Source organism: Wolbachia endosymbiont of Armadillidium vulgare str. wVulC (assembly GCF_001027565.1).
Classification (GTDB): domain Bacteria; phylum Pseudomonadota; class Alphaproteobacteria; order Rickettsiales; family Anaplasmataceae; genus Wolbachia.
In genome coordinates this window covers 1-115,343 of record NZ_ALWU01000008.1, presented here as the reverse complement: position 1 = coordinate 115,343, position 115,343 = coordinate 1, and the positions used below count along the sequence as shown (strand labels likewise).

The window sequence follows — 115,343 nt, the reverse complement described above, 5'->3', positions numbered from 1 at the left end:
TTTTGTATAGCCGCCTTCGATGCTTACCATTTCATTTTTTATTCTAATGTTAGCAAAAGTGCCACGCATCATTACATTGTGGTTACCACGGCGAGATCCATATGAATTAAAGTCCTGTGGTTCAATTCCAAGCCCCTTTAAATATAGGCCAGCAGGACTATTTGAGGCAATATTTCCTGCAGGGGAAATGTGATCAGTAGTTACGCTATCGCCAAACATTGCCAATATTTGTGCACCTTTTATATCGATTGTTTTATCTTTATTATTTTTAGGTGATAAATTATCAAAATAAGGCGGATTTTGTATGTAAGTGCTGTTTGCATCCCAATTATAGATTTCACTTTTTTCACACTTTATTTTTTGCCAATGTTCATCACCAGAAAAAACATCCTTATACTTTTGTATGAACATCTCACGTGTTACCACATTTTTAACACAATCTTCGATTTCATTGTTTGTTGGCCATATATCTTTGAGATAGACATTATTTCCATTCTTATCTGTGCATATTGAATCTTTTGTCAGATCAATTTGCACAGTACCAGCAAGCGCATATACAACAACAAGTGGCGGAGATGCCAAGTAATTAGCTTTGACTAATGGATGAATTCTTCCTTCAAAGTTACGATTGCCAGATAAAATTGCAGCAACGGTTAAGTTTTTGTTTTTAATGCCATCTTCTATATCACTATTTAGTGGACCAGAATTTCCAATGCAAGTTGTGCAGCCATATCCAACTAAATTAAAGCCCAAAGCATTTAGATCTACCTGCAATCCAGACTTTTCTAAATATTCTGTTACAACTTGTGACCCTGGAGCAAGAGAAGTTTTAACCCAAGGCTTTGATTTTAATCCAAGTTTAATTGCATTACGAGCTACAAGGCCAGCAGCGATCATCACGCTTGGGTTTGAAGTATTGGTACAGCTTGTTATCGCTGCAATAACTACGCTTCCATCTTGGAATTCATCGCTTTCCTTTGACTCATTAACTGGAAACGATTTAGAAAAAGATTCTGCCACTTGTGAAAGAAAAACTTTATCTTGCGGTCTTTTGGGACCAGCCATTACTGGCTTCACGCTTGATAAATCAAGCTCTAGTGTGTCAAAAAATGCTAACTCATTATTGCCACGCCACAATCCTTGCTCTTTCGCATAAGCCTCAACTAATTTAACCAGCTCTTCTGGCCTTCCGGTCAAGTTTAAATAATCTAGTGTTTTCTGGTCAATTGGAAAGAATCCACAAGTTGCGCCATACTCTGGGGCCATGTTAGCTATAGTGGCCCTATCTGCCAAAGATAAATAATCTAAACCATCACCATAAAATTCTACAAACTTACCAACAACACCTTTTGTTCTTAGGATATTGGTAACCGTCAGCACTAAATCAGTCGCAGTTACTCCTTCTGGAAGTCTGCCAATTAATTTAAATCCAACTACTTCTGGAATCACCATACTAATTGGTTGACCAAGCATCACAGATTCAGCTTCTATGCCTCCAACACCCCAACCAAGGACTGATAACCCGTTAACCATTGTAGTATGGCTGTCAGTACCAACCAAAGTGTCAGGATATATGACTCCATCATTATTATACACAACTTGCGCTAAATATTCAAGATTCACTTGGTGGCAAATTCCAGTACCTGGCGGCACTACTCTAAAATTTGTGAAGGACGATTCTCCCCACTTTAAAAATTGATATCTCTCCAAATTTCTTTTTACTTCTAGCTCAACATTCTTACTGAATGCAGAAACACTTCCATAACTATCTACTTGAACAGAATGGTCAATCACAAGATCAACCGGTACAGACGGATTTATATTGCTTGGGTTTCCTCCATTTTTCTTAACATAGTCCCGCATTGAAGCTAGATCAACAACAGCAGGAACCCCTGTAAAATCTTGCATCAACACCCTTGCTGGTTTATAGCTAATTTCGTGATTAGTGTGTTTATTGACGCAGTCTGCTAGTACTCTTATGTCATCCAGCTTTACGTTTACTCCATCTTCATTGCGCAATAAATTTTCAAGCAATACCTTGAGTGAGCAAGGCAATTTGGTTAAATCTATTCCTAAGAATTTACCAGCACTACTTAGGCTAAAGTAGCTATATGACTTTCTATCAACATTTAAAGTCGTTTTTGCATTTAAAGAATTGTTCATCCTGTATTAATTAAAATTGGAATTGCTAGCATTACTTTTTTGTTGTTGACTTTGCTGCCGATACATAGTTTCAAAATCTATAGGATCTAGCATAAGTGGAGGAAATCCACCACTACTTGTAGCTCTTGCGATTATTTCTCTTGCAAAAGGGAAAAGAAAAGTAGGTCCGCCAATAAACAAAGCTTGTCTAACTTCTTCCTTACCCAGCTCTTTCAAATTTTCTATTGAAAAAATACCGCAATACTTTACCTCACAAATGAAAGCTATACCATCTTTCACATCTTCATCTTTTATCGTTGCTTTGGCTTCTATATGCAAAGTAATTTCATGAAAAGGCTTTTCTTCATTTATTTCTTTTTTGTTTTCTGTGCCTTCTAATTTTGCTGAATTAATATTAACCATTACATTAATATCGGGAGCTTTACTAGAAGGAAGGAATGGCGAATTTGGATTCTCAAACGAAAAATCTTTGACATACTGACCATGAATTTTCATTTTATGTTGTAACATTTCTTACGTCTCCTTTAATTAAGTTGAGATGTTTAATACTTCCTTATATAATATATTGATTTATAAACGAATAGCAAACTTGACTATAGGTGAATATGAAAAACATATTTTTATCAATAATTAATAATATTCAGATATTTTATATACCAAGGGGTTAAGCTATTATGATAGAGCTTGCAATATATGCTTTACTAGCGGCGTTTATTTTTTCACGTTTGTATAATTCTTTAGGAAGGTCAGCTAACCTCAATCTAGAAAAGCTACCTGGTGTATTGGATGTAAGTCAAAGTGGAGAAAACGTAGTAGAAAATATTGAGAATTACATTTACAGCAACAACAAAAGTTCAATAAAAGCTACTTATGAACAAATATTACAAAAAAATAAGGATTTCTCCATTTCCCATTTCATAGAAGGTTCAAGTATAGCTTTTGAATTAATAATCAAATGTTTTAACCAAGGAAATTTGTCCCAGTTAAATCTCTTCTGGACAAAGATTTATATAACAACTTTGTAGACAAGATTAAACATCGTCAAGAGATACATGAGTCTATAATTGTTTCTATCGCTTCACAAAAGATCTTAGAAATAAAACTAGTAAAAAACGTAATATTTATTGCAGTATATTTCCTTTCAGAGCAAATTAACTTCGTTAAGAATAATGAAGGAGATGTCATATCAGGCAGTATGTTCACTATTAACAAAGTTGAGGATGTATGGCAATTCAAAAAAAATATTAATTCATCAGATCCAGCTTGGGTGCTTGTTTCTATTAACTACAAGAAGGCAAGTATTGATAAAAATTTAACAACAAACGATAAGTAAGGTTGTTGCATTGATGGGAAGTAAGTTACGCGAAATAGTACTTGATACTGAGACTACAGGTCTTGACACTGGATCTGGCCATCGAATTATTGAGATAGGATGTGTAGAACTAATTAATCGTATTCCAACAGGTAAAACATTTCATCGATATCTTAATCCAGAAAGAGATATACCCTACCATTCATTTAAGATTCACGGTATTAGTGAGGAGTTTTTAGAAGATAAGCCACTATTTTCAGATGTTGCACTTGAATTTCTTGACTTCATATCTAATAACATTTTGGTAATTCATAATGCTGAGTTCGATGTTAAGTTCCTTAATATGGAGTTAGGCAAGTTGAATGCTGGGTTAATTTCTTCAGACAGAGTGCTAGATACATTACCACTTGCAAGAAAAAAATTCATAGGGTCGCCAGCTTCTTTAAATGCATTATGTAAGCGTTTTGATATATCGCTAGAAGGTAGAGAGTTGCACGGAGCATTAGTTGATGCTCAATTGCTTGCAAAAGTCTATGTTGAGCTTACAGGAGGATTGCAAACCTTTTTGTTTAATAGCGAATGTGACCAGGACAATAACTACACGTTTATCCAGCATAAAGTGCGCAATTTAGCTCGCAGAGAACACTCACCAAATAGTGAAGAAATTGATGAGCATAAGAAACTGTTAGACAAAATTAACAATTCACTTTGGAAGGAATATATTGAATAAATCAGCTAATCAAGATATGATTTAATTTTACTGGAGACGCTTTAATGATAAAGTTTATAAGGTTATTATCTAGTTTATTGATAGCATTAGCGGTTGTTTTTTTAGGTTATTGTTATTTCACTAAAAAAGGCATATTTGCCGCAACAGCGATTCACAACGCAGAAGTTGAGATAGGTGGGGATTTTTCCTTGATTAACCAAGATGGACAGATCGTGCGCAGTAGTGATTTTAAAGATAAATATATGATGATTTTCTTCGGATTTTCCTCATGTAAAAGAATTTGCCCTATGAACCTTGGAATAATTTCAGAAACACTTGCAAAATTAGATGAAAAAACCAACGGCAAGCTACAAACATTTTTTATCACAGTTGATCCTGAACGCGATAGCACGGAAAAACTTAAAGAATTTCAGCAGCAATTTGACCACAGAATACAAATGTTAACTGGCGAAAGAGAAAAAATAGACGAAGTAATTGTAAAGTATAAAGTATACGCTAGCAAAGTTGGTGGAGAAGAGGAAATCAAACATTCTTCAATAATATACCTTATTGGCCCTGGAAGGAAAATATGTCACACATTTCGTAGCTGATTTAAATTCAGATGAAAGTCAATCTGATAAGATTTTGGCTGAGATAAGAAAATATGTAAGCTGAACTAAGAACTATTTAGCTTACTTAAAATTTATGTTAATGACTATTTTACTTAAATTAAGTCGTTTTTTCTAATTTTTTCTAGCATCAACTCAGCAGCTTTTTGTTCAGCAATTTTCTTACTATAAGCAGATGCAGAAACTTTGCCATAATTCTCTATGCAAATTGATATAGTAAACTCAGGATTGTGTGCTGGTCCAGTCTGTTTTACAAGCTCATACTCTGGTAAAGGTAGTTTATTTTTTTGAGTCCATTCCTGCAGCGAAGTTTTAGGATCTTGAGGAGGATCGATGATATCCTTAGCTAGCTTTTCCCAATGTCGGATAATAAATTTTTTAACACTCTCAAATCCACCGTCAATATAAATTGCACCTATTAGTGCTTCAAGCGAATTTTCTAAATTTTTTAAGGTACATCTTCCCCCATTGTATCGTTCACTATTATTCATGATGATAAAGTTACCTAACTCTACTTCTTTAGCAACATTAGCAATGGTACTGCCACAAACTAAATCCGTTTTTCTTTTTGCCAATGCTCCTTCTTTTTCTTTAGGAAACATTTTAAACAACATAGCAGATACAACCATATTCAAAACACTATCGCCCAAAAACTCTAGCCTTTCGTAGCTTACGATCTGGTTTTCGCTATTCCTTTTATTTACGCTTGGGTGAGTTAATGCCTCTTCTAATATTGCATGATCTGTAAATTTATAATTAATAACTTTAGATATTGTATCGTTCAAAATTTTTATATTCATCGTTCAAAAGAAAAGCACTCCCTATCATACCTTTACACTAAAAAATTAGCTCTACTTTACTAAAACAATATCAATAACTTCCAAAATGTACAGCCTAATGTATACAACCCACTGCTTCAGTAACGTTACTAAATCCATCTCTTCTTACCAATTCCGCAAGCTCCAGGTTGATTTTGTTCACAACTTGATGCCCCTGGTATACGAGAGCAGTGTACAGTTGTACTAAAGAGGCTCCTACCTTTATTTTTTCATATGCGTCAACACCACTTGAAACTCCCCCGCATCCTATCAATAGGATTTTGCTCTTAGTAAGCTTGTACATGTCACTCAATAACTCGGTTGAAAGTTGAAATAGTGGCCTGCCGCTCAACCCACCACTCTCATTATAGTAAGAATCTCTACTTATCGTAGTGTTGCTTACTATTAAGCCGTCAATTTTATATTCTAGTGTAAGCTCAGCGATATTTTCTTTTGTTTGTTGATCTATATCTGGAGATATTTTTAATATTATCGGTATGGATTCAGAGCTATCGATTGATTTCCGGGTTAGAGTGATAGATTTCAACAATTTGGATAATTCTTGTTTATTGTGCAAATTGCGCAAGTTAGGTGTGTTGGGAGATGAGATGTTCAGTACTATATAATTGCTCTTTCCATATACTATCTTTATTAAGTCAACATAATCGCTGATTTGGTCCTTTGATGTACTGTTTTTTCCTATATTGATGCCAAAAATGCAATCACCAAGCTTAGTTTCACTTATCTGTTTAAGAAAATAGTCTACTCCTTTATTATTGAACCCCAATCTATTAATTATTCCTTCATCTTTAATTAATCGAAAAATTCTCGGTTTTTTGTTTCCATATTGGGGATGTTTAGTTACAGTACCAGCCTCAATAAATCCAAAACCAAATGAGAGCATAGGCCTTATAACTTCTGCATTTTTGTCAAAACCTGCAGCAAGACCCAAAGGACTCCTAATTTTATTACCAAAAAAGTTTACATTTAAAGACTTCGGTAGTTCTATAGGTTTCCTACAGGGCATCTTTTTTAATGCTGCTATTACCAAGGAGTGAGCAATTTCAGGCGGCAGTAAAAACAATAAATTACGTAATATCATTTTGTAAAATACTTTGCTTATTTTTAGTTTATTTTTTACCATGCAACAAGAATAACTTAGAAAGCTTGAGGTTTATCGAAATAGTAAGTATATAGTTTCTATGAGTAGTAAAAACTAATTTTTCTGAAGGAAAACCACAACTTGATCAGTATTTTTATCTACTAATTCAAGGTAGCCAAATTTGTTAATTTGAGATTTTATTAGTATAGGGATCTTATTTCGATTTAAATAAAATCCCTGTTTTGATTGTTTATTAATCCGCAACCTTACATCCTCATTTTTCCAAGCAAGCATCTTATTTATTCCAGATTTTTCTTTACAATTATCTTCATTTACAAATCCTAAATATTCATCTTCTGAAGAATATATTGCAATCTTGCATATTCTATACCCTACCCAATTCCCTAGATATGGGTCAGTATCGTTTTTTTCGTGAAGCTCGAACTCCCCTTTAACATATTCCCATGGAGCTTTTGCATTACCTATTTTTTTTAGAAAGAGTACATCCTGATCAAAGTTTATAATGGTCCTTGTATGAAATGTTGTTAAGCTTGTGTCCCATAATAGTTGTTCTGTGATGCTAAAATGTTCTTTATCCTTTTGCATATTTTGAAATGATACGATTATCACATCTGCTCCAACTTCTCTTCCATAGTTAATATATTGACTAACACGTCCATGTTTGGCTGTGAATGATGACTTACCTATTAACAGAAAGTCATTAAATAATGCATTATACATAGTCTGTGCACCGTAAGCTGTACCAACGTAAACCGGTTGTTTGTTAGATGCAGGGTACTTTTTTGGTGCAAGATGAGTATACGAGCTCTTTAATAAATAGTGAAAAGTACAACTGGCAAGCAAGAAGGGCAAACCAATTAATAATAAAACTTTCGTTAGTCTCTTTGGCATTTTACTGCTTATATTTTGAATATAGTATCTTATTTTTTTAAATATTTCATTAAAAGCCACACCTCTTGCTAAAATTTCAGAAGAAAAAACGATCTAATTGAAATAAGAGGCCGGGACCGGAATTGAACCGGTATAAAAGGATTTGCAGTCCTCCGCATAAGCCATTCTGCCACCCAGCCGTTTTTTATGTGTAGATATCCATTATATCTTTTAGCATAGATAAAGCATCCTCTCTTTTTCTCTGAAAAGTGTTACGCCCGATAATTGAACCATTACCACCGCCTTGCTTAATCTCTTTCGCTTCATCGCATATGTCATCTACTTCCTTCGATTCACCACCAGAAAAAACTACTATTCTTTTCCCTGCAAAACAAGACCTTTTAACATATTCAATTCTTTTAGATAATGACTCAATATTTTCTGTTTCTATTTTCTCCCTTTCCAAATAGTTAGTTGGAAGTTTTACTTTGATTATATTAGCGCCAAGTAAAGCTGCTATGTGCGCAGCATAGGCAATGACATCAACCGCCGTTTCACCTTCTTTGGAAATTCCTTCACCGCGTGGATAAGACCATAGCACTACAGCAAGGCCGCAGGACTTAGCCTCAGCTATAATTTCGCGAGCTTCTTCCATCATATCAAAGCATTTAGCAGAACCAGGATATATAGTAAACCCAACAGCCACGCAGCCCAAACGTAGTGCATCTTTTACAGAAGCAGTTATTGCTTGATCAGAAGTTAAGCCTTTTGAGTGCAAGGAGTTAGCGCTATTAAGCTTCAAAATAAGCGGAAGCATTCCAGCATAAGTTGAAGCACCAGCTTCGATCATACCAAGTGGAGCAGCGTATGCGCTTACTCCTGAATCAACTGCAAGCTGAAAATGATAATGTGGATCGTAAGCATCAGGGTTAACTTCAAAGCTTTTTATTGGTCCATGTTCAAATCCTTGGTCTACAGGAAGAATTACTAACTTGCCAGTGCCACCAAGTTTTCCGTGCATAAGAACGCGAGTAAGATTTGCTTTTACCCCAGGATTTTCACTTTCGTAATAACTTAAGATTTGTTTTACTTCTTCACTCATTAATATCTTCAAATTTACTCAAAGTGTAGCAAAAACTATAGTTGAAGCAAAGACCTTTTTACGCTCTTGTTCCTACACCTATATTTAAAGGTGTAACTTTAGGATCGGTGGTGTGCTGTTGTGGTCTTTCTTGAATTAAATCTTCAAAACATATTTTAACAACAGGAAGAACGAGCGGCATAAGCACTAATTTGTAGTCATACCATGCAAATTTTTCCTTGTAGCTAAATTCTACGTCTTCTTCATATAAACGCTGAATGCAGTGTTCACTATATAATTCAGAAGCTTTCGTAAAAGTTCTAAGTGAAGCAATAAGTAATAAATCCAATACCAAATTAACTATCAGCATCGTTCCATATTGAACAGGCCAGCCATTTTGTGCAATTTCCGATACTAAACTACATACAGCAAACACTGCTGCAGTACATATAACACAATTATTAACAGTAATAAGCAGATTGCATCTTCGATTGAACCTGTCCAGATTTTCTTCTTGTAGACCCCTTTGTTTACTTGCTGCATAAAAAATGCCACACAAGGCTATAATGAACAACCATGGCCAAATCCCTATGCTGAATGCATAAAATTTATAAGCAACGCTTTGCAGCTTGCTAGTAGTGGCAAGCTGTGATAAGCAATATTTGACTTTACGTGACGAATCAAGTACCACATTTGCTAATATAAAAAATAAAAATGCTCTATTTATAGCTTTGCTTCTACGTGATAATATTCCATGAATTTTTGTTTGCCTCCTCCGTTCTTCTTCACTTGATAGCCTTTCATATTGACTAGGAGTTTTCCCTTCTTTTAAAGCGTTGAGATGCTTCTCTAGCTCTTTTTTATCTGCACTAAGTTTTTGAAACTTTTCTGTAGCTATCTTTTTCTTCTCCTCATCTTTTTCTTTGTCAGGGTGGCACTTTAATGAAAGCTTTCTAAAGCGCCGGTCAACCAACCTGAGTATATCGTCAAACTCCTGACTTATTACTTCTTCCGCCTTTATTCCCAATCTTGAAAATAAATTCTGTAAATCTTGATTACTGTAATACTGATTTCTAGTTAAACTTGCCACTGTAGCCTTATTAAAAGAGGTAAGTGTATTATATTTAGAATGCTAAAACAAGAATTTTAAGTTATATCAAAAGCAATTTCTTGCTTATTCATATAACTCCTTAATTTCTTTCCTTTGATTAATCGACGATTCAGTATTTCTTCAGCCAAATGACTTTTTATCTCTTTTTCAATCAGCCTCTCTATTGGGCGCGCTCCCATTTCTTTGCTATAACCTGTTTGTGCAAGGTAAGTCTTTACTTCTTCTTCCACTGAACAGTTTATGCCCTTTTGCATAAGTTGTTTTTTCAATTCTTGAATAAATTTATCCACAATGTGCAAAATGACATCCGCATTCAAGTCAGAAAAAGAAATGACTGCATCCAGGCGATTACGAAATTCAGGGCTAAAAATCCGTTCTACTGCTTTTTCGCCATCACCAATATTAAAGTCCTTATGCCCAAAGCCAATAGAACTTTTACTACGTTCAAATGCCCCTGCATTGGTTGTCATAATTAAAATTGTATTGGAAAAACTAACTTTCCGTCCGTAAGTGTCTGTAACGCACCCATAATCCATGATTTGTAGTAATATATTGTAAATATCACTATGAGCTTTCTCAATTTCATCAAGAAGTATGACACTATATTGATTGTTAGATACAGCTTCTGTAAGCAATCCACCTTGGTCGTAACCCACATATCCAGGAGGAGAACCGATCATTCTAGATATTGTGTGAGATTCCATATATTCAGACATATCAAATCGTATAAGGTTCATACCCATACTTTGTGATAGTTGCTTCGCAAGTTCAGTCTTACCTACACCAGTTGGTCCTGCAAAAAGATAATTTGCCAAGGGTTTATTGTAATCTCTCAGACCAGATTTTGCAATTTTAATAGAATTAACAAGAGACTCTATCGCTTGATCTTGACCAAAAATGACCTTCTCGAGATTTTCTTTCAGAGATTTTACTCTTTGCATATCATCAAGCCCGCAAGGTACGTTTGTAATCCTAGTGATAGTATTCTTAATGTCTCTACTGTTTATAATTTTTCGCCTGTTTTTTTGTAACTTACAATATGCGCCTGCTTCATCTATAACATCAACTGCTTTATCAGGTAATATTCGCCCAGTAATATACTTATGTGAAAGTTCAGCTGCAGATTTAATGGCATGTTTCGTGTAATATACTCCATGGTACCCTTCATAATAATGCTTTATACCATCTAGTATCTTTACTGTATCATTAACGGAAGACTCTTTTACATTAATTTTTTGAAACCTCCTTGCTAATGCTTTATCCTTTTCAAAGCTATTGCTATATTCTCTGTATGTAGTTGCACCTATACAACGCAATGTACCTCTTGCAAGTGCAGGTTTGAGCAGATTGCCGGCATCAAGAAAGCTGCCACTTGTTGAGCCTGCTCCAATAATAGTGTGTATTTCGTCAATAAAAAGAATAGCACCAGGTTTTGTCTCAATTACTTTTATTATAGATTTTATTCTTTCTTCAAAGTCACCTCTATAACGTGTTCCCGCAAGGAGTGATCCTAGATCCAAAGCATAAATTGTGCTGGATCTCAGTGCACTCGGAACACTACCTTCGATAATTTTCAACACCAGACCTTCAACTATTGTTGTTTTACCAACACCTGGTTCTCCGACATATAAAGGGTTATTTTTTCTGCGTCTTAGTAAGATTTCTATAGTGCGATTTAATTCGTAATCACGACCAATGATATAATCTATTTTTTTGCTTTTTGCATAATCATTTAAATTTTTACAATAATTTTGTAGAACTTCTTCATCTTTTAATAATTCACTTTTATTTGCTACAGTAGAGATATCGTTATTCTTATCAAGTTTTATCTTGCGATTAGTGATGCATTCTTCTATATCACCTGAATATTTTATATTAGATATATTATAAATCAAATTAGAATCCTTCGCATTCTGTTTGCGCAATAGCTCTTCAATATATAAATCTTGTTCAGACAGAATCTCTAACAGAACACTTGCTCCATTTATTTCTTCTTTTCCCAAGCGATGGGCCCGCATCATGGCTTTATGTATTATGCATTGAAATAGCGCATCAGGCTTAACTTTATTGACAGTCAATTCGGAGTTGTCTTGTAAAAAACCTTTTATATTATTACCATGATCATTCCTTAATATAATATTATCTATATTTATGATTTCATCAGCTCTGATGTTACATCTTGACAAAACATAATTTACATCCACATCTTTAGTTAATGCTAGCAACAAATGTTCCACTTTTGCATATTTAAGCTTACAATTAGAAGCAATCAGCAACGCTCTATTTAAACTTGCCTCTAAATTTTTAGAAATCATCTATTCTCTTTAAAAGTGTAAATTTATATATAATTAGTAGCACACAATTATTAAAAAAACTGAAATCTAGTAGCTCGTTGTAGCCAAATTAAACCCAATTACAGCCTCACGTTATACTGTTATAATATATCTTCAAAATGGATCTTATTTGTAAGCAGTGGAATTACGATTATCAAGTTGTAGCTAACCCTAATTTGGGTTAGCTATATATTCTTTCTGCCATCCTCCAGCCACTTCACTTTGCAGCAAACTTATTGGAGTTTTTAAAGAATAGAAGAATAGTTAAGTACATTAATATGCTTTTTCTAGTACTCTACTTGTCTTCTTAAATGCATTGATCTTTTTTCTACCGTATTTAGTCTTTAACGTACTTGGTCTTTTAAAGACCTTTTTGCTGTTACGTTTTTTAAATTGCACACTACAATCAAAATTTGGCTCTCCTTCTTTATCTGCTAATGCAGGCCGTCTTCCCTTATCTTGAGGTGTAACAAAAGATAGCGCATACCCTTCAGCTCCAGCACGTGCAGTTCTACCTATACGATGAATATAGTCAGCTTGCGATTGTGGTGCATCATAATTGATAACATGTTGAATATGAGGAATATCAAGGCCACGAGAAGCAACATCTGTTGCAACCATGATTTGATTACGGCCACGACGAAAAGAATTAATGACCCTTTCGCGCTTGTGCTGCCTTAAATCGCCATGAATTGCTAAAGCGCTATAGTCATCTTTGTACAACTTGTTAGCTAGCTGATCTGCCCCTTGCTTTGTTTTGACAAAGATAATGATTGACCCTTCGCGCTGACATAGTTGTGTAACAAGCTTTTCATATTTTTCTGATTCTGATGCATAAACAATTTCTTGCTTAATTTTTACAGAAGTTTTAGCCTCACAATCAACAGAAATACGTTCCGGTCGATTAAGGTACTTCTCAGTAAGTTTAACTATATCACTAGGAAGAGTTGCAGAAAACATAAGGGTCTGCCGTATTTTTGGCAGATATTTCATGATTCTTTCAATTTGAACTCCAAAGCCCATATCAAACATGCGATCCGTTTCATCAAGCACAAGAATGCTAACATTGCTAGTAATCAAAGTTTTACGCTCAATATGGTCCATAATACGACCAGGAGTACCTATTACAATTTGTGTTTTTTTCTGAAGCTGATTTAGCTGCCTAAAAATAGGCTCACCTCCAATCAACAAAGCGACCTTTAGTGCAGAATTTTGAAATAAGAGTTTTCTTATCTCATTTGTTACCTGATGGGCAAGCTCTCTGGTTGGCACGATGACTAAAGCTGAACCAATGCTTGGCTCATTCAGCAATTTAGCAACTAATGGAATAGCAAATGCTAAAGTTTTTCCAGTTCCTGTTTGAGCAGACCCAAGAATATCTTTACCCTGGAGAGCTAAAGGAATCGCTTGCATTTGAATCGGAGTTGGAACACAAAGATTATTTTTACTTAGAGCTTGTCTAAGCAAAATCGGGAGGCCCATTTCATGAAAATTACTCACAATACATTACCCTATTACAAAGCTTCATGACAAACTAATCTTCTAATCTTAAATTTATTGCAGATTTTTTATCTTCTCCGTTCCTACCACGCTCCTCTTTAAGCTCATAACTTACTCTTTCCCCTTTCATTCCTCTCTTTTTATCCTCTCCTCGAAGTGTATCAGGACTTATTCCTGAACGTTCTAATGTACTAACATGTACAAAAACGTCCTCACCTTTACCTTCTGGCTTGATGAAACCATAGCCTTTTTCAACATTAAACCATTTTATATTACCAAATTCCATATGAATAACTCTTAAACTATTAACTAATATTATTAATGTGATGAAAAACTTTGAAATTACGATTTAGAATGCTTTAAGCTTAGTTATTGCAACTAAACTTCTATACTCCATAGTCTATTCTTAACATTACATGATTATAATACACAATTATTGTACTTGATGCAACTAAATTTTTTAATCACGAAATGAACCTGCAACTGTCATTTCACTAACTTTAATCGTTGGTGAATTAAATTGCCCACAGAAAGTTAGGTCATTTGCAACAACTAAATTGCTAAACATATCTTTCAAATTGCCGGCAACAGTAATCTCGTGTATTGGATAGGTTATTTTGCCATTCTCTATAAAAAATCCGGATGCACCCTGACTATAATCGCCATTAATTAAATTAACACCAAAACCAAATAAATCAGTTACATATATTCCCTCTCTTACTTCCTCAATTAATTCCTTAAATGATCTATTACCATTTTTGAAATAGAAGTTACTAGCTGAAGGAATAATTGCAGCATTGCTTGCACGAGTTGCATTTGCAGTTGTTTCCAAGTTTAATTTCCTAGCCGAATATAGATCTAAAATCCAATTTTGTAGTACTCCATTTTTTACAAATTCATTTTCTCTGCTCATTACGCCTTCCCCATCAAATGGTCTTGATGCTATACCCCTTGGTAACAACGGGTCATCGATAATGTTAATTCTATCATTGAAAATCTGAGTGTTTAAACTATTTTTCAAAAAAGAGCTATTATTCACAACATTGCTGCCATAAATGGCAGAAGCAAAACTTTTCACTAATTCTTTTGCTGCTCTTCTTTCAAAAAGAACTGGAAATTTACCAGTTTTAATTGTACATGAATTTAACTGGTCTATTGCTCTTTTTGCTGCTTCTTTCCCAATTAACTCTGGCGATTTTAAATCACTAAAGTTACATGTTACATCGTAATCGTAGCCAATCTTCATTTCACCCTTTTCTCCAGCAACGACAGAAATCTGATTAATAAAAGTTGACTTACTAAATGAACCAATAAAACCAGAAACTGTTGATAATACCGTATTTACTGAAGTATGTGAAGATGAAGCTCCTTTAGAATTAATAATATTTTTATGTGCAAGAGCTGAGTTTTCTGCAGCTTCAGTAATTTCTTTTAATTTATCAATGGTTACAACATTATTATCTGAGATATTTAAATCTGCAGAAGAGATATAATTACTGCCATCTATAGCAAAGCTAATATAAGGATCTTCCTGGGCATTCTTTGCCATTTCTACCACTCGGCTTATCGTATCACTGAGATTATTCAAATCGTTTGTAGAAATATACGCAGCTTTGTTCTTACCTGCTATAGCTCTAATTCCTATAGTACAATTTTTAGATTGTGATATTTGCTCAATTTTTGATAAACGCTGAGAAACCGAAGTCTTATTAGTTTCATATATTACAACTTCCGCATCTTGATTCTGCTTTTTTATTAGTTTAGTGATATCTGCTACAATATTTAATATATTCATTTTTTATTCCTTAGGTCTCTATAAAGATTCTGCACCACCTATAACTTCAATCAAATCAGTTGTAATTGCTGCTTGACGAGAACGATTATAAAGCAGTGCTAGTTTATTCAGCATTTCTTTAGTGTTTCTGTTTGCTGATTCCATAGCAACCATTCTAGCACTATTTTCACTTGTTGCACTTTCAAGTGAGGTGGAGTAAAGAGCAACTGCAATGTAATCTTGAATCAAAGATTTTAAAATAAATTCAACATTTTGTGGTTCATATTCATAGCTATAATCTGTCGTTGAATCAGCTAGAGAGTTATCAATCAAGGATGAGCTTTTACTCCATGGTTTTATTGTTTCCAACATTGGTTTTTGCGTGAAGGTATTATAAAATTTGCTATACAAAACTTTAACCTTATCATATTTACTTAAGTCTATATCACTAACCAAAGCTTCTATATGCTTTAGCGTGATTTCCTTATTACTTTCAACCTTCAAAATACTTTTAGAGTCAAATCTACCCTTACCTATCTCAAAAGCTTTTTTACCAAAAAATACAATATTTACTTTCTTGCCACTTACAATTAATTTATTTATATGCTTCTGGCTAAATCTGATAACAGAAGAGTTAAAGTTACCACACAAGCCACGATCAGACGCAATAACAAATATTAGGTAAGAATCGTCTCCATTGACATTTAGAACTCTTGCCAGTAAATCTTGATCAATTGACAGCATTGATGAAGAAATAATTCTATGCAGCTTAGATATATGCAATTTTGAATTTGATAATTTTTTTTGGCTTTGTAATAATTTTGCTGCAGAAACCATTTGCATTATTTTCGTGGTTTTCTGCACAGACTTAATATTCTTAATTCTTAAGGACAGTTCCTTCAAGCTCTTCATTTTGTATACAACCCCAATTTATTAAAATATATAACTGGTAATGTCTAAAAACAAGTTTTTTTAATATGGAATTGGCCTTTCTTAATAATTAACAAGAGCATTTTACTATAAAGCTTTATTGTATATACAATCAAAACTATTTCAGCTCGAACACTTATAATCCCATTGCTTTAGCTCTCTATTACAACCAGTACATTTCCAACTTGGATCAGGAACAGCTTCTGAGTCCATTTTGTTTAACCAATAAATTGCTTGATCATACTCTTGCAACATAATCTTGAGCCGTATCATAACAAGATAAATTGATATATAGTTAGCTTTTTTCATAGCAGTATCTAAATACTGACTTGCAAGATCATATTTACCCAAACTAATTGAAGACGAAGCAAGTAAACAGTAACTAAAATAATAATCAGGACGTAAGTTGTATAATCCTTCAGCACCTTTATTATTTAACTTGATATACATTCTAGCTGATTGAGGAGTAGGATTTACCCTATGCTCTTCCTCTAATACTGCGGAAGCTTTTCTGATTTTTTCAAGTTTGATATATAATTCTGCCTTTAAATAATTGATGGGCTGAAAAGTTGCATAATAACTTTGTGCTTTAGCTAAATAATCTATAGCTTTGTAAAAACTTCCTTTACCTTCGTATTGCTTTGCTAAAGCGCAATAAAAAACCGCTAACATCTTTTTACGATCAAAGGAAAGAAAAATATTGAATTTGATAGCTTCCTTTAACTTTGAAATTGCATTTATCCAATCTTCTTGCAATATACAATGCTCTATTTGAAAGGGAATAGACAGAATTTTATCATTAATTGAACTAGAGCAATATTCTATAAATTTTTGAAAGACTGATCTTTCTTGCTTTAGGTGAACAATCAATTTATTGACCAGAAGTAGAGCTAAGTTGCGATTTTTACTTGCAATACTCGTCAAATTATGGCTAAAAAAGCTGTAATTTCCCGTTTTACCTGAATTAAAGAGCTTTACTAAAGATAATTTATCGCTTTCTTCATTTAGATTTTTAATTAGCTTATTAGTGTTCTCTATATCACCTAAGTCTAAGCTAAAGAAAGCTTCAAAGAGAAGCAATTCTTCCCTACTTCTTCTTCTATTTTTTATGTTAGCAAATGTTGATGAAATAGAAGAACAAAAACGTGCAACTCCAATCAATAAAAATAATAGGACTACACAAGCAAGAATAACGAAATACAGATCAATACTTATAATATAGCTGCCTAGCTCTAACTTGACTACTTCACCACTAACCTTAACCCATATCCCAAATAAAAAAGAGAGAGCAAAAATTATAAAATAACTCATGAGATGTATTGTAATAAGTGATGATATATTGTTGAAGTATTCTTGAAAGCCACAATAAAACCATTCAATTTATTAAGCCATGGCTTAAATTCCGGGTATGTTAAATCGCTTATTATGGTTTCTATGCTCTGCCAATCATTATCGCTTATTGACTCCTCAATTTCGATAAACTTTGCTCTTAATGGATCATTTTTATCTTTTATTTTCATCCAATTTGAAATAATTTTTTTAAACAATGTACTTTTATTATAGTCAATAACAGCAATATTCTTCTCAAAAGACAATTTTAAACCGTGTAAAGTATCTACCTCTTTCAAATTTTCTAGCTCATTTACTGCATTTTCTATTTCTGGATCGTCAAGCTCTGATACCAAAGGCTTTATTGAATTTATATGATTATCAAACTTTGTTTCTTGCAATAATGAATTCCTCATTTTAACTACAAGTAGAAGTAACTTTGCGAGGTTCTTATGCCTTGAACTACCGTCACCTTGCTCACATTGAGTGTGCAGATTTCTCTTTAAATCAAATATCTTTTTCTCTACCTTAAATTGATTAACTTCAAGCAACGTTCTAAGCTCGTCTATCTTTTCCGTTAGAGCATTTATACTGTCTTCACTTTCTTGCTGATTTATTTTAAAAAATATTATGTTATTTATTGCAATACAGCTGACAAACAATAATACAATTAAGAACCAACCTATATATTTTTGTTGAGTATCATTCATAACGTAATATCTCCACAGGATCTTGTGCAGCTGCTTGCAACGCAGGGGGAATTGTCGCTAAAAATGATAAGAACAATGCAAGTACGGAAATGTTCACCACATCTTGAGTGGATAGTATTACTGGCAAGCTTGAAAAAAAATGTATCATAGGATCAAGCAATTTGACATTAGTAATGCTTTCTAAAAACACTCTAATATTCTCAATGTTGAGAGAAAAAATAACCCCTATAATAGAGCCAAGACAAGTTCCTGCAAAACCAATTAGTAGTCCACAAGCGCAAAATATGCGCATAATGCTTCCACTTGTTGCACCAAACGTACGCATAATTGCAATTGCAGATTTCTTTTCTCGCACTATCATCATCAAACTTGAAACAATATTAAATGCTGCTACAACTATAATCAAAGTAAGAATTAAAAACATCACATTTCTTTCAGTTTTTAAAGCATTAACATAATGGCTTTGCTGAGATTGCCAACTTTCAGCTTTCATCCCTGTTTCTTTTGCTATAGCATCTGCCAGCTTATTAGCCGCAGCGATATCGTCTACAAATACTTCTATATTTCTTATACTATCTTTATAATTAAAAAAAGCCTGAGCTGATTTCATGGGCATGTACATCAAGGTATTATCATACTCAAACATACCCATATCAAATATGGCTACAACTTTATATTCTTTCATTCTTGGCATTTCATTAAACAATGCATCAAATCCTTCAGGCGATACAAGCATAATATTATTACCATAATCAATCTTCAAAGCTTCTGCTAACCTTGCCCCTATTATTATCCCTTCATCAAATTTTTCCATATTACCCACAATCACATTATTTGTAACAGTAGTATTATTAAATAAGTCTTTAGCTGATACACCTCGGACCACGCTACCTACAATTCCACCATTTGCTGCAACGATCACTTGATCATTGGTCATAGAAATGGCTTTTAATACACCTGGGATTTTCTCAATAGATTTTGACACTGCATGGTAATCTGAACTAATGTTTCTATCAAAGTAAACATTAATATGACCACTAATACCAAGTACAGAGTCAAGCAATCTTGCTCTGAACCCATTCATTACAGACATTACTACTATTAGCATTGCAACTCCAAGAGCAATACCAATAATAGAGAATAAAGTCATCATAGAACAAAATCTGGAGTTCTTTGCTCGCAAATAGCGAGCAGCTATAGTAATTTCAAATGCAATGGACATTATACTAAGATTTAAACATCATATTTTTTAGACTTCATATAATTGTAGACTTTCCTTTACCTAAAATTAGGTTGTCTAAATTTAGCAAGCTTGCAGAGTATATTCAATACCCTATATTAAAACCTTCCATATACATCGTCCAATCTTACTATATCACTATCAGATAAAAACTTCCCCACCTGAAACTCAACTATCTCAAGAGGAAAGCTTGTGCTTTTATTCTCAATTCTATGCAACACCTTCCTTGGAATCTCTATTACATGATTTTTCGCTATAGCATATGTTTTGTCATCTAAACTAACACATCCAACTCCTGATAGTATTATATGGTACTCATCTCTATAGTGGTGAAATTGCTTAGAAGTACAGCTTAGTGGATTTATAAAAAGATATTTTATAAGAAAATCCGTGCCCATTAAAACTATACTATAAAATCCCCATGGCTTAATCTCTTTCCTTATTGGCTTTGCTTCCTTAACTTTATTAATAAACAACATTAGGCTCTTATTTGGCCGTTTATAAACTCTACTTAGTAAATTTTTTGCATCATTTTCTGTCATCAAAACTGGCTCTCTTCCTTTGATTATAGGCTGAAATGACTCCAAATTCTTACTAAATCTCTTACTTAATTCTAAAACTGAACCCCAAGTACCAACATCCATCCAATCGAAATTGGCTTCTATCATTACAACATTTTCTGCTTTTTCTATCACTAGGTGATCAATAGATATACCTTCAATTCCTGCACAATCTTGCTGTTTTAAATACAGAAATCTCTCTCGTGGTACAAAATGTTTTATACTTGCACAACATAAATTATAGAGATGCAGAGCAATTTTTTTTATCTCATCTATATAGCGTCTTGCTTTCAATACAAACATTCCAGAGTTCCAATAATGATCGTTGTCCAACTCATATTCAGGCTTTTCTATAAAGCTCTTTACTATGTGATATTTCCTTTTCTGATCATAAACTGCATTTATATAGCCATACTCAGAATTGAATTCATGAGGCTTGACCCCAAAAGTAACTATAGAGTCAGTTTCAGAGGCTAGCTTAGACGCTTTCTCAATAGAAACATAAAAACTATTCAAATCACCTATAAAATGGTCTGAAGGCAGAATTAAGATTGTCTCGTTTTTATCGCAGAGAAGTGCAGCAATTAGTATTGCCGCCGCTGTTCCAATTTTCACTGGTTCGAAAATCACTTTATATTCTTGCAGCGCATGCAATTCCTCCATCACTAACGACTCATACTGTATATTTGTAGCAATTATAGGCAGCATATAATCGCTTTTTAGCCTCAATAAAGTGTTCTGAAACATAGTATTCTGACTAAATATTTTCTGAAATTGCTTTGGCTTAGATAAAGGCCAAAGTCTGCTGCCACTACCACCACATAATATTACAGGGCGCATTTAGTTAAGATATTAATTAAATAATTAATATCTTATACTAAGAGCAAGATACATGCAAGTTTTTGTTGTGGGATAATGAAAGTAAAAAGTAATTTAAAGTAGTGGCCAGTTAGCGAGGAGTTAATTGAATTTTTTCGTCTTGCAATGAATTCCGTCTGCTTAGTACTTCATTAACACGAGGAGTATCACTCATTTTTTCAACATCTGCTTTTTTAGACGCAGCTATTTTCTCATTACTTTTGTTTTGCAACTTCTCCTTTAAGCCTTCTTCAACACCTAGTTCTCTAGATTTATCTATACTTTCACTACTTTTGCTCAACCCCTTCTCTAAGTTTTTTTCAATATCTAGTTTTCTAGCGTTAAGCTCTTTCCATGTGCCCACTATACTAAGTGGCTTATGATGCTTTTGCCCTGGCTTTAGCCTTTCTCCACCTTTAATAACATGAAAGTCACTTTTTGCTTCTTCCCAACATCCTTCCAATTGATATTTCCACATAGTGTAGTAAGCATCACCATACTTTTTTTCATTTGCTACAAATAATAAAATTGGAGCTTTAAGTATGGTAGCTCCTACATTTACTAAATTTTTTACTGCTATTGCAGGAGTAAATAAAACATAACCTAAAAACTTCGCAATTGGGTTTTGTTTGCTTATTAAATATTCCCCAAATTTTATAGGAATCAAAGTTAACAACCTAGTACAAACTTTAGCCAAGCTTGTAGCAAAAACAATAGGAACAGATATAAGACTCTTATCTAGCTCTAGATTACCATTTTGATCTCTAATTTCTGAAAAATGGCTGCTTAGCTTCTTATAATCACTAGTGTATAATAGCTTACCGTTTCTCCCTTTCTCATCTCTATGCTCTTCATTAACCTTTCCTGTTTTATCATTGATAGAACAATCTTTTTTAGCAAGAAAAGAGGAATTAGTTAATCTAAGTAACTCAGTATCAAACTCAAAGACCGGCAAGTGTTTTTCAAGATCTATTTTTGAAAACTTAAATGGCTTATAAAATTTACTATAATCATTAACCTCACGCCTACCTTTACTAACTAAAAAGTCAATAGTAAAGTAAGATTTTTTATCAATTTCTTTAACCAAGGCTAGATCAAATTTGTATTTATTATATATAAGCTGGTACTCTGGATTTCCGTCTTTATCTTTTACAAGCTTGTCATTTTTTTTTACAACTCTCCCAGAATCTACAATCTGATCATAATTTTTTGGATATTGACACTTTCGTCCATCCTCATATATCATTATCTTTCTAAGGTCTTTGACATAAACTTGAGATTCGGATGAGGTAAATATACCCTTCACTTTTAGTATAAGATCTGTTACTCTTGTTTTTAATACCCCAAACATATTGCTAAACCAAAATCGCTATAGTTCAATAATAAAATTAGTACACTAATAATATATTAACACAGAACTGACAATTTTACAAGAAAATATGCCTGTAAAAGAAAAAGATTGTAAATGCAAGGGTTATATAAGTAATGCTTGATAAGCACTTTATACACATAACTGTAAAAATCCGTAGAGGTATATTGTATATATAATCCTCACACACTACCTGCATCCCAAGAACTGCATGCCAAAAAACACAGAATACCAATATAACAAAAAATAAAAGCTCTAGCGGGTGATTAACAGCCTGAAATAATTTTTCACTAAAAGATAAAGAGCTATCAATATAAAATGTGCAAGAAAGTGAATAAATAAACCAAGGAAATAAAAATAATAAAATCACCGCAGAAACACGCTGGATCCACCAATGATGTACTGAATTTCCAGATTGACTCATATAAGCATAAATAAAAAGGCCATAGTAGAAAGAAGTAGCGTTACTGTTAGTAACATAGCACTTTTTGAAACACTAGCAATTTCTAAATTAAGTCCAGCATCCCACAATAAATGACGAATACCATTAAGAAAATGATATAAGAAGCTTATAAAATATAAAACATAAGCTAATTTAGCAATAGGAGTAAATAATAATACATTTAAGTACTTTACTATAAATAACTTGGGAAAATAAACATATAATATGAAACACCAAGAAAGTATCATTAATAAAAGGAATAGCAAGATACCAGTCAATCTATGCATAATAGAGAAAAAACTAGTAACCTGTACTTTATATATTTGTAAATGTGGAGAAAGAGGCCTATCACTCATAAAATTCCGTTACCGGGAAATTAAAAAAAATAAAGTAGAAGTAAAGACAGCAGCATAGCACATAACAATACCACCATTTAAAATGATAAGCTATGTACAAAGCCTAAGGAGGTAATCCAGCTGCAGATTCCCCTACTGCTACCTTGTTACGACTTCACCCCAGTCACTGATCCCACTTTAAATAACTCCCTCCTTACGGTTAGGTCATTAGCTTCGAGTGAAACCAATTCCCATGGCGTGACGGGCAGTGTGTACAAGACCCGAGAACGTATTCACCGTGGCATGCTGATCCACGATTACTAGCGATTCCAACTTCATGCACTCGAGTTGCAGAGTGCAATCCGAACTGAGATGGCTTTTAAGGGATTAGCTTAGCCTCGCGACTTTGCAGCCCATTGTAGCCACCATTGTAGCACGTGTGTAGCCCACTCCATAAGGGCCATGATGACTTGACATCATCCCCACCTTCCTCCAGTTTATCACTAGCAGTTTCCTTAAAGTCCCCAGCATTATCTGATGGTAACTAAGGATGAGGGTTGCGCTCGTTGCGGGACTTAACCCAACATCTCACGACACGAGCTGACGACAGCCATGCAACACCTGTGTGAAATCCGGCCGAACCGACCCTATCCCTTCGAATAGGTATGATTTCCATGTCAAGGAGTGGTAAGGTTTTTCGCGTTGCATCGAATTAAACCACATGCTCCACCGCTTGTGCGGGTCCCCGTCAATTCCTTTGAGTTTTAATCTTGCGACCGTAGTCCCCAGGCGGAATGTTTAACGCGTTAGCTGTAATACAGAAAATAAATTTCCCATATTTAACATTCATCGTTTACAGCGTGGACTACCAGGGTATCTAATCCTGTTTGCTCCCCACGCCTTCGCGCCTCAGCGTCAGATTTGAACCAGATAGACGCCTTCGCCACTGGTGTTCCTCCTAATATTTACGAATTTTACCTCTACACTAGGAATTCCTCTATCCTCTTTCAATCTCTAGATTAACAGTTTTAAAAGCAATTCCAAGGTTAAGCCTCGGGATTTCACTTTTAACTTATTAGTCAGCCTACGCGCCCTTTACGCCCAATAATTCCGAATAACGCTAGCCCTCTCCGTATTACCGCGGCTGCTGGCACGGAGTTAGCCAGGACTTCTTCTGTGAGTACCGTCATTATCTTCCTCACTAAAAGAGCTTTACAACCCAAAGGCCTTCTTCACTCATGCGGCATAGCTGGATCAGGCTTTCGCCCATTGTCCAATATTCCCCACTGCTGCCTCCCGTAGGAGTCTGGACCGTATCTCAGTTCCAGTGTGGCTGATCATCCTCTCAGATCAGCTATAGATCATTGCCTTGGTAAGCTATTACCCTACCAACAAGCTAATCTAATATAGGCTCATCTAATAGCAATAAATTTTTCCCCCGTGGGGCGTATACGGTATTAGTTGCCGTTTCCAACAATTATTCCGTACTACTAGGTAGATTCCTATACATTACTCACCCGTCTGCCACTAAATTATACCGTAGCAAGCTACAATATAATTCCGTTCGACTTGCATGTGTTAGGCCTGCCGCCAGCGTTCATTCTGAGCCAGGATCAAACTCTCAAATTTAGACTTCAACCTATAAAAGGTTGAGGATACATCGGATAAATCCGATAAAAAATAATTTAGCTTAATACTGCTGTCTTTATTTCTACTTTAGAAATATTTTAATCTCCAACTATTCAAACAACTTTGAAAACATTATTATGTGATATAATCAATATGTCAATATGTTTTTGCAAATCAAAAGGCATTAATGTATAAATATATAATCATTTAGAATATTAACATGAAAAAATACATCTTTCTGCTTGCACTTGCGCCAATGTTAGTTGGCATCACATTATACTTATTGCATAACATTGGTAATACAAAACAATCTATAACTTCAGGTGACAAGTTTTATGAAGGATTATTCTTAAAAAAAGATAATAATCCACTGCTAGAAGAAATAGACTCAAACTGGAAGTATTTAGCAAATTTTGAACGCGCATTTAATCATATCTCAGATTCAACGCCAACAGATACAGCATCTATTTATAGTGATTTAGCAGATAATAAAGATATTCCTGATGTTTTTTGTGAATTAGCACGATACTTAGAAGTAATGAGCTCACTTCACTCTAATGGTAAAAAAATAAATCAAGAAACAATTGATAGTTTACAATCAAGTACAGTGTATCCTTATTCAAGCCAAGAAGTAACCGCTATAGTAAAGATACATAATAATGATATTAAAGGTGCAATTGAAATACTGCATTCACTATTAAATGATAGAGAATGCCCTACTCTAATCAAGGCCAATGCACAAGAATTACTTCAGATATACGAAAGCTAAAAAACTGCTTGCATAACAGCAGTGTGTTGGATTCAATGAAAGCAGAAAAAGTTGCTTTACAAATTTCATCAGTCTCCTTATTATGACATTAAGGGTATTTATGACTCAAAACTTATTTTTGACCTGCAGATTCAATAACAAAATTTAGGGTATTTATTGGTAGATTACATAAAATTATAGCGCCTGTATGTCTTTTAAATTTTTTCTACATTCAGCCAAATCGCGCTTAAATTAAGCGTTAGCAGTAGGGTCGAGAGCTGGCGCGCCTACTTTAGGGTTTGATGGCTTATCCATCACTTTCATGATGGTCCTCAATCCAAATTCCCATATTTACGTTTCCAACTCCCGCCTCATCAAACGCAGCATGCGTAGAGTAGGTAGCCAGAGAGTTACAGTTAAGCACTTTTCCCACAACCCCTCTCTGACCTTACCCAAAAAAGTAGAGAGAAAGTTAAGACGTTTTTGCTATGAAAATGATGAATCAAAAAGTTCAGGAATGCAATGTAGAATGTCTACGTTGTTTATTATAAAAAATTTCTATATATTCAAATATTGTGGTTCTATAGCCCTTCTCATAATAGTCCAAAAAGAGTAAGATATGGATTTATAGTAGTGAAGATAAGTAGCATATAGTTATGACTTAAGGAAAAGGGTAATGGAAGCGTTGGATGAAGGAGAGAGTGGAGCCCAAGAGATTTAAGATCGGAAAAACAACTTTATATGAGTGGAAGAAAAGACGTGAGAAAACGGAAGATTTTCAGTCAAAAAAGCCTGGAAGCATGGCATAAAATTACCAACTGGAATGCATTTGCCGAATTTGCAAATGAGCAAGGTGGCAAAACTCAGTCAGAGATGTTGGGGCAATATTAGTAGACAATCGAGCACTTAAAAATATAGGATTCACAAGAAAAAAAAGACCTATGGATACAAAGAAAGAAATGAGGAAAAGCGATCTCAATTTGCAAAGGTTATAGCGACAAAAGAACTTAAAGAATTGGTGTATATAGATGAGTCTGGCATTGATAGCAGTGAACTTATGGATATTGTCAGAAGGGAAAGCGGTTTTATGCTCTAAAATCTGGTAAGAAAACTCAACGAATCAGTATGATTGCAGCCTTAAGTGGAAGAAAGGTAGTTGCTCCGTTAACCTTTACTGCAATATGTTAATAAATGGTTTGAGCAGTTTCTGACACCGATCTGGACAAACTTGATAATGCTACTTTTCATAAGTCTAATAAGATTTGCTAAAGGGGTTGGTGCAGAAATTTTATATCTGCCTCCGTATTCTCCAGATTTTAACAAAATTGAGCATAATTGGTTTGCTATAAAAAACAGAATCAGGAACTCTATTCACATCTTTTCGTCATGCTGTCGATTCTTCCTTCTTATGACCTTTCTGGACTATTATGAGAAGGGCTATACTCTAGAAAGCTGATTTATACTACCAATCCAATTGAGGGGTTATATAGACAAATCAATTAAAACTAAAGACCAGTACAAACGCCTTGTACAAACAGGTATATTGCGCTATAAAGAAAGTAGAGCAAAAATGGCTCTGTCTAATTGGGCTTTAACTATGTCTCAACTTGATATCTTTTTTCCTGGTAGGTTAAGAATTGAGTTGAACTAAAAATTCGGCTTGACACAGTTTATTTAATCATAGGCGTCAAGTTAAGGAAAAGTGGCATAAGAAAGATACCGTCTTGCTAGTCAACAAAAAAATTACTCAAGCTGTATCATAAAATCAAAAAATACTTCTGATTGTGTAACAGTACACAGATTACAGTTAGTGAATATGTTGAATGGATTGGAAGCATTTTTTGATTTTAAACTACAGTCAACATCCTAGTTCTGTAATTCTTGATATGATTTGGATCAAAAGCACTTTTGGATGTCAGGATACCGAAAATGATATGGAGTAGCTTACGCTCCCACAATTGCCATATTATGCTTACCCTTCTTCTTTAGTCTTTGGCAAAAACTCACAATGATAGGATTGTGATTCTTGGCTACTATGGCAGGAAAGAAAAGGGCCTTACGTAATGTTTGTGAACCTGATTTACTTAATCTTGGTTTAGAATGTACAGATGAACCTGATGTTATATTTTTCGGTATAACTCCTGTATATGCTGCCAATTGCCTGGCATCTCTAAAAGCTTTTATGTCAGGGATTTCAGCTAAAATAGCTATTGCTGATTCCTCTCCTATTCCTGGAATAGTCAATAGAAGTTGAAAATTTTCCAACAATTCTTTGTGTTGCTTTAATAGTTCACGTACGGAGTTTTTTATTGTTTCTATTTTTTGAGCTATATTCATTGCAAGGTCTTCCCAAGCATTTACAACTTCTTTAGGCAGTCTCTCTTTTTTTTCTAGGTGGTTATTTACTAATTCTTTTAACGCAACTGAGCAACGATAAAGATGTTTTAATTTTTTCATTTCAGAAGAAGGTGGTGTCCAACGAGTTGGTTCCTGTCTTTGGCAATAATCAGCAATAATTTCTGCATCAGTCTGATCATTCTTTTGTCTTACGAGCTTACTCCTTGTATAAGATTTAATACAATAAGGATTTACAACACTAACAAAATGTCCAGCATTGTGCAGAAATTCAGCCAAAGCTTCGCTATAACAACCACATGCATGCCTTTACTTCTTCCACATTATGCTTTTGTAGAAAACTCAGCAGACCTTGAAACCCAAGATCATCGTTCTTAAAGCTCCTTTTCCTAGTTTCACGCTTTTCTTTTTTACTTATGAATGAAAGAAAAACATCAAAGCGATCTTTTGATACATCAATTCCAAGAAAGTTGTTGATCATATATAACCCCATACGTTACCATTTAAAACGAAAAGTAAGGCTAACCTTGTGGATACAGAATTAGAGCCATTTAGGTCTTTCTACGATACCGTCCAGCCTATACTTTTGAGGAGGGAACTCTTATCTTTCTTACAGATTTTATATCTAAGAGGAGAAACAGAGTTCTTCCCTCCTCCACCTAATGCTTAAGCTTAAAACATTAGGTGCTTTTTACAAGATACAAGAAGAGAAGCAGTAAAAATTATTTTAGACATTAAACGATAAAATTAGTAATTTATAGACTCTTAAAAAAAATTATCTTATTTTAGATCAAGATTTCTTAAAAAATAAATATAACAAATAAACCTTAAATAGTTGCTATATTGGGCGTATTCTCTTAACTTGATGCGTATGCTTTTTTAAACATTCCCAAGTATATTTTAATTAGTAGTTACAAAAATTATTTGGCAACCTTATTTTCTAATATTCCTTGTACGTCAGAGACTTCAAATCCTAGCGATGCAACTACTATGTTTTGTAAGTCTGTTGGGTTAAATTTTTCTAATTCTTTTTTAAATGTATTAGTTTGTTTGTATGCTATGTCTCCTATTTCAGCTGAGTAACTTGTATTACCACCTCTCATGCTTATCAAAATATTGCTTAGCATATATTCAGCATACAAAACAATCGTGTTTTCTAACTCTTCTTTTCCTTTTTTGCACGGCAAAATAGTAATTCCAATACGTTTAGCCTTATCTCTCTTTCTCTTGCTTGAGCTATTTGTTTTATGCTGTCAATAATATAATTTTTGAGCTCATTATATGGGGGAAGTATTGCAAGAGAAGACGTGTCTGCATAAGAAAAGTATAAAATAGTAAATTTATCACATAAATCTTCATAATTTTGCTGATATTTCTCTGGCTCATATTTTAATTAGTTTATAGTTTTTTTGTCTTTTAAGCTTTCTAGAACGCTCTTTGATTGCTGATTACATTGTGAAACGACTTCATATATTGTTCGAAAATCAGAGGATAATATCTAATCAACTTTTTCATAGACTTTAAAGTGAAAAGATGAGTAGTTGATAAAACCGTTTCCGTTATGCTTTTCAGTATTGTAATTTTTAATAGCATCTTTATCCTCATTACTTAATTTATAATAATGCTTATCTAATAAGTGTTGCTTTAGTAGACTAATCAACCTATTTCTGCTAGCTTGTTGAATGTCATATTTTAAGTAATTAAGAATATCTATATACTTAGTAATAGAAAAATCCTTTATGCTAGTTCCATGCTCTAATAATGATTCAATTAATTCTACTTTTTTCACAACTTTTTCTTGCCAATAACTTGTGGCTAAATATGAGCTGACGCACAAGCAGAGATCGGCGCACAGCTCTTCTATAGCTTGATTTATGGGGGTGTTCTGTATTTAATATTAACGTCAACTCCGTTTTTTATGAGAAATTTTGTAGCTTGACTGTCAATTTCTTCAAGAAAGGTGAAAAAAGTGTTTCTAATATCATCATCTTCGCTTTCATTTATATGTGCTCTCAGCACATCATTACTCAATCTTCCATTTTTAACTAGCTCCTTTAGCTCTGCTACTTTCATCTTATAGCGGATATCAGGCTCAACTTCTATACGTTTTTTTTCCAAACACAGCTTATTCTTTAAGTAGATGACCAACTATTAATATACCAATTTTTGCCACTAAGGTCAAATTACAGATTTCTTAGCCGTTGTCCTGACAGCACTAAAGATGTAAAATAATTTTACTTAGGAATGAATACCATAAGAAATTTTACAATAATAGCCTATGATGACTATTTAATAGAGGAGTGCAAGAGAAATCAAGTCAATTTATATAGAACGTGAGCGTGGAAAGCACAAACGGTAAGGCTTAATTGTACTGCAAGTTATGGTGAATTATCTGTACGAATTGCCTAAAATAGATGAGAATTATATGATTAATAAAGCGATTTCTCATTCAAAAAAAGTGTCAGCTATGTTAAAGGATTAATCAAAAAGATGTTGAAAGCCTCCTAATACTTATATATACGGTATTAGATAGTTTTATGAGGTAAAATATATGAATAGTGAGATACTAAAAAAAATAAAACAAAAAATACAAGAGAAAGTAGAACGTAAAGAACTGTACAGTTTCTTTATAGATTCTAAAGAAATAGAGTCATTCAATGATTGTATTAGTAGTATTAAAAGTACTGGAATAAGCGGAAAGGAATCGAATGAACTGCAAGATATTTATAAAGAACTTTTTGAAATACATCATAACATTTCTACTGACTGGAATAGTAATAAGGCTAGCTTAAGTAGTGAGAAAATCATTATACATTGTCGAAATTTAGAGTCTATCTTAAAGATAGTAAACATAATCAAAGAATTGAAGAAAGGATTGGGCCAAGCATACGTGACCTTAGGCTATGATGAAGAAAAGTTAATTAGTAATACCGAATCACTTCAGAAAAAAATGAAAGAAGCGCTAGAAAAAATGCAACAACAAAATGCAGCAAGGCAAAAAGAATTAGAAAAGAAAATTGAAGAAGAGTTTAGCAAGTGCATAGAAAGCGGCACTATTGATGCGGTATCAATTACAAAGTATGGGGATCAAAATCTTCTTTATGCAACAATTAAGCTAAAAGAAGACAATAAAAGCACAGATATTAAAGTAAGCGAATTTTTAAATAGTGATTTTTGTAAAAAAAACAATATTGTTGGTTTCTTTCTTTCAAATGGTGATCAAAAAGAATCTATCAATGGTCACATATATAAGGGGGTTAGATATTATTATTTAGGTACCACAACTCAGTATAAAATAAAGTTTAACTGGTATATAGATGAAAGATACCGTCTTGCGAGTCAACAAAAAAATTATAAAAATTGTCCAAGCTGTATCATAAAATCCAAAAATTCTTCCAATCTATATTTCGTGTAGTGGTACGCAGATTATAGTTAGTGTATATGTTGATAAGTAAATTAATTTTATACGTACACAACAGCAGAAATTTACTTATCAACATATACACTAACCAACAATATTCAATAAATTTGTGTAAGGTACTGTTTTACATAAGATATATTGGAAGAATTTTTGGACTTTAAGCTTCAATCAACCTCATAGCCCTGTAGTTTTTGATATGATCTGGATCAAAAGCTTTTCTTGAACTTAAAACACCAAAAACAATATGAAGTAACTTACGCATTGAAGCTCCCACAACAGCCATATTATGTTTGCCTTTCTCTTTTAACCTCTCGCAAAAAGTCATAATGATAGGGTTGTGATTCTTAGCTACTATAGCAGGAAAATACATCGCCTTACGTAATGTTCGTGAACCTGATTTACTCAATCTAGTCTTGGCATGCACAGATGAACCTGATGTTATATTTTTTGGTATGGTTCCTGCATATGCTGCCAATTGCCTTGCATTTATGAAAGCCTTTATATCAGGAATTTCAGCTAAAATAGCTATTGCTGATTCCTCTCCTATTCCTGGAATAGTTAATAAGAGTTGAAAATCTTCCAACAATTCTTTGTGTTGTTTTAATAGTTCACGTATGGAGTTTTTTATTGTTTCTATTGATTGCTCTATACTCGTTGCAAGGTTTTCCCAAACATTTACAACTTCTTCAGGCAGTCTCTCTTTCTTTTCTAAATGATTGTTTACTAATGCTAGCTCATTCTTTAACGCATCTGAGCAACGATAAAGATGTTTTAGTTTTTTCTTTTCAGGGGAAGGTGGTGTCCAACGAGAAGGTTCCTGTCTCTGACAATAATCTGCAATAATTTCTGCATCAGACTGGTCATTCTTCTGCCGTGCAAGCTTACTTTTTGCATAAAAGCTTATGCAAGCTGGGTTCACAACACTAACAAAATATCCAGCGTTGTGAAGGAATTCAGCCAAAGCTTCGCCATAACAACCAGTGAATTCCATACAGGCTTTTACTTCTTCTACATTATGTTTTTGTAAAAAGCTCAGCAGACCTTGAAACCCAATATCATCGTTTTTAAATTTTCTTTTCCTTGCTTCACGTCTTCCTTTTTTACTTATGAATGAGAGAGAAACATCAAAGTGTTCTTTTGAAATGTCTATACCTAAAAAGTTGTTGATCATATATAACCCCATACGTTACCATTTAAAATGAAAAGTAAGGCTTACCTTGTGAATACAGAATTAGAACCATTTAGGTTTTTCTACGATACCGTCCAGCCTCTACTTTTGAGAAGGGAACTCTTAATCTTTCATGCAGATTTTATATCTAGGAATGAACGCAGAATTTTTCCCTTCTCCACCTAATGCTTAAGCTTAAAACATCAGATGCTTTTTTCAAGATACAAGGGAATGTAGCATTACATTAAGTGCTAATAGCAATGGCACTATTAAAATAGTAAGTGATAGACCAACTGATAAAGATTTAGAAGAAAATAAAGATGTAAAAATTAAAGTTGGTGATAATTACCTAAGCCTTGCTGATGCAGTAAAAACATGTAAGCAGAATAGCCAGCAAAGCGATGAGGCAAGTAGCAAACTTAGTCAATCATCATCAGCTAATGAGCATTTCCGGCCACTAGTAAAGGCTCCAGCTTCATGTTTTTAGCAAAAAGGGAGATAAGTAATTGCTCTTACAATACTTAAAATGTAAAATAGATCTACTTAAATAAGTAGATCTATGAACAATATAAGAAACTTTGCAATAATAGCACATATAGATCATGGGAAGTCAACTCTTGCTGATCGTTTAATAGAAGAATGTAACGGTCTTGAGACAAGGGAAATGACCAATCAAATACTTGACTCAATGGATATAGAGCGTGAACGTGGAATCACAATCAAAGCACAAACGGTAAGACTAAGCTATACTGCAAGGGATGGTAATCAATATTGCCTAAATCTCATGGATACTCCAGGTCATGTCGACTTTTCGTATGAAGTCAGCCGAAGCTTAGCCGCATGTGAAGGTTCACTTTTGGTAGTAGATAGCAGCCAAGGAGTGGAAGCTCAGACTTTGGCAAATGTGTACAAGGCAATTGACAATAATCATGAGATAATAGTTGTGCTTAATAAAGTCGACCTTCCTGCTGCAGATCCAGAAAGAGTAAAGTCTCAGATTGAAGAAGTAATTGGTATTGATGCAAGTGAGTCAATTTTGATATCGGCAAAAACTGGGCTTGGGATAAAAGATGTACTTGAAGCTATAGTGACAAAACTTCCAGCTCCTCAAGGTGATATAAATCCTCCACTGCAAGCAATTTTAGTTGATAGTTGGTATGACCCTTACCTAGGGGTAGTAATTTTAGTGCGAGTTAAAAATGGAGTTCTAAAAAAAGGCATGAGAATTGTTATGATGTCTAATAATGCTACATATCAAGTGGATAATATTGGTATTTTCACTCCTAAAAAAGTTATGACTGGTGAACTTTCAGCAGGTGAAGTTGGTTTTATAATTGCTTCAATGAAAGAGATGGCAGATTGCAAAGTAGGGGACACTATTACCGAAGAGAAAAGGCCATGCAGTGAAGCATTACCTGGCTTTAAAGAAGTCCATCCTGTGGTATTTTGCAGTATTTTTCCCAACAACACAGATGATTTTAAATATTTAAGGGAAGCACTGGAAAAACTGCATTTAAATGATGCAAGTTTTACTTTTGAAGCTGAAACATCAAATGCGCTAGGCTATGGATTCCGTTGTGGTTTCTTGGGAATGCTGCATCTAGAAGTTATCCAAGAAAGACTCGAGAGAGAATTTGATTTAGATCTAACAGCAACTGCACCAAGTGTTATATATAGGGTTGCAACACAAAACGGCGAGATTCTGAATATTCATAATCCAAGCGACATGCTAGATCCAGTAAAAATTAAAATGGTAGAAGAACCATGGATTACTGCAACTATAATGGTACCTGACCAATATTTAGGAGAAATTCTATCTCTGTGTGAAGAGAGGAGAGGAGAACAGCAGGACTTATCTTATATTGGTAATACGACAACAGCACTGCTGAAGTATAAATTACCGCTGTCTGAAGTTGTTTTTGATTTTTACGATAGACTAAAATCAATTTCCAAGGGATATGCAAGTTTAGATTGGGAAATTTCCAATTACCAGGAAAGTCAAATAGATAAATTGAGTTTTTTAGTTAATGGAGAGCCTGTGGATGCATTAGCCTGCATCGTTCACAAAAGTAGGGCAGAAAAAAGGGGACGCGAAATATGTGCACGTTTGAAAGACTTGATACCACGTCAGCAATATAAAATCGCGATTCAAGCGGCAGTGGGCAGTAAAATTATTGCGAGAGAAACAATTAACCCGTATAGAAAAGATGTAACAGCCAAACTCTATGGTGGAGACGTCACACGAAGGATGAAGTTGCTTGAAAAGCAGAAGAAAGGTAAGAAAAGATTGCATTCTGTAGGAAACATAAACATTCCACAGAATGCTTTTATTGAGGCTTTGAAAATAAATGATTAACTGTATGTCTAAAAACATAATTTTAAAGAACTAAGTGCTATTTGCTCAATAAATTTATTTGCATTGAAATAGCTATATCATATCTTAAATCAACACTATACAAGATGCCATGCAACAAAAGATTTCTTGCATAACTTAGGAATATGCAAGAACATACCGAAAGCAACATTAGTGAAGGTATGAAATACAAACAAATAAGTAAACTTGATGAAGAGGAGTTACGGAGATTGACAGGAGTAAAAAGAAAAACGTTCGAAAAAATAATAGAAATTTTAATAGAGGAAGAGGCTAAGAAAAAGGCAAAAGGAGGCATGGAAGATCATTTGTTAATGGCACTACCGTACTAAGTGAAAGTGCCTGCATTCGCTGATAAAGCATCAAGATTTTGCATTGCCTGGAAAAAAAGAGCTATTAAATGCAATATGAGATTCTGGTAGTAGACGGAACAGAAACTCCCATAGAGAGAGCAAAAAAAAGCAGAAAAGATTTTTTTCAGGAAAAAAAAGAAACATACAATAAAAACATAAGTATAGCCCTTCTCATAACAGTCCAAAAAGGTCATAAGAAGGAAGAATCAACAGCATGACAAAAAGATGTGAATAGAGTTCCTGATTCTGTTTTTTATAGCAAACCAATGATGCTCAATTTTGTTAAAATCTGGAGAATACGGAGGCAGATATAAAATTTCTGCACCAACCCCTTTAGCAAATCTTATTAGACTTATGAAAAGTAGCATTATCAAAGTTTGTCCAGGTTCCAAAATCGGTGTGGCTATGTTGCATAGCACTGATAGGCATGTAAATCACAATGAATTTACACAGCTAATTTAAATTTAGCCATACCTATATCAGTAAATTTGTTCAGTAAGTAGCACTTAATTAACACACGATTTACCTCTGATTTATTTTTCAAGCCAAACCGGGAGTGTTAAATAAACTGTGTCAAACTGCATTTTTAATTCAACTCAATTTTCAATCTGTTGGGAAAGAAAATGTCGAGCTGAGATATAGTCAATGCCCAATCATGTACAGGCATAGTCCATTTCTCCTCCGCTTTCTTTATAGCACAATATACCTGTTTATACGAGGCATTTATGCTAGTAAATGAGCCCTTGGTTTTGGTGAATTTCCTAATTTGCCTATGTAGCCCCTCTATGGGATTAGTAGTATAGATTATCCTCCTAACTGGGTCGGAATACTTAAAATAACCAGATAGGTTTTCCCAATTATTCTGCCAAGATTATAGGGTACTTTGTGCCCCATTTTTCATCTAATTCCAACAGATAATTCTCGGCAATTTCCTTACTTGAAGCTTTTCTTTAAATCACTCAAAAAACTCTTTACTAGCTACATACTTCAGTGAGTTACGTATCTGATGCACTATACACATTCTGCATTAGGGAACACACCGTTTATTGCTGCAGGAAAGCTTTTTAGCCCATCTACACATGCAATTAGAATATCTTCCACTCCTCTCTCTTTGAGATCATTTAGTACTCCCAACCAGAACTTCACTTTCAGCTAAATAAAACTTCTTTTCTGCCATTTTGCTAATATATTATACATACATTTACTTACACAACTCCTTAAAAAACCATGAAAACTATCGGATATACAGACTGCAGCGGACGACTACGCCATTCGTTGATTACTGTTTGTCAGTAATACTTGATATCTCTGCCGCCGATATTTTGTGATCGTAAATTTCCTCAATATGTGACGCTATATCTCCATGCCACTGGCAAATGTGCTTAAGACCTTTGCTTCAAGTTCTGTTGTTTGTCTTTTTCTAACTATTTGGGGTTCAAAGCTTCCTTCCCTGTCTCTAGGTGTTAACAACTCAAATGAGTTGTACGTAAAGTTTTTCCCATTTCTTCGATTATTTTCTTCGCTTTCACCAGACAAGTGGTGTTCTATTTCACCTTCCAGACTTGCCTCAAGCAGCTTTTTTATAAACGGTGTCATCTCTTCCTGTTAGCGGTCTTCCTTCTCGTATAGACGACATCTTTATAATCTACCAAACCGGTAGTTTTATTTACTTGACTCATGTCAAACCTCCGTTTTTTTATATCAATTATATTTTTATTTCTTGGTTTGACACAGTTTATTTAACACTCCCGCCAAACCCAAATAACCTATAGAAAAAGACTTCAATATAAGACCGTGCTCCATACTTAACTTTTTTCTTCCATTCATTAATACCATCTTCATAATTCTCATATTCTACTTGTTTCTTTCTGATAGCTAAACAAATTTTAGCTAGGGCGAATAATAGGCACAATATTCTGCATTCTTTATACACACTTTTTATATCATAAGCCGCATCTGCTCGAATAGAACAAATGTTATATTTATCACTGACTTCCTCTAACATATCGCAGACCGGCACAGCAACACCACTATTCTTATCATTTACGTTTAAAACAACATGTAGTTTTCTTACTTGACCATAGCCACTGTATTTTCTTTTTCGAGTATTATGCCCACCGTTATTATTGTAGATACTAACTCTAGTGCTATCTACGGCAATTTTAATATTTTCCAAATCATCTTTATTGGTTCTATGGTCATCAATCTTCAAATTAAGCTTTTTAAATCTTCTGGAAGCTTGTGTATAGCTGATAACCTTAAGTTTTTTGCCTATTTGTACCATATAACCTTTTACAAAACCTACAGCTTGTCTCAAGCCAATTCTAAAAAGATATGTGTATTAAAATTACAACTTTACCACTATAAGTGTACCTGCAACTTTTGGACTATTTTCATACCAATTTTCTATTAACAAAATGAAAAACATTTCCTCTTTTTTTGAGAAACTCGTTATATTCTCTTTGGTTACTTACTCTCATTTTTTGCGGCATAAGTTATACTTGTTTGAAAAATGCTTATTTTACAACAAAATGCGTTAGTAACCATATATTGAAAAGCTTTTCTCCTTACAATATAACACTAGCTATTCAACAAAGCCATCCAGGATTATAGTAAATATTAAGCTCTCCTTTAAATATCAACTTTAAGAGTATCTTTATACTTTTTCTAAATCCCCCTTCCACAAACTGGTCTGTGATGTTTGATATCTTACTATTACCCACAAATATAAATGGACTTATAAATAAAGTATTAGAATATTAAAGTTTGCAAATATTGAGGGTATAAAAATGGCAAGTGGGTTGGGAATTATCTCAAGAAAACGTAGTAAAGGTGTTATGCTGCATACAGCTTTTGCTGTTAGTACAGAAGGCTTGGCATTAGGAATAAAAAATTTACTCGAGACCACCTGTTTCTGAAGAAGCCAAAGAGCTAAAAGAGAGGAATCGTAAAAGAGCACATATTGAAGATAAAGAAAGTATAAAGTGGCTAGAAAGCCTAAAGAAAACAGATAGCATTATAGACTCAACTAAAACTGAAGCTATAACTGTATGTGATAGAGAGGCAGATATTTATGAATTTTTTGAACTTGCACGTAATCTTAACTCAGCAGTTTTAGTAAGAGCTTCCAAAGATCGAGATATAAATAGAAAATCCAGATTTTCCAACGATAAACAAAAATTATGGAATTTTTTGAAGACTTCTCTAGCATTGGTACAATAGAAATTGAAATCCCTGTTAGAGATAATAAGCCAAAAAGAACAGCATGTTTAGAGGTTAAGTTTGGGAAGTTTATGATGGATCCGCCTAAAAGGCACATAAGGTATAAAGAGTTATATAACCTACCACTTTATGCAGTTTATGTTGTTCTGTCCTCCTGAAGCAAGTCCGCTAGAGTGGATGCTTTTAACGAATCTTCCTGTTAATACTTTTAATGAGGCAGTTGAAAAGGTTAGTTGGTATTGTCTTAGATGGAAGATAGAGATACTTCATAAAATTTTAAAATCTGGCCTTAAAGTTGAAGAATGTAGACTTGAAACAGCAGAAAGATTAATGAGGTATTTAACGGTTATGAGTGTTATTGCTTGGAGAATTTTTTTTATTACAACAATTGCAAGAACCAATCCAACACTACTTTATTAGCTGAAGAAGAGTGGAAAGTTTTATACGCGAAAATACACAAATGCCCAAATGTAACTCCTACTATAAAAGAGGTTGTTTCATGGATTGCTCAGCTTGGAGGCCACTTAGCCAGAAAAAATGACCCAGAACCAGGCCCCATTACTCTTTGGAAAGGATGGAGACGTCTCTTTGATTTATCAGAAGGATGGAGGCTTGCTACTGAACTTTATACTTATGGGTAATAGTAAGGTTTGATATGCATGCATCTTGATCATTTAAACCTTTGCTCTTATATTTGCCAAGCATACTTTTCATTTTAGAGTTAAGATCGAATGTTTTGATTTCACATGTACTTTTCTTCATATAATCTATTAGCTAATTTTGCGTTGAAACTCTTTGTGAGCTTTGCAGCTAGCTCTCTTGCTTTTTCATCTTTATTAAAAGCTGGTATTAAGCCAACTTCAGGCGCATTTGCAACAACCACATACTTTACACCATGTTCATTTAGAACCTTAAGTGCATTGCATATTTCACTAACTGCTTGTTTCAATACTTTTTCTGCTTTAACACTGTTATAAACAGTGGCAACCATAATATCATTTCCGCCGATTATGATGCAAAATAAATCTTCTTTACCTATATCTGGATGATGTTTAATTACCACATCTAGCTGGTTAGCTAAACGAAATTTATTGAAGAAATAAGAAAAAATAAGGTCAAGAATTTCAGATGCTGTTGCATATGAAACCGCATAGTTGTGACCTTGCTGTTCGTGGCATTTGCCAAAAAATGAGTAACTCCATCTCGGCTTAAATTCTTTTAAACCTAAATACTTTGCTACATATTCAACAGCAGTAGGACCATTACTAAAAATCTTCCTTGATGAAAGGGGGAACTGAATTTCACGTTTCTTACAAAGGATAAGTTATTTTAAATTTTAATGATTGCACCATTATCGGATAAACTATCACCCAGAACATAAAAATTTCTATACTTTGAATTAGAATTGTCATTTTTGTTTGTCATAATATTTACCGTAGATTAGCATGTTGTTTCATTAGATTCATAAAAAGAGAAAAATAGCGGTGCAACTTTTTTACAACCCCCATTTTAAACTTTATTGTGTATTTCCTTCATATCATACCTTTTTGAAAAAACGTTTTATTTTAAAAACGCTTTGACTTTTTCTCCACTTTTTCCGGGCAAAATCAGCTTCTTCTTAACTTGACACGTATACTTAAAAGAACCCTCTAAATTTTCTAGCGCGGTTTGGATGTTTCAACTTGCGCAGTGCTTTTGCCTCTATTTGCCTAATTCTCTCACGCGTTACATTAAAAATTTTTCCTACTTCTTCTAAAGTATGCTCCTTCCCATCTTTACCAAGGCCAAAACGCATTCTTAGAATTCTTTCTTCTTTTGGTGTTAAAGTTGCAAGAACATTGGTCGTAATGCCGCGCAAGTCAGCAAGTATTGCAGCATCCTCTGGTTTAGAAACTCGCTTATCTTCTATACAATCACCGAAGGTACTATTATCATCTTTACCTGTTGGAGCTTCAAGACTTACCGGATCTTTTGCTATTTTCATAACTTTGCGTATTCTTTCTATCGGCATCTCCAATTCTATACTTAATTCCTCTAATGTTGGCTCTCTACTCATTCTATGAGTCATCTTTCTTAATGCTTTATTGATTTTACTGATAATTTCTACCATATGAACTGGTATTCTAACTACTTTAGACTGCTCAGGTATTGCCCTAGTGATCGATTGTTTTACCCACCAAGTAGCATAAGTCGAAAATTTATATCCACGTTTATAATCAAACTTATCTACGGCCTTTATAAGACCACAATTGCCTTCTTGTATCAAATCAAGCAGAGCAAGACCTCTTTTTGAATACTTTTTAGCAATCGAAACCACTAGCCTTAAGTTAGCCTTAATCATCTCTTGTTTTGCTTCAGAGACTTCTCGTTCGTGTTTTTGTATTCTCTTGATTAGCTTCTTAAACTCTTGCACGTTATCTCCTTGTACATGATGCTTAATACTGCTTAAGGCACTAGCTATATGCTCATAGTTATCGTTTATAAACCTTAAGAATTTATTTTTTAATTTACCTGTAAAAGAAGACTGGTTTTCATTGATCTTTAGAAGACTTATCTCTCTCAACTCGTGCTTTAAAAGTACATCACCATAAACATTATAGAAACTTTCTCTATCAATATCGTACTTTCTAGCCTCAGCAATAAGATTAGCTTCTTCAAGCACAATTAATCTATTTATTTCGTAAAGTTTTTGTGTAATTCTTGCAATAGCAGCATCACTAAACTTAACTTGTAATGCTAGAGACCATATTTGATTATATAAGTTTTCTAGCTCACTAGAGAAACTTTTAGAATTTTTTTTCAATATCAATGCCTCATTTGTTAAAGTGATTATCTCATCCAATGCCATTATAACCTTTGGCAATAAATCACTTTCCATTTCAAGAACAGAAATATTTAAATTCACTGAACTTATATCTTCACTCTCATTTCCCTTTTCATCATCATCAACACAGTCTTTAGCATCTTCAGGAATATCCTCAGCTTCACTTTTTTCTTTGGGTACCACATTAAAATCAGAATTATAAATTGCATCCAGATTTATAATTTCTCTCAGTAAAAAAGTTCCCCCACTTAAATCATCACGCCACATTTTTATCATATTGAATGCCGCTGATGTTTCAATTATTGCACATAACATGTTATGCTTTCCAGACTCAATTTTTTTTGCTATCTCAATTTCATCTGCTCGTGACAAAAGCTTTACAGAGCTCATGTCTTGCAAATAAATCCTTACTGGATCATCATTTTGCACTAAAGTTGCATTAGTATTCAACGATGTCTCGTTATCATCAAGTTTGCTACTATCACTGTTAGAAAGAGCTTCTTCCTCATCTTCGCTACTTTCAAGTATGTTAATTCCAGAGTCCTGCAATAAAGATATAGTATCATCTATAAAATCAGATGAAAAATTTTCATCTGACAACTTATCATTTATATCATCAAAGGTGATAAAACCACCCTTCCTTATACCTTTAGTTACAAGAGCTCTGATAATTTTTTTTCTATCTTCTGTATCATTAATAGTTGACATCATTACCTTTATAGTTTAAAAGTTTATTTCTTATTATCAAATAAACTTACAATGAGCAAGCTTATAGTTTTATTCTTAATTCAGAGTTATTTGCTACTTCATATAGTTTAAGATACTGTTAATTTATACACACTCTTCTTAATCAATTATTCCCTCCATTCTTACTGCTATGGACAATCCAACTGAAAATGTTGCAATTCCAACCACTATAGCAGTAAGCATTAAAACGTGAGGTATAGGATTGCTATATAAATAAAAATTTGAAGTCAATATAGGAGGCAAAGAACTTTTTATGTATCCGAGAGATATGTAAAATAACAAAATAGATGCTTGTAAGACACTTAACCCTATCATTTTTTTGATTAAATTTTTATCGTTTATAATAATATACAAACCTAGCACCATTAATATAGTAATGATTATATAATTATATAGGGTCATTGTTTTTTCCTACGAGCAAAACTTATATATATGATTAGCATGGAAGAGCAGACGGTAAATACTACACCCAGCTCCACTAAGAAATACCCAATTTTTGACCTGTGCTATTATTAGTTGATAATATATTATAAGATAAAAAATTTTGGCCAAGTAAAACTGTTATAATACCCGTTCCCCCATAGGTTAAAATACCTAGCACGTTAGTAAATTTGATCACAGAGTAAGGTATTGCTTTTAAAGTTGTAGATATGCCAAATAACATTGAATATAATATTATCCCAGAGGCAATAATTATTCCTGCTTGAAAACCTCCACCTGGAGTGTAGTCACCATGAAATTGTATGTATAAACCAAACAAAGTGATAAAAGGTATCATCAAAAATGTTACTACACTTAATATCGGATCTTTAATCACCTTCTTTTTCTTCCTTTAATATTACACAAAGTGCAGCAGTAAAAACTACTATAGTTTCTCCAAACGTGTCATAGCCACGAAAGCTTGCTAAAACAGCTGTCACTATATTAGGAATACCAGTAGCTTTTTCAGTATTTTCTATATAATAAGGAGCAACATGCAAATGGACTGGAGCATCATGACTGCCAAAACCTGGCAATTGAATCATAAAGTATGATAAACATGCAGTTAAAACCAACATAAAAAAAAGTGTTATGGGGCTATGAGATAAGTTTACTTCGTGATTCTTTATCAAAGAGAGTGCTGCAAACGTAAAGACTGTGCTCAGTCCTGCACCGACAGAAGCTTCAGTAATTGCAACATCGGGCGCATTCATAATCAAGTATATAAGTGCAATAAGTGAACTAAATACACACATTAGAACAGCACTTACAACTAAGTGTTTTGAAAGGACTATAAAAATAGTAACCGTGAGTAACAGCAAAAGTAATATTAGATTTAATATTTCCAGCATCTTAATCTTCTTGAATAGTCCTTACTTTTATAATGAGTACGCGCTAAAATATAACTGTTAGTTGAATTGGCTATCCATATTATAAAAATCAATAATATAATTTTAATAGTATTGATTGAAAATTTATTTTGCAAAGCAAAACCAATCAACAACAACATTGCGCCACTAGAATCTGCAATACCTGCAGCATGTAGTCTAGTATAGAAATCAGGAAATACTATTACTCCTACGCTTGAAATGACTACTAAACAAACACCTAAAAATATGAGAATGGATGCTATCATAAATTATCAAAACAACATTAATCTCATTAGTGCTATAGTTGATATAAAACTAATGCTAGCATACAGTAGTGCTATATCAATTAAAAAGAAATTGTTAAGAATGATTGATATTGCTGTTATGAGTAAAACTACTTGCGTTGAAAAATTATTGAATGCTAAAATCTTATTGTATACATCACTTGATCTAAACACTATACAACATAACATTACACTCATACAGGACAAAAGTGCATAGATAGCAATGCTAATCATTTATAAACTATAAACCTCTGCAGATTTCTAAATTGGTACTTCTTCACCGCTATCTTGATCATCTATTTCATCATCTTGGCTTCCTTGACTTATATCAAGATCTGTGTTAAATTGATGATCAGAAAAATTTAACAAACTCGCTAGCTTACTTGGACTACGACTGTAAGCATTATTCATATTTCCTTTCATGTACTCCTTGCACCTTTTCACCAAAAGGTTAAACAATTCATGAGTATCTACCTTCTTTTCTGCTATTTCATATAAAGCAACTATAGTGTCCTTATGCCCTTTAAACTTAACCATTTGAACTGGATCGCTTGTCCCTGTACTTAAATCATGCGTTCTTTGACTTGCCAGCAGAACCAATTTAAAACGGTTATGCACCTGTTCTACACACTTTTCTACAATAGATTCAACCATAAAACACCACCTTGATAAGCTTTATACTATATCACAAAAAATAAGATGTCAACTGCGTATCTATTGAGATGCAACTCCATATTCTACTTTTTCTGTTTTAGCTTTTACTGCTTGATTTTCTGTTATTGTAATTGTTATTTCATGATCAAGCTTTCTTAAAAACCCTAACAGTCTTTCTAAAGAAAAACCATCTATTTTACCATTTTTAATTTGTGACACCTTTGGCTGATCAATACCAAGTTTCTCAGCCGCACAAGCTTGAGTCCAAGTATTTTTTTCTACAATTTTGTTTATTATGTAAAGCAACTTTGCTTTTATTTCTGTACTATCCAGATTGTTTAATGATATTATTTCCATAATTTTTACTCTCACATATCAATTAGCTTTATTAAGTATTATATCATAATATTTAATATACCAATATATTAATATTATATAATTTGTCAATAACTATAATGATATACTGATCTTAAAATTTTAAGTTGACTATATCTCTATCAAAATACTAGTAATTTTAAATTATTATTTTGTTAAAAAAATCACTAATAGAAAGAATAAATTAAAACTATAAAGTTTAAAATATAGAAATAATCATTTTACAAACTCGTTTTAGAGATTGTATATGGTTTCAAGAAAGGAATAAGGTCAGGGATAGAGTATATAAATCATGAAAACAAAGTAAGATAAGTAGGGAAAGAGTTGAGCAGAGCTCTATAGAAAAAACAGAACCAAAAAGACTTATAGTGTATTTTGTGGAGTGTTATAGGTTCTAAAAAGTTACTTTGAGTGGGCTAACAGAGTTTCCAAAATGGCAAGATTATTTTAAAAAATGAAGTGAAAAGCATAGCGGAAGTAAAAAAAGTGTTTTGGAGCATGAAAGAAGTAGTTGCGAAGAAACAATGGTCGGAAACAGCTTATACATAATTGGTACTCAAAGTATTAAACGCAGATAATGGCAAAAAAAAAGGCTATGTAAAAAGATTTTAGTGCAGTTGATAGACAAATATGCAATTTATGTGACAACGGCATAGCGCTGTAAGAACCCGTTAAGAATCTCTAGATGATGAGGTAAAATAAGCATAGATTAAGAATGAGGTATATCTATGCAAAACAAGTGATATAAGTCGAGAGCAATTTGAAAAAATCAGGCTAATACTGGAGAGCAGCAGGAAGAAAACAAGACCAAGAAAAGTTGATTTGTATGGCATATTCTGTGGAGTGCTATACATTCTAAAAAGTGGTTGTCAGTGGACCAAAAGATGGGTTATTTTTTGCTTGGTTGGAAAAATGTAGAAGACTGTGGCGAGCGAAAACTCAATACTAGCCTACAAACCTTCTTCTGGCTTCCATCGCTTTGTTTCTGAAAAGACTATGAGCAGACTCTTACATCAGAAATTTGTACCTCTATATTTTTATTAGAGATTAATTTCAATTTTCAAAATTTCTATTTAATGAGAATGCCATATTATATTCGCAATGTAATTTAAATATTTGTTGCTTCTGAAACACTATTTAGTTAGTAAATAAAATTATGTTGAATACAGCAAAAATGAAAAAAGATGTTGCTATAATTATGGGAAGCGAATCGGATTATGGCACTATGGTTCATGCTATTAATTTATTAAAAGAATTGGAAATTTCACATGATGTATTTATAATATCCGCACACAGAACACCAGAGAGACTCTTTAATTTTGCTAAGTCTGCTCAAGAAAAAGGCTTTAAGGTTATTATAGCTGGTGCAGGAGGGGCAGCTCATTTGCCTGGTATGACTGCGTCGCTTACTTATTTACCTGTTATTGGTATTCCTGTGCACAGCAAGCAATTAAATGGGCTAGATAGTCTGTTATCTATAGTGCAGATGCCAAAGGGTGTTCCAGTTGCAACAATGTCTATAGGCGAGAGTGGGGCATGCAATGCTGCAATTACTTCAGCATCCATATTATCGATTTCTAACAGTGAAATTGCAGGTAGATTAAAAAAATGGAGAGAAAAACAGACCAAAGCAGTAAAAGAGAAACCAACATTATAATGAGCTTATGGCAATAATCCTTTTAGACATGAAAACTATAAATCGTATAGCAGCAGGAGAGGTAGTAGAAAGGCCGGCAAGCGTAGTAAAGGAATTAGTGGAAAATGGCATAAAATGCCTGGAAGTTTCAGAGATAGAAATTAAAATAGAGAGTGGTGGGCGCAATCTTATTACTGTGATGGATAATGGAAGTGGAATAGAGAAGAATAACTTAAAACTTGCGTTTACGCGTCACGCTACTTCAAAATTAAGTGATAGTGAATTAATAGAAATCAAGTACCTTGGCTTTAGAGGAGAGGCTTTGCCTTCAATTGCAGCAGTGAGTAGAATAAAGTTATTGTCTAAGGCAAATGGGGCAGATGAAGCATGGTCTATAAGCTATGAGGGGGGAGAAAAAATAGGAGAGGTTACACCTTGTTCTTTATTAAAAGGCACACATATTGAAGTAAGAGACTTATTTTTTGTTACTCCCAATAGATTAAAATTCTTAAAAACTGAAAGGGCGGAAACGCAGAACATCATTGATATCGTAAATAATTTAGCGATGATCAACTATAGTATTGGGTTTACTCTTACTTCCGAGAATAAAAAGCTTCTGAAATATGCTAAGCATGCTTCGTTATTTAGCAGACTGTGTGAAGTAGAGAAGGAATTTCAGGATAATTCCTGGAAATTAACGAAGAAGAAGACGGCATTAAACTCACAGGACACATCTGTAGACCAACTGTCAATCGTGGTAAGTCTGATATGGTCCATACGTTTGTCAATGGAAGGCCTATTAAGGACAATCTACTTGTTGGTGCGATTCGTTATGCGTATCACGACTTTATTCCAAGTGATAGATATCCTTTTGCAGCGCTGCACTTAGAGATACCGTATGATCAAGTAGATGTAAATGTGCATCCAAACAAATCAGAGGTAAGATTTCAGAACAAGAGGCTAATGTATGAAATAGTGAGAAGAGGGCTAATAAAAATATTATCAACAAGAATAGGTACCTCTGATATCATTCCAGCATGTGGTCCAATTATTTCAACAACAGAGAGTTTTGATACTCAAAAAGAATTTTATGAAAGGAAAATAAGTCCTTTTGAAAATCAGTTAATGAGAGAGTTTACTTCTCCAAATGTAGAGGTAAAAAGCTTGTCAGAGCATTCAAAATCGTTTGATTATACTGGTATGCAAAAGTCTCTACCACAAGCAGGAACTATAGTTCTAGAAAGGGAACAAACTGATTTGATAGAGGACTATCCCCTTGGGTTTGCACACTGTCAAGTCTATAACACTTATATTATTGCCGAGGTAAAAGACAAATTAATTATAGTAGACCAGCATGCAGCCCATGAAAGGTTAGTATACGAGTGCTTAAAAAAAAAATCAAGTATAAAAAGACAAAAATTGCTTTTGCCTGAAACAGTTAAAATCAATAATCGAGCTGGAATGGAGATGATTGAAATTTATAAAGATAAGCTTTTCGAAATGGGTTTTGATATTGAAATTAAATCAGAAAATAAGGTCATAGTAAAAGAAGTCCCTGCAATCTTAGGAGCAATAGATGTGAAGGAGATGCTCATTGATGTAGTGGATAGATTAACAGAAATAGAGGATACACTGCCTATAGAAGATAAAGTAAATAAAATACTAGCCACAATTGCTTGTCGTGGATCAATTAGAGCAGGTAGGAAGATGAAATTAGAGGAAATGAATGAATTATTGAGGCAAATGGAAAAAACGCCACATTCTGGACAATGCAACCACGGCAGACCAACTTATATAGAAGTGAAACTAAGTGATATTGAAAAATTGTTTGAGCGGAGGTGAGAAATTGTCATATTTTTGTTTAGCAATATCTACATCTATTTACTTGCACAATGCTACCTCTAAGACTGTAAACAAAATTGAGTTAATATAGACTAAAGATACTTGTCCTGTCTTTTAACTCTGTTGAAAGATAAGCGAAATTTGGCTTATTGGCATTAATGTCAAGATTGTATGAGGTATAGAAAAAGAGCGTTCATCTTACTAGTTACTACAATTCTAGCGTTTTTATTATTAAAAAATCATAGTAGTTTTCACGAAGACGTAGTGCATCTCAAGAATGACAATAAGGAATTCAAAAGCCAGCAAATTCTGTAGAATCGACCATATCATACAGGGAAAAGGCAGTGTATGATCATACCTTTCGCTCTGATAATTAATTTGTAAATAAAATAGTTTTGCATTTTTTGATAAGATTAAGTAATATCAGCGTATTAGTTATAAAATCAATAATTTTTATGGATGAGCATAATCCTTGGAATCTTGGAAAGAAATCGGTAGGTTCCAATAATGAAGATATTTTAAGTAAAGCTATGTCTGATATAAGATGCTTTTTTAATGGCTTCACCAGAAATAGAGGCAAAAAACCTTATTTCATCATTTTCATTATTTTGCTGCTTTATGTTTGTACTGGCTTTTATATTGTTCATCCTAGCGAAGAAGGCATAGAACTTACTTTTGGCAAATATTCTGATACAGAAACATCTGGTTTGCGCTATCACTTTCCCTATCCTATTGGTAAGGTTTTTAAAGTGAACGTTAAGGAAGTAAATCGTGAAGAAATTGGTGTAAGCGGTTCTTATGGACGAGATACAGATCGCGGTGAAGGTGTGATGCTAACTGGAGATGAAAATATAGTCAACGTTAACTTCGAGGTTCAGTGGCGCGTTAGAGATGCTAAGGACTATTTATTCAAAGTGCGGGATTACAAACCAGGTTTCAGTGTTAAAAATGCTGCCGAAAGTGCCATGAGAGAAATAATAGGTAAAAACACGATCTCTTTTGCACTTGGTCAAGGCAGACCAGAAATTTCTAGAGATACTAGAATTCTATTGCAGCAGATTCTTGATGGATACCAAATGGGCATAGAGATTTTATCTGTTCAAATGAAAAAAATTGATCCACCAGAAAAAGTAATCAGTTCGTTTAGAGATGTACAAAGCGCTCGTGCAGACAAAGAGCGTACTATAAACGAAGCATATGCTTATAGTAATGATATTATACCTCGAGCAAAGGGTGAGGCGATAAAGATAAAACTAGATGCAGAGGCATATGAGAATGAAGTAATAAATGAAGCAAAAGGTAATGCAAATCGCTTTTTATCTCTTTATGAGGAATATAGACAGAATCCTTCTCTCGTTAAGAATCGTATTTATCTTGAAACTATGGAAAATATTTTCAGTAAGGTAGACAAAGTTGTTGTAACTGATGATCTGAAAGGTATGTTTTCTTATTTACCTCTTACAAATTTAGGAAAATAACCATGAGTAGTAATATTAAAATCGTTTTTGTTTTCATATTTGTTGTTTTATTGATTGCTTTATCTAACTCGATGTTTATTGTAGAAGAAACAAAACAAGCGATAGTTATACAACTCGGTAAAGTTGTAAGAGATGTTAGGGAAAGTGGCTTATATTTTAAGTTACCATTCATAAATAGTGTAGAGTTTCTTGATAAAAGAGTTTTAGATTTAAGTCCTGATAAGATCCCAAGGGAAGTGATAACAGCGGATCAAAAACGTATTATAGTAGATGCGTATGCAAAATATAAAATAACAAATCCTGTTGCTTTTTACCAGGCTGTGAGGAATGAATCAGGGCTGGTTAGAAGATTATATCCGGTTATAGAAGCACACATAAGAGAAAATATAGGCAGATTTTCGTTGATCAGTTTGTTAAATGAAAAAAGATCAGAGGTTATGCAATTGATTCAGCGTGGAGTTTATTCTGAAGCTGAAAAATTTGGCATAGAAATAATAGACGTAAGAATTAAGAGAGCAGATTTACCAGAAGAAAATAGTTCTGCAATATTTCGCCGTATGCAAACTGAAAGGGAAAAAGAAGCAAAAGAAATTAGAGCAGAAGGAGAGCAAGCTGGGCAGGAAGTTAGATCAGAAGCTGATAAATTAAAAAGGGGAATTATTGCTAGTGCAGCAAAAGAATCGCATGAAATAAGAGGTCGTGGTTATGCTGAAGCAACTAGAATTTATAATGAGGCATTTAAGGTTGATGAAGAGTTTTTTAACTTTTATCGCTCTATGAGCGCTTACAGTAAATCATTTGCCGAAAATAATACTAAATTCGTGCTTTCACCAAATAATAATTTCTTAGATATTTTGAACAAGGGGTGGAAATAGTTTATGAGAAGTAAAGCATTTATTTTATCTATATTTGCATATTTTCTAATTGCGTTTTCTTCATATGCTAATGTGTTCACAAAAACGGTTGCGGGCCCTGTATATCAAGGGCTTGCTGATATAGTGGAAGAGCTTATTCCTGCAGTTGTAAATATTTCAAGTGAGCAAATAGTTAAGCAAGAAAATAACAATAGAACTAAAATTCCTTTTACACCAAGAAATAATTTCTTTGATGATTTTAAAGAATTTTTTGAGCACTTTGATCAGTTTTTTATGGACAGGGGCCCTAGCGTTAACAGAGAGGTGGTGTTGCTTGGCTCTGGATTTATTATAGATAAAGATGGAATAATAGTAACTAATTATCACGTTATTAAAAACGCCCAAGATATCACAGTTACTATGAACGATAACACTTATTTCAAAGCAGAAGTTTTAGGCTACGATGCAAAAACTGACCTTGCTGTGCTTAAGATTAATTCTGATAAAGATCTTCCTTTTGTTGCATTTGGTAATTCTGATACAGCAAGGGTTGGTGATGCAGTTATTGCAATAGGTAACCCATTTGGTTTGGGTGGCTCTGTAAGCACAGGAATTATATCCGCAAGATCTAGAGACATTAGTATTGGTACTATGAATGAATTTATTCAAACTGATGCTGCAATTAACAGAGGCAATTCAGGGGGACCATTATTTCATCTAAATGGAAAAGTTATAGGCATTAATACTGCTATCTATTCCCCATCTGAATCTGGCGGTAACGTGGGTATAGGCTTTGCTATACCATCTAATCTAGCTATGTCAATTATTGACACATTAAAAAGTGGCAAAAAAATAAAACATGGTTGGCTTGGTGTGCAGGTTCAGCCTATAACAAAAGAATTTGCTGAATCCTTGGGTTTAAAAGACACCAAAGGTGCACTAGTTGCAAGTGTAGTAAAGGGTAGTCCTGCAGAGAAAGGAGGAATTAAAGTAGGTGATATATTATTAGAATTTGACGGTAAAAAAATTGATAGAATGACACAATTACCGCAAATGGTTTCAAGAACTGAACTTGGGAAAAAAGTACAAACTAAGTTACTTAGAAAGGGTAAAGAAGTCAATATCAAGGTTGTAATCGAGGAATCTGCAAACGATGATCTAGGTAATAATCAAGAAGAAAATAAATCAACATCTAGTTATATAAGTGGTTTAACCGTTTCAAATTTGCCAAAAGAACTAAAAAATAATGCACCCACAAAAGGTGTAGTAGTTACTAGTGTAGATAGTAATAGTAATTTCACACTGCATGTTATTAAAAAAGGGGATATCATTATCCAATTAGATGGAATCGATATTGAAAACACTAATGATTTTCAAAAACAAATTGATTCAGCAGTAAAGAAAAACGGCAAAGATTCAATAATGTTGCTCATCTACCGCAATGGAAACCAGTTCTTTACTTCAATAAAATTGAAGAAGTAGCTATTTTACATTGTATTCTATCATCGAATCTAAGTCATAAGAAACTGCTTGACAGGTTCTTCTATACCCTTTACTATAACAATGAGGGTGTTTTTAATAAAGTTCATTTTAGTGAAAATTATAGCAGCTTTCTCTATATTTAGCCAAGCATTAGTAAATTATTAATTTAAATTCTGGACTTACCTTATCTTTTTTAGATTGGTAAAGTTTTTGATGCTTATAGCTAATTATAATGAACATTTATTTTGTGACATAATAGATGCCAATGCCCAGACACTGACATCCAAACTTTCCACAATTTCACCGAGTGTTAGCATAAGTTAGCTGCTTTTTGCTTGTGAGTAACTACTGTTTAGGTGCTGGAATGACAGAAAAGAACAGCTTTCTTTCACAAGTCAATTTATAATTAAATTAGCATAAAGCATAATTATATTTACTTATCATCATTATTAATCAATAATTAACGCCTGTAAATTAACTATATCTAATCGCAAAGGGAGGTGGAGATGCGTTTTAAACTAGAAAAGGAAGATGTTCCTCAAAAAGATTGCAGTAATGTAACTCGTTATGTAACAACTACTCAAATAAGAGTAAATAACAAAACAACACTTAGCCTGCCTAGTGTATCTTACATTATCATCGACAACAATATTGATCGGCGTTTTCAAATTCGAGATTTGAAGCATGACGTGACAAGTGTACTACACGACTTATCTCAAGGGCTACGGCTAAAGCTAGAAAGGGTAGGAAACGATTACAAATTAGCTTTAGTTACTACCTCTGATAAACCTTATTATTATTACTATGATGGCAAAGATACTATTATAGCTACTATTGATCATATACCTAAAAATTACGCAAATAATGCCCATGTTTACACATATAATGCTAACAAATGTAGTGTTAATTATGAACTGCTAGAAAATAGCAAGGTTTTAATAGATCCAAAAGACATAATTAGTAGCAAAAATATCAGTCTTATTTTAGAAAATCTTAAAAATTCGTCTGATAAAAGGCTCACAATACGAGCAAGAAACTGGTTTTCTAACGAACTGCAATACAGATACTATAAGAGCGTTCATGTATATGATACCACTATTGGCGAGGTTTACATATTGAATAACGTTATTCCAATATTCAATCGCAAGGATAATAATTTCAAGTTATCTTCTTTTCATAAAACAAAGAGCTTAAAAGCGCAAGATAGTTATTTTACAGCAAAAAAGTTAGGCAATAATTATGTTGGCTGCATATCAGATGAAGATGGTGAATGCAAAGGATTTTATGACTTACACCCCGGTTATTTTGGATATGAGCATGACAATAGCCCAGATTCATATACTGATTATTACTATGACTTAAACCTCGGTTATTCTGGAGATGAGTATGACAATAGCCGAGGTCCATATCCTTATTATTATAACTTAGAAAATTTTGACAACTTTTTGGAGGTTGATGTGAACACTAAAGAATATATAGATTTAGAAGAAAGAATTAAAGCTTTAGAAAGCGACATTAAAAGATTAGAACATGCTGGTGTACAAGGTCCTCCAGGTCAAAAAGGTGAGGAAGGTCTCTTGGGTATTCCAGGTCTCCCTGGTAAAGCAGGTTTGGATGGTTCTAAAGGTGAAAGGGGTGAGAAAGGTCTCCCTGGTATTACAGGTAACCGTGGAGTAGTGGGTCCTACAGGTCTCCCAGGTCAAAAAGGTGAGAAAGGTCTCTTTGGTGTTCCAGGTATTCCAGGTCAAAAAGGTGAGCCAGGTATGTCTGGTGAAGCAAGTTTTGATGGTTCCAAAGGTGAACCAGGTGAAAGGGGTGAGCGAGGTTTCCCTGGTCCTCCAGGTTATAAAGGTGAGCAAGGTTTCTCTGGTTCTCCAGGTCAAAAAGGTGGTAGAGGTCTCCCTGGTACTCCAGGTAAAGATGGAATAATGGGTTATCTAGGTGAAAGGGGTCAGCCAGGTCCACAAGGTCAAAGTGGAGCGAAGGGAGATAGAGGTAATGAAGGACCAAAAGGTAGTAGTGGTGCAAAAGGTCCAGAGGGTAAAAAGGGTGAGAAAGGATATACCCCAAGTACTACAGAAATTGCAACAGAATTAGTTACTAGTAAAAAAGCTGAGCTAGGAAAAGCAGTGCTGGAAGCGAAAGATGATCAAGGTAAAAAAATCTTGATAAATGACCAAGCATTACAAGAAGGAGTAGCAGAAGAATTGAGAAAAAATCCAGGAAAAATTCAAGGTCCTAAAGGTAATAAAGGAGATACTGGAGCGTCAGGTGCGCATGGATCAAAAGGCGATAAAGGTATACAAGGTCCTCCAGGCTTCAAAGGTGAAAGGGGTGAACAAGGATTGCGAGGTTTTTCTGGTGAAAAAGGTGATAGAGGTTTTCTAGGTTCTCAAGGCCAAAAGGGTGAGCTAGGTCTTATAGGTTTCCCAGGTGAAAGGGGTGAACAAGGATTGCGAGGTTTCCCTGGTCCTCCAGGTTATAAAGGTGAACTAGGTCTCCCTGGTCGTCCAGGTAAAGGTGGAATGATGGGTTATCCAGGTAAAAGGGGTCGGTCAGGTCTTCTAGGTCTTCCAGGCTCTCGAGGCCAAAAGGGTGAGCCAGGTTTTATAGGTCTTCCAGGTCCACAAGGTCAAAGTGGAGCGAAGGGAGATAGAGGTAATGAAGGACCAAAAGGTAGTAATGGTCCAACAGGTGCAAAAGGTCCAGAGGGTAAAAAGGGTGAGAAAGGATATACCCCAAGTACTACAGAAATTGCAACAGAATTAGTTACTAGTAAAAAAGCTGAGCTAGGAAACGTAGTGCTTAATACAAAGGACAGCAATGGTGAAAATCTTGCAACTCAGGTTGCTGGTAAAATTAATCTCGATCCACAGGAATTTATGAATAAAGTTGATGAAGCAAAACTCACTGAAGGAGTAGTACATAAACTTTCTCAAAAGGAAGCGAAAGAAATTGCAAAACATATTGTAAACGCAATAACAAGCGATGTTACACAACAAAATAATCCCGATCCTATGGTCTTTAAGAAATATGAAAAATTTGCAGAAAAACTTGCCGAATTACTTGTTGATAGAAGCAGTATGAACAAAGAAGAGGCTAATACTCTTGTAGGAGATAAGGTGAGTGAGTGGGGACTTGCTAAGTACCTTCTATTGCATAGTGGTTTAGGTGAGCAAGCAAAAGCTCTCCACATGGTGGAACAAAAAATAGATAAGGAAAAATTGGCTAAGTATTTACTTGAGTATACTCAATTAAAAGGCAATGTGAGCGCAGCAAAAACAATAGTTGAAAATATTGTTCATAACTTCTTTAACACTAAAGTAGATGAGCTAGGAAAAGCAGTGCTAGAAGCAAAAGATGATCAAGGTAAAAAAATCTTGATAAATGACCAAGCATTACAAGAAGGAGTAGCAGAAGAGTTGAGAAAAAATCCAGGAAAAGTTCAAGGTCCTCAAGGCAATACTGGAGTATCTGGTCCTAAAGGTAATATGGGTGACCAAGGTCCAAGGGGCTTGCAAGGTCTTCCAGGCGTGCAAGGACAAAAAGGTGAGCCAGGTATAGATGGACTAAAAGGTGATCAAGGTATACAGGGTTTTAAAGGAAGTATGGGTAATAAAGGAAATACTGGAGCGCCAGGTCAAGCTGGCAAAGACGGAACCCCAGGCCCTAAAGGAGCAGATGGGGCACCAGGAATGCCTGGTCCGCAGGGTCCAGTAGGTTCTAAAGGAGTAGATGGTGCTCCAGGAACACCGGGAGCTCCAGGAACAAAAGGTGATAGAGGGGATAGCGGTGTAAATGCAAGTCCTGAAGAAGTTGTACAAAAATTAATTAATGGTGGCACCATTGCTAATCAGGTACTTGAATACCGTAATCAAGACGGAGATTTAGTATTAGAGCAGCAAATTGCAGGAAGAATTATCGATGATCAAGATATTCACACAGGAATAGCCATTGCACTAGCTGATAACAAAATTCAAGAGCTAGCAGATGTGTTACTAAGTGATACATTAGTAGAAAAACTTGCAAATAATACCGAGCTAACACAAAGCATTTCAGAAGAACTAAGGAAAAATCCAGGAGAAGTCCAAGGTCCTAAAGGAGAAGATGGATTGCCAGGTATAACAGGTCTGAGGGGCTTCAATGGTACACAAGGTCTTCCAGGCAGCAAGGGTGAGCCAGGTACAGATGGATTAAAAGGAGATATAGGTCCAGTAGGTCTTACAGGTTTGCCAGGTATGGATGGAACAAAAGGTACAAAGGGTGAACAGGGAAATATTGGACCTAAAGGAGCAGATGGAGCCATAGGAATAAAAGGCGATATGGGTGAGAAAGGAGATACCGGTACAGATGGATTGCCAGGTACAGATGGATTAAAAGGAGATACAGGTCCAGTAGGTCTTACAGGTTTGCCAGGTGTACAAGGTCCAGTAGGACCTAAAGGAGCAGATGGAGTACAAGGTATATCCGGTCCTAAAGGTGACAAAGGAAATATAGGTCTTCAAGGGCCCAAAGGTCAGGCTGGCAGATCTGGTCTTAAGGGTAGTAAAGGAGATACTGGTTCAACAGGACCTAAAGGAGAAGATGGATTGCCAGGTATAACAGGTCTGAGGGGCTTCAATGGTACACAAGGTCTTCCAGGCAGCAAGGGTGAGCCAGGTACAGATGGATTAAAAGGAGATATAGGTCCAGTAGGTCTTACAGGTTTGCCAGGTATGAATGGAACAAAAGGTACAAAGGGTGAACAGGGAAATATTGGACCTCAAGGAGCAGATGGAGCCATAGGAATAAAAGGCGATATGGGTGAGAAAGGAGATACCGGTACAGATGGGTTGCCAGGTGCACAAGGTCTTCCAGGCAGCAAGGGTGAGCCAGGTATGAATGGAACAAAAGGTACAAAGGGTGAACAGGGAAATATTGGACCTAAAGGAGCAGATGGAGCCATAGGAATAAAAGGCGATATGGGTGAGAAAGGAGATACCGGTACAGATGGGTTGCCAGGTACACAAGGTCTTCCAGGCAGCAAGGGTGAGCCAGGTATGGATGGAACAAAAGGTACAAAGGGTGAACAGGGAAATATTGGACCTCAAGGAGCAGATGGAGCCATAGGAATAAAAGGCGATATGGGTGAGAAAGGAGATATCGGTACAGATGGATTAAAAGGAGATATAGGTCCAGTAGGTCTTGCAGGTTTGCCAGGTATGGATGGAACAAAAGGTACAAAGGGTGAACAGGGAAATATTGGACCTCAAGGGCCCAAAGGTCGGGCTGGCAGATCTGGTCTTAAGGGTAGTAAAGGAGATACTGGTTCAATAGGAATGCCAGGTCCAAAGGGAGAAGATGGAATAGGTGCTGATGTGGTGCATCAATTTTTACGTGAGATTAATCAAACAAGAACTGAAACCTTGGATGCTAAAAATGCAGTAGAGGTAGCTAAAAATGCTTCTGAAAGATCTGCTACAGAAACTAAAGTTTTTAAAGAAGAGGCTGACAGTTTTGCTATGGATGCACGTCAATCAGCAGAAACCGCTGAAGCATTGCATAGTAAAGTAAAAGATATGTTTTGTAGGACAGAACCTATGGATCAAATATGCATTGCACCTAGAGGAAAGAGGGAAATAAGCAATCCATCAGTAAAAAATGGAGCAGGCAGACCAATTTCATGGATAAATGTTTTTGCCAATACTATTGTAGATACTGCTAAAAATGCTTCTCAATTCATATTTTCTTCTTTCAAGCCTGCTATAGATTATAGTAATTTTCAATCAACCAAAGCTATGATAACTCAAAGCGCTGACATAGATGGCACACTTTTGTTATTGGATGTATTGATAAGGAAAATTACAGGTCAAAAGTATATCTCTACAACAGATCAGTCTGTATCTCCGTTAGAAGCGCTAGGTTATGCATTAAATATTACAGGGGAGTTTGAAAAAGTACTAAAACATGCAGCGGTTAAATCTGGCATATCATTTAAAAACCTAAGTTTCAATCCTGTATCAGTACAATCAGCTATTGTGAAACAAATAAGAAGTGGTAATTTTTCTAAAATACCAGGGATTTTATGTTCGTTTGCAGAAGAAGCTTGCCCAAATTGTAAACAAGCTGATAAATTTTTAGTTACTTTTAAAGATGGGATAAAAAAGACGTTAGAAAGCAATAAGCAGCAAAAAGAGGGTTCTTATACTGAAAAAACAGCAACAGATACCAAATTGCCAAGAAGTTTTATGAGTTATGTTACTCCTCCAAATAGTCTCAGCACCATTAATCAAACAACAGCTGGTTATTTAAGGTAATAGTATGACATTTAGAATAGATAACAAAGATCCGCTTTACAAAAAGTTGATTAAACTGCCTGATAAATATTACAAATTAGAGCATGATGACAACAAATATACTATCTGTTCACACATGGGCACAGCTGAGTTGGGTGACACTATTAGAGATGTGAAATTGAAATTGGAGAGTAATATAATAGTTTTATATAAAGGAAACTCACCTGTGAAGACAAGAAGACATGATGAAAATAATATGCCTGTTGAAGAGGATCTTATTATAGAACAAGAGGCTATCATAAGTACACAGAGGGATGATATTATAGAAAAGCTTGCGTCCAAATCGATTGGAATTGCACTTTACAACATAAAAGATAGTCCATATTTTGGTATCAAATTATTGAATAGAGGCGCAACTGGAGTACTCGACTTTATCAATTTTAACGATGAAAATGACCCAGTACTACAAAAGATTAAAGAAGAAACAGATGGACTTTATTTTACAATAGAAGATGATAATATTTATATATCAGACAAAGAAGGAACCTATCTCCCGGTATATGAAGATGGTAGTTGCTATAAATATCAATACACAAAAAATGAACATGATGTATTAGAAATAAGTGAGATATCAACAATAATAGAAAACTTAACTAAGGCTGAACAGTGTGGTGTATCAGAAGCAACAACTAAGGCCGGGCAGGATTGTACTTTGCAGCAAGGAGAGAAGTTATCGGATGATATCTATCAAGCAAATATCATGTTGAACGGTAAGCTTGTAGCTACTTTGCCAAAGATTGGCTATCATATGCCAAATGGTGAGCTTGTCATACGTAATCACGTTACGAAAGAAGAGGTAAAAATTCCTAGAGATTTTCATTACCTTAAAGTCGTTAAGTCCGGTAATAATGATGATTATAAATTAACGTTTTGTAATTTCTTAGGTAATGAGTTTTTTGAACATAAAAAGTATGATCCACAATACTCAAACGTCTCAGGTGAATATCAGTATATAAGTTTAAACTGTATGAAAAAGGAATATAAACCAAATTTCTGCAAGTTGCTTAACGATAAACCATCATTTCTTATCACAGAAGGAACCACTGATCCAGGTTACTGCCCAGCCGATGTATTTGAATTAACAAAGAGTGGAAAAGGTAGAAAAATAGCTACATTAATTGATCAATTTGGCTCTTTCAATGAAAATGGTGAGTTTCAGTATTATGATTACCATATAAAAGCAGAGTATGATGTTTATAACTCTTATAAAATTCATAAAGAGTACACAGCAGCAGATACAAATAACGAGTTTCATTTCGATGATGGCGTAATTCTTTATGCCATTCCAGAGCTATCTTAACCACACACAAAGTATATTATAATTATTATTCTTTAAAAATGAATTTAGTAGACTTTAAAGCAGTGTAAGAATGTATTCTTTTTAGTTTAGATTCGCTATCATTTTGCTACTCATTAGTACCACAAAATTTTTGTAATAGAACGCAAGCTGCAAAAACTTAAGGAAAAAATGGTCAGTGCTTGACACTGGCATCTAGTTCTCTCCATCAAAAATGCTGTAAAGTGTTTACCAATTTAGTTGGATCCCAGTACTGGGATGACATCATGAGGGCTGGAATGACATTATGAAGGCCGGGATAAACACTATGAGGACTGGAATGACATCATGAGGGCCGGGATGAAATTATGAAGACCTAGCAGTTTGTGACGGTGTCATTCCAGCGCGTGACGCTGGAATCTAGTTCTTATTACCTGAGTCTTCTGGGTCCTAGTACTCGGATGACAAGAAAAGGGAGTATTGGTTTCAGCATTAGCCGTGCATCTGGATCCCAGTATCAAGTACTGGGATGACAAGAGAAAGAGGACACTGGGATGAAATTATGAAGACCTAGCAGTTTGTGACGGTGTCATTCCAGCGCGTGACGCTGGAATCTAGTTCTTATTACCTGAGTCTTCTGGGTCCTAGTACTCGGATGACAAGAAAAGGGAGTATTGGTTTCAGCATTAGCCGTGCATCTGGATCCCAGTATCAAGTACTGGGATGACAAGAGAAAGAGGACACTGGGATGACACCGAAGGGGCTACTCGCATCTTTTTAGCCCAAATCACAATGTTCGTACAGCTGTGTGTCTAGGCACTGGGATTTTGGATGGGAAATCAGTGTTAGTTACTTGAATGACGCCACAGGGGCTACTTGGATACAGAAAAGAGTACTGTAATCATAAAGTAGATTCCAGTAACACTATAGGAGACTAACATGAACTTTTTAAAATTCATTGAGTTATGCTTTCAAACGGTAGTGCCAGGGTGTGAGTATAACGGTTATCAGTATATAAAAGTCATAGCAGACAGGCTTGAAGCGGCAAGCGCTGGTGAAGTAAAACGAATAATATTCAATATGCCTCCACGCTCGATGAAGTCTGTATGCGTAAGTGTTGCATGGCCCGCATGGATACTCGGGAATCAGCCAACTGCAAGAATAATAGTTGCAAGTTACTCTCGACTGCTTAGCGAAAAGCACTCACTTGATACAAGGTGCATAATGCAATCTGATTGGTATAGAGAGCTATTTCCGGAAGTAGAATTATGCAAAGATCAAAACACTAAATATAAATTTCAAACAGTGCAAAGAGGATGTAGGATTGCAACATCAGTTGGAGGAACATTAACCGGTGAAGGTGGTGATTTCATTATTGTGGACGATCCACTAAGTCCCGCGCAAGCTTTGAGCGAAACATTTAGAAAGCGTGCTGCAAACTGGTTTGATCAGGCTCTAGTAACCAGACTCAACGACAGAAAAAAAGGAGTCATCGTTCTTGTGATGCATAGGCTCCATCTGGAAGATTTAACTGGTCACCTTCTCTCTAAACCAAAAAACATATGGCATCATGTCTGTTTACCAATAATAGCTGAAGATAAAGAGATTATTTATTCAGTTAATAATCATATTCCAGCGCGTATATACTCAAGGGAAGAAGGTCAGTTGCTATATTCCCTTAATGAAGGAAAAGAAGAAATTGAGATGATAAAAACTGAACTTGGAAGTTATGGTTTTGCTGCTCAATACCAACAAAATCCTCTACCACTTTCAAGTGGTATAATTAAACGAGAGTGGCTAAAGCGCTATAAAAATTTTCCTGATAGCCTCTTGCATGTAACGCAAAGTTGGGATACCGCAATTTCAACAAGTAACGTAAGCGACTTTAGCGTCTGCACTACCTGGACAAAAATAGATAATAAATTCTATTTGCTCGACGTATATCGTGCAAAACTTGAGTATCCAAAACTTAAAGAGCAAGTTCTATTACTGGCTGCAAAGTGGAAGCCACATGCAATTTTAATCGAAGCAAAAGCAAGCGGTCAGCAATTGGTGCAAGAGCTCAAGAAAAACAGTGATTTACCTATTATTCAAATAGTACCACATGATGACAAACTAACTCGATTCCACCGAATTGTCCCAATTATAGAATCTGAGAGGGTTTTTCTGCCGCATCAAGCAGTATGGCTCAGCGATTTTGAGCATGAGATTTTAATGTTTCCAGAAGTTCGTCACGACGATCAAGTAGACAGTATTGTGCAGTATTTGCAGTGGGTGAGAAAAACTAACACCAATGCCTTTAGAATCAGGGCTGTTTGAGTGTCACGTACACAGCTGTACTAACAAGCAGAGGTAAATCTAAGTTAGTTTATCTATAACACTTACTTTAAAAAACTTTATTTTACGCTGATATTCTAGCGCTTTTCTGTGGTATTTTGTAAGAGTATAATTTGCAAAACTATCTTCCTTATAGGTTAAAGAGTTACACTGCTTTATATGCAACTCTATCCACTCTGCATAATCTTGATGATCAGTTGCAATAAATATTTCCCCTGTGACAAGTATTTTTTTTGCTAATAAATTTAAAAATTCCTTATTAATTAACCGTCTTTTGTTGTGACTTCTTTTTGGCCATGGATCTGGAAAAAGAATAAAGAATTTTTCAACACTGTTATCAGGAAAATTGGCAATTAATTCTCTCGCATCTTCTGTCCATATTAAAATATTTTTTATGCTGTGTGCTTCTATGTTCTTTAGCAAGCAAGAAACCCCCTTTAAATAAGGCTCACATCCTATAAATAATAGATCAGTTTCATTGAATACCTGATGAAGCATATTTTCACCATTGCCAAAACCTATTTCTATCCATATTCTTTTTTGCGAGCTTACGATCTTTTTTATAGATTCCCTGCTATTTTGAATAGAATATTTCTCCAAAATATCCGACTTTAACCTAGATTTTCTGGAGAACGACCTAATCCATTTGTTATTCTCAAATAGCACACTCTTACATAACCTCATTTTTTATAGCTTAAACAATTCTAGAAATGAATTAATGAGAAATTACTTGTCACTAATTATTAATATTATATAATATATGAGTTCTAATAAAGTTTAAATTAAGAGTATGAATAATAATTCATCTGTAAGTCTGCCGTTCACTATCAGGAAGCTATCATCAAATAAGTTCATAGAAGAGATATTTCAAGACCAATTTGATAATCAAGGTAATGCCTTTTTTGAAGATTCTTTTGTTAATAGAATTAAAGAAGGAGATGTGGTAAAAGGTGTAATTACAAGAATAAATCCTAATGATATTGTGGTGGATGTTGGTTTAAAGTCAGACGGAAGAATTCTGATCAAGGAGCTCGGTTGTAATGATGAAATCACTATTGGCTCGAAAATTAAAGTTTATGTAGAAAGAATTGAAGATTATCATGGTAATGTTGTTCTTAGTCGTGAGAAAGCAATTAGAGACGAGAAATGGAATAAGTTGGAAGAAAGCACAGTTACAAAGGATGAAGTGGCTGGAATCATTAAACGCTCAATTAAATGCGGTTTTATTGTTGATCTTGGTGATGGAATAAGTGCATTTTTACCGCTGAGTCATGTGGATTTGAAGCAAGTAAAAGATGCTAATCACCTTATTGAAACTGAACAAAAATTCATCGTGCTTAAAATGGATAAGAAGCAGGGGAATATTGTAGTATCAAGAAGGCTGGTGTTAGAGAAATTATGCGCTGGTGAAAAAATTAAGTTTTTAGAATCTTTAAATGAAGGTGATATAGTAGAAGGCAAAATAAAAAGCATCACTCACTATGGTGCATTTGTCGGTATTCATGAATCAGATACAGTGGGAGTTATAGATGGGCTACTACATATTACAGATATTTCTTGGAGTAATGTAAGTCATCCATCCGCGATTTTTTCTTGTGGTCAGCATATAAAAACTAAAATTATAAAAATAGATAGAGAAAATGGAAAAATCTCCCTAGGTGTAAAGCAATTAGGAGATAATCCTTGGCAAGATCTAGAGTCAAAATGTCCAATTAACAGCATACACAAAGGATGTGTCACAGGTATAAAAGATTGCGGGTTTATTGTTGAGATTAAACCTGGAATTGCAGGTTTGGTGCACTCATCAGAAATAACTTGGAATAAGAGTACTTTACCAATTAGTAACTTTGTAACAATAGGACAAGAGGTAGATGTTAAAATTCTTGGTATTGACACTATTAAAAATAAGATGAGTTTAAGTACAAAAAGGTGCGTAGATAATCCTTGGCAAGTATTTATTGATAAATATCCTCTCGGTTCTATTGTTTCTGGTACAGTTAAGAGCAATACTGGTTCACAAATATCTGTGATTTTTGATGATTCTGAGATATGTGAGGATGTAGAAGGGATAATCTATATGCAAAACCTAAGTTGGTCTAGAAATAATTCAGATGAGATAAAAAAGTGTAATGTAGGTGATAAAATAGAAGCAAAAGTAATAAGGGCTAATGTAGATCGGACAAGGATTTATCTTGGAGTAAAACAAATAGAGTATGATCCTCTTGAAGAACTAATAAAGAAAGTTAAAGTAGGCGATAAAATGCAGGTTACTGTAAGTAAGAGAGAAGAAAATGGTCTAGTTGTTGAGGTTGAGAACAATGTAGCCCTTTTAATAGATCAAGAGCATTTACCAGAAAATAAAAGGTTTTCTATATCAGAAAAAATACAAGTTGAAGTACTGGGTGTTGAAAAATATAATATCATATTATCTGCCAAGTAACTTATTGTGAATTCATATAAATGGCAACAAAATCTGATATAATAGCAAAAGTAGCAAAAAGACATCCTCTGTTAGATAAGATCTTTATAGCAGCCATAGTTGATAGTTTTTTTTTGGTACTTTCAAGCGCATTGAAGTATCATAGTAGAGTTGAAATCAGGGGATTTGGTTCTTTTTCAATTAGGAGCTATAACTTGAAAGAGACAAGTAATTTGATGTTACAGAAGGTTGCAAAACATCAATATTTTAAAACTTATTTTCGTAGCAGTAAAAAGTTATCCAACTTGATAAATGAATAAAAATCTATATTGTAAATGTGAAAGTCATACAATATAGCACCATATGCAAGTAGTAGAAATAGTTATACGTAATAACACATACAAAATATCTTGCGAAAGTAAAAAGAAGGACCATTTATTACAACTTGCTAATAGCTTTAACAAGCTAGTTAGCTCCATATCTCAAAAAACTGGAGGTAAGGGCTCAGACGCATTAAATTTCTTACTTGCAGCATTGACTCTCGAGGATAAAATTTTAGAATTAACAAAGTGGTTGGATGAAGTAAATCAAGAGCGCGAAAAGTATAGAAGTGAGAGAAAAATAGAATATGTTGAAGTACTAAACAAGGTGAATAAGATTATTGAGTGCATAAAGGATTAAAGCAAGCAATCAAATCGACTATCTCACTACTCAAGCCAGGTGGTAGGAGTGTCTTACGAGTTATGTAACAATATAATTCGTAATCATCAAGATCAACTATTTTTTTGTATTCGATTAGTTCGCTTAAGGAAAATTTATCAAGATATTTTAATGCAAAATGCCCTAAAAGTATATCGGTTTCTTTGCAGCCCCTATGCCAGCTCCTATACATCAATTTTCTTCTTAATAAGGAGATATCTGTCATTGTCATTAAACTTTTTTTTAATTTAAAGACTAAACTAAATACTTGTCAAGCGAGGCACATTTTAATATACTTAGCCTTTGATTAAGATTTTAAATATAGGTGGAATTAATTTCTCATCAACTTAGCGATGGAATATATTATTTTCTATCATTTTCTTTAATAATTTCTGTCATAGTATTCGTGCATGAATATGGTCATTATATTGTCGCTAAAGCATGCAAGGTTAAAGTTGAATCTTTTTCTATAGGCTTTGGTCCTGAAATTTTTGGTTTTAACGATAAGTCTGGAACTAGATGGAAATTAAGTGCCTTTCCATTGGGTGGCTACGTTAAAATGTTAGGGGATACTAATGCAGCAAGCGTTCCTGTTGATCAACAAAAATTAACTGAAGAAGAAAAATTATACTCATTCCATACAAAACCTCGATATCAAAAAGCAGCAATAGTTTTTGCAGGGCCTTTTGCAAACATGATATTTACCGTTATAGCTTTCACAGTATTTTTCAGCGTGGCAGGCTATTATCGTACTCCACCAGTAATTGGTAATGTAATTGAAGAAAGTGCAGCAAAGCAAGCTGGCCTACTGCCAGGTGACACTATTACACAGATTAATGAGTATAAAATAAAATACTTTGAAGATATTTCACGAGTGATAATGTCAAACCCTGAAACAAGAATGGAAATTAAGTATAGCAGAAATAGCCAAGAGCACAGAACTACCCTAACTCCGTTTACAGTTGAGGATAGAGATGTTTTTGGCAACATAATAGAAAGAAAAACTATAGGAATTACCTCAATTAATATAATGGGGTTAAAACAGTCATCTTTTCTTGGAGCTGCTAGCCTATCAGTGAGTGAAACCTACCACACTATGTGTTTAACAATCAAAGCTCTTTTTCAAATTGTTGTGGGTAAAAGGAATGTAAATGAAATAGGCGGGCCAATAAAAATCGCAAAATATTCAGGACAATCAGCTAAAAAGGGATTTATTATGGTTCTATATTTTATGGCAATTATTTCAGCTAATTTAGCTGCAATTAACTTGCTGCCAATACCACTGCTAGATGGTGGGCATTTATTTCATTATATCATAGAAGCAGTTATACGTAGAGATTTGAGTTTGAAATATCAAAAATATGCAGCCACTTTTGGTGCTACCATATTGTTTTTGTTGATGGCAGTTGCAATCACAAATGATATTAGGCATTTTTTTTAAGATACGTATGAGAAAGTTATTCCACATACTAATAATAATTTTTATCTCTTTTCCTATTCTACTTGCTGCTCTAGAAAATAAGGAAAAAGTACAGATAAAAGATATTAAGTATATTGGAAATGAGCGAGTAAGTGATCAAACAATAAGGTTTTATACAAAATTAGAACCAGGTAGTTATATAAATGATGATGATATAGATTCAGTTATAAAAGGTTTATATAAAACAAAGTTATTTGCTAGTGTTAACGCCTATATGGATGATGAAGCAAACTTAGTAGTAAAAATTCAGGAGAATCCACTAATTAACAAAGTAATATTGAAGGGCAATAAGTTATTTAACAGTAAAGAGTTGCTAAATAACGTTATCCAGTTGAAATCACTAACTATTTTTACTGAAACAAAATTACAAAACGATTTAATAAATCTAGTTACTCTTTATAGGAATAGCGGTAAAATTGGTGTTAAAATTGCATATGAGATAGATAAGCTTGGTAGCAATAGGATCAATCTGATTTTTAAGGTAAAAGAAGGCAGAACCTCTAAAATTAAGGGTTTAAGATTCATAGGTAACAAAAATTTTTCAGCAAATGAGCTAGAGCAAGTTATCAAAAGACATAGCAATGATATATTTAGTAAGTTATTTAGAGCAATTTTTAAAAGCGGAACTCATTATTCACCTCAATATCTACTGATTAACACAGAACTGCTTGATCGCTTCTATTCATCTAAAGGATATATTAAAAATAATATCCAACCAATTGTTGAGGTTGATAGTAACAACCAAATAGAGTTAACTTTTTTGATTGATGAAAAGCAGCAATATTTATTTGGAAATAATGAAGTTGATATTGAAGCTGAGATTCAGGATTTAAGTTTAAGGAAAGAAATATTAGAATTTATCACAGAAGAAAATAATCAGATATTTAATAGAGTTAAAATTAACAATACAGCAGAAAAAATAAGTAAACATTTAAATGAAAAAGGGTATATATTTGCAAGAGTTAATCCAGAATTTACACAACGTAACAATATTATGGATGTAACTTACAAAGTGCTACCGGGTAAAAAGATTTATATAAACCAAATTACTATTGATGGTAATGATCGCACTTTAGATAAAGTAATTAGAAGAAAGCTCAGTATAGCAGAAGGCGACGCATATAACACATCTGAGATTCAAAAATCACGTAAAAAACTAATGAGTAGTGATTTTTTTGAAACAGTGAAAGTAAATAGTTACGCAGTTAATGACGATGCAGTAAATCTTGACTTAAATGTTAAAGAAAAAAACACTGCCTCAGTATCTTTAACAGGAGGTTTGTCTCTTCCTGGTAGAGTATTTGTTAAAACCAGTCTCACAGATCGTAATTTATTTGGTAGTGGTAAAGAGCTCTCTTTTGCTCTTGAAAAAAGTCGACATGTGCTTTCTGCTAATATGGACTTCGTTGAAAACAATTTTAACGATTCTGATACGTCATTAGGCATGGGTATTTTTTATGAAAAACAAGATAAACCAAACACTACTTTTGATACTTGTAATTGGGGAGGAACAGCAAGATTATCATATAAAATCTCAGAAAATCTAACCAATTCCTTTCACTATTCTTATAAGTATAGTCACATACACATGGACAATAAGGGTGGAAAAGATGAGGATATCTCTCAGATAATAAGAGATCAAAAAGGTGAACATCAGATTTCATCAGTGGGATACACGTTTACATATAATAAATTGGATAATCTATACGCTCCAAGAGAGGGGTATTTACTGCGCTTAAGTCAGGATATTTCAGGATTGGGAGGAAATGTAAATTTCCTAAAATCTGAATTCTTATCTTTTTATACACATCCGATATTAAGCAAAATTGATGATGATATAACACTACGCTTTAAGGTGGAGGCAGGTCATATTTTTTCTTATATTGATAAAGATCTAAACATTGGCCAGCGCTTTTTTAATGAGATTAGGGGATTTGACCTCTCTGGTATTGGACCAAGAGCAAAAGATAAAAATAATAGCTCATTAGGAGGCGAAACTTATTTTAATTTAACACAGCAAGTAGATTTTCCATTACCCAAATTATACGACTACACTGGTATCAAAGGCTCACTATTTGTTGACTACGCAACACTTTTTGGTTTAGATAAAAAGGGGGAATATAGTGGACAATATTATGATAGTAAGCTTATAAGAGTATCACCAGGTTTTGGCTTTTCAATGCCTTCTCCTTTTGGTAGACTTAGATTAGATTTTGGGTTCCCTTTAGTAAAGGAAGCTTATGATATAATACCATCACCAAACGTTAAAATTTCTATTGAAGCGGGGATTTGAATGAAATATATACAGTTATTAATATCAGTTATTGCATTAATTATTTCCATGTTTGTGGGATATAAGTTTGTAGGATATCAATCTCAGGGCGTGCTTAATACAAAGGCTGCTATTATTGATAGTGACAAAGTTATCAATGAATCTCTGGCTCTGCAAAATATACAACAACAAATAAAGGAACAGAATTCTAGGTTACAGCAAGAATTTGAAAATGAGTTAGAAAAACTTAAGCCATCAAAAGAAGAATCTGACCTTTTGTCAGAAGAAGCAAAAAAAGAAAGGGCAGAACAATTTAATAAGCACGCTGTAAGCGTTAGGGATAATTACGCTAAAAAAATGTCAAATTTAGAAGAAAACTATAGAGAAGCAGTAGAAAGTGTTTTTAATAAGATAAAAGAAGCTGCTAAAAGAACAGCAGAAAAAAACAATATAGATTTAGTACTACTTATTTCAAAAAAGAATCAAGTTCTATACTCTATGGATGAGGTTGATTTATCAGATGTGGTATTAAAAAATGTAAATAAGGAAATACCTGAATTTGCTTTACAAAGCATTGAGTAAGCTTATGCAATTTAATATCAGTGATATTATAAAAATATTACCACATTCTTATCCGTTTCTCCTAGTAGATAGAGTAATAGAATGTGATCATGGTAAAAGCATAAAAGCAATTAAGAACGTAACTTTCAATGAGCCATTTTTTATTGGTCATTTTCCTGACCATCCGATAATGCCAGGAGTTTTGATAATTGAGTCTTTAGCTCAGGCATCTGCTATATGTGTCCTCGGTAAAAAAACAATAGAAAATAAAGTTGTTTACTTTATGTCTATTGAAAACGCAAAATTCAGAAGGCCAGTTATTCCAGGGGACACGTTGATTCTTCAATCCAGTATAAAAAGTGCACGTTTGGGTGCATGTAAATTTGAGTGTGTTGCATATGTTGGGGAAGAAAAGGCTGCAGAAGCAACAATCTTAGCAAGACTGCAAGACAAATAAAATCTTCATCTGCAAAAAACAGTATGTACACTGTATAGTATAACGATGCAACTGAATTTCAAAGTCTCATTTTCAAACTTATACACTCGCAGTGGATTAATAAAATTGGATGAGGCGTTTTTAGATTATATAAAATCGTGCGATGAAAGCTTGTTTTGTTTATTAATTGAAGCAAGAGAAAAAGCAGCTTCTTCTTTGATGTCATCCCAGTGCTTGACACTGGGATCTAGAAAACAAGAAGAACGGATCCCAGTGTCAGCTACTTGGATGACAGATAGTCAGTTAATAATAGACCTCTCATATTTACTTGATGAATTTATTGCAAAACTTTTCAATATTGAAAAAGAAATAGAGGAGCTAAAGAAAAAACACAATGACTTTGCTGTAATATATAAATGCAAAAGGTTATTTGTCCAACGCTACGCATTGAAGAAATACACTAATGTGGCGAATATAGATATTACTAACAAACTAAGTCATTTTCTCACTTTGCCAACAACAGAAAAAAATTTTGCCAAGCAGGTGATGCATTGGTTTGAAGATAAAGAAAATCACAAAGAAGAAATAGAACTTGCAGCACAATATGCAGCGTGGAGAGTAAAAAATAAACAGAGTATACTCTTTAGTATCCATAGGAAAATTGACCATGAAAATCTCATACCATTTTCTAAAAAAGAAGTAGACAAAGTTGAAGTGCTGTATTCAAATGAAGTAAAAAGACGATATGGTTTTGATCTAACAAGCAAAAAGGTGAGTTTGAATAAAGCATTAGATAACGCTCACTACTGCATATTCTGTCATAAGCAGAATAAGGATAGCTGCTCAAAGGGGCTAATTAATAACGACAATACTTTTAAACAATCCCCACTAAAAGTTGAGCTGCATGGCTGCCCACTAGAACAGAAAATATCAGAAATGAATCTGATGAAAAGCGAAGGCTACAGCATAGCAAGCCTTGCAATTGTGATGATAGATAACCCATTATGTGCGGCTACTGGGCACAGAATATGCAATGACTGCATGAACTCTTGCATATATCAGAAACAAGAACCCGTGAATGTGCCAATGATTGAAACAAGGATTTTGGATGATGTGCTTAGTTTACCGTACGGATTTGAAATATATTCTCTGCTCAGCCGTTGGAATCCTTTAAATTTTCAGCGTTCATTGCCAAGAGAAAACACCGGAAAAAACGTTCTAGTTGCAGGCCTTGGTCCTGCTGGTTTTAATTTAGCTCATCATTTGTTGAATGATGGACATAACGTTATCGCCATTGATGGACTAAAGATTGAACCTTTGATTGATAATTTCCAGCTAATTAAAGATTTCAAACACGAAAAATTGAGTGAACGCACGGCAGATGGGTTTGGTGGGGTGGCAGAATATGGCATTACTTCTCGGTGGGATAAGAATTACTTAAAAATTATCAGGTTATTACTAGAAAGACGTGAAAATTTTGCACTTTATGGGGGCATTCGTTTTGGTGGCACGATTAATGTTGATGATGCTTTCAACTTGGGTTTTGATCACATCGCCCTAGCACTTGGCTCTGGCAAGCCACGAATGATCAAAATAAAGAATATACTAGCTCGTGGAGTGCGTATGGCATCTGACTTTCTTATGTCGTTACAATTGACTGGCGCTCTTAAATTTGATTCTATAGCAAATCTGCAAGTGCGCATGCCGATAGTTGTCATAGGTGCGGGGCTTACTGCGATTGACACTGCTACTGAAGCTTTAGCGTATTATCCAATTCAAGTAGAAAAATTTCTTCTTCGTTATGAGATATTAGTTGATAAGTATGGAAAGGACTGTGTTGAAAAAGATTGGACAGAAGAAGAGCGCGAAATTGCGAATGAATTTATATCGCACGCACAATTGATCCAAGCAGAGCAAGAGTTAGCAAAAAAAGAGAGTAGAGAAATAAAAATATTAGAGTTAATGCAGAGCTTGGGGGGAGTGAAAGTTGTATATAGAAAAGAGCTAAAAGATTCACCAAGTTATCGATTAAATAGCGAAGAGGTGCAAAATGCACTGTCAGAAGGGATTTATTTTATTGAAAACTTAGAACCAGTTGAAGTTGTGACGAATAAATATAACCATGCTGAATCAATAAAACTAATAGACACAAAATCCGGCGAAATCAAACGTATAAAAGCACGTTCTATTTTTATAGCAGCAGGTACTGAGCCAAATACAGTTATTGCAACAGAAGATAAAAAGCATTTTAAATTAAGTAATGGGTATTTTACTCATTTGAATTTATCAGGAAAAGAAATAGATCCAATATTTTCTCCTAAGATGCAGAATAAAGACAGGATATTGGTATATAAGCAAGGCAATAAAACAATTAGCTTTTTTGGTGATCTTCATCCTTCATATAGTGGCAGTGTCGTGAAAGCTATGGCAAGCGCTAAGAATGGTTACCCTATTATTTCCCAGCTTTTAAATAATGGCCAGCCAGCGTCATACGCTGCAACTAATGAAGAATTCTTCAACAAAATTAAAGAGCAATTCACTGCAAAGGTTATAAAAGTCCAATACTTAACCGACAAAGTTGTGGAAATAGTGATCAAAGCACCACTTGCAGCAAAAAATTTTAAACCTGGACAATTCTATAGGTTGCAAAATTTTGCAACCTATAGCAGAAAAACTAACCTTGCTATGGAAGGTATAGCTGTAACTGGCACTGAAGTAGACAAAAAAAAAAGAATTATCTCCACTATTGTACTTGAAACTGGCGGCTCCACTAATTTATGCAGGCACTTAAGAGAAGGTGAGCAAATAATTCTTATGGGTCCAACTGGATGCCCTACTGAGGTTGGTTAAATCTATTTTGTACTAATTATACCATGATGTATATTATTTATTAATAAATCTACACTACAATAATGATTTTTATTAAGGTAGTATTATGACATATCACTTAACATTTACATTTCCAAAGGAACAATATTCCATAGACAAGGGTAGTAATGAGTTTTCAGCAAAAGATCAGGAAGGCAACAGATTTATCATGACTACAGATAATAAACAAAAAGGAAAAATTTCTTTTTGTAAAGATGATAACAGCGAGTGTAAGTTTACACAACACTATGCAGTTAAAGATCCAAAAGTATGTAATAAGCTTTCTGATATTGACGGTGTTGACTATATAAGTGTTATCATGGAAGATTATGGTGAAAAATATTTCCACAACAGGATATTAAATGGACTCAATAAGTGTAATATTGATTACACAATTGTGGATGACGTTAAAATACAGGAAGATGTCAGTGTGCTGTAGAGGATTTTATAATCTAATTTTCATTATACAGCTACTAAAGAGCTTTCCTAGTTCCAGTATCTGCTGCTCAAATGCTGTCATTATAATACTTGATACAGACTAAAAACAATTTTAGATTCCGCTACTTGTTAGCGGAATCTATGCTAAGACACCACAACGATATCTAAAAAAGCGTAAAAGACTAAATTAACAAAGAATTCTTTAATAGGATCAACTATTGCAAAGGTCATAAAAGTTGAATGAGTGAATTGAAAACTGCCAACTCCATTAGATTTATGCAGATACTTAAGAGAAAGCGAGTAAATAACTTTCAACTGGCAGACTTGCTGAAGTTCTTGGTATTAAAGTAATGTCAAACTTTATTTCAAAAAGTAAATAATTTACTAACGCTCGTGCACAAATTAAAAATAAATTATGCACGAGTGTAGCACTATGAATTAGGAGTGCTATATTAAAGCTTACCTCACTATTAAAGCTATCGGTCAGATTAGATTTAAAACCTAATCTGACCGGTTTCTCTATAACCCTCTAAACCCTGATATAATTATATGGTAATTAGTTTAATTAGTGGTTAATATGCAAATTGATTTTATTCGTATATTGAGGTAGCATAAACCATACTGGTTTACATCATTGTGCAGCTTTATAAATTGTCACTGCTACTTCTGCTGATTGCATTAATAGTTATAGTACTAACATTACCTGAAAATTTAGGTAATATATTAAATTGGACTCATCCAGTTCTAAATTATGATTTATCTTTTCGTATCGTACTAATATCTTTTCTATCAGTTGCATTTTTAGCTGTTCTACCAGCAAAAAATTTGAGTTTTTCAGAGATGCTTTCTTTTGCTGCTTACACTATCAGCTCATTGTGTGCAATTTTATCTGAGCAGACAATATTAGTTGTAGTATTCTTTGAATTAATGACCATCAGTGCATCTTTTATTATTGCAGCTAGCTGTAGAGATAGTGGATCTGCAATAAGGTACGCTTGCGTACACTTTTTGGTTGGGGTTATATTAATAGCAGGATTGGCATTTCAAAGCACTAACCTGATAATTTGGGGTTTATTGATAAACTGTGCTTGTTTTCCTTTTTCGTTTTGGGTTGTTGATGCATATCCTGCTGCATCGCTACATGGCACTACATATCTCTCTTTATTTACTACTAAAATCTCCTTTTTAGTGATGCTTTTACACACTTATAACCTATGGCAAGATTGTACTGAAATATTAGCGCTTGTAGGCGCCATCACTGCAATTTACAGCATTATATTTGCTTCTCTTGAGCAAAATATTCGTAGATTTTTATGCTACAATGTTGTAGGACAAATGGGCTTGCTGATTATTGCAGGAGGTTTACTCAGCCCTTCGGAAAAGGCAATACCAATTTTGATGCTACACATAATTTTCTCTCTCGTTTATCAATCATTATTGTTTGTGGTTAGCAATGCGATTATTTCGCGGACAAAAACAATTAGTTTTAATGGAGTGGGTAATTTGATGTCAGTGGAAGGCATGTGTGCTATAATTGCAATACTTACAATGGCTGCATTTCCTGGAACCGCTGGATTTATTAGTAAATCATACATTACAGCCGAGATTGAAGCAAGTGGTGCTAATTTAGAAGTGTATAAAAACTTATACAAGATTCTAAATTTACTGCTTTATTTAAGCGTGGGGCTCAAGTTTCTTTACTACATATTTATTGTAAAAAGTAAGTCGAAACCTTTAGCAGAGAGGGGAGGCAAAATGACTATGATTATTTTAGCATTTATATGCGTAATCGCTGGCAATCCTTACTTACCTATTTACAATAAACCTTCGATTTTCGATTTTGTGTACAACACAAAAAATATTTTGTCGCAATTTAATTTGTTACTATGTACCACTTTATTGTTTATTCCTTTACGCAAGTTATTTTACCCGAGAGTAAATTTTAAAATGGATGTTGATTGGATTTTTAGAACTTTCATATCCTATATTGTCTTGTTGTTCAATCAGTTAGTCTCTAAAACTAGAGAAATGTTTGCCAGCGTAGTGCAAAACTTGACTAATCCACTTACTGGTTTATACTTTAATAATATTACTAAACTTAAAGAAGTGCTGGGTTATAACTCAGTGAGTTTTGTTTCAGCTTCTTCTCTCTTTTTAATGAGTATTCTACTAATGCTATTATGTTTAAATCGTTAACTGAAAGTTTAAATTCTGTATTTAGTAAACTGAGAGGAAAGTCAATCATTTCTGAAGATGATTTTAATCTTGCCATGCGTGAAATACGCATAGCCTTAATTGAAGCTGACGTTTCACTTGAAGTTGCAAAAAAATTCATCAACGACATTAAAGATAAAGTGATTGGGGAAAAAGTCATAAAAAGTGTTTCTCCAGCACAAATGATAATTAAAATTGTACAGGATAATTTAGCTGCAGTTCTCGGATCAGAAAAAAGTGACTTAAACCTAGCAGTTAAACCCCCTGCTGTGATTATGATGGTGGGGTTACAAGGTGCAGGTAAAACAACTACCTCAGGGAAACTTGCTTTAAAGTTAAAAAAACAAAAGAAAAAAGTGATGCTCGCTTCTTTAGACATTTATAGACCAGCTGCTCAAAAACAACTTGAAGTGCTAGGCAGACAAATAGATGTGCAAACTTTACCTGTAATGATAAACGAGAAGCCCATTGCAATTACAAAAAAGGCAGTAGCAGTAGCAAAAAATGATAATTATGATGTATTAATACTAGATACCGCAGGCAGGCTTCATATCGACAATAATATGATGAGTGAGTTGAAAACTATAAAGGAAATAGCTTCACCTGCAGAAGTTATTTTAGTAGCAGATGCAATGATAGGCCAGGATGCAGTCAACATTGCCAAATCATTCAATGAGGCAATAGGTGTAACCGGCATTATTCTTACCCGTGTTGATGGTGATGCACGTGGTGGTGCTGCTCTTTCTATGAAAATGATCACCGATTGTCCAATTAAATTTATTGCTTGTGGTGAAAAATTAAGTGACCTTGATGATTTTTACCCCGATAGAATTGCAAAAAGGATACTTAGCATGGGTGATGTTGTCTCATTGGTTGAAAAAGCTGCTGAGATTGTTGGTCAGGAAGAAATTGATAAGTTACAAAAGAAAGTAAAAAGGGGTAAATTTGACCTAAACGACTTGGTAGGAATGTTGAAAATTCTCAATAAAATGGATGGTATTAGCAACATAATGAAGTTCATTCCTAGTTCATTCACAAAAAAGCTAAGCAGCGGTGTGCCAGACGATAATAAAGTGAAAAAATATATAGCCATTATAAACTCAATGACTGAAAAAGAAAGACAAAATCCAGATATTTTAAATGGCAAAAGAAGACTTAGAATTTCTAAGGGGTCTGGGACAAGTGTAACTGATGTTAATCTTTTAATTAAGCAGTATAATCAAATGAGCTCTATGGTAAATAAGTTCAGTAAAGTTGATCATGGTAAACTCAAAGAATCTGATTTAATGAATATGCTGAGCAGAAAGTAAGTCAATAGGTAGTAGAAAGAAATAAAACCATCAGTTGTAATTGCTGTTGAGTAGTGAAGTATATTATTTTAGCGTGGAGTAACAAATTTAATAAATTTCCGCAGTTGGAATTGGCATAATAATAAAAATTGATAATAAGTTAGAGATTGTCCTGAAAGTAGTAAACTTAGGTGTAATAGTTTAGACTTAATCTGACAGGGAAACAAAGTAAGATAAAAATATGAACAAATTATAAAGGAGTGTCAGATATGAGAAGAAAAAATACGTATCCGTTCAGGGGAGTGGAGAAACAGATGGACGGAGGAGTGATAAAAAGATAATCATAGAATGAATGTGAGGTAATATGGTTAATCTTTTAGAAGTCTGCAAAAATTTACAGCAAAGAATAGAAAAATTGGAGGCAAGGATAAAAGAGTTAGAGGAAGAAAATAAAGCTCTAAAAATAGAAAATGCTGAGTTAAAGGAAAGGCTAGGTTTAAATTCAAAAAACTCATCTCTGCCAAGCTCTAAAGAATTATACAAAATAAAAAAAGACAGGCCAAAGAGCGAAAGGAATGTTGGTGGTCGGTCGGGCACAAAGGCAATTATCGGTCTAAAATGGATGCAGATAAAGTAATAAAGATAGAATTCTTGCGAATGCGGAGGAGAGATTGCAATTATGCGACAAACCGTACATTCATCAGAAAGTTGATCTTCCGGAGATCAAGCCCTATGTAGTAGAATATCAATTAGAGCATGGACGTTGTAGGAAATGTGGAAAAAGAAGAAGCAGCAAGTTACCAGAAGGTGTTATGTCAGATACATTTGGACCAAGAGTTAAGTCAGTAGTTGCAGCATTAAGTGGGTTTTACAAAAATTCAAAGCGTGAAGTTGCTAGTATCATAAATGACATTTTTAATTTGAACATAAGTGTTGGCAGCGTATTAAATAGTGAACATAGAGTTGCGTCAAAATGCGGAAAAACGTATGAGCAAATCGAGCAAGAAATAAGCAGAAGTGAAGTTTTGCATATTGATGAAACGAGCCATTACAATAAATTGGTTGGTGCTGGATATTTGTTAGTAATCAAGAGAGTTTCGTAAAACTTACAGAGTCAAGAGGAATGAAAGTTTTAAAAAATAATGTATGTTGCAATCGTAATAGCTTGGTAGTAACTGACAGGTACGCAGCATATATAGCTCTTCTCATAATAATCCAAACAAGTTAAGATATGGATTTATGGTAGTGGGGTTTGTATGCCAGCAGAGTATAGTTACGACTTAAGGAAAAAAGCATTGGATGAAGGAGAAAACTGTTGCCAAGAGATTAAAATTGGAAAAACGACTCTATATGAGTGGCAGAAAAGGCGTAAGGAAACGGGAGATTTTCAGTCAAAAAAGCCTGGAAGCGTAGATAAAATTACCGACTGGAATGTTTTTACCAAATTTGCAAAAAACCATGGTGGCAAAACTCAGTCAGAAATGCTGGGGCAATATCAGTCGACAAACGAGCACTTAAAAATATTGGATTTACAAGATCTACGGATATAAAGAAAGAAATGAAGAAAAGCGAGCTCAATTTTCAAAAGTTATAGCAACAAAACGTCATGAAAATCTTGTATATATTGACGAATCTGGAATAGACAATACAGAACATACGGATATTGCAGAAAAGGAGAGAGGTTTCATTCACTAAAATCAGGTAAAAAAACTCAGCGCGTCAGTATAGCTCTAAATAAAAAGAAAATCATTGCTCCATTGACCTTTACTGCAATAAAGATGTTTTCGAGGCTTGGTTTGAGCAGTTTTTAACTCCAATTTTAAGGTCTGGCCAAACTTTGATAACGCTACTTTCTATAAATCTAAAATAGATGATCTTGCTAAAGGAGTTGGTGCTGAACTTCCTCCATATTCTCCAGACTTTAACGAAATTGAGCATCAGTGGTTTGCTATAAAGAACAGAGCTAGAAAAAAATATCCCTATTTTTAAGTCTTTCCTTCAAGCTGTTGTTTCTGCTTTTTTATTCTGACTATTATGAGAAGAGCTATAATTATTTTTTTGATAAAAATAGGCAAATCTGTTGGGCACACTTAGCAAGGGATTTTGAAACATAAGACCTGCTGCGAATCAAGCGATAAAAAAAAGGAAAGGAGGGTGACTAAAATCAAGGTTAACTAAAAGGAGTGCTTAAGATTCACAATACCAGCAATAATATTGAACCTCAGGTTATATTTTTTCTGAAAATTGCGATAAACATTCGACATAATCTTAAATATCTTTATCTCTCGGATCTTACTTTCTACTCTCATTCTAAATGATGCTAATCTTCTATTATGCTCTTTCTGCTCTGGAGTTAATGGCTTTTTACGATACTTTTTATATGGAATTATAACATTGCTTTGCAATTTTTGCCAACCTTGATATCCAGAATCGGCATATTTTATGCTATCGAGTGGTAGATATTTTTCTTGTTTCCTTATGCGAAAATCGCTCACGATATGACTTTGACACTGATAAAATTCTTCCTCCTTCTTCGATAATAATCTCAGTTTTCATAGTGTTGGTTCTTTTTTTTCCTGAATATCCGTTTTTACTATCTTCTGGCCTCTGTATTTGCTGTTCTGTAACATCAGCCAGAATTTTCAGTATTTTTTCTGGTGTCATACTTCTATCTTTTGTTATAGTCACTTTTTTGGCGAGTAATGGCTCTATTCTCTTAAGTAACCTACATACATTTGCGTTGTGCACATTGAATAGGCATCCTAAAAATCTATGTGTTATGTAAGTGCGATAGTACAAAATTACACAAAATTTCCAGAGTTGGTAGTTCTACCATGGCACTTTTTCTGTTTTTCAAGCTTTTCCCATCCAGACCTCACTTTTTCCACTACTTTTTCGAACTCCTCTATAGTTAAACCTGTTATATTACGAAAGTTTCTTCGGTGTTTCCTCATATTATAGTAACTAAAGCTCATTTTTTACCTTACTCAATCTGCTGATTCTTCTTCTACCTCTCTCCCATCATTTTTTCAATCACCTTTTGCAGCAGGTCTTGAGAAATTTGATTCATCATTTTCATAATAAAAATGCCTTTACTTCCTCTCTACTTTTTCTGGGTAAGGTCCAAAGGTCCGCCGGTCTACTCTCCCTATAGCATCAATAGCAAGCGTCAATTAACACTTTAACTTCTAACTTGTCATCAGTAATATTGTTTATATAAAAACTATAATTTTTTATGCCTGAATTTGGGAATATACTGCTATTGGTAGCCTGCTTATTGTCTTTGACATATTCGTTTTTACCGCTCAGTTCTTGTCGGTTTATTACCACTGCCATATTTTTTTGTGTATCAACATCAATGGCTATTTTGATCTACTGCCACATTACAAATGATTTCTCACTTGAAAACGTATATTACCATTCACACACAACAAAACCTTTGATCTACAAGATTTGTGGTGTTTGGGGAAATAAAGAAGGGTCTATGTTGCTTTGGACCTTAGTGCTCACCTTTTACCTATTTTTGATGGGTATTTTTACTGATAACGACAGTAAATTGAAGAAAGTATCCTTGATCACCCAAGGCTTGATTTGCTTTTGTTTTTTATTGTTCACTTTACTTGAATCCAGCCCCTTCACTAAAATGCCAGGCATTGAAACAGATGGACTGGGTTTTAATCCGATATTGCAAGATATAGGTCTTGCTATTCACCCACCGATATTATATTTGGGGTACCTTGGGTTTAGCGTTCCTTTTTCGCTCTCTATAGCTGGATTAATTGCAAAAGTTGAAGGAAATGTTTGGGCTAAAATTGTCAGGCCTTGGGTACTTATTTCTTGGTCGCTGCTCACTTTTGGCATCAGCTTAGGTAGCTGGTGGGCGTATCGCGAACTTGGGTGGGGTGGATTTTGGTTTTGGGATCCAGTAGAAAACGTTTCTTTGATGCCGTGGCTAATTGCAGTAGCGCTTACACATTTGTTGCTCGTGGTACGGAATTTCAATATTTTGAGGAACTTTGCTATTTTGCTTACGCTTACAACTTTTATCTTGAGTGTGACTGGAACATTTCTAGTTCGCTCAGGAATACTCACCTCAGTGCACACGTTTGCAGATGACCCAAGATATGGACTATATATATTAGCTCTACTTGGTATAATTACAGTCAGTAGCTTAGTAATATTCGTAGTATTTACGAGAAAAAATTGCACATCTTTTCAGTGCTCGACATTGGAATCTGAAAAGAAATCTGCTACTCAAGTGACAGAGGGTAGAAGATTCTTTTCACGCCTTACGATGATGCTGATGAACAATTTATTATTCATCACTGCCTTTTTCATTGTGTTCGTTGGCACCTTATACCCTACAGTGCTCGAATATTTAACCGGTGAATTAATTTCAGTTGGAGCACCATACTATAATTCCTTATTTAACCCTATTGCACTGGCTATTCTAGTGCTCACCATGATCGGGCAATACTGCTGTTGGCAGGGAAATAGTCTATTGCCAATATTCCGTGAATATAGATTTTCATTCTGTAGTGCTGCAGCTATTTTGCCGTTTATCTTTCACATGGAGCTAATAATTGTGCTATCAGTTGCTATCTCCATAGCATTATTAGTCTTTATTTTAGAAGCATATAGTAAAAGAATTCGTTTATTTAAGGTAGCACTTGGTGAATCAATTTTATTAGCAAGAAAAGTTTCTAAATCCTACTATGCAATGATGCTTGCTCATGCTGGAGTGGCAATTCTAGTGCTTGGTATAACATATTCGGTTGGCTGGCAGGAGAAAAAAGAAAATTACTTAAAAATAGGGGATAGCATAACAGTCAATAAATTTAAAGTTACTTTACGAAATATTGAATTGATAAAAAAGGAAAACTTCCATGCAGTGAGAGGAACAATGGATATCAGGAATTTGTTGAATAACAAGATATTAGGTGAGATAGCCCCTGAATATAGATTTTACCTTGTGGAAAGTCAGAAAAATGTTGAAAGCAATATCTACCACAATTTGCTTTCTGATATTTATGTCGTAATCGGTGAGATTGATAAGAGTAAGAGCAAAATCGCAGCTAAAGTGCACTATAAACCTGGAATGTCTGTAATATGGTTTGGATCCTTCCTCATCGCTTTTGGTTTGCTCCTTGCCGCCTTTTCTTCTGGCAAAAAAGTTAAGCCACCTGTTCGTTTAATATCATAAAATTGTATCCGTTCAGGCAATGGCGTCAACTTAAGGGGAGATATTAAGGAGTAAAATACTACAAGAGACAGGACTTTTGTTTCTATTTTATTTCAATAAAAAAGTTTAAAATGTGTCTTTTTTAGGTGAGACATGCAAAAAGGAAAAAATCTTATCTTACAAATAAAAAATGCAATATACTCGAAAACTTTTCAGAAAATCCATTATATTGGAAAAAATAGTTTCACACGAACAAGAAAACTTCCTTTTTCGACAGTATTTTCTATAGTTAGTTAAAAAAAGTTTTGGAATAGAATGTGAACTTATGGAGCCGTTGACATGTACCTTCAAAGCAAGCTTTCTCTAAAGCAAGATATATTTCAAGAATTTAAGCATCCGAACAGCCTATCAGGATGAACCTGAATATGTGTGCGCCAAGAAAAGCGTTTAGAATACAGTTGGTCAACCTAGGCAAAGTCTAGCCAATAGCCTAGAACAGACCATTATGGTGCGTAAGGTAACGAGCGTATCAAAGCTAATGGAATGGACAACACAGGGTGCAACGAAAGTGAAGGTATTGAGTCCCGAAATTTGTTATGACATAGAGGTTGACATTTTCCATGAGATGGAAGACAGCATGAAGGGTAACAACAAGGCAAGTTATCACTCACTCTATCGGGATCTGAGGCCGTGTCATGTGTTGAAATGGATTCTAAGTGAACTTGGGAGATCCTTTGTATTCCTAAAAGGTGCTCTGGAACAAGTCAATAAAGGCAAGGACTGGAGGAAGTGACCTTACCCAGAAAAAGTAGAGAGGAAGTTAAGAAGTTTTTTCAAAGAGGTGTGATATGACAAAAAGAAGAGAACATACAGCAGAATGCAAAAATGAAGACTGGAAAAAGAAACAGGTCAATCATCAGCAAAAATAGGAAGAGATTTGGGTATTAGCGGCTAAGCAGGTGGGTAAAAACATACAATCCCAGGAAAAGGAACTTGTGACAAAGAAAAGTTTGATTTAAAGAAAGAGCTGGCAACGAGAGAAAGAGACATTTTAAAAAAAGCCCTGGGATATTTTGCAAACCAAAAAGAGTTTTTATAAAAGAACATGAAAACTGCTATAAAACACGGGAATTATGAAGGTTTTTGAACGTATCTGCTTGTATAGATGGATTACTCAGAAAAAAACAATAAGAGAAGAGCTCATACAAAGAAAAGCATCACAATGCAGGTACGGAGCTCCTAAACTGAATTAAAGGCTTTAGGTAAAATCAAAACAATGTTATGCAGAAAAATGGCATTCAAGCTAAGCTTAGATGAAGGTTTAAAACCACAAATAACATATTGAATCAGAATTTCACCACTGATCAACCAAACAAGATATGGGTTTACGTACATAAAAACCAATGAAGGATGGTTGGCAATAATAGATTTAGTTGATAGGCATAGATATGGCTATTGATAGGCGCAAATCTGCTTATAGCAATCAAGGATCACAATACACCTCTAAAAATTATCAATTTTTACTGAGTACAAAAAGTATTATTTCTAGACAAAGGTTGTTGTTATGATAATGCTGCTTCAGAGAGCTTTTTTAGTTCACTCATACTCATTGATACTTCACAACACCGCAATATTTGAATATATAGAAATTTTTTATAATAAACAGCGTAGACATTCTACATTGCATTCCTGAACTTTTTATTTTCATAGCAAAAACTTCTTTACTTCCTCTCTACTTTTTCTGGGTAAGGTCACCCGCTAACACGTAGCGGGATGACGGTTGTCGGTAAGCCTAAATTACTTTAGCTATATCTCTGCAGCTAACTGCGCTAATAATGCTGGCGTTAATTAAAAATTAAATATTAAATCTTTATACTTTTATAGATAGCGTTAACATTGAGGTAACATTGTGGGTACAACTAAGATTAGTAAATTTCCATATATAAAAGGTAAAGTGGCAAAACAACATGCCGAACCAATAGTTGAAAAAAATCTCTATACTATTTTAGGATTCAAAGATATAGAAGATTTTGAAAATAAGACAGGTAAGCTTGTTAATAAAAAAGTTTGGCAATCATTTGTTGACTGCTTTGCAAAAGAAATAGATTATGCAGCAACTGAAAAAGTTGTAAAAAACATCGTTTGTAACATTGCAAAGAGTGATCAAGGTAAAGCTTTTACCAAAATTGAACATCTGATATTAAATGAAAAACAAGGTGATAAAAAGAGAGAAAAAGCGATTAGAAAAACTGTTGGTATTTTGAGAAAAATCAATCCAGAAAAAGCCTTTAATGAACTTTCAGTAATAAAAAAACAAGCTGAAGATTTCTTACAAACCGATTTTTATAAAGCTCAGAGTAAACCACTTCAAGGATTTGCTCCATCTGGTGTACAGCTCTTTGCAGAAGTTCTAAAATATATAGAAACACTAGAAAAATTAGCTGAAGTTAAAAAGGAAGAGCTAGTTAAAGATTTCTTGTTAAATCATGTTAGTTCATTGAATAAAAAGTATCCTAAATCACAAGGCAAAAGGGAAGATGCTATAACAATACTATCAAGTGATGAGTTGAAGAATTTTTACAATAAAGGTGTAGAAGAAGGAATATTACAACCAATGGTATCTTACAAAGAATGCAGAAACCTGTATAACCAAATGAAAAATGAATCCAAAAGTATAATTAAAAGAGAAGAACGGGAAGAAAATTTGAAGAAAATAGATAAGTCGATAGTCAGCGCAATTAATGACATAAAAAAACATAGAGAAGCAATCCTTAACTGTAAAGACTTTCAAAGTTCTTACACAAAAGAGAAAAAAGAACATCCATTTAGAGGCAACGCATGTCAAAAAATGATTGATATATATCAAGGAAAAATTGCTGGATATCAGGAGAAAATTTGTCAAAACTTAAGCCAAATAAAAGCGATATTAAAAAGTGTGCCGCAAGAAATGGATGATGTGGAAGAATTAGAGGAAATAATCGATGGTATGCATGAAGCGAAGCAGTTTGATGAAAATTGTGACTCAGCTTTGATTTGCTTATCGAATATACAGAATAAGTTAGACGTTCAGCTGGAAAGCCCCCTAACAGAACTCAGAGCTTCACACATTAACGTTAAAATTGAGCCTCAAAAAAAGGTTTCTACTTAAGAGACTCAGGGGTCACAAAAGAATAGCAAGACAATTTCTAGGAAAAGTGAGAAAGAGGTCTCCAAATATTTTCTATCATTGGACACTAGGTTTAGGGTCAAAAAGGCTAAATAATGGGAGCTGTATAAGCTGAGAGGTTTCCGTACAGTTCTGCGAGAGACTGGTGGGGAAGTTCTGCTGATCTACTCTCCTTTTGATTATCAATAACTATTACCTTATTATGGGCGATTTTTGGCTTATTATCGATCCAAATCGGTATTCCATTTGAAAACAGTTCACTTATAACACTATATTTGAGTGGAGTTGTGATTTATCTAAGACGACTTTAACATCAACACCACGCTCTTTGCGTTAATCAAAGATTTTGCAACTGTTCCAAGAGTAAATGTATATTCTTGAACTAAGATAGACTCTTTAGATTGGTCTATCTCGCTGATTATCGGTACAGCGCAGTCTTCTTCAGGTGAGAAACAAACTGTAGCTTTTGGGCAAGGCGAGAATATAGGACCCGCATGGTAATACAGAGAAAAACATGCTAACAAAAATAGAAGATACAAAAGCCTCACAAACCACACCTAAATACACGGCGGTAGTCTACATCATAGTTTAATCACCTGTCAATCCATATTCTCCCCACTTCTCTGTAACTTTTTTTACTATTTCTTCATCCATTTTAATTTTTCTTCCCCACTCTCGTTTGGTTTCAGGTGGAAGTTTGTTTGTTGCATCAAACCCTATTTTACCTCCAAGTCCGCTTTCAGGAGAGGCAAAATCTAAATAATCAATAGGGGCATTCTCTATCATGATTGTATCACGCACAGGGTCCATTCTTGTTGACATTGACCACATCACTTCCTTCCAATCACGTATATTTATATCATCATCAACAACTATAATAAATTTCGTGTATAAAAATTGCTTGAGAAAAGAGAGTATACCCATAACAATTCTTTTTGCGTGTCCAGGATAAGATTTTTTTATCGACACTATCGCTATTCTATATGAGCAACCTTCTGGAGGCAGGTAAAAGTCCACTATCTCTGGAAATTGATTGACAAGAATTGGCACAAAAATTTCATTGAGCGCTTCACCAAGAATTGATGGTTCATCAGGTGGCTTGCCAGTGAAAGTGCTGAGATAAATCGGGGTTTTGCGCATTGTAATTGCAGTAATATTAAATTCAGGAAATTGCTCAACAGAATTATAGTAACCGGTATGGTCTCCGTATGGCCCTTCATCTTGATACCTATCCAAACTCATATAGCCTTCCAAAACGATCTCTGCGTGAGCTGGAACCTGAAGGGGAATAGTTCTACAATTTACAAGCTCAAGAGGCTTTTTGCGCAGCAGCCCAGCAAATTGGTATTCCGACAATGTTTCTGGCACCGGAGTTACCGCAGCAATAATTGTTGCAGGATCACTACCAATCACAGCAGCAGCAGGAAATTTCACATTTTGCCCGCTCTCTTTCCATCGTTTATGGTGACCTGCACCACCACGATGTGCAAGCCAGCGCATTAAAGTCGTTTTTTTATCCACGACCTGCATACGATATATTCCAAGATTAAAGTTATCTTGCTTGTCTGCTGTTGGTCCTTTTGTGACCACAAGCGGCCAGGTGATAAGCGGTGCAGGCTCATTTGGCCAGCATGTCTGAATAGGCAGCAGACCTAAGTCAACCTTATCCCCAGTCAGCACCACCTCTTGACATGGAGCTTTGCTCACAACTTTGCTTCGCATTGACAATACAACTTTCAGCAAAGGAAACATCTTCACAGCATCCTTGAAGGTTTTGGGTAGCTCAGGTGATCGCAAAAATGCTAGAAGTTTACCTAAATCTCTTAGCTCACCAGCAAGTCCCAATGCAATTCTCTCAATAGTACCAAATAAATTCACCAGAACTGGAATCGAGTTTTTGCCGTTTTCTGTGACAACGTTTTCAAAGATGATAGCTGGTCCTTTGTTTGACAAGACTCTGCGATGAATTTCTGTCATTTCCAGAACTGTTGAAACTTCCTTTTTAATCCTAATTAGATCTTTTTTCTCTTCTAAGGCTTTGATGAAGTCGCGTAAGTTGTTGTACATATTTTAAAAATTTTAAGCCTTTTAAGAAGTGTTTTCCCCAGCACAACTCATTCACTTATTATTATAGAAGCTCTAGAAAAATTATTCTCCAACTCGCTTTTTAAGTTTTTATACTCAGCAGTCTTTAATTCTTCATTAGTAATAAAACTTTTCTTTATAGCTATTACATTGCTAAATTCAGTTCCGTCATTTTGATATTTACATGATCTATTTACATATAACCAAGGAGAATCTATTTCAAAATTCAAACTTTCACAATTTTTAATTTTGATATTTTTTATTATCATATGGCTTTCCTTAGTTTTAGGTACACCGATAAAAAGGTCTGATACTTGGTCAGAAGCTGTATTCACAACATCATTAAGCCAATTGTCTCCTAAATTTAAAGCAGGCCCTAGATTTGTCTTAAAAACCTTATTTTTTTTCTGAAATTCATACTTAATTATAAGATCCTCTACATTACGCGAAGTAAGGTCAGGCAATTCTAAGAACTTCTTTTCTTCTTCATCAAGATATACTCCACTAATCATACGAAAAACAGAATCTCTTAATTGCTCATCTGAATAATATAATCCAACACCTGTTAAGCCTAGAGCTGCTTCCCCTTGCACGATAAGCTGGCCATATTCATTTACAACATTATCTTCTATAGTTAATTCACTATGGGATATCACTTTTGAATTTTCACCTTGTACAGCAGGAATTTTTATGTAATCCGCTTCCTCAGAATCGAGTACTAGAGCGTTCCTATCAGCAATGTCTGGAAAAATACCCTGTGCCATACTGACGGTATTAGTTGGATCAATCCAATATATTTTTCCACCTTTATTTGTTACTTTGAGCATCACATGATTAAAATTACCCATATTGGGTAACGCTGCTTCAAAATTCGAAATGCTAGTAGTTCCTCTCATAACTAAAATAGGTTGAACTTTATAACCAAGTTTTTGCAAAATAGCAGCCGTGCTAGCAGAAAAGTCTTTGCAATCCCCAACTTGAGAATCAGCAATTTTCTCCAAATCTCTCGGAAAAAATTTTCCTGACACTGTACGCCAGTCTCCCATGTACTGAACTTTTTCATTCAATAAAGAAGTAACAGCATTGATCTTATCTTCATCAGTACTCTCACTGGTAGCAGATTCTGCTATAGCTTTAAAAGTTGCAGGAAGTGGCTGGTTAATGACGCTATGATAACCAGGAGCTAACTTTTTAGCTAAATCCTCCCATTTAGATAGGCTTGAAAGTGATACCCAAGTGTTGTGTTTAATATTCAATATTCCATTATGTGGTTCATTTGTTGTGTTTTCATAAACTGCTTTCTTCAGAGCAATGCTTATAGAGTGTATATCATCATTTTTTTCCTCAGCGATTTCTAATACTTCTCTTGGATCATTAACTTTAATCTCCAGGGGTAATTCAGAATTGATTTTAGTATTGTCTGCTTGTAAATAATTTCCCCAATAGTTAAAAGTACGACCATAAAAGTTATCAATAGGAACCTTTTTGTTAACTTGTTTATACCTTAAATATACTTCTGTACCAATTTCTATTTTAGGAAACGATATAGTTACTTGCCTTAACTGATCGAAGCCTTTACTAGGACTAGCTAGCGGTTTATCCTCTATCATGTCTTCAGTGACTATATATTCCTCTCCGTTATAAGCTGTTTTAGCTTCTAAAACAGTCAAATCTGCACTATCATCATTGTAGATTAAACTATACAGAGAAAATCTATCACGCCCAGACTCCTTGAGTATTTTTGCTTGAAGTTCTACTTCCGTTTCGTAGGTACCATCTTTATTAACATTAATGTTAACATTAGAAAACTTATACTCAATAGAAGCATCTTCATACTTACTCCACCTTGCTTCAGCTGCAGAAGTTACAAAAAATACTACCAATGCTAAGTTAAAGAGAGTTTTTAAAAATTTCATTACGTCACTACATTTACTGAAAAATCATTTTATTAGACTTACACAATGCCACCTACAATACAAACAGCCAGCTAATTAGGAAAGAAACTTACTTTCTATAGGACGGCTGTTTCTTTACCAATCATTCATATAATTTACCGCCGCGTTTGTTAGTATTATACGCGGCGGTTATAATATAATCAACTTTTTTTACCACATTTACAGTTGATATACCTGGCGGTAAAGACCACCTAAAACTTCTGAAATGCCCGCGCCAAGTTTTCTAATATAACAATATACTAAGTTTTGATGCAAATATTTTTATATATTAACATTCAACATTTCTTTACTATAATGTGTCTTAATTATCTCTTTTAAGTAAGTGTATGTCTAAGATACCATTTTTATTGATTTTTATATTTGCAGTAGCAAGTTTACCAGTAATAAACAATTGGCTTTCACATCGCAGTCAAGTCTTAAATGATGACTATATAAGTGAGAGATTAGATGACTACATCAGTAAAAATTTTGATAAGATCATAAAAACTCTTCGGGAAGAATCAGCTAAAGGTAGTTATGCTAATGCAATCAAAAGTAAAATTTCTCAGCATAAAAATGAAATATTCGACTCCGCTTATCCTTACTCAGGAAATGAAAATAGCAATGTCATAGCTGTAGGGTTTTTTGACTATTCTTGTGGTTACTGTAAAGCTATGAAGGATGATGTAAAACAATTGATCAATGATGGCAAAGTTAAGTATATTTTTAGGGATGCTCCAATAATTAGTAACAACTCTTTAAAGGCAGCAAAAGGTGCTCTAGCCACTTATTTTATCGATAAAGAAAAGTACTTAGATTTTCACTATGCTGCCTTAAGTCACAGAGGAGAATTTTCGAATGAAACTATATTAGGTATAGTAAAAAATATAGGGATTAACGAGGACGATTTTAATAACTCTATGAAGAATAATGCGGACAAAATTGAGCAAATGATAAACAATAGCAAACTTTTAGTAAGGGATTTGGGAGTAGGCGGTATACCTTTTTTGATAATTGGAGATAGTCTTTTTGTAGGAACAACTGATTTGAATGTATTGCGCAAAAAGGTGGATGAGTTAAAGGGCTAATAAATTTCTTGCTTGACAGAGCAAATGAACCTCAGTATAGTAAGGCTAGGTGTGATAATCTTACATTGCATAATAGCTCAAAAAGGCAAGTAACATCTATAATTTGAGCGTAGCCAGTTTACAAACACTGGTCAATCTGTAAAAAAAAAATTAAATTTACTGGAGTTCAATATGATAAAGCTTAACTATCTATTTTATTTGACTTTTAATAAAATTTATTATATTTTTAATAAATTAACATTGTTTAGGAAAATGATATGACTGGTAACACAAATTTAGATTCAATAATTCCTGAAACAAAAAATGGTCAAAAGACGATTAAGGATTTAAAGACTGCTCTTAAAGAAAAAGAAGTAAGCTCTATATGTGATGCTTTAAAGCTTGTCTTTGCTACCATTCCTGCTTTTGCTGCACTTGGATTGGTTGTGTCTATGGTAGTAGTATGGGCTTCAGAAAGTTTAGCCGGTTTTGTATTACTTGGTGCAATCATAGCCTCTCCTCTTGTTGGCATAGCTGCTGGATTAATTACATATTTTTTAGATCAAGACCGTAAACAAGCTAAAGCGATAGAAAAGCCATTGGCGCTTCTGGAAGAAGCTGAAGTGTCTGAAAAATTACCATTATTACAACCCTCTATGCAGTCATAATATTACTGGTTTCTTCTTTCACTAGTAATCAACATCTTACATTTACTTCATCTCTTAATAGTATCTAGGTTTCTAGATACTATTAAGTGTTTGTTGTAACTTGCATAAACCACACTTTTTTTTAGCTAAAATATCTCAACTTCATTTTCATAGGAGGACATATGTCATTTACAGAAATTAGATTTCCAGAAAATATATCTTATGGGTCCACTGGAGGACCGGAATTTTCTACTGACGTTGTAACAACTCATAATGGTTGTGAACAGCGCAATGTCAATTGGTCTCATGCACGTGCCAGATACAATATAGCTTATGGAGTCAGGTCAAACGAGCAGCTAACAGAACTCATAACATTTTTTCAGGCACGAAAAGGTAAAGCAATAGGGTTTCGTTTTAAGGATTGGTCAGACTTTACAGTTGTCAATCAAGAAATTGGCATAGGAGACGATAAAAAAACGACCTTTCAACTGATCAAAACTTACATAAGTGAAAAAGACAAGCATACACGAACGATTAAAAAGCCAGTGCATGATACAATAAAAATTTACCTAGATGGTGAAGAGACAGAAAAATATTCAATAAATCATTCAACAGGAGAAATCACATTTATGAAGCCACCAGCAAAAGGCACAATAATTATTGCAAGTTTTGAATTTGATGTGCCCGTGCGCTTTGATACAGATTACCTAAACGCTTCTATTGATGACTATGGAAGCAATAGCTGGAATAATATTCCCTTGGTGGAAGTGAAGTAAGCTATTAGCTACCATAAAAATTAAGCAATGTTAAGTTTTTCTCTATATCTCTGCAAAAATCATCATAGTAATCAGACTTAGTTCTCTAAAGTAGCTGGTCACTTTGTGTAAATTGCTCAAAAGAAAAATCATCACTAAGTTGTTGTATATCACTCTCATCTTTATCTAGTAAATTGAGTTTATCAGATTGTGTTTCTTTATCAGTCATTAATAAAGGAATATTTTCGTTTTTATCTGTTATATCAATACCTTCCTCTTTTGCTTTTAGAGCACCTACTATATCTTTATAGCCCAGAATGTCAGCCAAATCCAGAGGAGTCTGTTTCATAATGTTTTTTGCATTAACATCAATACTTTCTTCTTTCAACAGAGCACGTACTACCTCTTCATGATTATTAATGGTAGCTAAATATAGAGGATTTTTAAGCTTGCTATTATAATACGTTGTTTTTGTCCTTCAGAAAGTTTCAGTCTACTGTCTTTCTTCAGAGAAGAAATTGCAAAATTTCTATAGTTATGGTATAATTATAAATACTGCTTTCCAATAAGCTGAGTACGAAAAATGCCTTTCGGACAAACCATTATATATAGCACAACATTACTTGCTGTAATTACAGTATTTTTCTTTTTTAGAAAAATATACAGAGATCGGATTAGGAGAATCGTATTTCCTAAAAAAGTCCTTGAAGAAGAGTGGGAAGAAGACAGAAAATTTAATGAATTATATCAAAAAAATAAGCAAAGAGAGCTGATGAAACAACAGGAAATGCTACGCGAGAAGCAAAAAGATATACAAGTTTACAAAGATGATCTAGAAATAGTTGATATAGCAAAACCGGTAGGTAAGTGGACAAAGATGGTTATGATAGGTAATGGTTTAATGCAGCGTTTTGCACAATTGATACATAGGGAAGGCGGACAGAAAGGGTTTTGGGAGCTATTTGTAAAAGCTCAGGCTTCAACTCAAGGGAAGCATAAAGGAAAGGGCAGATAATTCATGCTAGAATGTGAAAATTTATCCTGCGCTCGCAATAACAGAGTATTATTTAAAAATCTTAGTTTTAAAGCTAAGCCAAAATCAAAGATTTTAGTTACTGGTCCAAATGGTAGTGGTAAAACCAGCTTAATTAGAAGTTTATCTGGACTTTTGCCACCAGTATCAGGCAATATAATGTACTGTGGAAAGGATATATATGATGACATAAAATCCTATATACCTTCCATGGTCTATATAGGCCATAAAAACGCCTGTAAAGATAGCTTAACAGCTGGTGAAAACATAGAATTCTGGGCAAGAATACGGAACACTAGAGAATTAATTATGGCAGCCGTTTGTTGCTTACAGTTGCAACCTGTACTTAATATCAAATATAGTGAACTTTCTGTAGGATGGAAAAGAAGGGTTGCGCTTGCTCGCCTCTTAATTTTTAATGCAAATGTTTGGCTGATAGATGAACCCTTCTGTAATCTTGATAGCACAACGTGTGAATTAGTATTGAACCTAATCTCAATACGCTCTGAGCAGAACGGTACAGTAATTATTACAGGGCATAGCTCTACAGAACAATTATGTGACTTCACAACAATCGATATACGTGATTTCAATAGACTTCTTGTATAATTTTTGGCCTTACGGATTAGTAACCTTACCCAGAAAAAGTAGAAGGAAGTTAAGACGTTTTTGAAATAAAATAAAATGTTTTTTCAAAGAAGTGTGATATGGCAAATAGAAGGGAATATACAGCAGAATTTAAATTAGAAGCAATTAAGCTAGTCAAAGAAACGGGTTAACCCAGCAAAAATAGCAAAAGATTTGGGTATAAGTGGCGATTTGTTAAGCAGGTGGTAAGAAAATATAATGAAAAAATGTCTGGAGCAGACGCATTTCCAGGAAAAGGAAAGTTAGCTCCTTATGATAAAGAAAAGCCCTTGCCAACTAAAAAGAGTAAAATATTCTTTTATAAAAGAGCATAGAAATTATGGATGTTGATGTGCTTTGTGTTGTTAAGGGCCTTATAGTAAAATTATCAATATTCATCATTTCTCTAATAATTAAAATATATACTTAATATAATTCTATTTTTTACAAAAATCTTTTTTCCCCTACTTTGTGTAAATCTAGAAAATTTTTGTTTGTAATCTTTATCGATAAATGACTTTAGGTTTAAAATTGAGGAAGTAGTTGCTATATATACCAGCAAGTATGAGTTAAATTTGTATTATGGATTTAAATAAATTTACCGAAAAAGCGAAAAGCTTAATTCAGAGTGCTCAAATGAAAGCATTGGGATCTGGGCATCAGGTTTTTATGCCCGAGCATTTACTGAAAGTAATGCTTGAAGATGAATCAGGTTTAGTCCAGGATTTGATAGGCGCTTGTGATGGAAATATGCAGAATATTTCTGATGCTGTAGATGGTGCAATAAAAAAGTTTCCAGTAGTTAAAGGTCCAGGAAGTGGCAGCCTTCAACTTTCAAGAGAAGTAGCAAAAGTTTTTGAGGATTCAATCGGTATTGCAAGGAGGAACAAAGATTCATTTGTTGCCGTTGAGCGTTTACTGCAGGGCCTTGCTGCACAAAAAGATGATACTGTAGGTAAAATTCTAGCGGAAAATGGTGTTACACCGCAAAAATTGAACTCAGTTGTTGCAGAAATGAGAAAGGGCAGCAGTGCAGACTCGCCAAATAGTGAAGAGAAATTAAATGCGGCAAAGAAGTATACAAAAGATATTACAGAACTTGCTATGCAAGGTAAGCTTGATCCTGTAATTGGCCGTGATGAGGAGATCAGAAGAACTATGCAGGTATCGTTGAGGCGAACAAAGAACAATCCAGTGCTGATAGGTGAGCCTGGTGTTGGAAAAACTGCAATAGTTGAGGGACTTGCAAATAGAATCGTTGCAAATGACGTACCACTTGGTTTGCGTGATGCAAAAGTTTTAGCTTTGGATCTTGGTGCATTAATTGCTGGAACGAAGTTTAGAGGGGAGTTTGAAGAAAGGCTAAAAGCGGTAATCAATGAGGTTTCAAAAGCAGAGGGAAAAGTTATTTTGTTTATAGATGAGCTTCATACTTTAGTTGGAGCAGGGGCAACAAGTGGTGCAATGGATGCTTCAAATTTGCTAAAGCCTGCTCTTGCGCGTGGAGAAATTCGCTGTATAGGGGCTACAACTTTAGATGAGTATCGTGAACATATAGAGAAAGACCCTGCGCTTGCGAGACGTTTCCAGCCTGTGTTTATTTCTCAACCAACTGAAACTGATACTATTTCAATACTCAGGGGCTTGAAGGAAAGATATGAGGTACATCACGGTATTAGGATTACAGATGGTGCAATAATCGCTGCTGCAACGCTTTCTAATAGATATATAACAGATAGGTTTTTACCTGATAAAGCGATCGATTTAATTGATGAGGCAGCAAGTAGGGTTAGAATTGAAATGGACAGCAAGCCTGAGGTTGTTGATGAGCTTGAGAGAAAGATTATACAGCTAAAAATCGAGTCAGAGGTTTTGAAAAAAGAAAGTGATGAGAATTCTAAACAACGCTTAAGGAAGATAAATGAGGAAATTGAAAGTCTAAACAGTAAATTTGCTGACTTAAGCAGTAAATGGCAGATAGAGAAGAATAAAATAGCTAAAATACAAGAAATTGCTGAAAAATTGGATAACGCGAGGAAAGAGTTGGAATTAACTCAGCGCAATGGAAATTTAGGAAGGGCAGGGGAACTGATGTATGGTGTGATTCCTCAACTTGAAAGTGAGTTGAAAGGTCAGGAGGAAGTTACTGATAGTTTCCTAAAGAAAGAAGTTACCGAAAATGATATTGCAAATATTGTTTCAAAATGGACAGGCATTCCAGTTGATAACATGATGCACAGTGAAAAGGAAAAGCTTCTTAATATGGAGAATGAAATAGGGAAAAGAGTAATAGGACAGAAAGGTGCAATAGAAGCGATAAGTAATGCAGTGAGACGCTCCCGCTCTGGTGTGCAAGACACTAATCGACCTTTTGGTTCATTTTTATTCTTGGGTCCAACCGGAGTTGGAAAAACAGAGCTGGCAAAAGCCCTTGCCGAATTTTTATTTGATGATCAATCAGCACTTCTGCGCTTTGATATGTCAGAATATATGGAAAAACATTCTGTTTCAAAGCTAATTGGTGCGCCTCCTGGGTATGTTGGTTATGAACAAGGTGGCAGGTTAACTGAAGCAGTGAGGAGAAGACCATATCAGGTAATTTTGTTTGATGAAATAGAAAAGGCAAATCCAGACATATTTAATATATTGTTACAGATTTTGGATGAAGGCAGGCTCACCGATAGCCACGGTAAATTGATTGATTTTCGCAATACCATACTAATTTTAACTTCTAACCTTGGTGCTGAGGTGATGCTCAAAGGAACTGCTGAATCCGTAAAAGATGAAGTGATGCAAATAGTTAAATCAGCATTTCGTCCAGAATTTTTAAACAGACTAGATGAAATTATTATATTCCACAGCTTAACCAAAGATGACATTTATAAAATTATAGATGTTCAATTCTCTTATTTACAAAAGATGCTTGCTAAGCGTAAACTAAGTATGAATTTGTCACAGGAAGCTAAAGAACTAATAGCACAAACTGGCTATGATCCTGAATATGGAGCAAGACCTCTAAAAAGGGTAATACAGGAATATATTCAAAATAACCTAGCTAAGTTAGTTTTATCAGGGGAAGTAGTAGAAGGAGATGAGCTAATAGTGCACGCTTCCGGTAATGAAATCTTAGTTAAAAAGATTTAAATTCGCTGTGTATTTTTGTTTTAAGAAATGTGTATAAATCATAATGTTAAGGTTGAGTTTTTATTTAAGTTAGTTGATCAAGGAAATCAAAAGGAAAAAGAAAAGATTAAAGAGTTTATAAAATACTTTTATAATTTTGTCTATAATAGTGACCTAAAAGTCAACGATAAATTTCTTTTATACATTGCAGAAGATGCATACAACTTCATTCTCAAAAAAGAGAAAGAAGGAAGTAAATTGGCGGTAAATAATGTAAATGATATTTCAGGGATAGAAGGCAATTTCACTATAATTAAGATAACAAATGATGACATACCTTTTTTAGTTGATTCTATTATTGCCACTATTAAGTCGCATGATTTAACCATATGCTACTACAGTAACAGCATAATTAATGTCCAAAGGAAAGATAGCCTAATAGATAAGATTTATCTTTTGGAAGAAGGTAATGGAATCAAAGAGTCAGTAGTATATGTAATTATTAAAGGTATAAGTGACAGTTTTGTTGATACATTAAAAGAATCTCTACAGAAAACGCTGAAAGCGGTTAATTGTGCTGTGAAAGATTGGCACTTAATGCTGCAAAAGCTGGATGAGGTTCTTGAACAGCCGGAGTCGAACGCTGTAAACAGAGATTTTCTGGCTTGGTTGAAGAATAACAATTTTGTATTTCTAGGTTACCAAGAATACATTGCTAATAAAGATGAAAAACTTGTTCCAAGTGATGAAAAAAATCTTGGTTTGATGAGAGCAAGTGAAGAGTATCAGGATTCATTGATTTTTTCTGAAAATTTGAATTCTTTATACATACTAAGATCAGACCTAATCTCAATAGTTCATCGGCGTACGTACATGAACTGTATAGGGGTGAAAGAATTTAATGACCAGGGTGATATGATAAGGGAACGGCATTTCTTTGGGCTATTTACTTCTGTAGCGGAAGTTCAAGATATTCAAACTATTCCGATAATAAAGAATAAAGTCAAGACAATAGAAAAAAAGGCAGGGTTTGTGCCTGGTGGCCATAACAACAAAGCTTTAATCTCTATCTTACAGACATTCTCTTGTGATGAATTATTCCAGTCAAATGAAGACGAGTTATTTGAAATTTGCACTTCGATCATGTCTCTTGCGATTAGACCAAGAGTCAAATTATTTTTGAGAAAGGCAGGGAACTTTATTAGTTGCATAGTACTGATACCGATGCGTTATGCTAGTGCAAGGCTAATGTTTAAGATACGCGATATATTGAAGGATGAGACGAATGCAGAAAGTTCAGATATTTATAACAATCACATTATCAATGAATATGATTTGATGAAATTGCACGTGGTGCTAAGAACCAAAAGCGCTAGCGTTTTTGATGATGAAGTTTTACGTATCGAGAACAAATTAAGAAACATTACAGAAAAGTGGGAAGATCGTTTTATAGACAATTTATATAATACTTTTAGCACTGTTGAGGATGTATTCATTCGTTACTGCAAAGCGTTTCCAATAAGCTATCAAGAGAATTTTGAACCTCATGATGCGTACTATGATATGAAAAAATTGGAGATAGTGAGAAAGAAAAAAGTCAGCGAAGTTGATTTGAGGCTTACTCGTGACAATCTCAACTATCAATTGAAGGTTTACACTCCAAGCAACGGAGGCCTTGAATTGTCAAAGATATTAAAGGTTACTAAGAATTTAGGAGCTAAGATTCTATCTCATAATGGCTATTACATAGAAATTAACGATGGAATATGGATACACCATTTTGTGTTGTCAAGAGTTGACGAATTGATAGATAACATTATTCTGAAAGAACAATTTGAAATAACGCTTGCAAAAGTATTCAGCAAGGAAATTAAAAATGACTATTTCAACAGTTTGATCATTATTGCTGGGCTCAAATGGAAGGAAGTGCTTCTGATTAGAGCGCTAAGTGCCTATCTAAAGCAAACGTTATTTAACTATAATCCAGAATATATCCAAAAAATAGTATCAGAGTATCCAAAAATAATGAAATATCTGATACAGCTATTTCGTGCAAGATTCAATCCTAATATAGATATTGATAGAACAGAAACTACTAACATTTTCCAAGAAAAAATTGAAGAACTACTAAAAGAGATCAGCAATGTTTCACATGATTGCGTTTTACGTTCGATATTTAACTTGATAATGGCAATTTTGAGGACTAGTTATTATCAAGATGATAAGCCATACTTATCTATAAAATTTGATTCGAGTAGAATGAATGATTTACCTGATCCGCGTCCATATCGTGAATTGTATGTTTATTCAAACCTTTTTGAAGGAATACATCTAAGAGGAGGGAAATTAGCCCGTGGTGGTTTAAGATGGTCGGATAGGACGGAAGATTTTCGCACTGAAGTTTTGGGACTCATGAAAGCCCAGATGACAAAAAATGCGGTCATTGTGCCTGTTGGTGCAAAGGGTGGATTTGTAATAAAGCAAGTTTATAAAGACAAAAACATTTTAAGAGAGAAAGGTGTTGAATGTTATAAGAATTTTATCAGAGGAATGCTTGATATTACTGATAATGTAATTGATGGCAAAATAATTCCACCAGAAAATGTGATTAGGTATGATGAAGATGATCCATATTTGGTAGTTGCAGCAGATAAAGGCACTGCTTCATTTTCTGATTATGCTAACCAAATAGCCTCTGAATATAATTTTTGGCTTGGAGATGCATTTGCATCTGGTGGATCAGCAGGTTATGACCACAAAAAAATGGGTATTACAGCAAGAGGTGCATGGATTGCAGCACAACGGCATTTTTGGAGAATGAATAAGGATATTTACCAAGATGCAACTGTTATTGGAATTGGAGATATGGCTGGTGATCTGTTTGGAAACGGTATGCTGCTTTCAAGAAATATACGTTTAATCGGCGCATTTAACCATATGCATATTTTTATTGATCCAAATCCTGATGCAGAAAAGGGTTTTGCAGAGCGTAAACGCCTCTTTGAATTACCGTTTTCAACTTGGATAGATTACAGCAAAAGTTTGATTTCTCAGGGTGGCGGAGTATTTGAGCGTAGCAGCAAGCAAGTAGACATTTCTCAAGAAATGAAAAAGTGCTTTGATATAACGGAAGATACGTTATCTCCAAACGACTTGATCCGATATCTACTCAAGGCAAAGGTGGACTTCATATGGAATGGAGGAATTGGCACATTTGTTAAAGCAAAGAGTGAAAGTCATGGCATGGTTGGTGATAAAGTAAACGATGAGTTAAGAGTAAACGGTCAGGATATTAGAGCTTCTATGTTTATAGAGGGTGGCAATCTTGGTTGCACACAGCTTGGAAGGGTAGAATATGCTAAAATAGGTGGGTATATCAATGCAGATTTTGTTGATAATTCAGCAGGAGTAATATGTTCCGATCTTGAAGTTAATATCAAAATTATTTTTATGAAAGGAGGGAAAATTTCCTTAGAAAAAAGGAATGAAATACTGGCTAGCATGGTAGACGAAGTTGCATTTAAAGTGCTTGAGGATCATAACAAAATTGAAACAAAAGCATTACTCCTTGAGTGCTTGCAAGCTAAAGAAAGATTGGAGCAGCACCATAGATTATTACTCAATTTAGAGAAATCTGGGCTGTTAAACCGAGACGTAGAATTCCTTCCAGCTGAAGAAGAGATAGCGAGAATGTTAGAAGGTTTCAGTTCTTCTCAGCTTTCTGTTCTGATGTCTTATGCAAGAACAGCAATAAAAAATGAAATTATACACTCTGAGCTACCTGAAAAAGATTTCTTATGCTGTGATTATTTACTAAATTACTTTCCACAAAAGATGGTAACAGAGTTCAAGGATTCCATACTGAAACATCAACTTCGCAGGGAAATTATTTCTACTTGCATTGCAAATGATGTAGTAAATAGGATGGGCTGTATATTTATTAATAATTTGGTTGAGAGTACTGGAATTAAAGTACATGAAGCAGTTAACATATATATCGTTGTCAATCACCTATATAATTTAAGTAGCCTTTGGCAGGGAATTGATAAATTGGATGGAAAAATAGATGTTGATTCATACTTGCAAATAGTGAGAAATGTACAAAAATTTATTGGTAGAGTATCATTTTGGTTAGTAAAAAATCTTGATCTTGTAGAACTAGATGGTGTTGCAGAATTTAGGGGTGCAATTGAAACTTTAGGCCATGATGTTTTAGATGAGCACCTGTTAAATGTCTATAATCATGGATACACTTCTTTAGTAGAACTTGATATAAATGAAGATCTAGCAAAGAGGGTTGCTGATCTACGTATTCTTATTTATGCGCTGGACGTTATATCTGTTGCTGAACAGACGTCTTTGTCCATTTTTGAAGCTGGTAGAATATACTTTGAATTAAAGTCGCTGCTAAGGTTTAATATGATCAGAACAATTGCCATCAATATGAAAAGCCGTTCTTCCTATTGGGATCGCAGCTTAATTAATGACTTATTGGATGATTTAAGCAATTATCATCATAAGCTAGCTGTTAAAGTCATAAAAGCTACTGATAATCATGTAGATAAGGTTCAAACTTGGGCTTATAGTAATAAGGATTGCATAGAACGTTACAATAGCTTTTTAAATGAGATGACTGCTTCTAAGCTTGATTTAAGCAAATTAATATTCATAATCAGAAGAATTAAAGTACTTGCTTCGTAGGAAAAATGTTTAACATAGGTTTTTCAGAAATTTTAGTTGTAGCTTTAGTGAGTATAGTTGTTCTTGATAAGAGTAAGGTACCTGTATTTCTTAATCTTATTAAAAATATATATAGGTATTTTGTGATTGTAAAGTCAAGAATTAGGAAATTGTTAAAGGATGCCGGGATTGAAGACTTATATGAAGAGTGTAATACTGAGAAAGTCAATTACATAGTTGGTGAAGATGGCAAACTTTATCCTGCTTATAATGTAGATAATACAAAAAATGACAGCAAAGATCCTAGTAGTAGATGATATACCATCTAATGTTAAGCTTTTGGAAGCTCAGCTAAAAGCAGAGTACTATACAGTTATAGTAGCTCACGATGGCGAAGAGGCGATTGATTTAGTAGCGAAACAGCAGCCAGATATTATCTTACTCGATGTTATGATGCCAAAAATTAGTGGTTTTGAGGTTTGTAGGGAGCTAAAGAATGATCCCTTAACGACTCATATTCCAATAATTATGGTAACTGCGCTGCATGACATTCACGATAGAGTGCAAGGCATTAATGCTGGTGCAGATGACTTTCTAACTAAGCCAATAGATGAAACTGCTTTATCTGCGAGAATTAAGTCTCTTATGCGCTTAAAGACAGTAATAGATGAATTACGCTTGAGAGGAGAAACTAATGCTGAGATTGGCGGAGTAACAGGTATGGATTATTCTAACCAAATCTTTGATGCTAGCATACTTGTTGTAGATGAAGACGTCTTTCAAGCAGAGCAGATATATAATGTACTAAAGCAGCGCTTTAGTTCAATTAGAATACTGAGTGATCCAATGGAGGCATTAAAGGTTGGTATTAAGGATAACTACGATCTTGTTATTTCTGGCATGCAATTTTCAAAAACTGATGGCTTACGTTTGTGTTCTTGGTTTCGTAGTAAGGTGGAGACACGTTATACACCAATTCTAATTCTTTCTGAGGATTATGATAAAAGCAATTTAGTAAAAGCACTTGATGTAGGTGCTAATGACTATTTAACAGTACCTTTGGATGAGAGTGAATTAATAGCTAGGGTTAATTCGCAAGTGAAACGCAAAAGATATCAAGATGCCTTGAGAATGAATTTATTTAATAATGTGGAGATGTCTATAAAGGATCCACTTACTAACTGTTATAATAGAAGATATTTTGATGCACACTTAAGAAACATTGTTAAGGATTCCATGGAAAAGGATAGAAGTTTGTCCCTTATGATGCTTGATATAGATTATTTTAAGATGGTGAATGATAACTTTGGGCATAATGCTGGAGATGAATTTTTAAAGCAAGTGCAGAAAAGAATTTCTGAAAATATCAGAGTGACAGATTTATTGGCTAGGTTTGGCGGTGAGGAGTTTGTTGTTGTAATGCCAGATACCAGTATATCGGATGCATGTACTATTGCGGAGAGAGTACGCAAAATCATTGCTAAAAAGCCTTTTATACTTGCAGATAAAAATACAGCTCACAATTTAACTGTGAGCATTGGAACCGCAGAAATGCAAAAATCTGACCTTGACAATATTAAAGAATTTATAGTACGTGCCGACAAATATTTATATAAAGCAAAAAACAGTGGTAGAAATAGAGTAGTTGCTGGTTGAAATTCTTTCAAAGAGGTGGTGACTCAGATTCAAATGATAGCATAAAATTTCTCAACTCTGGAAATTTCACATTTAACTGCAAAAATAGATATTTATTTAAAAAATGCCCTGTAATTTTCAGTCCTAGTCTAAATTCTTGATATGAGTAGCTGTTTTGTAGGGTGTTATTGTATACATCATGCAACATTTGTGGAAAAGGTAGTAGTTTATCTGCATAACAGTCGCCTGCTTTTTTCGACACTGCTCTACCAGTTTTTGGAGAAATAAATTGCAGATTTTCTTTCACACCTGTTACAGCACATTTTGATAGGTCTAACTTAAATCCAAGTTGCGTAAGAAGCAGAAGCTCTAAGTTAAGGTAATAGCTTTGCCAAAATTGGCTATTGTATTTAATTACATCGATGAAGTGTCTAAAATTGTCATACAACTCTGTACAGGATTCACTATCTGGAAGGACTTTTTCTAAGATAGAGGAAAAAGAAATAGCAGCAATGCTTTTTAACCTATCTTGAAAAAAATGATGGAATGGAGATTCAATTAACTCGCACTTTAAAAAACCTAGATTTTCAGGTAACTTAGCACTCCATTCTACATGTAATAAATTACTTATTTGAAATTTATAGTTGCTATTGTTTGTTAATCTAGTTAATCCTCTGCACTTTCCATGATTTCTTGTAAATAGAGAAAGAATTAAATTTCTATCACCGTATTTTTTAGCAGCTATAATAACACCTTCATCTTTCCATCTCATTTGGAGTATATTGACCATATAGAAATATAAGGTTAATACGGCAAATTTGGTTAAGTCAACTGAAATATATTGACTTTACGTGCAATATTAGCTTTAAACCAGTAAAATAAGCTGCTCGACATATGCGTTTTTTCTATTTTAATTATATTCTTTTTTTGTCTCTATGTTGTTTTTTGCTTTTTTCAATGAAAGCCCAAACCGATGATACGTCAGTTATTCCTATACCACAAAGGAAAAAAGGATTAGTTGAACACGCGCAACCAAGGCAAATTATTGAAATGCAAGAAATTGATGAGGGTATTCCAATTCCAAAAAGAAAAAAGGGTGTAGAGAGAAAGCTAGGAGAGGATATCAAAGAGGCAAAAAATGAAATAAGAGACAAAAAAACCGTTGAAAGCAAAAAGGATGAGTTAGTTGTAACAGAAATTATTAACTCTATAAGGGACAAGCTGACAGAGTGTTGGAGCATTCCTGAAGGCATAGTTTATAAGGAAAATTTTAGTATAAAAATTAACTTATTGTTATCCAATAAAGGTGAGGTCATTGTGGCCAATATAGCAGACAGTATTTCCTATCAAAATCATCCACTTTTTAGGTCAATAGCAGATAACGCAATGCGTGCAGTATATAAATGTAGCCCGTTAATTGGCTTGCCTGCTGAGCACCATCACATTTGGCGCGAAGTCACATTGGATTTTATTCTAAATAGGTAAAATAAACTTTTCACATTACTCAAACTACTTCCATGCGATTCTTCGATGACAGTACTCAAGCGGCAAAAAACGGGCAGCACAACTAGCAAGTTTTCAATAAATGACGGTTAAAGACCTCTCTGCAACGTTGACTTCTCTTATATCTGTAATTTCACCGCTCTGATCGAACGAAATTTGCAGAGATTTACTGCTGTACTTCCTTTTTCCCAAGAAATTAGCTTGTTTAATTTTATATGAGACATAGTACCAAACGTTTTCATCGAACTTTGATACTAATGTTGGTGATCCTAAAGTATGAACCACTTTTTCTTTATCATCACCTACTTTTATCTTGCTCCACAGTTCAACATTAATGCCAGGAACTCCGCGATTATGAATAGTGTGTGTGCAGCTCACTGTGAATAATAAAATAAAAGATATTAATGCTCGCATTTTTGTTGATAAATCACTCGAAGCTATAATACACTAATAAATTACCTGCCGTCAAATTTCAAAAAGTTAAATTGACTAATATCGCTTAATATAGTATTTACTTCAAAGATAATTAGGTGTCTTATGTCGTTATTAGAATCGGATCCAATATACAAGCCTTTTAATTACCCTTGGGCATATGATGCATGGCTCCAGCAACAAAGGATACACTGGATACCTGAAGAAGTTCCGCTTGCTGATGACGTGAAAGATTGGAAAACTAAACTTTCGAATGTGGAGAAAAATTTATTAACCCAGATTTTTAGGTTTTTTACTCAAGCAGATATTGAAGTAAATAACTGCTATATGAGGCATTATTCAAATATATTTAAGCCAACAGAAGTATGTATGATGCTTGCAAGCTTTTCCAATATGGAGACTATACACATTGCAGCCTATTCATACCTTCTAGATACGATTGGCATGCCAGAAAGTGAATATCAAGCATTCTTAAAGTATGATGCTATGAGAAAGAAGTATGAATACATGTTAGAATTCGAGGAAAGCAAAAAACACGATAAAAAACATGTAGCTAAAACTCTAGCAGTGTTTGGTGCATTTACCGAGGGGTTGCAGTTATTCGCATCATTTGCAATTTTGCTCAATTTTCAACGCTTTGGAAAAATGAAAGGCATGGGACAAATAATTGCCTGGTCAGCCCGTGATGAAACTTTGCACACCAATTCAATTATCATGTTGTTTAATACATTTATTAAAGAGAATAATGAAATTTGGGACGACGAGTTTAAAGAGGAATTATATTCTGCATGTCGCACCATCGTTGAACTTGAGGATGAATTCATAAAGCTTGCTTTTGATTTCGGAGACGTTGAAGGACTATCCGCAGAAGAAGTGCGCAATTACATACGCTACGTAGCAAACAGACGGTTAATGCAATTAGGTCTTGAGTCCATATATGATGTTAATGATAATCCTGTTCAGTGGCTTGATGAAATACTAAATGGCGTGGAACATACGAATTTTTTTGAAAATAGAGTAACAGAGTATAGCCGTGCAGCAACTCAAGGCACATGGGAGGAAGCTTTTGCTGAAAACGATACAAACAGTAAAGAGCAGTAATTACACCCTTTTTTATCATTCCAGCACTTTATGCTGGAATCTGAAAAGAGGGGCTGCTGGTTTGATATTGTAATAACTGGGTCATAAAATAAAAATCCTACCATATTTTCTTAAATTTTCATTGACATCAACTATACACTATGATGAAATTCCCTAGTTTGTGCTAAGAGGTAGTATCAATGTTCAAAGCAATATTAGAAGAGGTTAACAGTAGTCCAGATCTAAATAAGGAGAATTTAATTGATAGAATTAAAGATGAGCTAAAGAAAAGAAATCAACTTATATATGATGATTGGAAAAAAAGCGAATTTGATATAAATCATCTATTTATACAGGATTTTATATTAAGTAAATTAGCTAAAGATGATGAGGAATTACTAAAGCTCTTCATGAATCAAGGAGAAACTCTTTTGTGTGTTGCTGCTAGACATGGATGTATAAAAGCAGTAAAAAATCTTCTAGAAAACGGGGCAAAGACCGATATAAAAATTAAGTATGGCGCAGCTCCTTTACATGAGTCTGCTGCATATGGGCATACGCAAATAGTAGAAGTCTTACTAAGAAAAGGAGCAAAGGTTGATTTACAAAGCGAAGATGGATTGACTGCTTTACATTATGCTGCTTGCCACAATTGTACACGAGTAATCGAAGCTTTATTAGAGAAAAGAGCAGATATTAATATACAAGATAAAGATGGAAGAGCTTCTTTGCATTATGCTGCCGAATGTGGATATACAAGTACGGTAAGACTTTTACTAATAAATAGAGCTAATATCGATCTACAAGATAAAGATGGACATACTCCTTTGAATTATGCTTGGCGTAGTAAATATCCAGAAACAGCAAAACTTTTACTAGAATGTGGCGCAGATCCATCATTTATTCACAGGCCTAAAGGGGAGTGTTAAATAAACTGTGTCAAACCAAGAAATAAAAATATAATTGATATAAAAAAACGGAGGTTTGACATGAGTCAAGTAAATAAAACTACCGGATTGGTAGATTATAAAGAATTAGAAACCTGTCGTCTATACGAGAAGGAAGACCGCTAACAGGAAGAGATGACACCGTTTATAAAAAAGCTGCTTGAGGCAAGTCTGGAAGGTGAAATAGAACACCACTTGTCTGGTGAAAGCGAAGAAAATAATCGAAGAAATGGGAAAAACTTTACGTACAAGTGCAGGCTCATTTGAATTGTTAACACCAAGAGATAGGGAGGGAAGCTTTGAACCTCAAGTAGTTAGAAAAAGACAAACAAGCCTACATCCCGAACTTGAAGCAAAGGTCTTAAGCACATTTGCCAGTGGTATGGAGATATAGCGTCACATGTTGAGGAAATTTATGATCACAAAATATCTGCAGCAGAAATATCAAGTATTACCGACAAATTGCTACCGATAATCAATGAATGGCGCAGTCGCCCACTGCAATCTGTATACCCGATAGTGTTCATGGATGGCATGTTTTTTAAGGTCAAGGAGGATGGGCATTGTGTAAGTAAATGTATGTACAATATATTGGGCATAGACCAAAATGGTAAAAAAGAAGTACTGGGCTTTTATTTAGCTGAAAGCGAAGGAGCTAACTTCTGGTTGGGTGTATTAAATGACCTAAAAGAGAGAGGTATAGAGGACATTCTGATAGCTTGTGTAGATGGACTAAAAAGCTTTCCTACAGCAATAAATAATGTGTTTCCTAATGCAGAAGTACAGCTATGTATAGTGCATCAGATAAGAAATTCATTGAAATATGTATCTAGCAAAGATGTGAAAGTTTTTATGAATGATTTGAAAAAAATATATCGTGCTACAAGTAAAGAAATTGCTGAAAATTATTTGCTTGAGCTGGAAGAAAAATGGGGCGAAAAGTATCCGTTAGTTGTAAAATCTTGGCAGAATAATTGGGAAAATTTGTCCAGTTATTTCAAGTATTCAGGTCCAGTTAGAAAGTTAATTTATACTACTAATCCTATTGAGGGGCTGCATAGGCAGATCAGAAAATTTACTAAGACCAAAGGCTCATTTACCAACACAAACGCCTTGTACAAACAGGTATATTGTGCTATAAAAAAAGTAGAGCAAAAATGGGTCATGGCTTTGCCTAATTGGGCATTAACTATTTCTCAGCTTGATATTTTCTTTCCTAACAGATTGAAAATTCAGTTGAGCTAAAAATGTGGTTTGACACAGTTTATTTAACACTCCCGCCTAAAGCAAAAAAAGCAGGAGTTATTGTAGGTGTTACAGTTGCTATTGGGGTTCTAATAGCACTTGTTCACGTTACTACGTTATCTTTACTGTCAGGAGTTGATATTAGTATAGTATCTGCACTAATAATCGGTGGAATTTACTATGAGGTTGCGTATGGAGTATCAGAGTACTCATTGAGTAGTGAGGTATCTGTTCAGCTAAGCGGTGTGAGAAACGATAGATAGAAGATTGTGAAAAGGGTTTAACTCCCTTTGTTTCCAAGTTAAGTATAATGAAATTATCCTCTCAAGGAATGTGTTTCCTCGCTGTGATTGGGTAAAATATGAATTTTTACGGTAAACGACATAGTGTCGTATCTGTTGTTCAGCATGATTATTTGTCAATGGAATGTTTTCTGAATCATTCAAAAAATTCCACATCATTCTTTCAGATTTCAAAATATTTTTTGCAACTCGAGAAGCTCCTATTGCTTCAGGTAAGTGGAATATCTCCTTCAAGTAATACCTTGTACGTTTTCGCAACTTTCTGGCACGTCTAGTAAATCTTAAAACGTCTATTTCACTTTTTAGTAAAGCTTTTTTCAGTGCAAATAATTCAGTAGCTACGTTTCTTAAGTAACAGCCCAGAACTTTGACTTCGATGTTCCAACTATGCACTAACCTTTCAAAATCTCTTGATAAATGTGCCCAGCAGATTTGCCTGTTTTTATCGGCAAAGTAGTTGTATGCTGCATATCTGTCAGTTACTACTAAGCTATTGCGATTGCAGAACTTACTACTTTGTAAAACCTTCATTCCTCTTGACTCTGTAAATTTTACAAAACTTGCCGCATTGCTTGCAAACATCCAGCACCAACCAAGCTTACCCTTATTGTAATGGCTGGTTTCATCGATATGAAGAATTTTGCTTGTACTTACTTCTTGTTCGATCTGCTCATACATTTTTTTGCATTTTGAAGCAACTCTATGTTCACTATTTGATATGCTACCGACGCTTATGTTCAAATTGAAGATATCATTTACGACACTCGCTATTTCGCGTTTTGAATTTTTGTAAAACCCGCTGAACGCTGCAATTATTGACTTAACCCTTGGTCCAAATGTATCTGACGTAACACCTTCTGGTAACTTACTGCTTCTCCTTTTCCCGCATCTCCGGCAACGACCTTGCTCCAGCTGATATTCCACTACATAAGGCTTGATTTCCGGAAGATCAACTTTTTGGTGAATGTACGGTTTCTTGTATATTGCGATCTCCCCTCCACATTCGCAAGTAGATGACAACTCTACTTTTACCACTTCATCTGCGTTCATTTTAGCGCGATAATTGCCATTGTGCCCAACCTGACCGCCAACATTCCTTTCGCTTTTTGGTTTGTCCTTTTTTATTTTGTATAGCTCTTTTGAGCTAGGCAGAGATGAGTTTTTTGAATTTAAACCGAGCCTTTCCTTTAATTCAGCGTTCTCTATCTTTAAAGCCTTGTTTTCTGCTTTTAAATTTTCATTCTCTCTTTCCAGCCTTTCTATTTTTTGCTGTAAATTTTTGCAAAGTTCTAAAAGGTTTACCACATTACCTCACTTTTGCTCTATGGTTATCTTTTTAGATTACCTTGTCTACCTTATTCTGCCACTCTCCTGAACGGATACGTAGTGAGTTAGATGATATTGATATTAGCAGCTATAGCATGCTTGTAACAACTAATTCAATACAGTAGTAACCGCGCCATGGCAGTGTTTGTATTTCTTCCCGGAGTTACAAGGGCACTTGTCGTTTCTTGAGACTTTGGGAAGTCTGATATTTTTAGCAGGGTGTAACCTGTTGCCTATTTCTTGGTTGTCTGCCAACTTAAAGTGTGCTAGGCGGTGAATGGTAAGTTCCTTCCATTTTTCAAGCATCGACTCAAACATCAAAAAAGCTTCACGTTTAAATTCATTCAGTGGGTCTTTTTGCCCCATGGCACGCAAATTTATGCTTTGTCTTAGGCTCTCTAAAACCGAAAGGTGTTCCCTCCATAAATGATCAAGTGTCATGATCATCACTTGTTTCACTATCGTATTCCACAAATCTGTAGTTTGTTGACTATTGAAATATTTTTCTTTCTCAGTAAAAAATTCTTGTATCTTATCATTTACATAATCTAAGGCTTCTTGTTTATTCAAAAACTCTTCTAGAGCTTCCTTGTTAAGCGTTACCCCATACCTTCTATCGAATTCTTTGGCAATATCTTCAACATAATCCTCGTAATAACCACTTTGTACTATACCTTCTATTACATCCTCATTTACTTCACTATATACTTCAACTAAGTCGTTGATTTCATTATTTAAAATATTATTTCTCTGCTTAAAAATAACCTTACGTTGATTGTTGATTACATCATCAAACTTTAACAAAGACTTCCGCACATCATAATTTCTAGCTTCAACTTTCTTCTGTGCCTTCTCAAGTGCTTTATTAATCCATGGATGATGAATAGCCTCGTTGTTCTTTAGTCCCACTCTTTGTAAAAAACTCCTCATTCTATCAGATCCAAATATCCTCATTAAATCATCTTCAAGTGATAAAAAGAACTTAGAAAGCCCAGGATCCCCCTGACGGCCAGAACGGCCACGCAGTTGATCATCTATTCTTCTGCTTTCATGCCTCTCGGTTCCAATAACACATAAGCCACCAGCTTTTATAGCAACTTCCTTATCTTTTTTTACTTTTTCAACTATTTCTTGATATTTTTTCTCTCTTTCATCAGCATTTTTTATTTTCTCGAGCTCTACCTTTACAATCATTTCAGCATTCCCACCAAGCTGAATATCAGTTCCACGTCCTGCCATGTTAGTTGCTATAGTAATGCTTCCTGGTACTCCAGCTTGCGCTATTATGTATGCTTCTTGTTCATGATAACGAGCATTCAATACTGAATGCTTAAGAGAATGGCTTTGCAAAAGTGTAGAAAGTTTCTCAGAGTTTTCAATACTTACTGTGCCAACAAGGACCGGTTGAAGGCGTATATGGCATTCTTCTATGAACTTCAACACAGCATTAAATTTTTCTTTTTCTGTGCCATAAATTTCATCATCAATATCAACTCTTTTTACAGGTACATTGGTTGGAATTTTTACTACATTTAATCTGTATATATCACGAAACTCTTCTGCCTCTGTTGCTGCTGTTCCCGTCATTCCGGAAAGTTTATTGTACATACGAAAGTAATTCTGAAATGTGACCGATGCTAAAGTTTGGTTTTCATACTGAATTTCAAGATTCTCCTTCGCTTCAAGTGCCTGATGAAGACCATCGGAATATCTCCTGCCCTCCATCATACGCCCAGTAAACTCATCAATAATCACTACCTTGCCATCCTTTGCTATATAATCTTTGTCAGCAGTGAACAGCTTATGTGCACGCAATGCTTGGTCTATGTAGTGAGTCATTATCATATTGTTGGTATCATAAAGCGAAGAATTTTCAGGAATGAGATTATATGACTTCAGTAGTTCTTCCACTCGTGAAATACCATCTTCAGTCAAGAACACCGTCCTACCTTTTTCATCTACTTCATAATCAGAGTCAACTAATTTGGTCACTATTTTATTGATATGCTTATATATCTGATTGTTTTCCTCAACTGGGCCAGAAATAATAAGCGGAGTGCGAGCTTCATCAATGAGTATTGAGTCCACTTCATCAACTATTCCGTAGTGAAAGCCTCTCTGAACCATGTCTTCTTGAGAGAATTTCATATTGTCCCGCAAGTAATCAAAGGCAAGCTCGTTATTTGTGGAATACACGATATCTGCACTGTAAGCCTCTTTTCTCTCTTCATCTGTCAAGTTATTCGTAATAAACGCAACAGAAACCCCAAGAGAATTATATAATTTGCTCATCCATTCTGTGTCTCGTTTTACAAGGTAGTCGTTAACAGTTACAACGTGCACGCCTTTCCCTTCTAAGGAATTTAGATATGCTGCTAAAGTTGCAACAAGTGTCTTTCCCTCTCCTGTTTTCATTTCTGATATCATGCCATTATGAAGGACCATTCCACCAATTAGCTGAACATCGAAGTGCCTCATACCAAGAAATCTTCGCGATGCTTCGCGTACAACCGCAAATGCAGGTATTAGAAGGTCATTTAGTGTTTTTCCATTTTTCAATTCTCTTTTAAATTCCGCGGTTTTACCAGCAAGCTCCTTATCAGATAAGCTCTGCATTTCTGGCTCTAGCACATTAATCTGCTGAACAATTTTTCTGAAGGACTTTATTATCTTCTTGTTCGTTGATCCAAATATCCTTTTTATAAAAAGAAGCGACAATGTAAAAATGAAGAATATAAGAATAGTTGTTAAAACTAACATAGAGTCTGGCATAAACTTGGGTAAAGTCTTATTTAATATGAGATTATATTACTAAACGTAGCTTGCGGCAATTAGATTCAGAAAATCTTTATTTACACACTAAGGAAAAGCTTCTTGCAGACGAAATGTTAAAGAATCTGCCAAAAGGGTTTAAAGATTCTCCGGTCAAGTTAGTTATCAAACGTTCCGAAGATCCAACTTTAATTTTAACTTTACCAAGAAAAGCAATACCTCATTACTAAGAAGTGGCTGGTTATATAATGTTTATCCATACCTAATTAAGTATATTAATGGGTAAATGAATTTTAATACAATCTTATTATACTTATACACACGTTGTATAGAATGAAGGTATGGAAGATTTTATAACTGCAAGAAGGAAAGATGATGCTGTGATATCTGTTTGTCAGGATAATAAGAAAAAAAACGTGTTAATCTCGGGACTCAATCAAGCCGCAAGGGATTTATTAAAATATGAAGAAGACAATTTACTTAATAAGCCGTTAATCAATATTTTGAGTACAAGAGCAGCCGATGATGTGAAAAGCTATTTAGAGTATACTGAAGATGGACGCGATTTGCCGGATATATTGCCAAAAGTGATAGGTTTTTCCTTAATTGACGCTAAAGGAGAAGATATAAAAACAAAGGTAAAAGTTTTTTGCACAACGCAATTTACTAATAGCAAGATTAATTATGAGCTATTGATACGTGACATTAGCCTGCTTCATAAGTTAAGAATATTTAGGGATAAATATCTGATGGGTAAAAAATATGAAAAACACAACTTGTTTGATATACCAAACAATGAGTCCACTATTTTGGAGTTGTATGTTCTATTGAGTTTTGCTTTTCAATACCAAATTACTGCAGTTATAGGAATAATAGGCTTAAATAGTAGCTGTAACGAGGCAAATGATGCACTAAAAATTGTCATAGAACATTTCTATCAAAATTGCCGTAGTGATGATTTTCTAGGATGTATTGATGAGAATAAGGTGCTTTTTATTTTGATTAACTGTGATGCAAAGAACACATCTAAAATAGTTAATCGTATACATTCTGCCATTAACAAGCAGTTATTAAAGCGAAAACTACTAAGTATATCAATAATTTATGGGAATGTAATAAAAAGCATAGTGTCTTAAGATTCAGAGACACTTCTGTAGATGTGTAGTTTATTGTTATCTGAAATTCTTGACTTCCAATTTGGAAAATGCTATTATTATAATAGGTTATGTGAGGTAAGTATGTGTGCGCCAAGAAAAGCGTTTAGAATACAGTTGGTCAACCTAGGCAAAGTCTAGCCAATAGCCTAGAACAGACCATTATGGTGCGTAAGGTAACGAGCGTATCAAAGCTAATGGAATGGACAACACAGGGTGCAACGAAAGTGAAGGTATTGAGTCCCGAAATTTGTTATGACATAGAGGTTGACATTTTCCATGAGATGGAAGACAGCATGAAGGGTAACAACAAGGCAAGTTATCACTCACTCTATCGGGATCTGAGGCCGTGTCATGTGTTGAAATGGATTCTAAGTGAACTTGGGAGATCCTTTGTATTCCTAAAAGGTGCTCTGGAACAAGTCAATAAAGGCAAGGACTGGAGGAAGTGACCTTACCCAGAAAAAGTAGAGAGGAAGTTAAGAAGTTTTTTCAAAGAGGTGTGATATGACAAAAAGAAGAGAACATACAGCAGAATGCAAAAATGAAGACTGGAAAAAGAAACAGGTCAATCATCAGCAAAAATAGGAAGAGATTTGGGTATTAGCGGCTAAGCAGGTGGGTAAAAACATACAATCCCAGGAAAAGGAACTTGTGACAAAGAAAAGTTTGATTTAAAGAAAGAGCTGGCAACGAGAGAAAGAGACATTTTAAAAAAAGCCCTGGGATATTTTGCAAACCAAAAAGAGTTTTTATAAAAGAACATGAAAACTGCTATAAAACACGGGAATTATGAAGGTTTTTGAACGTATCTGCTTGTATAGATGGATTACTCAGAAAAAAACAATAAGAGAAGAGCTCATACAAAGAAAAGCATCACAATGCAGGTACGGAGCTCCTAAACTGAATTAAAGGCTTTAGGTAAAATCAAAACAATGTTATGCAGAAAAATGGCATTCAAGCTAAGCTTAGATGAAGGTTTAAAACCACAAATAACATATTGAATCAGAATTTCACCACTGATCAACCAAACAAGATATGGGTTTACGTACATAAAAACCAATGAAGGATGGTTGGCAATAATAGATTTAGTTGATAGGCATAGATATGGCTATTGATAGGCGCAAATCTGCTTATAGCAATCAAGGATCACAATACACCTCTAAAAATTATCAATTTTTACTGAGTACAAAAAGTATTATTTCTAGACAAAGGTTGTTGTTATGATAATGCTGCTTCAGAGAGCTTTTTTAGTTCACTCATACTCATTGATACTTCACAACACCGCAATATTTGAATATATAGAAATTTTTTATAATAAACAGCGTAGACATTCTACATTGCATTCCTGAACTTTTTATTTTCATAGCAAAAACTTCTTTACTTCCTCTCTACTTTTTCTGGGTAAGGTCAGTGTTAGGGAGAGTAAAAGAGGTAACTTCTATTGAATCTAACTCCTTTTGAAGATCAAAAATTGGGTACATTCGCTCTTTCACTTCCTCCTCCAATGGTGGTGCTGAAGGCGTTAATAATTGTCCGCTATCGCTAAGATCTATTAAATCTTCCACATCCTGTTCTTTTTCTGTTTGTTCTAGCTCTTTTTCATTTTCAGTGTTGGTTGCTTTATCTACGTGTTTTGGTCCTTCTATAAAGTCTTCTATTTCCTTTGCAAAACCTTTCCAACAGTATATCTTTATTAAGAAAGCTATACCTGCTATTGCACATGCTATTATAGCAGGTGGAACTGCTAACAAGGAATAACAGAAATACTGATCTACTGTTGGACCTCCAAATATAATATGACAATAAAATGGACAGAGGAAAAAGAACGCAAATGAAAATACAATGGTAATCACTGATATAGTATATACACGTTTTATCGTTTTAATTCTTTCCTTTTTACTATTAAGGCTTTGGTATGTTTTTTTAACACCAGCTTCATCATCCTTTACATAAGCTTTTAGTTTCTTTTCTATTATTTTTGTAAGCTCATCTTTCAGTATAGAATAATATTCCTTTGGATAAGTTCTGGATAT

The 115,343-nt window shown here is 34.4% G+C and carries 82 protein-coding genes, 1 tRNA gene, 1 rRNA gene and 24 pseudogenes (1 of these 108 running past the window's edge); 56 read left to right on the top strand and 52 right to left on the bottom strand.

Features of this window, described 5'->3' with window-relative positions; genetic code table 11:
* Window positions 1–2,163, bottom strand: partial view of an aconitate hydratase AcnA gene (acnA, locus tag wVul_RS05160; protein WP_047759450.1) — the 5' portion only. It extends 432 nt beyond the left edge of the window; only the first 2,163 of its 2,595 coding nucleotides appear in the window; its start codon is at window positions 2,161–2,163; the stop codon falls past the left edge of the window.
* Between the two features lie 6 nt (window positions 2,164–2,169).
* Window positions 2,170–2,673, bottom strand: coding sequence for a protein-export chaperone SecB (gene secB, locus wVul_RS05155; protein ID WP_047759449.1), 504 nt, complete (start codon window positions 2,671–2,673; stop codon window positions 2,170–2,172).
* A gap of 164 nt (window positions 2,674–2,837) precedes the next feature.
* Here secB and wVul_RS10175 point away from each other — a divergent pair.
* The 3 genes and pseudogenes from wVul_RS10175 to wVul_RS05140 all read left to right on the top strand — a co-directional run bounded on the left by wVul_RS10175 (window position 2,838) and on the right by wVul_RS05140 (window position 4,859).
* Window positions 2,838–3,496 (top strand): annotated as a pseudogene (locus wVul_RS10175) (Tim44/TimA family putative adaptor protein).
* Window positions 3,497–3,509: 13 nt separating this feature from the next.
* Window positions 3,510–4,205 carry a DNA polymerase III subunit epsilon gene (gene dnaQ, locus wVul_RS05145; RefSeq protein WP_047759448.1) on the top strand — a complete coding sequence of 232 codons (696 nt, stop codon included), beginning with the start codon at window positions 3,510–3,512 and terminating at the stop codon, window positions 4,203–4,205.
* Window positions 4,206–4,249: 44 nt separating this feature from the next.
* Window positions 4,250–4,859, top strand: a pseudogene (locus wVul_RS05140) (SCO family protein).
* Between the two features lie 49 nt (window positions 4,860–4,908).
* Here wVul_RS05140 and rnc read toward each other — a convergent pair.
* From rnc to wVul_RS05050, 19 genes are all read right to left on the bottom strand, one after another.
* On the bottom strand, window positions 4,909–5,607 hold the full coding sequence (gene rnc, locus wVul_RS05135) for a ribonuclease III (RefSeq protein ID WP_179943860.1): 699 nt from the start codon (window positions 5,605–5,607) through the stop codon (window positions 4,909–4,911).
* Between the two features lie 100 nt (window positions 5,608–5,707).
* Window positions 5,708–6,775, bottom strand: a complete 1,068-nt coding sequence (locus wVul_RS05130; RefSeq protein ID WP_047759446.1) for a quinone-dependent dihydroorotate dehydrogenase — start codon at window positions 6,773–6,775, stop codon at window positions 5,708–5,710.
* Window positions 6,776–6,847: 72 nt separating this feature from the next.
* A complete protein-coding gene (locus wVul_RS05125) occupies window positions 6,848–7,645 on the bottom strand; it encodes a hypothetical protein (RefSeq protein WP_047759494.1) in 798 nt (265 codons plus the stop codon).
* 107 nt (window positions 7,646–7,752) lie between these two features.
* Window positions 7,753–7,824 (bottom strand) — tRNA-Cys (locus wVul_RS05120).
* Window positions 7,825–7,829: 5 nt separating this feature from the next.
* Window positions 7,830–8,726, bottom strand: a complete 897-nt coding sequence (locus tag wVul_RS05115) for a class I fructose-bisphosphate aldolase (protein ID WP_047759445.1) — start codon at window positions 8,724–8,726, stop codon at window positions 7,830–7,832.
* Between the two features lie 58 nt (window positions 8,727–8,784).
* Entirely contained in the window at window positions 8,785–9,795 is a 1,011-nt protein-coding gene (locus tag wVul_RS05110) for a molecular chaperone DnaJ (RefSeq protein WP_047759444.1), read from the bottom strand.
* 56 nt (window positions 9,796–9,851) lie between these two features.
* Window positions 9,852–12,131, bottom strand: coding sequence for an AAA family ATPase (locus wVul_RS05105; protein ID WP_047759443.1), 2,280 nt, complete (start codon window positions 12,129–12,131; stop codon window positions 9,852–9,854).
* A 291-nt stretch (window positions 12,132–12,422) separates the two neighbouring features.
* Window positions 12,423–13,649: a DEAD/DEAH box helicase gene (locus tag wVul_RS05100; protein ID WP_047759442.1), complete on the bottom strand. Its 1,227-nt coding sequence runs from the start codon at window positions 13,647–13,649 to the stop codon at window positions 12,423–12,425.
* A 34-nt stretch (window positions 13,650–13,683) separates the two neighbouring features.
* On the bottom strand, window positions 13,684–13,935 hold the full coding sequence (locus wVul_RS05095) for a cold-shock protein (RefSeq protein ID WP_047759441.1): 252 nt from the start codon (window positions 13,933–13,935) through the stop codon (window positions 13,684–13,686).
* A 174-nt stretch (window positions 13,936–14,109) separates the two neighbouring features.
* Complete coding sequence (locus wVul_RS05090; protein ID WP_047759440.1) at window positions 14,110–15,444, bottom strand: TldD/PmbA family protein; 1,335 nt, start codon at window positions 15,442–15,444, stop codon at window positions 14,110–14,112.
* An 18-nt stretch (window positions 15,445–15,462) separates the two neighbouring features.
* The gene (gene atpG / locus wVul_RS05085) at window positions 15,463–16,335 is read right to left on the bottom strand and encodes an ATP synthase F1 subunit gamma (RefSeq protein WP_047759439.1); all 873 of its coding nucleotides are present in this window, start codon (window positions 16,333–16,335) and stop codon (window positions 15,463–15,465) included.
* A 141-nt stretch (window positions 16,336–16,476) separates the two neighbouring features.
* Window positions 16,477–17,664, bottom strand: a complete 1,188-nt coding sequence (locus wVul_RS05080) for a tetratricopeptide repeat protein (protein WP_047759438.1) — start codon at window positions 17,662–17,664, stop codon at window positions 16,477–16,479.
* Window positions 17,661–18,392, bottom strand: coding sequence for a hypothetical protein (locus wVul_RS05075; RefSeq protein WP_047759437.1), 732 nt, complete (start codon window positions 18,390–18,392; stop codon window positions 17,661–17,663). Before wVul_RS05075 ends, wVul_RS05080 begins: the two co-directional genes overlap by 4 nt.
* Complete coding sequence (locus wVul_RS05070) at window positions 18,385–19,614, bottom strand: lipoprotein-releasing ABC transporter permease subunit (protein WP_047759436.1); 1,230 nt, start codon at window positions 19,612–19,614, stop codon at window positions 18,385–18,387. The genes wVul_RS05075 and wVul_RS05070 overlap by 8 nt, the downstream gene beginning before the upstream one ends.
* A 116-nt stretch (window positions 19,615–19,730) precedes the next feature.
* A complete protein-coding gene (locus wVul_RS05065; protein ID WP_047759435.1) occupies window positions 19,731–21,032 on the bottom strand; it encodes a sugar phosphate nucleotidyltransferase in 1,302 nt (433 codons plus the stop codon).
* A gap of 109 nt (window positions 21,033–21,141) precedes the next feature.
* On the bottom strand, window positions 21,142–22,401 hold the full coding sequence (locus wVul_RS05060) for a hypothetical protein (RefSeq protein ID WP_047759434.1): 1,260 nt from the start codon (window positions 22,399–22,401) through the stop codon (window positions 21,142–21,144).
* A 76-nt stretch (window positions 22,402–22,477) separates the two neighbouring features.
* On the bottom strand, window positions 22,478–22,843 hold the full coding sequence (sdhD, locus tag wVul_RS08855; protein ID WP_153295603.1) for a succinate dehydrogenase, hydrophobic membrane anchor protein: 366 nt from the start codon (window positions 22,841–22,843) through the stop codon (window positions 22,478–22,480).
* The gene (gene sdhC, locus wVul_RS05055) at window positions 22,840–23,217 is read right to left on the bottom strand and encodes a succinate dehydrogenase, cytochrome b556 subunit (protein ID WP_047759433.1); all 378 of its coding nucleotides are present in this window, start codon (window positions 23,215–23,217) and stop codon (window positions 22,840–22,842) included. Before sdhC ends, sdhD begins: the two co-directional genes overlap by 4 nt.
* A gap of 104 nt (window positions 23,218–23,321) precedes the next feature.
* Window positions 23,322–24,825: ribosomal RNA gene (locus wVul_RS05050) — 16S ribosomal RNA — on the bottom strand.
* Window positions 24,826–25,045: 220 nt separating this feature from the next.
* Between wVul_RS05050 and wVul_RS05045 the strand changes: the two genes are divergently transcribed.
* The 3 genes and pseudogenes from wVul_RS05045 to wVul_RS08845 all read left to right on the top strand — a co-directional run.
* Window positions 25,046–25,594 carry a hypothetical protein gene (locus wVul_RS05045; protein ID WP_047759432.1) on the top strand — a complete coding sequence of 183 codons (549 nt, stop codon included), beginning with the start codon at window positions 25,046–25,048 and terminating at the stop codon, window positions 25,592–25,594.
* A 655-nt stretch (window positions 25,595–26,249) separates the two neighbouring features.
* Window positions 26,250–26,985: pseudogene (locus wVul_RS08850) on the top strand (transposase).
* Between the two features lie 34 nt (window positions 26,986–27,019).
* Window positions 27,020–27,224, top strand: a pseudogene (locus wVul_RS08845) (IS256 family transposase); the annotation flags it as partial.
* A 196-nt stretch (window positions 27,225–27,420) separates the two neighbouring features.
* On the opposite strand, the pseudogene wVul_RS05040 reads toward wVul_RS08845, so the two are convergent.
* The 4 genes and pseudogenes from wVul_RS05040 to wVul_RS05025 form a co-directional block, all read right to left on the bottom strand.
* Window positions 27,421–28,409: pseudogene (locus tag wVul_RS05040) on the bottom strand (IS110 family RNA-guided transposase).
* Window positions 28,410–28,848: 439 nt separating this feature from the next.
* Window positions 28,849–29,115, bottom strand: coding sequence for a hypothetical protein (locus tag wVul_RS05035; RefSeq protein ID WP_047759431.1), 267 nt, complete (start codon window positions 29,113–29,115; stop codon window positions 28,849–28,851).
* A gap of 311 nt (window positions 29,116–29,426) precedes the next feature.
* Entirely contained in the window at window positions 29,427–29,717 is a 291-nt protein-coding gene (locus wVul_RS05030) for a hypothetical protein (protein WP_153295601.1), read from the bottom strand.
* A gap of 83 nt (window positions 29,718–29,800) precedes the next feature.
* The gene (locus tag wVul_RS05025; protein WP_047759429.1) at window positions 29,801–30,046 is read right to left on the bottom strand and encodes a hypothetical protein; all 246 of its coding nucleotides are present in this window, start codon (window positions 30,044–30,046) and stop codon (window positions 29,801–29,803) included.
* A gap of 433 nt (window positions 30,047–30,479) precedes the next feature.
* On the opposite strand from wVul_RS05025, the gene wVul_RS05020 reads away from it, so the two are divergent.
* Complete coding sequence (locus tag wVul_RS05020) at window positions 30,480–31,343, top strand: hypothetical protein (protein WP_153295599.1); 864 nt, start codon at window positions 30,480–30,482, stop codon at window positions 31,341–31,343.
* A 163-nt stretch (window positions 31,344–31,506) separates the two neighbouring features.
* On the opposite strand, the gene wVul_RS05015 is transcribed toward wVul_RS05020, so the two are convergent.
* A complete protein-coding gene (locus wVul_RS05015; protein ID WP_047759358.1) occupies window positions 31,507–32,520 on the bottom strand; it encodes an IS110 family RNA-guided transposase in 1,014 nt (337 codons plus the stop codon).
* A gap of 556 nt (window positions 32,521–33,076) precedes the next feature.
* Here wVul_RS05015 and lepA point away from each other — a divergent pair.
* Window positions 33,077–34,873 (top strand): translation elongation factor 4, encoded by a 1,797-nt coding sequence (lepA, locus tag wVul_RS05010; RefSeq protein WP_047759428.1) that lies wholly within the window; start codon window positions 33,077–33,079, stop codon window positions 34,871–34,873.
* Window positions 34,874–35,052: 179 nt separating this feature from the next.
* A pseudogene (locus wVul_RS10310) lies at window positions 35,053–35,360 on the top strand (IS5/IS1182 family transposase); the annotation flags it as partial.
* A gap of 71 nt (window positions 35,361–35,431) precedes the next feature.
* Here the strand turns inward: wVul_RS10310 and wVul_RS09870 are convergent.
* From wVul_RS09870 to wVul_RS09865, 4 genes and pseudogenes are all read right to left on the bottom strand, one after another.
* Window positions 35,432–35,642, bottom strand: a pseudogene (locus wVul_RS09870) (transposase); the annotation flags it as partial.
* Window positions 35,643–35,686: 44 nt separating this feature from the next.
* Window positions 35,687–35,791 (bottom strand): annotated as a pseudogene (locus wVul_RS10545) (IS5 family transposase); the annotation flags it as partial.
* Window positions 35,792–35,827: 36 nt separating this feature from the next.
* Window positions 35,828–36,920, bottom strand: a pseudogene (locus tag wVul_RS08825) (IS256 family transposase).
* A 56-nt stretch (window positions 36,921–36,976) separates the two neighbouring features.
* Window positions 36,977–37,525, bottom strand: a complete 549-nt coding sequence (locus tag wVul_RS09865; protein ID WP_238580409.1) for a hypothetical protein — start codon at window positions 37,523–37,525, stop codon at window positions 36,977–36,979.
* Window positions 37,526–38,036: 511 nt separating this feature from the next.
* Between wVul_RS09865 and wVul_RS04980 the strand changes: the two are divergent.
* Window positions 38,037–39,104 (top strand): annotated as a pseudogene (locus wVul_RS04980) (IS4 family transposase); the annotation flags it as partial.
* Window positions 39,105–39,205: 101 nt separating this feature from the next.
* On the opposite strand, the gene wVul_RS09860 reads toward wVul_RS04980, so the two are convergent.
* The 9 genes and pseudogenes from wVul_RS09860 to wVul_RS04935 all read right to left on the bottom strand — a co-directional run bounded on the left by wVul_RS09860 (window position 39,206) and on the right by wVul_RS04935 (window position 44,678).
* Window positions 39,206–39,736, bottom strand: a complete 531-nt coding sequence (locus tag wVul_RS09860; RefSeq protein WP_238580418.1) for an SGNH/GDSL hydrolase family protein — start codon at window positions 39,734–39,736, stop codon at window positions 39,206–39,208.
* A 363-nt stretch (window positions 39,737–40,099) separates the two neighbouring features.
* A complete protein-coding gene (gene rpoD, locus wVul_RS04965; protein WP_047759423.1) occupies window positions 40,100–41,995 on the bottom strand; it encodes an RNA polymerase sigma factor RpoD in 1,896 nt (631 codons plus the stop codon).
* Between the two features lie 138 nt (window positions 41,996–42,133).
* Window positions 42,134–42,436 carry a cation:proton antiporter subunit C gene (locus wVul_RS04960; RefSeq protein ID WP_047759422.1) on the bottom strand — a complete coding sequence of 101 codons (303 nt, stop codon included), beginning with the start codon at window positions 42,434–42,436 and terminating at the stop codon, window positions 42,134–42,136.
* Window positions 42,433–42,851, bottom strand: a pseudogene (locus wVul_RS04955) (Na(+)/H(+) antiporter subunit B). The gene wVul_RS04960 and the pseudogene wVul_RS04955 overlap by 4 nt, the downstream one beginning before the upstream one ends.
* Window positions 42,844–43,365, bottom strand: coding sequence for a DUF4040 domain-containing protein (locus tag wVul_RS04950; RefSeq protein WP_047759421.1), 522 nt, complete (start codon window positions 43,363–43,365; stop codon window positions 42,844–42,846). Before wVul_RS04950 ends, wVul_RS04955 begins: the two are co-directional and overlap by 8 nt.
* The gene (gene mnhG, locus wVul_RS08820; protein ID WP_153295593.1) at window positions 43,350–43,649 is read right to left on the bottom strand and encodes a monovalent cation/H(+) antiporter subunit G; all 300 of its coding nucleotides are present in this window, start codon (window positions 43,647–43,649) and stop codon (window positions 43,350–43,352) included. The genes wVul_RS04950 and mnhG overlap by 16 nt, the downstream gene beginning before the upstream one ends.
* 6 nt (window positions 43,650–43,655) lie before the next feature.
* Window positions 43,656–43,901, bottom strand: a complete 246-nt coding sequence (locus tag wVul_RS08815; protein WP_153295585.1) for a monovalent cation/H+ antiporter complex subunit F — start codon at window positions 43,899–43,901, stop codon at window positions 43,656–43,658.
* 27 nt (window positions 43,902–43,928) lie between these two features.
* On the bottom strand, window positions 43,929–44,321 hold the full coding sequence (rpoZ, locus tag wVul_RS04940; protein ID WP_047759419.1) for a DNA-directed RNA polymerase subunit omega: 393 nt from the start codon (window positions 44,319–44,321) through the stop codon (window positions 43,929–43,931).
* Window positions 44,322–44,381: 60 nt separating this feature from the next.
* Entirely contained in the window at window positions 44,382–44,678 is a 297-nt protein-coding gene (locus tag wVul_RS04935) for a helix-turn-helix domain-containing protein (protein WP_047759418.1), read from the bottom strand.
* 726 nt (window positions 44,679–45,404) lie between these two features.
* Between wVul_RS04935 and wVul_RS08810 the strand changes: the two are divergent.
* From wVul_RS08810 to terL, 9 genes and pseudogenes are all read left to right on the top strand, one after another.
* Window positions 45,405–45,572, top strand: a pseudogene (locus wVul_RS08810) (transposase); the annotation flags it as partial.
* 280 nt (window positions 45,573–45,852) lie between these two features.
* The gene (gene purE, locus wVul_RS04930) at window positions 45,853–46,353 is read left to right on the top strand and encodes a 5-(carboxyamino)imidazole ribonucleotide mutase (RefSeq protein ID WP_047759417.1); all 501 of its coding nucleotides are present in this window, start codon (window positions 45,853–45,855) and stop codon (window positions 46,351–46,353) included.
* A 7-nt stretch (window positions 46,354–46,360) separates the two neighbouring features.
* Window positions 46,361–48,174 (top strand): annotated as a pseudogene (gene mutL, locus wVul_RS04925) (DNA mismatch repair endonuclease MutL).
* 455 nt (window positions 48,175–48,629) lie between these two features.
* Window positions 48,630–49,652 (top strand): FtsH protease activity modulator HflK, encoded by a 1,023-nt coding sequence (gene hflK, locus wVul_RS04920; RefSeq protein ID WP_047759416.1) that lies wholly within the window; start codon window positions 48,630–48,632, stop codon window positions 49,650–49,652.
* 2 nt (window positions 49,653–49,654) lie between these two features.
* Window positions 49,655–50,527 (top strand): protease modulator HflC, encoded by an 873-nt coding sequence (gene hflC, locus wVul_RS04915; RefSeq protein WP_047759415.1) that lies wholly within the window; start codon window positions 49,655–49,657, stop codon window positions 50,525–50,527.
* 3 nt (window positions 50,528–50,530) lie between these two features.
* A complete protein-coding gene (locus tag wVul_RS04910; protein WP_047759414.1) occupies window positions 50,531–51,988 on the top strand; it encodes a DegQ family serine endoprotease in 1,458 nt (485 codons plus the stop codon).
* 506 nt (window positions 51,989–52,494) lie between these two features.
* On the top strand, window positions 52,495–58,284 hold the full coding sequence (locus tag wVul_RS04905; protein ID WP_047759413.1) for a latrotoxin-related protein: 5,790 nt from the start codon (window positions 52,495–52,497) through the stop codon (window positions 58,282–58,284).
* A gap of 4 nt (window positions 58,285–58,288) precedes the next feature.
* On the top strand, window positions 58,289–59,623 hold the full coding sequence (locus tag wVul_RS04900) for a hypothetical protein (RefSeq protein WP_047759412.1): 1,335 nt from the start codon (window positions 58,289–58,291) through the stop codon (window positions 59,621–59,623).
* A gap of 915 nt (window positions 59,624–60,538) precedes the next feature.
* Entirely contained in the window at window positions 60,539–61,918 is a 1,380-nt protein-coding gene (terL, locus tag wVul_RS04895) for a phage terminase large subunit (RefSeq protein WP_047759411.1), read from the top strand.
* 39 nt (window positions 61,919–61,957) lie between these two features.
* Here terL and trmB read toward each other — a convergent pair whose 3' ends face one another.
* Window positions 61,958–62,602 carry a tRNA (guanosine(46)-N7)-methyltransferase TrmB gene (gene trmB, locus wVul_RS04890; RefSeq protein ID WP_047759492.1) on the bottom strand — a complete coding sequence of 215 codons (645 nt, stop codon included), beginning with the start codon at window positions 62,600–62,602 and terminating at the stop codon, window positions 61,958–61,960.
* 124 nt (window positions 62,603–62,726) lie between these two features.
* On the opposite strand from trmB, the gene wVul_RS04885 reads away from it, so the two are divergent.
* From wVul_RS04885 to wVul_RS04875, 3 genes are read left to right on the top strand one after another with little or no spacing between them, the layout of a single operon-like run.
* On the top strand, window positions 62,727–64,376 hold the full coding sequence (locus wVul_RS04885) for a 30S ribosomal protein S1 (protein WP_047759410.1): 1,650 nt from the start codon (window positions 62,727–62,729) through the stop codon (window positions 64,374–64,376).
* A 20-nt stretch (window positions 64,377–64,396) separates the two neighbouring features.
* A complete protein-coding gene (locus tag wVul_RS04880) occupies window positions 64,397–64,675 on the top strand; it encodes an HU family DNA-binding protein (RefSeq protein WP_047759409.1) in 279 nt (92 codons plus the stop codon).
* A gap of 43 nt (window positions 64,676–64,718) precedes the next feature.
* Window positions 64,719–65,036 carry a cell division protein ZapA gene (locus wVul_RS04875; RefSeq protein WP_047759408.1) on the top strand — a complete coding sequence of 106 codons (318 nt, stop codon included), beginning with the start codon at window positions 64,719–64,721 and terminating at the stop codon, window positions 65,034–65,036.
* Here wVul_RS04875 and wVul_RS04870 read toward each other — a convergent pair.
* Window positions 65,014–65,280, bottom strand: coding sequence for an FAD assembly factor SdhE (locus wVul_RS04870; RefSeq protein ID WP_047759407.1), 267 nt, complete (start codon window positions 65,278–65,280; stop codon window positions 65,014–65,016). The genes wVul_RS04875 and wVul_RS04870 overlap by 23 nt on opposite strands.
* A 99-nt stretch (window positions 65,281–65,379) precedes the next feature.
* Here wVul_RS04870 and rseP point away from each other — a divergent pair, with 99 nt between their 5' ends.
* From rseP to wVul_RS08805, 10 genes and pseudogenes are all read left to right on the top strand, one after another.
* Window positions 65,380–66,495 (top strand): RIP metalloprotease RseP, encoded by a 1,116-nt coding sequence (gene rseP / locus wVul_RS04865; RefSeq protein ID WP_047759406.1) that lies wholly within the window; start codon window positions 65,380–65,382, stop codon window positions 66,493–66,495.
* 7 nt (window positions 66,496–66,502) lie between these two features.
* Window positions 66,503–68,827 (top strand): outer membrane protein assembly factor BamA, encoded by a 2,325-nt coding sequence (gene bamA / locus wVul_RS04860; protein ID WP_047759491.1) that lies wholly within the window; start codon window positions 66,503–66,505, stop codon window positions 68,825–68,827.
* Window positions 68,828–69,388, top strand: coding sequence for an OmpH family outer membrane protein (locus wVul_RS04855; protein WP_047759405.1), 561 nt, complete (start codon window positions 68,828–68,830; stop codon window positions 69,386–69,388).
* Between the two features lie 4 nt (window positions 69,389–69,392).
* A complete protein-coding gene (gene fabZ, locus wVul_RS04850; protein ID WP_047759490.1) occupies window positions 69,393–69,824 on the top strand; it encodes a 3-hydroxyacyl-ACP dehydratase FabZ in 432 nt (143 codons plus the stop codon).
* A 45-nt stretch (window positions 69,825–69,869) separates the two neighbouring features.
* Entirely contained in the window at window positions 69,870–72,653 is a 2,784-nt protein-coding gene (locus wVul_RS04845; RefSeq protein WP_047759404.1) for an FAD-dependent oxidoreductase, read from the top strand.
* An 85-nt stretch (window positions 72,654–72,738) separates the two neighbouring features.
* A complete protein-coding gene (locus tag wVul_RS04840; RefSeq protein ID WP_047759403.1) occupies window positions 72,739–73,110 on the top strand; it encodes a hypothetical protein in 372 nt (123 codons plus the stop codon).
* A 635-nt stretch (window positions 73,111–73,745) separates the two neighbouring features.
* Entirely contained in the window at window positions 73,746–75,305 is a 1,560-nt protein-coding gene (locus wVul_RS04835) for a proton-conducting transporter transmembrane domain-containing protein (RefSeq protein WP_047759402.1), read from the top strand.
* The gene (ffh, locus tag wVul_RS04830) at window positions 75,290–76,633 is read left to right on the top strand and encodes a signal recognition particle protein (RefSeq protein ID WP_047759401.1); all 1,344 of its coding nucleotides are present in this window, start codon (window positions 75,290–75,292) and stop codon (window positions 76,631–76,633) included. Before wVul_RS04835 ends, ffh begins: the two co-directional genes overlap by 16 nt.
* A gap of 343 nt (window positions 76,634–76,976) precedes the next feature.
* Window positions 76,977–77,807, top strand: a pseudogene (locus wVul_RS04825) (IS66 family transposase); the annotation flags it as partial.
* 61 nt (window positions 77,808–77,868) lie between these two features.
* Window positions 77,869–78,641: pseudogene (locus wVul_RS08805) on the top strand (transposase).
* 145 nt (window positions 78,642–78,786) lie between these two features.
* Here the strand turns inward: wVul_RS08805 and wVul_RS08800 are convergent.
* Both wVul_RS08800 and wVul_RS09855 read right to left on the bottom strand, forming a co-directional pair.
* Window positions 78,787–79,587: pseudogene (locus wVul_RS08800) on the bottom strand (transposase family protein).
* A 181-nt stretch (window positions 79,588–79,768) separates the two neighbouring features.
* Window positions 79,769–79,948, bottom strand: coding sequence for a hypothetical protein (locus wVul_RS09855; protein WP_238580408.1), 180 nt, complete (start codon window positions 79,946–79,948; stop codon window positions 79,769–79,771).
* On the opposite strand from wVul_RS09855, the gene wVul_RS04805 reads away from it, so the two are divergent.
* The 5 genes and pseudogenes from wVul_RS04805 to wVul_RS04795 all read left to right on the top strand — a co-directional run bounded on the left by wVul_RS04805 (window position 79,875) and on the right by wVul_RS04795 (window position 84,942).
* Complete coding sequence (locus wVul_RS04805; protein ID WP_458694598.1) at window positions 79,875–81,815, top strand: heme lyase CcmF/NrfE family subunit; 1,941 nt, start codon at window positions 79,875–79,877, stop codon at window positions 81,813–81,815. The genes wVul_RS09855 and wVul_RS04805 overlap by 74 nt on opposite strands.
* Window positions 81,816–81,947: 132 nt before the next feature.
* Window positions 81,948–82,221, top strand: a pseudogene (locus wVul_RS08795) (IS4-like element ISWosp8 family transposase); the annotation flags it as partial.
* A 78-nt stretch (window positions 82,222–82,299) separates the two neighbouring features.
* Window positions 82,300–82,587, top strand: a complete 288-nt coding sequence (locus wVul_RS04800) for a hypothetical protein (RefSeq protein ID WP_238580405.1) — start codon at window positions 82,300–82,302, stop codon at window positions 82,585–82,587.
* 55 nt (window positions 82,588–82,642) lie between these two features.
* Window positions 82,643–83,487: pseudogene (locus tag wVul_RS10540) on the top strand (transposase family protein).
* A gap of 216 nt (window positions 83,488–83,703) precedes the next feature.
* On the top strand, window positions 83,704–84,942 hold the full coding sequence (locus wVul_RS04795; protein ID WP_047759398.1) for a hypothetical protein: 1,239 nt from the start codon (window positions 83,704–83,706) through the stop codon (window positions 84,940–84,942).
* A 190-nt stretch (window positions 84,943–85,132) separates the two neighbouring features.
* Here the strand turns inward: wVul_RS04795 and wVul_RS09850 are convergent.
* The 3 genes and pseudogenes from wVul_RS09850 to wVul_RS04780 form a co-directional block, all read right to left on the bottom strand.
* Window positions 85,133–85,508 (bottom strand): annotated as a pseudogene (locus tag wVul_RS09850) (phospholipase D-like domain-containing protein); the annotation flags it as partial.
* A gap of 40 nt (window positions 85,509–85,548) precedes the next feature.
* Window positions 85,549–87,027: a UbiD family decarboxylase gene (locus wVul_RS04785; protein ID WP_047759397.1), complete on the bottom strand. Its 1,479-nt coding sequence runs from the start codon at window positions 87,025–87,027 to the stop codon at window positions 85,549–85,551.
* 47 nt (window positions 87,028–87,074) lie between these two features.
* Entirely contained in the window at window positions 87,075–88,961 is a 1,887-nt protein-coding gene (locus wVul_RS04780) for a DUF3857 domain-containing protein (protein WP_047759396.1), read from the bottom strand.
* Between the two features lie 365 nt (window positions 88,962–89,326).
* Between wVul_RS04780 and wVul_RS04775 the strand changes: the two genes are divergently transcribed.
* From wVul_RS04775 to wVul_RS04765, 3 genes are all read left to right on the top strand, one after another.
* Window positions 89,327–90,067: a DsbA family protein gene (locus wVul_RS04775; protein WP_047759395.1), complete on the top strand. Its 741-nt coding sequence runs from the start codon at window positions 89,327–89,329 to the stop codon at window positions 90,065–90,067.
* A gap of 257 nt (window positions 90,068–90,324) precedes the next feature.
* The gene (locus wVul_RS04770; RefSeq protein ID WP_047759394.1) at window positions 90,325–90,714 is read left to right on the top strand and encodes a hypothetical protein; all 390 of its coding nucleotides are present in this window, start codon (window positions 90,325–90,327) and stop codon (window positions 90,712–90,714) included.
* Between the two features lie 161 nt (window positions 90,715–90,875).
* A complete protein-coding gene (locus tag wVul_RS04765) occupies window positions 90,876–91,469 on the top strand; it encodes a TIGR02217 family protein (protein ID WP_047759393.1) in 594 nt (197 codons plus the stop codon).
* Window positions 91,470–91,554: 85 nt separating this feature from the next.
* Here wVul_RS04765 and wVul_RS04760 read toward each other — a convergent pair.
* Window positions 91,555–91,881 (bottom strand): annotated as a pseudogene (locus wVul_RS04760) (ankyrin repeat domain-containing protein); the annotation flags it as partial.
* A gap of 150 nt (window positions 91,882–92,031) precedes the next feature.
* Between wVul_RS04760 and wVul_RS04755 the strand changes: the two are divergent.
* The 7 genes and pseudogenes from wVul_RS04755 (at window position 92,032) to wVul_RS04725 (ending at window position 102,567) form a co-directional block, all read left to right on the top strand.
* On the top strand, window positions 92,032–92,463 hold the full coding sequence (locus wVul_RS04755) for a hypothetical protein (RefSeq protein WP_047759391.1): 432 nt from the start codon (window positions 92,032–92,034) through the stop codon (window positions 92,461–92,463).
* A gap of 3 nt (window positions 92,464–92,466) precedes the next feature.
* Window positions 92,467–93,090: a heme ABC exporter ATP-binding protein CcmA gene (ccmA, locus tag wVul_RS04750; RefSeq protein ID WP_047759390.1), complete on the top strand. Its 624-nt coding sequence runs from the start codon at window positions 92,467–92,469 to the stop codon at window positions 93,088–93,090.
* 98 nt (window positions 93,091–93,188) lie between these two features.
* A pseudogene (locus wVul_RS10535) lies at window positions 93,189–93,444 on the top strand (transposase); the annotation flags it as partial.
* 246 nt (window positions 93,445–93,690) lie between these two features.
* On the top strand, window positions 93,691–96,252 hold the full coding sequence (clpB, locus tag wVul_RS04740; RefSeq protein WP_047759389.1) for an ATP-dependent chaperone ClpB: 2,562 nt from the start codon (window positions 93,691–93,693) through the stop codon (window positions 96,250–96,252).
* 27 nt (window positions 96,253–96,279) lie between these two features.
* A complete protein-coding gene (locus wVul_RS04735; RefSeq protein WP_047759388.1) occupies window positions 96,280–100,932 on the top strand; it encodes an NAD-glutamate dehydrogenase in 4,653 nt (1,550 codons plus the stop codon).
* A 5-nt stretch (window positions 100,933–100,937) separates the two neighbouring features.
* Window positions 100,938–101,228 carry a Sec-independent protein translocase subunit TatB gene (gene tatB, locus wVul_RS04730; RefSeq protein ID WP_047759387.1) on the top strand — a complete coding sequence of 97 codons (291 nt, stop codon included), beginning with the start codon at window positions 100,938–100,940 and terminating at the stop codon, window positions 101,226–101,228.
* Window positions 101,200–102,567: a PleD family two-component system response regulator gene (locus tag wVul_RS04725; protein ID WP_047759386.1), complete on the top strand. Its 1,368-nt coding sequence runs from the start codon at window positions 101,200–101,202 to the stop codon at window positions 102,565–102,567. The genes tatB and wVul_RS04725 overlap by 29 nt, the downstream gene beginning before the upstream one ends.
* A gap of 7 nt (window positions 102,568–102,574) precedes the next feature.
* Here the strand turns inward: wVul_RS04725 and recO are convergent, their stop codons facing one another.
* Window positions 102,575–103,318 (bottom strand): DNA repair protein RecO, encoded by a 744-nt coding sequence (gene recO, locus wVul_RS04720; RefSeq protein ID WP_047759486.1) that lies wholly within the window; start codon window positions 103,316–103,318, stop codon window positions 102,575–102,577.
* Window positions 103,319–103,440: 122 nt separating this feature from the next.
* Between recO and wVul_RS04715 the strand changes: the two genes are divergently transcribed.
* Window positions 103,441–104,031, top strand: a complete 591-nt coding sequence (locus wVul_RS04715; protein WP_179943856.1) for a hypothetical protein — start codon at window positions 103,441–103,443, stop codon at window positions 104,029–104,031.
* Window positions 104,032–104,124: 93 nt separating this feature from the next.
* Here the strand turns inward: wVul_RS04715 and wVul_RS04710 are convergent, their stop codons facing one another.
* A complete protein-coding gene (locus tag wVul_RS04710) occupies window positions 104,125–104,463 on the bottom strand; it encodes an outer membrane protein assembly factor BamE (RefSeq protein ID WP_047759384.1) in 339 nt (112 codons plus the stop codon).
* Between the two features lie 123 nt (window positions 104,464–104,586).
* On the opposite strand from wVul_RS04710, the gene wVul_RS04705 reads away from it, so the two are divergent.
* The 4 genes and pseudogenes from wVul_RS04705 to wVul_RS04690 all read left to right on the top strand — a co-directional run bounded on the left by wVul_RS04705 (window position 104,587) and on the right by wVul_RS04690 (window position 108,016).
* Window positions 104,587–105,582 (top strand): ribonucleotide-diphosphate reductase subunit beta, encoded by a 996-nt coding sequence (locus tag wVul_RS04705; protein WP_047759383.1) that lies wholly within the window; start codon window positions 104,587–104,589, stop codon window positions 105,580–105,582.
* Between the two features lie 179 nt (window positions 105,583–105,761).
* The gene (locus wVul_RS04700; protein WP_153295583.1) at window positions 105,762–106,490 is read left to right on the top strand and encodes an ankyrin repeat domain-containing protein; all 729 of its coding nucleotides are present in this window, start codon (window positions 105,762–105,764) and stop codon (window positions 106,488–106,490) included.
* 60 nt (window positions 106,491–106,550) lie between these two features.
* A pseudogene (locus wVul_RS04695) lies at window positions 106,551–107,753 on the top strand (IS256 family transposase).
* A 2-nt stretch (window positions 107,754–107,755) separates the two neighbouring features.
* Entirely contained in the window at window positions 107,756–108,016 is a 261-nt protein-coding gene (locus wVul_RS04690) for a hypothetical protein (protein WP_047759382.1), read from the top strand.
* On the opposite strand, the gene tnpC is transcribed toward wVul_RS04690, so the two are convergent.
* Together tnpC and secA are read right to left on the bottom strand one after the other, a co-directional pair.
* Complete coding sequence (gene tnpC, locus wVul_RS04685; protein ID WP_047759252.1) at window positions 107,990–109,360, bottom strand: IS66 family transposase; 1,371 nt, start codon at window positions 109,358–109,360, stop codon at window positions 107,990–107,992. The genes wVul_RS04690 and tnpC overlap by 27 nt on opposite strands.
* A gap of 129 nt (window positions 109,361–109,489) precedes the next feature.
* Window positions 109,490–112,141: a preprotein translocase subunit SecA gene (secA, locus tag wVul_RS04680; protein WP_458694597.1), complete on the bottom strand. Its 2,652-nt coding sequence runs from the start codon at window positions 112,139–112,141 to the stop codon at window positions 109,490–109,492.
* Between the two features lie 62 nt (window positions 112,142–112,203).
* Between secA and wVul_RS08785 the strand changes: the two genes are divergently transcribed.
* The 4 genes and pseudogenes from wVul_RS08785 to wVul_RS10530 all read left to right on the top strand — a co-directional run bounded on the left by wVul_RS08785 (window position 112,204) and on the right by wVul_RS10530 (window position 114,659).
* Window positions 112,204–112,383: a hypothetical protein gene (locus tag wVul_RS08785; RefSeq protein WP_153295581.1), complete on the top strand. Its 180-nt coding sequence runs from the start codon at window positions 112,204–112,206 to the stop codon at window positions 112,381–112,383.
* Between the two features lie 111 nt (window positions 112,384–112,494).
* Complete coding sequence (locus tag wVul_RS04675) at window positions 112,495–113,289, top strand: hypothetical protein (RefSeq protein WP_047759380.1); 795 nt, start codon at window positions 112,495–112,497, stop codon at window positions 113,287–113,289.
* A gap of 182 nt (window positions 113,290–113,471) precedes the next feature.
* Window positions 113,472–113,759 (top strand): hypothetical protein, encoded by a 288-nt coding sequence (locus tag wVul_RS04670; RefSeq protein WP_238580405.1) that lies wholly within the window; start codon window positions 113,472–113,474, stop codon window positions 113,757–113,759.
* A gap of 55 nt (window positions 113,760–113,814) precedes the next feature.
* Window positions 113,815–114,659 (top strand): annotated as a pseudogene (locus wVul_RS10530) (transposase family protein).
* 39 nt (window positions 114,660–114,698) lie between these two features.
* On the opposite strand, the pseudogene wVul_RS09390 reads toward wVul_RS10530, so the two are convergent.
* Window positions 114,699–115,343, bottom strand: a pseudogene (locus tag wVul_RS09390) (hypothetical protein); the annotation flags it as partial.

What these genes read in the sequence shown, in the direction of transcription:
- secB (WP_047759449.1), bottom strand. Translation starts at nt 2,673, where the DNA reads ATGTTACAACATAAAATGAAAATTCATGGTCAGTATGTCAAAGATTTT.
- dnaQ (WP_047759448.1), top strand. Translation starts at nt 3,510, where the DNA reads ATGGGAAGTAAGTTACGCGAAATAGTACTTGATACTGAGACTACAGGT.
- wVul_RS05130 (WP_047759446.1), bottom strand. Translation starts at nt 6,775, where the DNA reads ATGGTAAAAAATAAACTAAAAATAAGCAAAGTATTTTACAAAATGATA.
- wVul_RS05125 (WP_047759494.1), bottom strand. Translation starts at nt 7,645, where the DNA reads ATGCCAAAGAGACTAACGAAAGTTTTATTATTAATTGGTTTGCCCTTC.
- wVul_RS05115 (WP_047759445.1), bottom strand. Translation starts at nt 8,726, where the DNA reads ATGAGTGAAGAAGTAAAACAAATCTTAAGTTATTACGAAAGTGAAAAT.
- wVul_RS05105 (WP_047759443.1), bottom strand. Translation starts at nt 12,131, where the DNA reads ATGATTTCTAAAAATTTAGAGGCAAGTTTAAATAGAGCGTTGCTGATT.
- wVul_RS05095 (WP_047759441.1), bottom strand. Translation starts at nt 13,935, where the DNA reads ATGGAATTTGGTAATATAAAATGGTTTAATGTTGAAAAAGGCTATGGT.
- wVul_RS05090 (WP_047759440.1), bottom strand. Translation starts at nt 15,444, where the DNA reads ATGAATATATTAAATATTGTAGCAGATATCACTAAACTAATAAAAAAG.
- atpG (WP_047759439.1), bottom strand. Translation starts at nt 16,335, where the DNA reads ATGAAGAGCTTGAAGGAACTGTCCTTAAGAATTAAGAATATTAAGTCT.
- wVul_RS05080 (WP_047759438.1), bottom strand. Translation starts at nt 17,664, where the DNA reads ATGAGTTATTTTATAATTTTTGCTCTCTCTTTTTTATTTGGGATATGG.
- wVul_RS05075 (WP_047759437.1), bottom strand. Translation starts at nt 18,392, where the DNA reads ATGAATGATACTCAACAAAAATATATAGGTTGGTTCTTAATTGTATTA.
- wVul_RS05070 (WP_047759436.1), bottom strand. Translation starts at nt 19,614, where the DNA reads ATGTCCATTGCATTTGAAATTACTATAGCTGCTCGCTATTTGCGAGCA.
- wVul_RS05065 (WP_047759435.1), bottom strand. Translation starts at nt 21,032, where the DNA reads ATGCGCCCTGTAATATTATGTGGTGGTAGTGGCAGCAGACTTTGGCCT.
- wVul_RS05060 (WP_047759434.1), bottom strand. Translation starts at nt 22,401, where the DNA reads ATGTTTGGGGTATTAAAAACAAGAGTAACAGATCTTATACTAAAAGTG.
- sdhD (WP_153295603.1), bottom strand. Translation starts at nt 22,843, where the DNA reads ATGAGTCAATCTGGAAATTCAGTACATCATTGGTGGATCCAGCGTGTT.
- sdhC (WP_047759433.1), bottom strand. Translation starts at nt 23,217, where the DNA reads ATGAGTGATAGGCCTCTTTCTCCACATTTACAAATATATAAAGTACAG.
- wVul_RS05045 (WP_047759432.1), top strand. Translation starts at nt 25,046, where the DNA reads ATGAAAAAATACATCTTTCTGCTTGCACTTGCGCCAATGTTAGTTGGC.
- wVul_RS05020 (WP_153295599.1), top strand. Translation starts at nt 30,480, where the DNA reads ATGAATAGTGAGATACTAAAAAAAATAAAACAAAAAATACAAGAGAAA.
- wVul_RS05015 (WP_047759358.1), bottom strand. Translation starts at nt 32,520, where the DNA reads ATGATCAACAACTTTTTAGGTATAGACATTTCAAAAGAACACTTTGAT.
- lepA (WP_047759428.1), top strand. Translation starts at nt 33,077, where the DNA reads ATGAACAATATAAGAAACTTTGCAATAATAGCACATATAGATCATGGG.
- wVul_RS09865 (WP_238580409.1), bottom strand. Translation starts at nt 37,525, where the DNA reads ATGGTACAAATAGGCAAAAAACTTAAGGTTATCAGCTATACACAAGCT.
- rpoD (WP_047759423.1), bottom strand. Translation starts at nt 41,995, where the DNA reads ATGTCAACTATTAATGATACAGAAGATAGAAAAAAAATTATCAGAGCT.
- wVul_RS04960 (WP_047759422.1), bottom strand. Translation starts at nt 42,436, where the DNA reads ATGACCCTATATAATTATATAATCATTACTATATTAATGGTGCTAGGT.
- wVul_RS04950 (WP_047759421.1), bottom strand. Translation starts at nt 43,365, where the DNA reads ATGCTGGAAATATTAAATCTAATATTACTTTTGCTGTTACTCACGGTT.
- mnhG (WP_153295593.1), bottom strand. Translation starts at nt 43,649, where the DNA reads ATGATAGCATCCATTCTCATATTTTTAGGTGTTTGTTTAGTAGTCATT.
- wVul_RS08815 (WP_153295585.1), bottom strand. Translation starts at nt 43,901, where the DNA reads ATGATTAGCATTGCTATCTATGCACTTTTGTCCTGTATGAGTGTAATG.
- rpoZ (WP_047759419.1), bottom strand. Translation starts at nt 44,321, where the DNA reads ATGGTTGAATCTATTGTAGAAAAGTGTGTAGAACAGGTGCATAACCGT.
- wVul_RS04935 (WP_047759418.1), bottom strand. Translation starts at nt 44,678, where the DNA reads ATGGAAATAATATCATTAAACAATCTGGATAGTACAGAAATAAAAGCA.
- purE (WP_047759417.1), top strand. Translation starts at nt 45,853, where the DNA reads ATGTTGAATACAGCAAAAATGAAAAAAGATGTTGCTATAATTATGGGA.
- hflK (WP_047759416.1), top strand. Translation starts at nt 48,630, where the DNA reads ATGGATGAGCATAATCCTTGGAATCTTGGAAAGAAATCGGTAGGTTCC.
- hflC (WP_047759415.1), top strand. Translation starts at nt 49,655, where the DNA reads ATGAGTAGTAATATTAAAATCGTTTTTGTTTTCATATTTGTTGTTTTA.
- wVul_RS04910 (WP_047759414.1), top strand. Translation starts at nt 50,531, where the DNA reads ATGAGAAGTAAAGCATTTATTTTATCTATATTTGCATATTTTCTAATT.
- wVul_RS04905 (WP_047759413.1), top strand. Translation starts at nt 52,495, where the DNA reads ATGCGTTTTAAACTAGAAAAGGAAGATGTTCCTCAAAAAGATTGCAGT.
- wVul_RS04900 (WP_047759412.1), top strand. Translation starts at nt 58,289, where the DNA reads ATGACATTTAGAATAGATAACAAAGATCCGCTTTACAAAAAGTTGATT.
- terL (WP_047759411.1), top strand. Translation starts at nt 60,539, where the DNA reads ATGAACTTTTTAAAATTCATTGAGTTATGCTTTCAAACGGTAGTGCCA.
- wVul_RS04885 (WP_047759410.1), top strand. Translation starts at nt 62,727, where the DNA reads ATGAATAATAATTCATCTGTAAGTCTGCCGTTCACTATCAGGAAGCTA.
- wVul_RS04880 (WP_047759409.1), top strand. Translation starts at nt 64,397, where the DNA reads ATGGCAACAAAATCTGATATAATAGCAAAAGTAGCAAAAAGACATCCT.
- wVul_RS04875 (WP_047759408.1), top strand. Translation starts at nt 64,719, where the DNA reads ATGCAAGTAGTAGAAATAGTTATACGTAATAACACATACAAAATATCT.
- wVul_RS04870 (WP_047759407.1), bottom strand. Translation starts at nt 65,280, where the DNA reads ATGACAGATATCTCCTTATTAAGAAGAAAATTGATGTATAGGAGCTGG.
- bamA (WP_047759491.1), top strand. Translation starts at nt 66,503, where the DNA reads ATGAGAAAGTTATTCCACATACTAATAATAATTTTTATCTCTTTTCCT.
- wVul_RS04855 (WP_047759405.1), top strand. Translation starts at nt 68,828, where the DNA reads ATGAAATATATACAGTTATTAATATCAGTTATTGCATTAATTATTTCC.
- fabZ (WP_047759490.1), top strand. Translation starts at nt 69,393, where the DNA reads ATGCAATTTAATATCAGTGATATTATAAAAATATTACCACATTCTTAT.
- wVul_RS04845 (WP_047759404.1), top strand. Translation starts at nt 69,870, where the DNA reads ATGCAACTGAATTTCAAAGTCTCATTTTCAAACTTATACACTCGCAGT.
- wVul_RS04840 (WP_047759403.1), top strand. Translation starts at nt 72,739, where the DNA reads ATGACATATCACTTAACATTTACATTTCCAAAGGAACAATATTCCATA.
- ffh (WP_047759401.1), top strand. Translation starts at nt 75,290, where the DNA reads ATGTTTAAATCGTTAACTGAAAGTTTAAATTCTGTATTTAGTAAACTG.
- wVul_RS09855 (WP_238580408.1), bottom strand. Translation starts at nt 79,948, where the DNA reads ATGGCAGTGGTAATAAACCGACAAGAACTGAGCGGTAAAAACGAATAT.
- wVul_RS04800 (WP_238580405.1), top strand. Translation starts at nt 82,300, where the DNA reads ATGGTGCGTAAGGTAACGAGCGTATCAAAGCTAATGGAATGGACAACA.
- wVul_RS04785 (WP_047759397.1), bottom strand. Translation starts at nt 87,027, where the DNA reads ATGTACAACAACTTACGCGACTTCATCAAAGCCTTAGAAGAGAAAAAA.
- wVul_RS04780 (WP_047759396.1), bottom strand. Translation starts at nt 88,961, where the DNA reads ATGAAATTTTTAAAAACTCTCTTTAACTTAGCATTGGTAGTATTTTTT.
- wVul_RS04775 (WP_047759395.1), top strand. Translation starts at nt 89,327, where the DNA reads ATGTCTAAGATACCATTTTTATTGATTTTTATATTTGCAGTAGCAAGT.
- wVul_RS04770 (WP_047759394.1), top strand. Translation starts at nt 90,325, where the DNA reads ATGACTGGTAACACAAATTTAGATTCAATAATTCCTGAAACAAAAAAT.
- wVul_RS04765 (WP_047759393.1), top strand. Translation starts at nt 90,876, where the DNA reads ATGTCATTTACAGAAATTAGATTTCCAGAAAATATATCTTATGGGTCC.
- wVul_RS04755 (WP_047759391.1), top strand. Translation starts at nt 92,032, where the DNA reads ATGCCTTTCGGACAAACCATTATATATAGCACAACATTACTTGCTGTA.
- ccmA (WP_047759390.1), top strand. Translation starts at nt 92,467, where the DNA reads ATGCTAGAATGTGAAAATTTATCCTGCGCTCGCAATAACAGAGTATTA.
- clpB (WP_047759389.1), top strand. Translation starts at nt 93,691, where the DNA reads ATGGATTTAAATAAATTTACCGAAAAAGCGAAAAGCTTAATTCAGAGT.
- wVul_RS04735 (WP_047759388.1), top strand. Translation starts at nt 96,280, where the DNA reads ATGTGTATAAATCATAATGTTAAGGTTGAGTTTTTATTTAAGTTAGTT.
- tatB (WP_047759387.1), top strand. Translation starts at nt 100,938, where the DNA reads ATGTTTAACATAGGTTTTTCAGAAATTTTAGTTGTAGCTTTAGTGAGT.
- wVul_RS04725 (WP_047759386.1), top strand. Translation starts at nt 101,200, where the DNA reads ATGACAGCAAAGATCCTAGTAGTAGATGATATACCATCTAATGTTAAG.
- recO (WP_047759486.1), bottom strand. Translation starts at nt 103,318, where the DNA reads ATGAGATGGAAAGATGAAGGTGTTATTATAGCTGCTAAAAAATACGGT.
- wVul_RS04715 (WP_179943856.1), top strand. Translation starts at nt 103,441, where the DNA reads ATGCGTTTTTTCTATTTTAATTATATTCTTTTTTTGTCTCTATGTTGT.
- wVul_RS04710 (WP_047759384.1), bottom strand. Translation starts at nt 104,463, where the DNA reads ATGCGAGCATTAATATCTTTTATTTTATTATTCACAGTGAGCTGCACA.
- wVul_RS04705 (WP_047759383.1), top strand. Translation starts at nt 104,587, where the DNA reads ATGTCGTTATTAGAATCGGATCCAATATACAAGCCTTTTAATTACCCT.
- wVul_RS04700 (WP_153295583.1), top strand. Translation starts at nt 105,762, where the DNA reads ATGTTCAAAGCAATATTAGAAGAGGTTAACAGTAGTCCAGATCTAAAT.
- wVul_RS04690 (WP_047759382.1), top strand. Translation starts at nt 107,756, where the DNA reads ATGTGGTTTGACACAGTTTATTTAACACTCCCGCCTAAAGCAAAAAAA.
- secA (WP_458694597.1), bottom strand. Translation starts at nt 112,141, where the DNA reads ATGTTAGTTTTAACAACTATTCTTATATTCTTCATTTTTACATTGTCG.
- wVul_RS04675 (WP_047759380.1), top strand. Translation starts at nt 112,495, where the DNA reads ATGGAAGATTTTATAACTGCAAGAAGGAAAGATGATGCTGTGATATCT.
- wVul_RS04670 (WP_238580405.1), top strand. Translation starts at nt 113,472, where the DNA reads ATGGTGCGTAAGGTAACGAGCGTATCAAAGCTAATGGAATGGACAACA.